The organism is Fictibacillus sp. 26RED30 (assembly GCF_015903845.1).
Lineage (GTDB): Bacteria > Bacillota > Bacilli > Bacillales > Fictibacillaceae > Fictibacillus > Fictibacillus phosphorivorans.
This window is the reverse complement of the sequence record NZ_JACZDV010000001.1, coordinates 1-115,343: the sequence shown is the minus strand read 5'-3', so window position 1 is coordinate 115,343 and position 115,343 is coordinate 1. Positions and strand designations below refer to the sequence as shown.

100 protein-coding genes (1 of these 100 running past the window's edge) are annotated in these 115,343 nt (G+C 40.6%); 22 read left to right on the top strand and 78 right to left on the bottom strand.

Annotated elements, in window-relative coordinates:
- From IHV11_RS00495 to IHV11_RS21320, 10 genes are all read right to left on the bottom strand, one after another.
- Positions 1–703: the 5' portion of a 3-oxoacyl-ACP synthase III family protein gene (locus tag IHV11_RS00495; RefSeq protein ID WP_197193417.1), read on the bottom strand. 332 nt of this gene lie to the left of the window's left edge; 703 of the gene's 1,035 nt are visible here — the first part of the coding sequence; its start codon is at positions 701–703; the stop codon falls past the left edge of the window.
- Complete coding sequence (locus IHV11_RS00490; RefSeq protein ID WP_197193416.1) at positions 700–2,370, bottom strand: thiamine pyrophosphate-binding protein; 1,671 nt, start codon at positions 2,368–2,370, stop codon at positions 700–702. The genes IHV11_RS00495 and IHV11_RS00490 overlap by 4 nt, the downstream gene beginning before the upstream one ends.
- On the bottom strand, positions 2,363–3,598 hold the full coding sequence (locus IHV11_RS00485) for an aldehyde dehydrogenase family protein (RefSeq protein WP_197193415.1): 1,236 nt from the start codon (positions 3,596–3,598) through the stop codon (positions 2,363–2,365). Before IHV11_RS00485 ends, IHV11_RS00490 begins: the two co-directional genes overlap by 8 nt.
- Entirely contained in the window at positions 3,586–5,025 is a 1,440-nt protein-coding gene (locus tag IHV11_RS00480) for a class I adenylate-forming enzyme family protein (RefSeq protein ID WP_197193414.1), read from the bottom strand. The genes IHV11_RS00485 and IHV11_RS00480 overlap by 13 nt, the downstream gene beginning before the upstream one ends.
- 3 nt (positions 5,026–5,028) lie before the next feature.
- Positions 5,029–5,940: a hypothetical protein gene (locus tag IHV11_RS00475; RefSeq protein WP_197193413.1), complete on the bottom strand. Its 912-nt coding sequence runs from the start codon at positions 5,938–5,940 to the stop codon at positions 5,029–5,031.
- Between the two features lie 2 nt (positions 5,941–5,942).
- Positions 5,943–6,884: an ACP S-malonyltransferase gene (locus tag IHV11_RS00470; protein WP_197193412.1), complete on the bottom strand. Its 942-nt coding sequence runs from the start codon at positions 6,882–6,884 to the stop codon at positions 5,943–5,945.
- A 16-nt stretch (positions 6,885–6,900) separates the two neighbouring features.
- Positions 6,901–7,653 (bottom strand): SDR family NAD(P)-dependent oxidoreductase, encoded by a 753-nt coding sequence (locus tag IHV11_RS00465; protein ID WP_197193411.1) that lies wholly within the window; start codon positions 7,651–7,653, stop codon positions 6,901–6,903.
- Positions 7,640–8,290, bottom strand: a complete 651-nt coding sequence (locus IHV11_RS00460; RefSeq protein ID WP_197193410.1) for a GNAT family N-acetyltransferase — start codon at positions 8,288–8,290, stop codon at positions 7,640–7,642. Before IHV11_RS00460 ends, IHV11_RS00465 begins: the two co-directional genes overlap by 14 nt.
- 134 nt (positions 8,291–8,424) lie before the next feature.
- Positions 8,425–9,078: a LuxR C-terminal-related transcriptional regulator gene (locus IHV11_RS00455; protein ID WP_144697129.1), complete on the bottom strand. Its 654-nt coding sequence runs from the start codon at positions 9,076–9,078 to the stop codon at positions 8,425–8,427.
- 31 nt (positions 9,079–9,109) lie between these two features.
- Complete coding sequence (locus IHV11_RS21320) at positions 9,110–9,238, bottom strand: hypothetical protein (RefSeq protein WP_255547200.1); 129 nt, start codon at positions 9,236–9,238, stop codon at positions 9,110–9,112.
- A 112-nt stretch (positions 9,239–9,350) separates the two neighbouring features.
- Between IHV11_RS21320 and IHV11_RS00450 the strand changes: the two genes are divergently transcribed.
- Positions 9,351–10,352, top strand: a complete 1,002-nt coding sequence (locus IHV11_RS00450) for a tetratricopeptide repeat protein (protein ID WP_197193409.1) — start codon at positions 9,351–9,353, stop codon at positions 10,350–10,352.
- A gap of 2 nt (positions 10,353–10,354) precedes the next feature.
- Here IHV11_RS00450 and IHV11_RS00445 read toward each other — a convergent pair whose 3' ends face one another.
- The 20 genes from IHV11_RS00445 to IHV11_RS00350 form a co-directional block, all read right to left on the bottom strand.
- Entirely contained in the window at positions 10,355–11,404 is a 1,050-nt protein-coding gene (locus IHV11_RS00445) for a GntG family PLP-dependent aldolase (protein ID WP_197193408.1), read from the bottom strand.
- Positions 11,401–12,627, bottom strand: coding sequence for an ATP-grasp domain-containing protein (locus IHV11_RS00440; protein WP_197193407.1), 1,227 nt, complete (start codon positions 12,625–12,627; stop codon positions 11,401–11,403). The genes IHV11_RS00445 and IHV11_RS00440 overlap by 4 nt, the downstream gene beginning before the upstream one ends.
- Positions 12,605–13,657 (bottom strand): cysteine synthase family protein, encoded by a 1,053-nt coding sequence (locus IHV11_RS00435; protein ID WP_197193406.1) that lies wholly within the window; start codon positions 13,655–13,657, stop codon positions 12,605–12,607. The genes IHV11_RS00440 and IHV11_RS00435 overlap by 23 nt, the downstream gene beginning before the upstream one ends.
- Positions 13,658–14,593: a kinase gene (locus IHV11_RS00430; RefSeq protein WP_231620163.1), complete on the bottom strand. Its 936-nt coding sequence runs from the start codon at positions 14,591–14,593 to the stop codon at positions 13,658–13,660. It lies immediately after the preceding gene.
- Positions 14,563–16,062 (bottom strand): lyase family protein, encoded by a 1,500-nt coding sequence (locus IHV11_RS00425; protein WP_197193405.1) that lies wholly within the window; start codon positions 16,060–16,062, stop codon positions 14,563–14,565. Before IHV11_RS00425 ends, IHV11_RS00430 begins: the two co-directional genes overlap by 31 nt.
- A 2-nt stretch (positions 16,063–16,064) precedes the next feature.
- On the bottom strand, positions 16,065–19,991 hold the full coding sequence (locus IHV11_RS00420; RefSeq protein ID WP_197193404.1) for a non-ribosomal peptide synthetase: 3,927 nt from the start codon (positions 19,989–19,991) through the stop codon (positions 16,065–16,067).
- A 14-nt stretch (positions 19,992–20,005) separates the two neighbouring features.
- On the bottom strand, positions 20,006–28,075 hold the full coding sequence (locus tag IHV11_RS00415; protein ID WP_197193403.1) for a non-ribosomal peptide synthetase: 8,070 nt from the start codon (positions 28,073–28,075) through the stop codon (positions 20,006–20,008).
- Positions 28,076–29,329: a beta-ketoacyl-ACP synthase II gene (gene fabF, locus IHV11_RS00410; protein ID WP_197193402.1), complete on the bottom strand. Its 1,254-nt coding sequence runs from the start codon at positions 29,327–29,329 to the stop codon at positions 28,076–28,078. It lies immediately after the preceding gene.
- Between the two features lie 374 nt (positions 29,330–29,703).
- On the bottom strand, positions 29,704–30,606 hold the full coding sequence (locus IHV11_RS00405; protein WP_197194883.1) for an AEC family transporter: 903 nt from the start codon (positions 30,604–30,606) through the stop codon (positions 29,704–29,706).
- Positions 30,607–30,679: 73 nt separating this feature from the next.
- A complete protein-coding gene (locus tag IHV11_RS00400; protein WP_197193401.1) occupies positions 30,680–32,113 on the bottom strand; it encodes an aldehyde dehydrogenase family protein in 1,434 nt (477 codons plus the stop codon).
- Positions 32,114–32,131: 18 nt separating this feature from the next.
- A complete protein-coding gene (locus tag IHV11_RS00395) occupies positions 32,132–33,022 on the bottom strand; it encodes a class II fructose-bisphosphate aldolase (protein ID WP_197193400.1) in 891 nt (296 codons plus the stop codon).
- 24 nt (positions 33,023–33,046) lie between these two features.
- Positions 33,047–33,763: a GntR family transcriptional regulator gene (locus IHV11_RS21415; protein ID WP_137791625.1), complete on the bottom strand. Its 717-nt coding sequence runs from the start codon at positions 33,761–33,763 to the stop codon at positions 33,047–33,049.
- On the bottom strand, positions 33,750–34,922 hold the full coding sequence (locus IHV11_RS00385; protein WP_197193399.1) for a diphosphate--fructose-6-phosphate 1-phosphotransferase: 1,173 nt from the start codon (positions 34,920–34,922) through the stop codon (positions 33,750–33,752). Before IHV11_RS00385 ends, IHV11_RS21415 begins: the two co-directional genes overlap by 14 nt.
- A 17-nt stretch (positions 34,923–34,939) precedes the next feature.
- Positions 34,940–36,280, bottom strand: coding sequence for a sulfoquinovose isomerase (sftI, locus tag IHV11_RS00380; RefSeq protein ID WP_197193398.1), 1,341 nt, complete (start codon positions 36,278–36,280; stop codon positions 34,940–34,942).
- 350 nt (positions 36,281–36,630) lie between these two features.
- On the bottom strand, positions 36,631–38,664 hold the full coding sequence (locus IHV11_RS00375) for an alpha-glucosidase (RefSeq protein ID WP_197193397.1): 2,034 nt from the start codon (positions 38,662–38,664) through the stop codon (positions 36,631–36,633).
- Positions 38,665–38,677: 13 nt separating this feature from the next.
- The gene (locus IHV11_RS00370) at positions 38,678–40,456 is read right to left on the bottom strand and encodes a solute:sodium symporter family transporter (RefSeq protein ID WP_197193396.1); all 1,779 of its coding nucleotides are present in this window, start codon (positions 40,454–40,456) and stop codon (positions 38,678–38,680) included.
- 33 nt (positions 40,457–40,489) lie between these two features.
- Positions 40,490–41,164, bottom strand: coding sequence for a DUF4867 family protein (locus IHV11_RS00365; protein WP_231619507.1), 675 nt, complete (start codon positions 41,162–41,164; stop codon positions 40,490–40,492).
- A 252-nt stretch (positions 41,165–41,416) separates the two neighbouring features.
- Positions 41,417–42,052, bottom strand: a complete 636-nt coding sequence (locus IHV11_RS00360; RefSeq protein ID WP_197193395.1) for an FMN-dependent NADH-azoreductase — start codon at positions 42,050–42,052, stop codon at positions 41,417–41,419.
- Between the two features lie 347 nt (positions 42,053–42,399).
- Positions 42,400–42,540: a hypothetical protein gene (locus IHV11_RS00355; RefSeq protein ID WP_197193394.1), complete on the bottom strand. Its 141-nt coding sequence runs from the start codon at positions 42,538–42,540 to the stop codon at positions 42,400–42,402.
- 107 nt (positions 42,541–42,647) lie between these two features.
- A complete protein-coding gene (locus tag IHV11_RS00350) occupies positions 42,648–42,839 on the bottom strand; it encodes an alpha/beta-type small acid-soluble spore protein (protein WP_066397779.1) in 192 nt (63 codons plus the stop codon).
- Positions 42,840–43,315: 476 nt separating this feature from the next.
- Between IHV11_RS00350 and IHV11_RS00345 the strand changes: the two genes are divergently transcribed.
- From IHV11_RS00345 to IHV11_RS00330, 4 genes are all read left to right on the top strand, one after another.
- Entirely contained in the window at positions 43,316–43,993 is a 678-nt protein-coding gene (locus IHV11_RS00345) for a response regulator transcription factor (RefSeq protein WP_197193393.1), read from the top strand.
- A complete protein-coding gene (locus IHV11_RS00340) occupies positions 43,990–45,369 on the top strand; it encodes a sensor histidine kinase (protein ID WP_197193392.1) in 1,380 nt (459 codons plus the stop codon). The genes IHV11_RS00345 and IHV11_RS00340 overlap by 4 nt, the downstream gene beginning before the upstream one ends.
- A 161-nt stretch (positions 45,370–45,530) precedes the next feature.
- On the top strand, positions 45,531–46,565 hold the full coding sequence (locus IHV11_RS00335) for an ABC transporter permease (RefSeq protein WP_197193391.1): 1,035 nt from the start codon (positions 45,531–45,533) through the stop codon (positions 46,563–46,565).
- Between the two features lies 1 nt (position 46,566).
- Complete coding sequence (locus IHV11_RS00330) at positions 46,567–47,241, top strand: ABC transporter ATP-binding protein (protein ID WP_197193390.1); 675 nt, start codon at positions 46,567–46,569, stop codon at positions 47,239–47,241.
- A gap of 49 nt (positions 47,242–47,290) precedes the next feature.
- On the opposite strand, the gene IHV11_RS00325 is transcribed toward IHV11_RS00330, so the two are convergent.
- From IHV11_RS00325 to IHV11_RS00300, 6 genes are all read right to left on the bottom strand, one after another.
- Positions 47,291–47,833 (bottom strand): class I SAM-dependent methyltransferase, encoded by a 543-nt coding sequence (locus tag IHV11_RS00325; RefSeq protein ID WP_197194882.1) that lies wholly within the window; start codon positions 47,831–47,833, stop codon positions 47,291–47,293.
- A gap of 128 nt (positions 47,834–47,961) precedes the next feature.
- The gene (locus tag IHV11_RS00320; RefSeq protein ID WP_197193389.1) at positions 47,962–48,669 is read right to left on the bottom strand and encodes a DNA alkylation repair protein; all 708 of its coding nucleotides are present in this window, start codon (positions 48,667–48,669) and stop codon (positions 47,962–47,964) included.
- Between the two features lie 278 nt (positions 48,670–48,947).
- Positions 48,948–49,229 (bottom strand): hypothetical protein, encoded by a 282-nt coding sequence (locus IHV11_RS00315; RefSeq protein WP_197193388.1) that lies wholly within the window; start codon positions 49,227–49,229, stop codon positions 48,948–48,950.
- Positions 49,230–49,240: 11 nt separating this feature from the next.
- Entirely contained in the window at positions 49,241–49,642 is a 402-nt protein-coding gene (locus tag IHV11_RS00310; protein ID WP_197193387.1) for an SHOCT-like domain-containing protein, read from the bottom strand.
- Between the two features lie 12 nt (positions 49,643–49,654).
- Complete coding sequence (locus IHV11_RS00305) at positions 49,655–50,020, bottom strand: DUF2089 domain-containing protein (protein ID WP_197193386.1); 366 nt, start codon at positions 50,018–50,020, stop codon at positions 49,655–49,657.
- Between the two features lie 182 nt (positions 50,021–50,202).
- On the bottom strand, positions 50,203–50,577 hold the full coding sequence (locus tag IHV11_RS00300) for a winged helix-turn-helix transcriptional regulator (protein WP_197193385.1): 375 nt from the start codon (positions 50,575–50,577) through the stop codon (positions 50,203–50,205).
- A 191-nt stretch (positions 50,578–50,768) separates the two neighbouring features.
- Between IHV11_RS00300 and hxlA the strand changes: the two genes are divergently transcribed.
- Both hxlA and hxlB read left to right on the top strand, forming a co-directional pair.
- Positions 50,769–51,401 carry a 3-hexulose-6-phosphate synthase gene (gene hxlA / locus IHV11_RS00295; RefSeq protein ID WP_197193384.1) on the top strand — a complete coding sequence of 211 codons (633 nt, stop codon included), beginning with the start codon at positions 50,769–50,771 and terminating at the stop codon, positions 51,399–51,401.
- A 7-nt stretch (positions 51,402–51,408) separates the two neighbouring features.
- The gene (hxlB, locus tag IHV11_RS00290) at positions 51,409–51,966 is read left to right on the top strand and encodes a 6-phospho-3-hexuloisomerase (protein WP_197193383.1); all 558 of its coding nucleotides are present in this window, start codon (positions 51,409–51,411) and stop codon (positions 51,964–51,966) included.
- 107 nt (positions 51,967–52,073) lie between these two features.
- Here the strand turns inward: hxlB and IHV11_RS00285 are convergent, their stop codons facing one another.
- The 6 genes from IHV11_RS00285 to IHV11_RS00260 all read right to left on the bottom strand — a co-directional run bounded on the left by IHV11_RS00285 (position 52,074) and on the right by IHV11_RS00260 (position 56,827).
- Positions 52,074–52,562 carry an NUDIX domain-containing protein gene (locus IHV11_RS00285; protein ID WP_197193382.1) on the bottom strand — a complete coding sequence of 163 codons (489 nt, stop codon included), beginning with the start codon at positions 52,560–52,562 and terminating at the stop codon, positions 52,074–52,076.
- A gap of 18 nt (positions 52,563–52,580) precedes the next feature.
- Complete coding sequence (locus IHV11_RS00280) at positions 52,581–53,168, bottom strand: histidine phosphatase family protein (protein WP_197193381.1); 588 nt, start codon at positions 53,166–53,168, stop codon at positions 52,581–52,583.
- Between the two features lie 150 nt (positions 53,169–53,318).
- A complete protein-coding gene (locus IHV11_RS00275) occupies positions 53,319–53,531 on the bottom strand; it encodes a hypothetical protein (protein WP_197193380.1) in 213 nt (70 codons plus the stop codon).
- Between the two features lie 752 nt (positions 53,532–54,283).
- Positions 54,284–55,822, bottom strand: coding sequence for a class A beta-lactamase-related serine hydrolase (locus IHV11_RS00270; RefSeq protein WP_231620162.1), 1,539 nt, complete (start codon positions 55,820–55,822; stop codon positions 54,284–54,286).
- Between the two features lie 294 nt (positions 55,823–56,116).
- A complete protein-coding gene (locus tag IHV11_RS00265) occupies positions 56,117–56,350 on the bottom strand; it encodes a hypothetical protein (RefSeq protein ID WP_197193378.1) in 234 nt (77 codons plus the stop codon).
- Between the two features lie 69 nt (positions 56,351–56,419).
- On the bottom strand, positions 56,420–56,827 hold the full coding sequence (locus IHV11_RS00260) for a hypothetical protein (RefSeq protein WP_197193377.1): 408 nt from the start codon (positions 56,825–56,827) through the stop codon (positions 56,420–56,422).
- 349 nt (positions 56,828–57,176) lie between these two features.
- Between IHV11_RS00260 and IHV11_RS00255 the strand changes: the two genes are divergently transcribed.
- Both IHV11_RS00255 and IHV11_RS00250 read left to right on the top strand, forming a co-directional pair.
- Positions 57,177–57,521 (top strand): PadR family transcriptional regulator, encoded by a 345-nt coding sequence (locus IHV11_RS00255; RefSeq protein ID WP_197189825.1) that lies wholly within the window; start codon positions 57,177–57,179, stop codon positions 57,519–57,521.
- Complete coding sequence (locus tag IHV11_RS00250; protein WP_197193376.1) at positions 57,512–58,783, top strand: FtsW/RodA/SpoVE family cell cycle protein; 1,272 nt, start codon at positions 57,512–57,514, stop codon at positions 58,781–58,783. The genes IHV11_RS00255 and IHV11_RS00250 overlap by 10 nt, the downstream gene beginning before the upstream one ends.
- Before the next feature lie 139 nt (positions 58,784–58,922).
- Here the strand turns inward: IHV11_RS00250 and IHV11_RS00245 are convergent, their stop codons facing one another.
- The 8 genes from IHV11_RS00245 to IHV11_RS00210 form a co-directional block, all read right to left on the bottom strand.
- Complete coding sequence (locus IHV11_RS00245) at positions 58,923–59,591, bottom strand: DNA alkylation repair protein (protein WP_197193375.1); 669 nt, start codon at positions 59,589–59,591, stop codon at positions 58,923–58,925.
- Between the two features lie 297 nt (positions 59,592–59,888).
- Complete coding sequence (locus tag IHV11_RS00240) at positions 59,889–61,088, bottom strand: PDZ domain-containing protein (RefSeq protein WP_197193374.1); 1,200 nt, start codon at positions 61,086–61,088, stop codon at positions 59,889–59,891.
- Positions 61,085–61,264 (bottom strand): DUF4083 family protein, encoded by a 180-nt coding sequence (locus tag IHV11_RS00235; protein ID WP_153237408.1) that lies wholly within the window; start codon positions 61,262–61,264, stop codon positions 61,085–61,087. Before IHV11_RS00235 ends, IHV11_RS00240 begins: the two co-directional genes overlap by 4 nt.
- Before the next feature lie 493 nt (positions 61,265–61,757).
- Positions 61,758–63,218: a S41 family peptidase gene (locus tag IHV11_RS00230; RefSeq protein WP_066397900.1), complete on the bottom strand. Its 1,461-nt coding sequence runs from the start codon at positions 63,216–63,218 to the stop codon at positions 61,758–61,760.
- A gap of 134 nt (positions 63,219–63,352) precedes the next feature.
- Positions 63,353–64,570 (bottom strand): murein hydrolase activator EnvC family protein, encoded by a 1,218-nt coding sequence (locus IHV11_RS00225; protein ID WP_197193373.1) that lies wholly within the window; start codon positions 64,568–64,570, stop codon positions 63,353–63,355.
- 68 nt (positions 64,571–64,638) lie between these two features.
- Entirely contained in the window at positions 64,639–65,532 is an 894-nt protein-coding gene (ftsX, locus tag IHV11_RS00220) for a permease-like cell division protein FtsX (protein ID WP_197129030.1), read from the bottom strand.
- Positions 65,522–66,208: a cell division ATP-binding protein FtsE gene (gene ftsE / locus IHV11_RS00215; protein ID WP_137791963.1), complete on the bottom strand. Its 687-nt coding sequence runs from the start codon at positions 66,206–66,208 to the stop codon at positions 65,522–65,524. The genes ftsX and ftsE overlap by 11 nt, the downstream gene beginning before the upstream one ends.
- Positions 66,209–66,661: 453 nt before the next feature.
- Complete coding sequence (locus tag IHV11_RS00210) at positions 66,662–67,522, bottom strand: YitT family protein (RefSeq protein ID WP_144697907.1); 861 nt, start codon at positions 67,520–67,522, stop codon at positions 66,662–66,664.
- A 437-nt stretch (positions 67,523–67,959) separates the two neighbouring features.
- Between IHV11_RS00210 and IHV11_RS00205 the strand changes: the two genes are divergently transcribed.
- On the top strand, positions 67,960–68,961 hold the full coding sequence (locus IHV11_RS00205; protein ID WP_197193372.1) for a nuclease-related domain-containing protein: 1,002 nt from the start codon (positions 67,960–67,962) through the stop codon (positions 68,959–68,961).
- Between the two features lie 23 nt (positions 68,962–68,984).
- Here IHV11_RS00205 and IHV11_RS00200 read toward each other — a convergent pair whose 3' ends face one another.
- A complete protein-coding gene (locus IHV11_RS00200) occupies positions 68,985–73,052 on the bottom strand; it encodes a S8 family serine peptidase (RefSeq protein ID WP_197193371.1) in 4,068 nt (1,355 codons plus the stop codon).
- A gap of 347 nt (positions 73,053–73,399) precedes the next feature.
- Between IHV11_RS00200 and IHV11_RS00195 the strand changes: the two genes are divergently transcribed.
- On the top strand, positions 73,400–74,644 hold the full coding sequence (locus tag IHV11_RS00195) for a helix-turn-helix domain-containing protein (RefSeq protein WP_197193370.1): 1,245 nt from the start codon (positions 73,400–73,402) through the stop codon (positions 74,642–74,644).
- Between the two features lie 40 nt (positions 74,645–74,684).
- Here IHV11_RS00195 and tatC read toward each other — a convergent pair whose 3' ends face one another.
- The 3 genes from tatC to IHV11_RS00180 form a co-directional block, all read right to left on the bottom strand.
- A complete protein-coding gene (gene tatC / locus IHV11_RS00190; RefSeq protein ID WP_197193369.1) occupies positions 74,685–75,449 on the bottom strand; it encodes a twin-arginine translocase subunit TatC in 765 nt (254 codons plus the stop codon).
- A 250-nt stretch (positions 75,450–75,699) separates the two neighbouring features.
- Positions 75,700–75,885 carry a twin-arginine translocase TatA/TatE family subunit gene (gene tatA, locus IHV11_RS00185; protein ID WP_197129014.1) on the bottom strand — a complete coding sequence of 62 codons (186 nt, stop codon included), beginning with the start codon at positions 75,883–75,885 and terminating at the stop codon, positions 75,700–75,702.
- 57 nt (positions 75,886–75,942) lie between these two features.
- Positions 75,943–77,574: a PhoX family protein gene (locus IHV11_RS00180; protein ID WP_197193368.1), complete on the bottom strand. Its 1,632-nt coding sequence runs from the start codon at positions 77,572–77,574 to the stop codon at positions 75,943–75,945.
- 351 nt (positions 77,575–77,925) lie between these two features.
- Between IHV11_RS00180 and IHV11_RS00175 the strand changes: the two genes are divergently transcribed.
- Positions 77,926–78,078, top strand: coding sequence for a hypothetical protein (locus IHV11_RS00175; protein ID WP_197129008.1), 153 nt, complete (start codon positions 77,926–77,928; stop codon positions 78,076–78,078).
- Between the two features lie 304 nt (positions 78,079–78,382).
- Here the strand turns inward: IHV11_RS00175 and prfB are convergent.
- Together prfB and secA are read right to left on the bottom strand one after the other, a co-directional pair.
- Positions 78,383–79,481, bottom strand: a protein-coding gene (gene prfB / locus IHV11_RS00170) for a peptide chain release factor 2 (protein WP_231620161.1) whose coding sequence is annotated in 2 segments (ribosomal slippage) — positions 78,383–79,411 and positions 79,413–79,481 — 1,098 coding nt in all. Because the reading frame shifts where the segments join, the coding sequence is not laid out codon by codon here.
- Between the two features lie 130 nt (positions 79,482–79,611).
- Positions 79,612–82,131, bottom strand: a complete 2,520-nt coding sequence (secA, locus tag IHV11_RS00165) for a preprotein translocase subunit SecA (RefSeq protein ID WP_197193367.1) — start codon at positions 82,129–82,131, stop codon at positions 79,612–79,614.
- 212 nt (positions 82,132–82,343) lie between these two features.
- On the opposite strand from secA, the gene IHV11_RS00160 reads away from it, so the two are divergent.
- Positions 82,344–82,967, top strand: coding sequence for a hypothetical protein (locus IHV11_RS00160; RefSeq protein WP_197193366.1), 624 nt, complete (start codon positions 82,344–82,346; stop codon positions 82,965–82,967).
- Between the two features lie 368 nt (positions 82,968–83,335).
- Here IHV11_RS00160 and IHV11_RS00155 read toward each other — a convergent pair whose 3' ends face one another.
- Positions 83,336–84,964 (bottom strand): long-chain fatty acid--CoA ligase, encoded by a 1,629-nt coding sequence (locus IHV11_RS00155; protein ID WP_197193365.1) that lies wholly within the window; start codon positions 84,962–84,964, stop codon positions 83,336–83,338.
- 224 nt (positions 84,965–85,188) lie between these two features.
- Here IHV11_RS00155 and IHV11_RS00150 point away from each other — a divergent pair, with 224 nt between their 5' ends.
- Positions 85,189–87,048 (top strand): dihydroorotate dehydrogenase, encoded by a 1,860-nt coding sequence (locus tag IHV11_RS00150; protein ID WP_197193364.1) that lies wholly within the window; start codon positions 85,189–85,191, stop codon positions 87,046–87,048.
- Between the two features lie 18 nt (positions 87,049–87,066).
- Here the strand turns inward: IHV11_RS00150 and IHV11_RS00145 are convergent, their stop codons facing one another.
- The 4 genes from IHV11_RS00145 to IHV11_RS00130 form a co-directional block, all read right to left on the bottom strand.
- A complete protein-coding gene (locus tag IHV11_RS00145) occupies positions 87,067–87,549 on the bottom strand; it encodes a DinB family protein (RefSeq protein WP_231620160.1) in 483 nt (160 codons plus the stop codon).
- A gap of 202 nt (positions 87,550–87,751) precedes the next feature.
- Complete coding sequence (gene hpf, locus IHV11_RS00140) at positions 87,752–88,306, bottom strand: ribosome hibernation-promoting factor, HPF/YfiA family (protein ID WP_144697887.1); 555 nt, start codon at positions 88,304–88,306, stop codon at positions 87,752–87,754.
- Positions 88,307–88,733: 427 nt separating this feature from the next.
- Entirely contained in the window at positions 88,734–88,934 is a 201-nt protein-coding gene (gene cspC, locus IHV11_RS00135) for a cold shock protein CspC (RefSeq protein ID WP_077359956.1), read from the bottom strand.
- 240 nt (positions 88,935–89,174) lie between these two features.
- Positions 89,175–89,372, bottom strand: a complete 198-nt coding sequence (locus IHV11_RS00130; RefSeq protein WP_130296881.1) for a cold shock domain-containing protein — start codon at positions 89,370–89,372, stop codon at positions 89,175–89,177.
- Between the two features lie 390 nt (positions 89,373–89,762).
- On the opposite strand from IHV11_RS00130, the gene IHV11_RS00125 reads away from it, so the two are divergent.
- Complete coding sequence (locus tag IHV11_RS00125; protein ID WP_197193362.1) at positions 89,763–90,797, top strand: acyltransferase family protein; 1,035 nt, start codon at positions 89,763–89,765, stop codon at positions 90,795–90,797.
- A 40-nt stretch (positions 90,798–90,837) separates the two neighbouring features.
- Here the strand turns inward: IHV11_RS00125 and IHV11_RS00120 are convergent, their stop codons facing one another.
- Positions 90,838–92,037: a DUF819 domain-containing protein gene (locus IHV11_RS00120; RefSeq protein ID WP_197128988.1), complete on the bottom strand. Its 1,200-nt coding sequence runs from the start codon at positions 92,035–92,037 to the stop codon at positions 90,838–90,840.
- A gap of 202 nt (positions 92,038–92,239) precedes the next feature.
- Here IHV11_RS00120 and IHV11_RS00115 point away from each other — a divergent pair, with 202 nt between their 5' ends.
- A complete protein-coding gene (locus IHV11_RS00115) occupies positions 92,240–92,503 on the top strand; it encodes a YqhV family protein (protein ID WP_171005664.1) in 264 nt (87 codons plus the stop codon).
- 16 nt (positions 92,504–92,519) lie between these two features.
- Here IHV11_RS00115 and IHV11_RS00110 read toward each other — a convergent pair whose 3' ends face one another.
- Complete coding sequence (locus tag IHV11_RS00110) at positions 92,520–93,398, bottom strand: LysR family transcriptional regulator (RefSeq protein WP_197193361.1); 879 nt, start codon at positions 93,396–93,398, stop codon at positions 92,520–92,522.
- A gap of 114 nt (positions 93,399–93,512) precedes the next feature.
- Between IHV11_RS00110 and IHV11_RS00105 the strand changes: the two genes are divergently transcribed.
- A complete protein-coding gene (locus tag IHV11_RS00105; protein WP_197193360.1) occupies positions 93,513–94,610 on the top strand; it encodes a citrate synthase/methylcitrate synthase in 1,098 nt (365 codons plus the stop codon).
- 282 nt (positions 94,611–94,892) lie between these two features.
- Positions 94,893–95,678 (top strand): AAA family ATPase, encoded by a 786-nt coding sequence (locus IHV11_RS00100; protein ID WP_370568611.1) that lies wholly within the window; start codon positions 94,893–94,895, stop codon positions 95,676–95,678.
- Positions 95,679–96,463: 785 nt separating this feature from the next.
- Here the strand turns inward: IHV11_RS00100 and IHV11_RS00095 are convergent.
- Genes IHV11_RS00095 through flaG form a run of 4 tightly spaced genes read right to left on the bottom strand, consistent with a single transcriptional unit; the run spans position 96,464 to position 99,132 of the window.
- On the bottom strand, positions 96,464–96,814 hold the full coding sequence (locus IHV11_RS00095) for a flagellar protein FliT (protein WP_197193359.1): 351 nt from the start codon (positions 96,812–96,814) through the stop codon (positions 96,464–96,466).
- A complete protein-coding gene (gene fliS, locus IHV11_RS00090) occupies positions 96,814–97,215 on the bottom strand; it encodes a flagellar export chaperone FliS (protein WP_066397945.1) in 402 nt (133 codons plus the stop codon). The genes IHV11_RS00095 and fliS overlap by 1 nt, the downstream gene beginning before the upstream one ends.
- Positions 97,216–97,245: 30 nt before the next feature.
- On the bottom strand, positions 97,246–98,772 hold the full coding sequence (locus IHV11_RS00085; RefSeq protein ID WP_197194880.1) for a flagellar hook-associated protein 2: 1,527 nt from the start codon (positions 98,770–98,772) through the stop codon (positions 97,246–97,248).
- 21 nt (positions 98,773–98,793) lie between these two features.
- A complete protein-coding gene (gene flaG / locus IHV11_RS00080) occupies positions 98,794–99,132 on the bottom strand; it encodes a flagellar protein FlaG (protein WP_370568610.1) in 339 nt (112 codons plus the stop codon).
- Positions 99,133–99,391: 259 nt separating this feature from the next.
- Here flaG and IHV11_RS00075 point away from each other — a divergent pair, with 259 nt between their 5' ends.
- Positions 99,392–101,347 carry an acyltransferase family protein gene (locus tag IHV11_RS00075; protein WP_231620159.1) on the top strand — a complete coding sequence of 652 codons (1,956 nt, stop codon included), beginning with the start codon at positions 99,392–99,394 and terminating at the stop codon, positions 101,345–101,347.
- Positions 101,348–101,393: 46 nt separating this feature from the next.
- On the opposite strand, the gene IHV11_RS00070 is transcribed toward IHV11_RS00075, so the two are convergent.
- From IHV11_RS00070 to IHV11_RS00025, 10 genes are all read right to left on the bottom strand, one after another.
- Positions 101,394–102,215 (bottom strand): hypothetical protein, encoded by an 822-nt coding sequence (locus IHV11_RS00070; protein WP_197193357.1) that lies wholly within the window; start codon positions 102,213–102,215, stop codon positions 101,394–101,396.
- Complete coding sequence (locus tag IHV11_RS00065; RefSeq protein ID WP_197193356.1) at positions 102,202–102,813, bottom strand: PilN domain-containing protein; 612 nt, start codon at positions 102,811–102,813, stop codon at positions 102,202–102,204. Before IHV11_RS00065 ends, IHV11_RS00070 begins: the two co-directional genes overlap by 14 nt.
- Entirely contained in the window at positions 102,807–103,790 is a 984-nt protein-coding gene (pilM, locus tag IHV11_RS00060; protein ID WP_197193355.1) for a type IV pilus biogenesis protein PilM, read from the bottom strand. Before pilM ends, IHV11_RS00065 begins: the two co-directional genes overlap by 7 nt.
- A 166-nt stretch (positions 103,791–103,956) precedes the next feature.
- On the bottom strand, positions 103,957–104,367 hold the full coding sequence (locus IHV11_RS00055; RefSeq protein ID WP_197193354.1) for a type II secretion system protein: 411 nt from the start codon (positions 104,365–104,367) through the stop codon (positions 103,957–103,959).
- 35 nt (positions 104,368–104,402) lie between these two features.
- Positions 104,403–105,611: a type II secretion system F family protein gene (locus IHV11_RS00050; protein WP_197193353.1), complete on the bottom strand. Its 1,209-nt coding sequence runs from the start codon at positions 105,609–105,611 to the stop codon at positions 104,403–104,405.
- Between the two features lies 1 nt (position 105,612).
- Entirely contained in the window at positions 105,613–106,653 is a 1,041-nt protein-coding gene (locus IHV11_RS00045) for a type IV pilus twitching motility protein PilT (RefSeq protein WP_197193352.1), read from the bottom strand.
- Positions 106,654–106,661: 8 nt separating this feature from the next.
- The gene (locus tag IHV11_RS00040; protein WP_197193351.1) at positions 106,662–108,326 is read right to left on the bottom strand and encodes a GspE/PulE family protein; all 1,665 of its coding nucleotides are present in this window, start codon (positions 108,324–108,326) and stop codon (positions 106,662–106,664) included.
- Positions 108,323–109,714, bottom strand: a complete 1,392-nt coding sequence (locus IHV11_RS00035) for a VanW family protein (protein ID WP_197193350.1) — start codon at positions 109,712–109,714, stop codon at positions 108,323–108,325. The genes IHV11_RS00040 and IHV11_RS00035 overlap by 4 nt, the downstream gene beginning before the upstream one ends.
- A gap of 10 nt (positions 109,715–109,724) precedes the next feature.
- Positions 109,725–110,462 (bottom strand): PRC-barrel domain-containing protein, encoded by a 738-nt coding sequence (locus IHV11_RS00030; RefSeq protein ID WP_197193349.1) that lies wholly within the window; start codon positions 110,460–110,462, stop codon positions 109,725–109,727.
- A gap of 37 nt (positions 110,463–110,499) precedes the next feature.
- Complete coding sequence (locus IHV11_RS00025) at positions 110,500–111,909, bottom strand: hypothetical protein (protein WP_197193348.1); 1,410 nt, start codon at positions 111,907–111,909, stop codon at positions 110,500–110,502.
- A 161-nt stretch (positions 111,910–112,070) separates the two neighbouring features.
- Between IHV11_RS00025 and IHV11_RS00020 the strand changes: the two genes are divergently transcribed.
- From IHV11_RS00020 to IHV11_RS00010, 3 genes are read left to right on the top strand one after another with little or no spacing between them, the layout of a single operon-like run.
- The gene (locus tag IHV11_RS00020; RefSeq protein WP_197193347.1) at positions 112,071–112,499 is read left to right on the top strand and encodes a type IV pilus modification PilV family protein; all 429 of its coding nucleotides are present in this window, start codon (positions 112,071–112,073) and stop codon (positions 112,497–112,499) included.
- The gene (locus tag IHV11_RS00015; RefSeq protein WP_197193346.1) at positions 112,480–112,959 is read left to right on the top strand and encodes a prepilin-type N-terminal cleavage/methylation domain-containing protein; all 480 of its coding nucleotides are present in this window, start codon (positions 112,480–112,482) and stop codon (positions 112,957–112,959) included. The genes IHV11_RS00020 and IHV11_RS00015 overlap by 20 nt, the downstream gene beginning before the upstream one ends.
- A gap of 3 nt (positions 112,960–112,962) precedes the next feature.
- Positions 112,963–114,732 (top strand): hypothetical protein, encoded by a 1,770-nt coding sequence (locus tag IHV11_RS00010; protein ID WP_197193345.1) that lies wholly within the window; start codon positions 112,963–112,965, stop codon positions 114,730–114,732.
- Between the two features lie 23 nt (positions 114,733–114,755).
- On the opposite strand, the gene IHV11_RS00005 is transcribed toward IHV11_RS00010, so the two are convergent.
- Positions 114,756–115,070, bottom strand: a complete 315-nt coding sequence (locus IHV11_RS00005) for a DUF5658 family protein (RefSeq protein WP_197193344.1) — start codon at positions 115,068–115,070, stop codon at positions 114,756–114,758.
- Positions 115,071–115,343: the final 273 nt, after the last annotated feature.

Below are 115,343 nucleotides of genomic sequence, written 5' to 3'. Positions count from 1 at the left end.
CTCTACCATTCATCTTGATGTACTGACCGCTCTCGAGCGTCTCTCCCTCTGGAAGTGGCGTCGCCCCACCACCCACGATCTTAACAGCATCATTCAACTTGGAATCCACATCCCACGCTAACAGCCCATACCCTTCACTTGTCTTTTGAAGAACAACAGCTCCAGCCGCGTCACCAAAGAACACCGACGTGCTTCTGTCTGTAGGATCCATGATCCGTGAGAGGATTTCAGCGCCGATCACAAGAACGTTGTTCATATGTTCGTTCTGAAGTAAGTGTGAGCCGATCAGGATCGAATAGATCCCACCTGCACAGGCAGCCTGGTTTAAATCGATCGGCATCGCACGATTAGCCCCAAGCGCATCTTTTATGATCATCGCCGTTGATGGTAAACATTGATCAGGAGTCGTCGTAGTGATGATGATCGCATCAAGGTCTCCTGGTTGGATACCCGCTTTTGCGATCGCTTCAAGACTTGCTTCTATACATAGATCAGACGTTGTACGACCCTCTTCTAAGTACCGTCTTTCTTTTATACCGGTCTTCTCTTGGATCCACTGATCGGTTGTATTAAACTTCTCGCTCAGTTCGTCGTTCGTTATGATCTGACTCGGAACGGCAAAACCCGCTCCTTGAATCGTGACGGGGATCTTCAATCCTGTCGTCTCAACAATACTCGGTCTTACTACCGTTTGTGTCGTCATTGAACAACCTCCTTTACTGGAAAATCTCCATACAGTTCGCTTAACGCACTAGGAACATCATTTAGGTGAACCGTCGCTTCGATCACAACCGTCTTTCCTTCATTCATCCTTTTGATACTCTCTGAAAAAACCTTTCCTAGTTGGTTCTTCTCAACTAACGGAAGAACACACAGTTGCTCGTGATCGATAGACACTAAAGAAATCGAAGGTTCTACAAAGCTCGTTTCCTGACTGTTGTTCTGAAATTCTAACCAACCATATCCCCCGTTCTTTAAAACAACATAGAGGATGGGGATCTTTTTAGTGATGAGTGTAGGAAGTTCTACACTGAACAAGTTGAACGCCCCATCTCCTACGAGTGCTATAACAGGACGATCTGGATGAGCTTTCTTCACGCCTACAGCCGCTCCACACCCAAACCCAAGGCTCGTCTGTTCACTCGGGACGATGGCGTTCTGTTTCTTTCTCAACTTGAAATTCGGATAAAAATAGCTCCACATGTCCTGTAGGCCGTTCTCGTGAACGAGTATACTGTTATCGGCTGAGACCGCTTCTATTTCTTTTAGTACATCGATCACTTTCAGTTCATCGTTTCTTTGCAGGATCTCTTGTTTTTGCTCGTTCAGCTTCTTTTTGATGATGCTGACTTTATTCTGTGATGTAACTTTAAACGATGGTTCGATGGTTTCAATTAAAAGGTTAAGAGTAGAACCGATCTCTCCGACTAGTTTTAAGCTGTCAAAGTAGAGGTTAAAATCGTTCTCGTCGATGTTGATTTCGATCATGTCCCTCGATAAAAGATGTTCTTCCCACCCGAATAACACCGTTTCTTCGAGTTTACTGCCGAGTGAGAGGAAGAGGTCACACTCTTTGATGAGCGTGTCCATCTCACTTGAAGAGTATAAGCCTCCAAGACCACAGAATAAGGGGTGGTCTTCATCTACACACCCTCTTCCAGATGCCGTCACAAAGATCGGTGCATCTATCAACTCTGCGAGCTGGGTGATCGTTGATCTGTTGGTCGAACGTTTACAACCACCACCGGCTAAAATGACCGGATTTCTCGCGTTATGAATCAACCTCTCCGCTTCACGGATAGAGTATGATGATGGGACTTTATCTGAAACGTGGAAATTCTTGAAAGAAAAGAGTTCTTCATCGACGAGTTCACTGCCGATGTTTTCAGGGATCTCAATATAGACCGGTCCCTGAGAACCATTTATAGCTGTAAAGATCGCTTTCTTTAATACCCACCCAACAGATGCAGCGCTCTCTACCCGATGACTCCACTTCGTGAGAGGTGAGATCAACTTCAACTGATCAGCTTCTTGAAAGGCTTTCTTTGAACCATAGCGGTTCGTATCTGTAGCGGTAGCGATGATTAAGAGCGGTATACTCTGCGAACTCGCTTCTAAAACACCTGTGACGCTACTCGCTACAGCGGGGCCTTTGCCGATATGACATACAGACAGTCTACCTGAAGCTAACGAATAACCCGTTGCCATGTATAGAGCGTTGCTTTGATCTTTAGCAGAGAAGAATTCTATCTCCTTTTCTTCGATGCACTGTAACAGTTTTAAGTCATCACTCGGTAATCCAAAAACGATCTCTGTTCCATACGCACCGAGACACGATGCTACCTTTTCCCAAACAGTCTGTTTAGTCATCCAGAGGCTCCTCGCTGCTCCATAGCTCACGTAACACGTTTGAGATCAATAACGGTTTGATGTGCAGCTGGTTCTTGTAGTATACGTAGTTAGCCATCGGTCCGTAGCCACCGAACGGTTCGTTACCGTTCTCGATAGCAAATAGCGTCTCATTGATACTCACCACATGTTTTCGTCTTAATACATCAATAAGCCCGTTATCATCTGTTCCGTATACACTAGCCCCCATCGCACGTTCTCGGAAGTAGCTCTCTTGAACTATTTTCTTTAGTTCGTCCACTTCTTCATACGTTACAACGTTAAAGATGGGTGAGAAGAACTCTTCGATCTCTAAGTTGTCTTGTAGAGAACTCGTGATCACGGTGGGTTCGATGACTTTATTCCAAAAATCTATCGTACCGCCGTGTTCGATAAATTGACTATGTTGATTCAAATACTCACCGATCGACTCTAGAGTCGAAGTGTAGAACATCTTCCCATAATCAGCGAAGGGATCCTGATTGTCTCCAAACTTCAAGTTTTTAAGAGATTTCACTAAATAATCAGTAAACTCTTTTCGTACGTTAACGGGTACATACACCACATCCGGCCCCATACAGTCTTGTCCCGTATTGAACATGCGCGCTTGGATGAGATCATGAACAGCTTTCTCAATATCTGCTGTTTCTAAAAGGATGAATGGATTCACACCTTGTCCAAAGTAGATAAACATCTGGTCTTTGCTGAACTGGGACTTGATCTGTTCGGCGTTTTGATACGTACCCGTAAAAACCACCACTTCAGCTTCTAGTGCAGAACGCTTCATGTATTGTCTATGTGATAACTCGAGCAATGTGATCGGCAGCTCGTGTGCTTCTTTTAAGAGTTCATGAAGTCTCCTCACTTGGTCGATCACCTGGTTAGAACTGCGAAACTCAATCTCTTTCGTATAATAAGAAGGAATGAGTAGATACAAAACATACGAATAAAGAATAAGGTTCGATGGCATAAAAACAGACATCTTGTTGATGGTCGGAGGTTGATTCATCTCCACTTCACAATAGCCCTTCTTGAGCGTTCGGATAGCCGTCTCGAACTCTTCTTCTACTGTTCGGTACGTAGAGATATCCAGTAAGATATCTTCGATCGCCTTTCGGTTGTTCTCCATGAACTCTATCGTTCGATCGAGGGTTTCTTTTCGTACTTCCATCAAAGAAGTGCGTCTATCCAACACACTTACGTAACCCATAACTCCCTCTCCTTTCCTTTGCTGTAGTGTGTAGCCCATTGTTTAATCTGAATCTGATCGATCTTCCCGTTCGCAAGATACGGAAACTCATCTAACACAATGATTTTATCCGGCCGCAATATAGGGTTTAGTGCCTGGTTGATCATTCTTTTCAGTTGATTCTCTTCTTCAGTAGCTTCCACAAACAACAGAAGAACGGCACCTTTCTTCTCATCTTCTACCGAGATGACCTTACTTTTGATTCCTAAACGATCTTCAATCTCTTTTTCAATACTAGCAGGATAGATCAAATATCCGTTCCGTAGGATCTCTTCACCTAATCGGCCCACGATAAAGAGGTTTCCATGAGCATCTAAGTAACCTAGATCGTTCGTCTTGAACCATCCATCTTGATAGACCTCGTCTGTTTTTTCCTGATTCTCAAAATAGCATTCCATCATGCCAGAAGAATGGACAAGAACTTCTCCTATCTCTAAGAATTCACTCTCTTTACCGTCAGAACGAACGACTTTTAGTCTCACACCATCGATCGGCTGTCCGCACCCAAACTTAGGACTCTCAACGTTCAGAGCAACGTTCCCCACTTCTGATAGACCGTAGCCATCCAAAAGCGGTTTATCCATCAAGCGCTCGAACTCACCACTCAATTTTTTAGATAGTGGGGCTCCTCCGACACACCACATCCTTACGTTTGACTCTTTGATCGACTGAAGAGATTCTGATCGCTTGTTCAACAACCGGTTGAATACATAATAGGTGGAGGGGATTCCATCCACGACTGTCACCTTTTTATCGATGATCGCTTTCACAATACTTCTGATATCTTTATAGTTACATAGAACAAGATCACACTTCTCTAGCCACCAGATGAAGAGGATAGACAGGCCATAAAAATGTGTAAACGGGATCAAAGGCAGAAGAACATCTTCACGGTAGTACCGCATCCTCTTCATCGTTGATTCGATGTTACATACGAAGGATCGACCCGATTTTACGATGCCTTTCGGGTTTCCTGTAGAACCTGAAGTGTAAAGGATCAGTGCGTCTTTTAACGTCATCCATCCTTCAATGGAGAGCTCATCCGTTTTCGTCGAAATCCTTTTCTCATGTGTCGGCATCGTGATGTGGATCAAAGCATCAGAAAAAGGGACGAGTCGATCGGTGATCGAACATTTACTCTTTGACTCTAACGCGATCCTCGTGACTTCTTCTCCGTTTACCAAGCAATCTACTAAAACAATCGAACACTTCATCTCTATCAAAGCAAACACCGTAACCATATAAGAGAACGAGTTCTCCATAGACAAGAGGACACGATCTTCGACTTTTACCCCTTTAGCGGTCAAATAATCGACACAACCCCAAACTTCTTGAAGAAACATTTCATAAGAGTATGTACCGTCTGGTGTAAAAATTTCACGGCTCATACCTTACTTCACGGCTCCTGACGCAAACACGTTGTCTGGTCCAATGTCGATCGTTTGTATCTGATTTTTAAGCAACTGACTGAAAAGGTTCTTTGGACCGATCACGTATATCTTTTGGAGTCCGAGTTGATCGATTCTGCCCTTTACAAGATCCCAACGTACAGGGTTGTCATACCCATCTAGTATGGTCTGTTTGAACTCATCAGGATCTGTGATCAGAGCTCCGTTCACGTCTGATATGAACGTTCCATGGATCGGCTTAAAATCTACTTCCTTAAAAATACTATTCTTAAGTTTTTGGTTGAGTTCTCTTAACTGTTTGCTGTGGATCGGCTGGTTCATCGTATGAAGAGAAAAACATTTAGGCTTGTGGTTGAGCTCTTCCTTCAACTCATCAATCACAACTTTGGGCCCGCACAGACAGACCACTTTTTCGAGATAACCTGCAAGTTCTAGATACTTCCCTTTTTGGGTGAACGACTGGATCAGGTCGTTAGCTTCATGAAGTGATAAGTTATAAACAAAATGAGTCTGGAAATCACCTTCTAGATTGAGATAGAAATCTTTTGATACTTTCCCCGATTCATGAGTGAGCCACATAGCTTCTTCATACGTTAGTGATTTCGTATACACAGCTACTCCTAACACACCAAAACTAGGGCCGATCGCAACGTTAGGTTCGACTCCATACCGATCTTTAAAATGATCGAGTAGAGCGATAGAGTTCGCTAAGAACGCACTCTCATACACTTCATAGTCTCTCTCACCCGCTTTTTTAAAAGCATCGATCAGTGAGTAACCGATCACTTCACTCGCCTCTTGAAAACGCTTGATTGCAAAAGGACTATGGTGGATGAATTCTTTCACTTCACTGTACGAAGAAGGAGCAAGTCCTGGTAAAAGAATGGCTTCCATCGTTACACCTCCTTGATAACACTTGTTAGTTTGTTGTTTATCTCTTCGGCCGTTAGATACGTCTCGACTTCAAACGGAATATCCGTAAACTGTAAAGATTTCGTGATAAAGTTCCCTGGACCGAGCACGACTAACCGTCTCACACCATCGCTCCAGAGACGCTGTAGACAGCGATACCACTGGACACTTCTTGTATACTGTCCAACGATCTCGTTCATGACCTCTTCTTTTGTCAGAAGCAGATTTCCGTCCACGTTACTAACGAGTGGGCGATCAGGATCAAGAAAGATGGCTTTAGGCATGAACTGTTCACTAAAACGGTCCACAACGTTCTGTAATAATGAACAATGTCCAGGGGGTCCGAAAGGAATTGTTACCCCGAGTCCCCCTTGAGGAACGACGAGCTGGTTCAACTTCTCAAGACTCTTAATGTCACCGTTGATGATCATCTGGTTATGATTGGCGTACATACAAGGTTCAAGATACCCACCCTGCTGCCTAACCTCTTGCATAGCCAGTTCTAACTTTTCGACATCGATGTTATAAAAGAAGTAGACGCTATACCCTTTGTTCGCTTCATCTTGTTCTTCTAGTTCCACCATGCTCTTCACCATTTGGATCGTAGTGGTGAAGTCGAGAGATCCGCTACAATGAATCGCGGTCATCTGCCCGAGACTCGGTCCAAGATAGTACGAGATCTCTCCTAACTCACTTCTTAACATCTCAAAGAGCGCCGTACTCAATGTCACGATACTTGGTCTCGCGACTAGACCACGGTTTATTTCACTCTCGTCATCTGAGAAAAAATGTTTGACCAGATCGAGTGATAAGATGTCACTCGCTTCTTGAAACTTTCTTTGAACATGAGGGTACTGTTGATAGAGATCATAGAAGCTTTTCTCTTTGATCGCCATCAACGGTGGGAATAGAACCGCTGTTTTCATCACTACCACTCTTTCTCTACATTAGTCCGCCGTCAACGACTAGCGTCTGGCCGGTAATATACTTGGATTTAGAAGACGCTAAGAAGGATACGGCTTCTGCGATATCACTCACTTCACCTAGGTGACCCATCGCGATCTTCTTGTGGAAAGCGTTCATCTGATCTTCCGGTATTCGATCTACCATACCGGTGTTCTCGATGTAACCCGGTGCTACTGCGTTTACCCGCACTTGAAAACGAGCATATTCTTTCGCTAGTGAACGAGTGAGTCCGATGACACCCGCTTTACTCGCACTATAAGCGCTTAGTCTTTCCATCCCGACGAGTCCTGCTAAAGAGGCGATGTTGATGATGGATCCCTTCTGCGCCGTCAGCATATGCAAGGAAACCGCATGAATGCAGTTGATCGTGCCCATGATGTTCGTTTGGATGATCTCTTCCCATTTGTCGAGTGGGTTACTCGGGATCAAAGCGCCACCATAACTGACACCTGCATTATTCACGAGAACATCGATCTTCTTATACCTTTTGATGATTCGTCCGACTGCTTCTTCGATCGCTCCACTGTCGTTAACATCCATCTTTTCATAGGAGACGTTGTGGTTCCCCGTTTCTTCTTGGATCTCACTAACGATTCTTTCGATCTCCTCCATTGAGCTTCGGTATCCTAAGACGACACTCGCGCCAAGAGAAGCAAAATGATAGGCCATTCCTTTTCCTATACTCTTATTGGCCCCTGTGATGACAACGACTTCATCATTCCACTTCATGAAGTTCACCTTTTGTCACGAGGTCAGGAAACGTGTTCTTCAGCCAATAGCCGTTCATGTACTCATAGAGTTCTTCACGGATCTTTTGTTTCTCCTCACGAGGAATACTGTCTTCTGGCCTGTTCTGTTCATCTTGGTAATACTCATCTCTTAATATGGAAGAGACGATCGCATCATGGTACTCACCGTCTAAGAAGAAATAATCCCGTAGGATCCCTTCGATGACGACTTTGTTCTTGAGTAGGAATCGGACAGACCTTAAGTTATGTAACCCGTTGATGAACTGGACTTTATGCGCGTTCTTGAAATGGAAAAGATAGTCCATGATCAAGATCGACGCTTCTGCTCCATATCCAGAATCCCAAAGATCCGGATCACCAATTACTCCACCTAAAAGATAACTTCCTTCATACTTTTGAGGCTGCCATGATACGAACCCGATTTTCTTATCTTCGTGTGTGAGGACCATCGCATAGCGAGTATTGCCATGTTTGATATCCTGTTTGATCTCTTCTGTAGTCGCAAAGTCTTGGGACCCTCTCGCTAGTGCACTGGTCTTAGACGGTACGACCCATTGTGAGAACAACGCATAATCTTCTTCTTCAAGTGGTCTTAGTTTCACAAAATTACCTTTCATGTATATCTCCTTTCTTTGTTTGAGCGTAAAACTTTGCATGTTCATCATAAGAAAAGAGAAGGGCTAAAACACCCGTAAATCACGCAATCCATACTAAAAAAAAGAGCCCCTGTGAAGGGACTCATTTTAAAGCTTTATAATATGGATTGAATCGCAGGGGTCGCTCCTGAAAACTTACAGATAAGATTCGCTTTTGTGATTTTAACAGCGAGTCCGACACGGGACTTTACTCTTAATTTCTGCATACTCGCAGCGATATGATATTCCACTGTCCGTTTGCTCAGATACAGAGTATCCGCGATCTGCTGGTTCGTTTTATCGTTGATCAGTTCTTCCACAACTTTTAGTTCCATCTCGGTTAACACAGAGATGAGGTCGATATCTTGATGAACATGAGAATCAAGATTGATCTCAGGCATGATATCGTTTCTATACTCTTCAGATATATAAAATCCACCGTTCTGAATGACCAGTATTGCTTTTAAGAGCTCGTGGATGTTATCTCGATTGATGACGGCTTGCGTATTTTTGACATAGGAGAGAAGATGTTTCTCTCCCTTACCTACGAGTAAGATCTTCTTGCACTCTCCAAAATTAGTATGAATGAGTTCACCTTTTGCAAGGTTCATGATGACTAGGTCAAAAGAATTAGTAAAAACGGAATCTGAAAGAGATGATGAATGGTTCAAATAATGGCAGTGATATCCCCTTTTTGACAACAATTCAATCAACGAATGTGTATTCTTCCTATCTTTACTAAAGTCTACAAATAGTACTTTATTCCCCATTAACAATCACCTCATACGTTGATACGTTTTCTTAGTGGTGTCCGATGATCGGGTCATCAACCGGTCCATTTACTATTACTATAGCCTTATCTACCACCGGGTTACCGAATAGTAAGGTTAAAAGCATTGCTGCGTATACGAATTTTTTTAGTCTTTTCATCCTATCTTTTCCTCCTTTGAAAGTATCTAGTATCATTATCAAATAAATATATGTTAAGTTATATATGCATTTACGCAGGTTTCTTACATAATTGTCATTTTTAGGAGGATAAATGAAACATATAGGTCAAAAAATTGAATGGATTCGTAAAAAGAACGGTTATTCTAGGCAATTTGTAGCTGAGAACATTTGTGACGAATCTACTCTTTACCGGATAGAAAAATCCACTCAGTTGCCACGACTTGATGTCCTACAAAATATTTGCCAAAAATTAAATGTTTCTGTAGATTTTGTCCTTACACCTGAAGAAGACTCCTCTGCAATCTACGTCTCAAAGATAAAAAAACTTTGCCGCGAAAGTTTATACCAACAAGATTTCAACTCCTTACAATACGTGATTGAAGAAGCAGAAAACTATATAAGAAAAAACAGCCACCAGTTAGATAAAAGTTTTATCCGTTTCATCGAGTGGCAAAAGGCGATACTCTCTCATAAGAAAGAGAGGTTTCCTAAAAAAGCAGAGAGAGCATTACGAAAACTACTAAACCATAAAGTGATCACAGAACTGGATATCAATATTGCAAACTCTCTTGCTATCATTCTCATCGAGACGAAAGAATACGATGAAGCCGCCGTATTCTTATCGAAAGGGCTAACGGCTTGGGAAACGTTATTATCAGTGGAAGATAAGTCTCTGTACCCTCGAGTGGCATATAATATGGCGTATATCCATTATTTAAAAAAACAATATGATGCGTGTATCGATCTGGCTTACCGGCTACAATATTATCTATTAAGTAACCATCTATTCTATTCAAAAGGAGAACTCTACCATCTGTTGGGGATTGTTTACGAAGTACAAAAAGATTATGAGAATGCCTATAAATATTTCACAGACGCGATTTCTGTCTTCTCTTTAGAAGGAAAAGAACTCTTTTTACTTCGTACTATGAGAGCGCTCGCTGAGGTTTGTTACTTAAAAGGAGACCGTGCTGAAGGAGATAAACTCGTTGCAGATTCTATAAGACGAATTGAAAGAATTGAAGATAAAGAGTTGGCAGAAACCTTATTTAAAAAGATAAAGCATACTGAGGAACAGTATGCTAAAAGATAAACCTATTTCGTTATTAGAGAGCGAGTCATGATTTCTTTGACGGACTCTACCGTTTTAAAGATGTCCTCGTCTGTAATATGGCGATGAACGACTGCACGCAATCGGCCGTAACCCATCTCTGAGAATACGATTCCCTTCTCACTTGTCACATTCAGGAACTCTTGCCACGAGTAGAGGTTCGGATCAACTTTAAACATGATGATATTAGACTCAATAACTTCAGGTTCTAGTGTAATTCCTTTAATAGAAGATAATCCCATCGCAAGATCACGTGCACGAGCGTGATCTTCACTTAATCTATGAATCATCGTTTCTAATGCTATGATTGCGGGAGCTGCGATGATCCCAACTTGACGCATCCCCCCACCTAGCATCTTACGAAGGGTCCGAACTTTTTTAATATGTTCATGACTTCCAGCTACGATCGATCCAACAGGAGCGGATAATCCTTTTGATAAACAGAACTGGATGGAATCTGCATACTTCGTAATCTCCTTCACCTCAACACCAGAAGCAACCGCAGCATTAAAAATCCTGGCTCCATCCATATGGATCGGAACATTTTTTTCTCTGCTGAACTCATAAACCTCTCTTAAGTAAGAATCCGATAATACTTTACCCCCACAGCGGTTATGCGTGTTCTCTAAACAGATGAGTGCGGGTAGGGCGAACTGAGGGTCATCGACATCAACAGGAAAAGCTTTCTCTAGATCACCGATCGCTAATTCTCCATTTGTTTGAGTAGGTATCGGTTCATACATGATTCCGCCACAGACGGATGCCCCTCCCGCTTCGTAGATATAAATATCTGATTCGTTACCAACAAGTACTTTTGAGCCTCTTGGGCAATGGGCCATGATAGAAGCAAGGTTCGCCATCGTTCCGCTCGGCATGAAACACGCAGCCTCCATGTTCATCATAGAAGCGGCTTTTTCTTCAAGTACGTTCACGGTAGTATCTTGTCCATAAACATCATCGCCGAGGTGCGCGTTCTGTATGGACCTCATCATCTCGTCAGTGGGGAGTGTCACGGTATCGCTTAAATAGTTCATCGTAGAGCACCTTCTTCCTCTTTTATTGTGACGATCTCAGTTTGCCTTAGTATATTTCTCAGCGCATCGCTGTTTGTATGTGTAGCGATGATATGCCCTAACCTTCCGTAAGCATTCTTTGCCTTCTCTACAAACTGACCGTCTTCTACGTTAATCTTCACGTCTTTGATCTCTTCTTGCTGCTGAATCGAGTACACTTTAACTCTCCCTGAAGTCAGGGGAACGAAGAACCGGATCCCCGCAAAACATGAAGAGAACTTGTTAATCTCGGGCGGTTGTCCGATTGCGATCTTTATCTGTTGTGTGAGTAGATCGGTACTCGTTGAGTAACGGATGAGTTCAGGTATCATACCACCCGCTAACCTTCCGTTCATCTCTACAACAAACATCTTATGATCTTTCAATTTGATCTCTATATGAACCGGACCATTTCTCCATCCCATCGTGTTTAAAACTTCGAGTGCTCCAACCTTAATACTTTCTCTCATCTCGTGAGAAAGATCAGGAGCGGGAAAAACGTGTCCCATCTCTACAAAATAAGGACCTTCCCCAACCGTCTTCTCTGTGATACCGATCAACTGATGATCACCTTCAAAGGAGAACATCTCGACACTATACTCTTGTCCACCCACGTATTCTTCGAGGAGTACGAGTCTTTTCGCGAGCTGATTCCTCGTGTTTCTCTCGATCTTCAATTGACTCAAAACGAACTTCTCTACCGCTTCGTATGTCTCACACTTGACCACTCGATTCGAACCGCTATCATCGACTGGTTTAACGATACAAGGGAAAGAGAGAAGCTCTTTTTTCTCTCTTAACTGATCCAAAGAATCCACCGTTAAAAACCAAGGTTTATAGAGGTGTGTCGCATCTTTCAGCCAGCTCCTCACAGAAGCTTTGTTTCGGACCGCCTCTACAGCGATCGCCGGGTTCCCTGGTAGATCGAACCTCTCTGCTAATAGGGAGACCGTGTGGATATAAAATTCACTCGTCGTCGTGATCCCTGCGATCTGTTCTTGCGACACGTTCTTTTTTATTGAGTGATGAAGCGTCTCGATATCGTTCGTGTCACAGACGATGACCTTACAATCTCTAGGAAGACCCTTGTAACGGGACGGGTCATTCGTGATAAAGAGGGGCTCGACGTTTAACATCCTTGCTTTTTGGATTGCAAGCATCCCTGTTCCAGTCGTATTGGACTCAATAAACAATAGCTTTTTCATGTAAGCACTTCCCGTTTTCAAAAAATATGTACGACCACTGATCCGTATCTTGGATATGCTCAATTTTTCTAGGAGAATCATTAAGAGCAAAAGGGTTGATCTCTTTATTCTTCAGATACATCTCGTCATAGATCGTCGTGTAATAACGGTCCCCTCGATCAGGAAAGATACAGGCGATCTTCGTGTTAGGATCGACCGTACGACTGATCCACTTGGCTACAGCATACACACTTCCAGAACTGTTTCCGGCAAAGATCTTCTCATATCGCGCGAGTTCGAGAGTCCATGAGAACGCTTCTTCATCGTTTAACCAGTGAACTTCATCGATGATTGAATAGTTCACGTTCTTCGGCTGAAGGCTGTTTCCGAGCCCGCCCTGCAAACGACCCGGTCGATCGTTTTGATGAAAGATGGAACTTCCAGCAGCGTCCACCGCGATGATCTTCACGTTCGGATTGTGCTTTTTTAGTCTCTCTGCGGTTCCACAGAGCGAACCCCCGCTACCTACACCAGCGATCAAGATATCAACGTGACCCATATCTGCGATTAAATCGTCTGCAAGTTCATGATAAGACCTTGGGTTTTCGATATTTTCATATTGTTTCGGCCAGAACGCATCCGGGTAGCGCATTAGAAGACCATCTAGATAATCAAGTCTCGCCTGCTGCCAGCCGCCACTCGGTCCCATTTCATCCACGATATGTACATGGACACCGAGTGATTTCATCTTTGTATACGTTAACTGATCGATCCTCGGATCTGTTACGATATGAACGTCGTGTCCGAGGTAGGTTCCAACGAGCGCGATCCCCATCGCAAGGGTTCCCGAAGAACTCTCAACGATCGGTGCACCTTCTTTGAGTTCTCCTGTACGTTTTGCTTCTAAGATGACTTGTTTGGCTACTCGGTCCTTCATGCCGAACGGATTATGCATTTCAAGTTTGGCGTAGACAGAAGCATGTTCTATGGTTTCTCGTCTCAGTTGAACGAGAGGGGTCTTTCCGATTAGTTCGATCATTGATAGAGCCATTTATGCCAATACCTCCGTCTCTCTCGTGATAGAGTGAAAAGATTGTACAGGGAACCCAAGTCCCTTCAACCTGTTCGTTCCTTCACTTAATTTTTTTTGATACTGGGGGTCTCGATCATAAAGAAGCATACCGATATAAGTCCCACTATGTGCGGTCACTACTCCGATGCCTCCGATCTCCTGACAGATCGTGATCAAGTGTTCCAAGTGCTTTTTAGGTCTTAACTTTTGGTTCAAGATAGCGCTCCTTGTACAGATCTTCCCGATCCATTCGAGGTCGTTCGATTTAAAAGCGGTACACATTTGAGATAGAAGTGATTCGTACTCTTGTTTCTCACTCTTTGTAAAAGGTTTAGCGGTTCGGTTGAACTGGACGGTATCCACTTCCCCACCCTCATCGATTCCAAGGATGGTAAACGACGGACATTCTCCTAACGCTTCTTTTAATCGGAGTTCTTTATGATAATAGACCACGACCCCAGCATGCATGATGCCATCAGAGGGTTCGATCTCTCTGATAAAATCTTCTAAGAGGATGACGGGAATCGAAAAATCATAATAATCCTCAATCGCCCTAGCCGTAGCTACCATATCAGCAGTCGAACTTGCGAGCCCTTTTCCTTGCTGAAGCTCACTGTTGAGTAACAGATGTCCACCCAACGGCAGTTCATAGAATTCTAGGATTCTTTTAGCTAGCTGCAAAGACTTTACTTTCCCCTCTGGCATGATAGAGAGTGTTTCTCCGTCTATCGGAACGAAGGTACAGGTTGAATACATCTCGATCGGGAATGTGACTAGGAAGTTTTGTTCGTTCGGCAGGACTCCCTGCAGAAGTTCCCCGAACGTGCCACATGATCTTCCATACCCTTGTCTTTTTGTAGACAGCGGTAGAGGCTCTTTTATTTTCATACCATCTGTCCCTTCTCGTGTATCCATTCATCCAATCCTTTGATCCCTGATTGGATCTCGTTATATTTTTCTACGAATCGCTTTTGAAGAATTTGAAGTTCACATTCCTGAATGAAGATGATCTGTTGTACAGCATCAGGATGAGTCGAGCCCTTTGAAATTTTCTTCGTGAGCCCAAGCTTCGCGTCAAAGGTACCCAGAAGCTCTTTCTCGCTCAACTTGTTCTCATATCCGTATTGCTCACAAATGTCCTGAAGAAGTTGAACAGACACTTCTTTTGGATGGAGACCTTGTTTTAACGTTTCGGTAATAAATTTTCCAGCGATCACCTGTGACTTCCGATACGGTATATCGTTTGTTATCGTGAGTTGGTTCGCGAGTGTGAACCCGCCAAAGAAATCTTCCTGACAACGATCTTCGAGGACATCCGTATGAAACTCCATCTGTTCAAAGATCAAAAACAACAGATCAAGAAAATGATCGGCTTCTTTTAAGAGATGAGGAACATTTTTCCCTGCTTCTTTTGAGACCTCAACCAGATTGCTGTACGAAGTACTTCTTTGTCCTAATAAGATATCCACATAATAACTGCTAAAATGGCTGGTCTTGCCTCGTGCTCTCTCTAAGATGGGGTAATTTCGTTTTTGAGGCATCGATGATGAGATTCCAGAGAGTTCATCGGGAAAGTGGATGAACTGGTATTCACTGCTTCCCCAGTTGATTAAATCTGTAAGAAAACGGCTCATATTATTTCCAAAAAAGGAAAGGTTCTCAGCCAGTTCAAGCGTCCAATCTCTTGAAGCAACACCGACCAGCGCGTGGCCCACATATGATGTGAAGCCTAACTGTTTGGCCATCACGTCACAATCAAACGGAAGTTCTTGCCCAGACATCGCTCCAGATCCGAGCGGGGATCGTTCGTTCATTTTGTAGAGTGTGTCGATCATCTTTTTGAGTGTGACGATCAAGTGTTCACTAATCGCAGTAAGATAGAAAGAGACCGAGATGACCTGTGCGGATTGATAATGGGTATATCCAGGCATCAAGGTATCTCGATATTCGGCCGCTCTTGATAGAACGAGATGACTGAGCCCTATCATCTTCTCGATGAGCGAAAGCCACTTTTCTCTTCCGAACATGAGCTGAGCACAAGCTTGGAAATCGTTACGACTTCTGTCTAAGTGCCAACGTGTGACCGTCTTGTTCATCTGTTGATCGATGAACTTCTCAAGAGTGAGCGCGATGTCTGTTAAGTTCTCTTTGGACTTGTTATGAAGCTCTTCTCGATCGACCGCCGATATCGCATAATACAGTTCGCTCGCTTCTTCTTGTGTGATAAGATCCATCTTTTTGTAAGCATGTATGAGTGCTTTTTCGATCGATACATAATGATGTAGATAATTTTTCAGTTCAAAGTCGAACTGTGGATACAGAATCGTCTCGGTATAGCGTTCATGTGGAGGGCTCGTGACCCTCCCTGTTACTTGACTTGTCATTTCTACCCTCTCCCTTTAAGCATGTCTGTCATCTTTTGTCCTAAGTATTGAACATATGGAGAACTCATCACGTTGTTATGATGACCATGAACATAGACCGCTTCTACTTTACCGGTCGTCCGCTTCTCCCAATCTGAAGGGTCGACGATGGTATGAAAATGGTTCGGATCACGCTCACTACAACAAAAGACGGTCAGATCGGTCTTGATCGGTTCTGAAAAGATATAATAATCGCTCGCTTGGTTGTTGATCGCCATGATGTTAAGGATACGTTTTACATCTTCTAGTTCTGCGTTTTGAGGAAGTACGTTCCTCTCTTTAGTAGCATGCAACAGTAAACTGTACTGGTCATGTTTGTTAAGGCGTTCGAACTCGGTGGGATCGAGTCCAAAGTTCTGACTATAAACGACGAGTGGATCCCTTTTTTCTACCACCATCGTATGATCGAAAGGATGAGCATCCAACAGACCGATAAAAGCGACCTCTTCTCCCTGACTCTCTAAGATACGGGTCATCTCAACAGAAAGCGTTCCTCCCATCGACCAACCTGCGAGTAAATACGGACCAGAAGGCTGAATCTTCTGAATTTCCTCCACGTAACGCTCCGCCATCAAGGGAATCGTCTTGAGTGGGCTTAATTCATCGGAATCATAACCAACGGATTGAATGCCATATATAGGGTGATCGATCTTAAGATGGTCCGCTAGCGATATATAACAAAGTGCTCCACCACCACCTGGGTGGACGATGAATAGTGGCGCATTCTTTCCTTCCCTCTTTAAGGGAACGATCACGTTACCAGCAGAGAAGTTGTTTTCTTTTATATGTTTAGCAAGCGTCTCCACCGTCCGGTATTGAAACAGTGACGAGATTGGAAGCTGGACCTTTAATGTCTTTCGGATATATCCGACCACTTCGATCACTTTTATGCTGTGACCCCCAAGGTCAAAAAAATCATCGTCTATGCTGATGTCTTTCGTACCAAGAACCTTTTCCCAAAGTGAGACAAGTTCTGTTTCTAATAGAGAAGACGGCCTCCTCTTCAAAGAACGAACAAGATCGTTCTTTGAAAAGGGTAGATCTGCCTTTAAGAGTTTGCCGTGTTTGTTGATCGGGATCTTTTCCATAAATACAATGACGTTCGGTACCATATAGTGTGGAAGTTCCTCACTCATGCGATCTTTGAGTGCGTTTGCCGAAAAACTGCTTCCTTCAGAGCGTACTGCAAATACGAACAGTTTTTTCTCTTCTCCGACTTTTTCTACGACGACCGCTGCGTCCTGAATTTCTTGTTGCTTTAGAACGCATTGCTTGATCTCGTCAAGTTCGATACGAAAACCTCTGATCTTCACTTGTGAATCTTTGCGAGAAACAAAGAGCAAATTCCCGTCGTAGAGTCTTTTCACGAGATCCCCCGTCCGATAGAACCTTTCAACCTTACCCAACACGTCTAACTCCAAAAAGAACGTTTCGTCTAACTGAGGTTGGTTGATATACCCGTTACAGACCCCATTGCCTCCAATATAGAGTTCGCCTGTCACTCCAACTGGAACCAATTCTTGATTTTCGTCCAATACCGCAAGACGATAGTTTGAAAAAGGTATACCGATCGGTGCGACCGTTTCTTTGTGCTCTGGTGTTGTATAAAAATAGGTTGAAGCCACGGTTGCCTCTGTTGGTCCGTATAAGTTGATGAGTGGTACCCCTTTAGACATACGATCATAATAGTTCAAGACGAGTCTGCGGTTTAGTGCTTCACCACCCGTAAAGATATAGCGCAGTGATTCTGTTGACGTGAACGATTGGTGTTCGATTAACCTCTCTATGAGACTATGAAACAATTGGGCTCGTGTGACTCCTTCGCTACGGATCAATTCTGCGAGATAATCCACATCGAACTGACAGTTCGAGTCGCTCAAGACTAAAGCAGCACCTGAAACGAGCGGGCTAAAGATCTCCGTGATCGATGCATCGAACGTATAATTGATGTTTTGGAGCATCCTCTCACCTTGTACGAACGGAAACGCTTCCACATAGGCGTTTATATGATTTAGTAGTGAAGCTTGTGAAACAGAGACACCCTTTGGTTTACCCGTCGTGCCAGAAGTATAGATCACGTAAGCTTCTGTTTCATGGGGACTTCTTAAGAGTTTCGGGACAGACACTTCCTGGTCGATCAGACAGTCTTTCGTAAATAAGACGGGTACCCCACTTCCTTCGTACTCTTCGTCTTGGATCAAGAGAACAGCTCCTGAATCTTTTAAGATATATTCTCTTCGGGATACAGGTAGGCTAGGATCTAATGGGATGTAACTGCATCCGATCTTAAAGACAGCGAGCAGAGCGGCCAATTGTTCGTTCGATCGCGTCATCTGGATACCGATCCTGGAAGGTGCTCTAACTCCTCGCTTGATGAGTTCGTTCGCGATCTGATCAGCCCTGGTGTTTAAGTATTTATACGTCCAACTTGCAAGCTTATCCTTAACCGCACACGCTGCTTCGTGCTTTCTCACCGTTTCTTCAAACCATTCATGAAAAAATAGATTGGTAGGATAATGACTCTCTTTAAAAAGCGTGAGCTCTTTCTTTTCATGATCGTCCAGGATCTTCATCTTAGAGATCGGCTTGTTAGGATGTTTTAAGATCTCTTCGATCAACAACAAGTAGTGCGCGATAAATTTCTTCATCCGTGTCTTCGTAAAGATCTCTGAACTATATTCGATCTCACCGATCCCACCTTTGTCATCGCAGCCGATGTATAGAACAAGGTCAAACTTTGATGTTTTCGTATAGATCTTCTCATGCTCGATGAGGAACGAATCGTTCTGATCGTTTCTCTGACCTTCATGAAAGGTGAACATGACTTGAAAGATCGGCTGTGTGGACGTGATTCGCTCTGGGTTTACAGCTTGTACGATTCTCTCAAAAGGTACATTGCTATACTCGAACGTCTGAATAAAGTTTTGAACGCTCTTCTTTAGAAAGTTAGGAAACTTACTATACGGGTTGATCGTGGAACGAATCGGCAGTGTGTTCACAAAAAATCCGAGCAAGTCATGCGTAAATATTTCCGAACGGTTCGCAACAGGAGTGCCGACCACGATATCTTTTTGTCCCGTGTATCGATACAACAAGACGTTGAATGCTGCTAAGAAAAAACTATAAGGTGTCGCTTTGTTACTCTTCGCATATTCCCTTACTTTCAAGAGAAGCTCTTGTGGGATAGAGAACCTTACATTATCTCCTTCATATGTGGATTGGAGTGGTCGGATGAAGTCAGTGGGCAGTTCGAGCTGTGGCGGCGCACCATCTAGATACCCACGCCAGAAATCCATCTGGAGCTCCATTGCTTCTTCATCTATCTCACCTCTTTCCCAACCCGCAAAATCTCCATACTGCAGCTCAAGTTCCTCACCTTCATCGATCGTCCCTTCCTCAATGCTCGTATAGTGGGTGAGTATCTCTTTTTTTAAGAGATCGATCGACCAAGCATCGAATGCGATGTGGTGGACGTTGATCAATAAATAGTAGAGTTCTTCTTTGATACAGATAAGCTCGAAACGGATGAGTGATTCTGATTTAAAATCAAAAGGACGTAGCGCAAAATCTTGCATATATTGTTCGAGCGAAGTCGTTCGTTCGATCTCTCGTTTATCCAGTTGTTTGAATGAGAGAGAAGGAGAGAGGGAAACCTTCTGCATCGGCTCCCCTTCTACCTCAGTGATCGTCGTTCGTAAGATCTCATGTTTCTCAACGATTCTACTTAACGCTTTTTCTAACGTTTGTGGCTGGATGGTTCCTCTGAGCTTAAAAATAAAAGGGATGTTGTACGTCGCACTGTTAGGAAACATCTTCTCAAAGAAATAGATCCGGTCCTGTCCAAAAGACGTTGGTAACAGATAAACCTCACTTTCGGTTGAAACGGTCATTGCTGGCACATCCTTTAATTCTTGATAGTTTGTTTAACCCTCTTCACTCGCTTGATCTCACCCTTCGGTTTGACTTTCTTTTTCGACAGCAATTCAGCGATACTATGGATCGTCGGGTTCTTAAAGATCTCTTTCAACGAGAGTTCGATGCCGAATTGATCTTTGATCTTACCGATCATCTTCACGATCAACAATGAATGGCCGCCAAGGGTAAAGAAGTTATCTGTGTTACTCATATGAGGAAGCTTTAAGAGGTCTTCCCATATCTTTTGGATCGGTAGTTCTTGAGGAAGTGCTTCTTTCTTCACTACTTCCACTTCTTGACTCTTATAAGAAAGCAGTTCCGCCTTATCGATTTTACCGTTCACGGTTACAGGCAGATACGGAACAACGATGAATGTGTTCGGGATCAAACTGAGTGGCAAAACATGATATAACTGCTCTCGGATTTCTTCTGATGTGACAATATCTGTCACAACATAGCCGTATAGAGTGACCTCGTCTTTTTCCTTTACATCGAGGATGTAACATTCCTTGATCCCTTGAATTCGCTTGACCGCTTCTGTTACCTCACGCTTGTTGAAGCGAACGCCTCTGACCTTGATCTGTTCATCTTGACGGCCGAGTATTTCAATCTCTCCTGTTGGCAGATATCGACCGATGTCTCCTGTACGATAGATCTTGTCTTCTTCGCAATCCGTAAATGGATTCTTTACAAACGTTTCCTGAACATCTAGATACCCGAGCGTTTTATAAGGCGTTCGGACGATCAACTCACCCGCTTCACCGATCCCTGTCAGTTTTCCACTGTCGTTTAAGATAAAGATCTGGGTGTCAGGTAGCGGTCGACCGATAGGCATGTGTTCATAGTTTTCGGCTCCTGATACTTCATAAAAACTTTTAGCGAGTGTCGTTTCTGTTTGTCCGTATAAACTGATTAATTCCGCATGACTTTTTGCATGCCAAAGCGTGATCACTTCTTTTGAAAGTGCTTCTCCTGCAAAGAAAACATACCGAAGGTCGCTCAATTGGTTCCCCTCATACGACTTGATCCAGAGTTTTGATAAAGATGGCACCGCATGTATCGCGGTTATCTTCTGTTCTTCTATAAAAGACAGAACGTCTTCATGCTCACTCGGAATACATAATGTCGCTCCTGATGTTAAGGGAAGAAAAACATCTCGTAAGTAAACATCAAACGTCACGTTCGTCAGCTGTGCGAACCGGTCACTTTGTTTGATCTTAAAATTAGAACGCTGCCACTCTAAGAAGTGTGACAACCCGTTATGTGTTCCTAAGATCCCTTTCGGTTTTCCGGTAGTCCCTGATGTAAAGAAAAGATAAGCTCCACGATTCTCTTTCGGTCTTATCGCGAGATCTACGAGATTTTCACTAAGTTCATCAAAACGTGATAGTGGTAGCGAAAATTCATCTAAGACGGATACGTGGTCTGGGTTCAACTCCTCTGTCAGAAGAATTCGCTTCACGTTCGACTGCGATAACATCTCTTTTAAACGAACACTTGGTACGTTCTCATCTACGTTTAAAAATACAGCGTCACATTCTAACACGCCTAAGATAGAAACGATCATATGATAACTTCGTTTTCCGTAAACCGCGACTACGTCACCTGGTGATGTAGTGGAGAGAAGCACTGATGCCACTCGATCTACTTCGTGGTTCAACTGTTTGTAACTATAACTGTTGCCGTCTTCTTCAACCGCCGTTTGTTCTGGTGTTCCCTCTCCAATACGCCTTATCAGATCCGTGATACGCGGATACTCTTTTGGGACCAGCTGACTCTCTAAATCAGGTAGAAGAGATGAGAGCGATGGTGTTACGAGTGAACATTCTTTTAGCATCATCTGTGGTTGTTGGATACAAGTTCTTAACAGATGCAAATACTGTTCGATGAACGCCTCCATCCTCTTCGATGAGAACGAGCTGTTCTGATACGAAAGGTCTAACACATATTCTGATTCTGTTTCTTCGATGTACAACGTCATGAAGAACTTGGATTGAATCTCATCCACATCCACTTCTTGGACATTCATCTCACCGACTCTAAAATCTGTTTTCTCTTCAAAACTGCGATAGTTGATCATCACATCAAACAATGGGTTACGGTTTAAGTTCCTCTCAGGCTGAACAGTCTCTACGATTCTCTCAAACGGAACATCTTGGTTGTGAAAAGCATGGAAGACGGTATCTCGTACGATGTCCAAGTGTTCTTGTACAGCCACATCGTTCTTCACCGTCGTTCGTAATGGCAAGGTGTTTAAAAACAGCCCGACCGACCCTTCCAGCTCTTCTAAAGGACGGTTGACGATCGGTGTTCCGACGATGATGTCCTCTTCTCTTGAGAGTCTTGTGAGTAGCGCATAAAACGCGCCCAGAAACACGATGAACGGTGTATATTTTTGGTCTTTACTGAACTGCTTGATCATCTTAGAAAACGGTTTTGGCACGTGTTGTTTTATCGTGTTATTGCCTTTTCGGTTTTCGTCCAAATCTTGAGGCAGCTGCAGGAGAGGTATGGGTCCACTAAGTTTTTCTTTCCAGTACTGAAGCTGTTTTTGACTGTTCTCGCTTCTTTCGACTTGTTCGTTATAAGCGAGAGCATAGTCTGGATACTGCACAGGGTATGGCGAAAGTTCTTCACCGTTACAAAGCTTGATAAGTTCATCTTTGATCACCATGAGCGACCATCCGTCACAGATTATGTGATGGAACGTGAGTATCAGATACATCTCATCGACCATCTCGACAAGAGTGGCTCTTACCAAAGGTCCTTGAGTAAGATCGAAACGAGTAAGAAGTTCTTGTTGGACGATCGATTGAATCGATGTCTTCTCAACCTTTCGTCTGTTCAATTCGATCTCCCCTCTATCCATTACCATCTGGAGAGGTTCACCGTCTCTATTAATAAAACGAGTCCGCAAAGATTCGTGTCGTGCTATTAATGCGTTGATCGCATTCTGAAGTTTTTCGGGATCCATGAGTCCATCGAACCTCAAAACGAGCGGCATGTTATATTTGCTGTCTTGGTTGAGTTGATCTAGAAACCATATACTTCTTTGTGCATCTGTTAAAGGGAACACTTCTGTCTTATCTGTTCGTTCCGTTATCGTAAGTAGATCTGTTTTCTCGTAAACGTTCATGACTTCGCTAAGACTTTTGATCGTCGGATGGTCGAACAGCACCTTTACAGGTAATGCTAAAGAAAACGCTTTGTTGATGCTTGCCATGATCTTTACGGCTAACAGAGAGTGTCCGCCAAGTTCAAAGAAGTTATCGTTCGTCCCAATATGATCGATGCCTAGTTTGTCTACCCAGATCGATAAGATCTCTCTTTCCGTATCGTTTGAAGGTACCGTAAACTCTGTGCTTACGACTAAGTTCGATTCAGATATGTTCGGTAGATGGTTTCGGTCGACTTTCCCGTTAGCGTTAAGTGGGAACTGTTGAAGTTCCATATAAAAGCTCGGTACCATGTATTCAGGAAGCTCTTTTGAGAGCTTGTTCTTGATAGTCAACCCATCCAGATCAAATTGATCACTCGAGTAGTAGGCGATAAGGTGGGAGATTACATCTCCTTTTTGAAACAAAACCACCGCATCTTTGATTCCGGCGATCTCGCGGATGCGATTTTCGATCTCACCTAACTCCACTCTCATCCCTCGGATCTTTACCTGGTTATCTTCTCTTCCTAAGAACATGATGTTTCCGTCTTCCGTGAGATATCCGCGGTCTCCAGTTCTATACATGTGTTCACCAGGATAAAAAGGATCTTCCATAAAAGAAGCTTTTGTTTTTTCAGGGTTGTTCAGATATCCTCTCGCAAGCCCGATGCCTGCAATATATAAGTCACCTGGCACGCCGATTGGAACCGGCTGAAGATAACGATCGAGCGCATACACCCGGTTGTTATCGATCGGTCTTCCGACTGACACGATGTATGAACCACCCGTGTGATCCTTTTGACAATCAAAGCACGTAGAATCGATCGATACTTCCGTCGCACCCCATGTGTTGTATAGATGGCCCGGCATCTTTTCATAGAACTGGTTCATCAGTTCGCTTTTTAACGCTTCACCACTCGAGACAACGACTCGAAGATTTTGAAGCTTCTCTTTCATCTCTGGCGTCATCTCGTCTATGACCATCTGCAGCATGCTTGGTACGAACTGAAGAAGTGACACGTTATACTGGACGGCATAACGTAAGATCTCATGAGGATCCTTATGTGCTCCAGGTGGGATCAGAGCGATTCTTCCCCCTACCATCAACGGCCAGAAGAATTCGATCGCCGCATCATCAAACGTCAATGTCGTCTTTTGAAGTGCTGTCTCACCCTCTCTTAGATGGTGCTTGTTCTGCATCCAACAAACTCGGTTCACCCAGCCTCTATGTGTGCTGCTCACGCCTTTTGGTTTTCCGGTTGATCCCGACGTATAGTACACGGATACTAAGTTTAGAGGTGACAGGTCGACCGTAGGCTTTTCAGTCGAGAGATCATCCATTCGACTCAGAATCTCTTCGAACATCAAAACGTTGATCTCTTTTTCTTCTCCGAGAGTTAACGCTTGATTCGTTATACAGATCGGCGCGTTCGCATCGATCAAGATGTCTTTCATCCGTGATTCGGGTGCCTCGATATCTAACGGAAGATAAGCACCTCCAGCTTTTAAGATACCCATCATCGCGATGACGAGCTCGATGGATCGACCCATCACAAGTCCGACTGGTGTATCCGGGGTGATGCCCTCTTGTATCAAAAGATGAGCGAGCTGGTTGGCCCTTCTTTCAAGCTCACCGTACGTGATCGTTTCTCCCTCGTATTCTGCTGCTACGTGATCTGGTGTTTTCTTAACTTGTCCTTCAAACAGTTCGTGAAGATGAACATCAGGAAAAGCCATCTGTGTCTTGTTAAAACCATAGATCACCTTTTCTCGTTCTTCATCTGTTACTAACGACCATTCATCGATCGGGTTCTCAGATTCTATGAATTGAAACATTTGTTTAAACAGTGAAGCCAGTCGGTCTATATCCTTTTGTTGGAACACGTCACTTCTATATTCAAACTTCCCTTTAAGACCTTCATCAGAAGGTTCAAGAAACAAAGTTAGATCGAATTTCGAAGTGTGATTGTTTAATAAGACCGTATGCCCCAGTTTGAGTGTATCTGTTGTTGTTACGGCATCCGGATAGTTCTGAAAAGCGAACATGTATTGAAAGAGCGGGTTTTGGTTCGACGCTCGATTCGGTTGGATCGCCTCTACAACCTTCTCAAACGGCACTTTATCGTTTGAGAGTGCTTCAAGCGTCGTGTGTTTTACCGATTGAAGGAAATCTTTAAACGTCATCGTCCCTTCGATCTGATTACGTAAGACGATCGTGTTCACAAACATGCCGATGATGTCGTCAGTTCCTTCAAACGACCTCCCCGCAACAGGTGTACCGATCGAGATATCTTTTTCACTCGATAACTTGTAGATTAAGAGTTTGTACAAGGAAAGGAGACCCGTGTAGAGCGTCACTCCTGAGCTCTGGCAAAACGTTTCTAATGAATGAAGTTCTTTCTTAGATAACTCGAAAGTTACCTCATCACCAGGACTACCAGTGCTCTCTCTATGTTTTTGAGTTTTGAACAACTCAATGGATGGCGTGTCTTTACTCAGTTTACGTTTCCAGAAATTGATCTCTTCTTGTGCTTCTGTGGTCGATGAATAACGTTCTTGAGAGTTGATATAATCCTTATAACTACCAGATACCTTGACTGGCTCTCCCTCATAAGCTGAAAGAAGGTTGTTTAAGAAGATGGATTCTGACCACCCGTCAAAGATGATGTGGTGAAAGTTAAAATAGAAACGATGCTGAGTATCAGATACCTTAAATAAGGTAAACCGATACAGAGGACCGGTTGATAAGTGAAAGAGTTTAGCAGCATCTTCTCTCATATAACCTTCGGTCATCTTGATCGCTTGATCATAGGAAGACATGGAATAGTCCAACATAACCAAGTCACTTGTTCTTCCTTCGTCGATCACACAAATTGGCTCACCGTTTTTCGTTAAAAAACGGCTTTGAAGTACACTTTGTTTCTGTATGACAAGATCGAGACTACTCTTAAAATCTTGTAGTCTGAGGTCTCCTTCTATATCTACAAAACTAGGAAGGTTATAAAGAGAAGAAGCACCCTCGAACTCGTTGAGGAACCAGAGCCTCTTCTGTGCGTCAGAGAGGGTATTACAGCTCTCACTCACAAATTGTAGGTCTTCGTCTTCTAGCATCACACTCTTGTTGTCCACATAAGATGCTAGACTAGAAATCGTTGGATGTTCGAAGACTGTTTGGATCGTCATCGGTACGCGATATTTTTTTCTGAGACGACTAGCCACACGTGCCGCAAACAACGAGTTTCCACCTATGTATAAAAAGGATTGATGAAGAGACGAAGAAACTCCTAAATCATCTTTCCAGACACTTGCGATAAACAATTCCGTCTCAGTCAACGTTTCAGAATCATTCATTTCCTTCTTCAGGATAGGACGAGGAAGCGCTGCACGATCCACTTTTCCGTTTATTGATAGCGGAAGTTTTTCTAAACAGACGAACAGAGTAGGAATCATATATTCAGGCAGTACGCTCATCAGTTGCGATCGTACTGCTTCTTCTACAAAATCTTGCTTCTTCTCTAATACGAGGTAAGCGGTCAAAAACTGTCGTGTACCTTCTGTAACTGCCATAACGACACTCTGCTTAATGAGGTCAATGTTCTCAAGAGCATGTTCGATCTCACCGAGTTCTATTCGTAAACCGTTGATCTTAACTTGAAAATCGTTGCGACCGATATAATCGATCGCTCCATCTCTACGCAGGCGACAGAGGTCTCCTGTCTTATACAATTTCTCACCCGTTTTAAAAGGGTTCGGGATGAATCGTTCGCTCGTTAGAGTCGGTTGTCCGTAATAACCGGTCGCAAGTCCCACTCCACCGATATACAGTTCCCCGCTCTCCCCTTGAGCCACTGGTCGCATCTTTTCATCTAAAAGATAGAGATCGATGTTACTGATGGGGTAACCGATCGGAACAGAAGAACTTCTGTCATCCGTCGTACATCTCCAATATGAAACGTCGATCGCTGCTTCTGTCGGTCCGTACAAGTTATAAAGCTCTACATCTGTCGATTGATTGAAAAATTGCTTCTCTGTCGACTTCTTTAATGCCTCTCCGCTACAGATCACCCTCTTTATAGAAGTTTGAGAAAGATCGGGAACAGCATCCAAGAAGAGTTGAAGCATCGATGGAACAAAATGAAGAGTCGTCACCCTATATTCTTGAATCGTTTGATATAAATAATCCGGATCCTTATGTCCTTCTGATTTGGCCATGACGATCGATGCACCTTCCATCAACGGCCAAAAGAACTCCCAAACGGATACATCGAAACTATACGGTGTCTTCTGCAGAATCCGGTCGTTACCGTCGAGTAAAAACTCACGCTGCATCCACTGCAACCTATTATTGAGTGCTCGGTGCGTGTTCATGACGCCTTTTGGTTTGCCGGTAGAGCCAGAGGTATAGATGATGTACATGAGAGAATCTTCGTCCATCTCCACCTCAGGATTTGCGATCAGCTTCTCACTCCATGAAAACGTGTCTAAGCAAACAACATCACAAACCTCAAAAAGAGATTGGTACTTATTCGCTGTTAAAACGAATGGTTGTCCTAACTCACTGACCAATCCTTGAATCCTTGCGATAGGAAAAGTCGGATCGACGGGAACATATGCGCCTCCCGCTTTTAAGATTCCAAGTAACGCGATGACCATCTCCAGTGATCGCTCAAGACTGACAATGACAGGTTCCTCTCGCTTGAGTCCTTTATCTAGTAACAGGTGAGCCACTTGATTTGCGCTGTCGTTCAACTCTCTATACGTAAGTGACTCATCTTGAAAGAAGACCGCGACATGATCAGGCGTTCTTTCTACTTGTTGTTCGATTAATTGATGAATACAGGCATCATCATTTGAAAACGTTTCTTTTCTTCCTTCTAACACGTGAGTAAAAACAGTATCCATCTAGACTTCCCTCTCCTCTTTCCACTCTTTCACGACTAAACAAGCGTTATGTCCTCCAAAACCAAAAGAATTACTCAAAACCGTTCTGATGCGATGGTTCTGCGCTCGGTTAGGCACAAAGTTTAAGTTCATATCTTCATCAGGTTCTGTATGATTGATGGTCGGCGGTACCAATTTGTTCTGTATGGATAACACACTGGCAATCAGTTCGGCTGCCCCAGCACCACCTAGTAAATGGCCGGTCATCGATTTGATTGAACTGATCGGTAACTCGTAGGCTCGTTCACCAAACACTTTTTTTATCGCGTACGTTTCCGATTGATCATTCAATTTGGTACTCGTGCCATGCGCGTTAACGTAGTCGATGTCATCAGGTGTGAGGTTCGCATCTTGTATCGCTCGTTTCATGGCCATGATGACACCATGTCCTTCGGGGTCAGGAGCGGTTACACCGTATGCATCGTTAGTAGCTCCGTACCCTGCGAGTTCAGCGATGATAGGAACTCCACGACGTAGCGCTGATTCTTCTGACTCTAAAACGACGATCCCTCCACCTGATCCGATCACGAAGCCGTCCCGAGAACGATCGAAAGGCCGGCTGGCTTCTTGTGGAGAGTCATTTCGTGTAGACAATGCTTTTATCTTAGTGAACGATGCCAGATCCAGTGGTGTGATGGCTCCTTCAGTTCCTCCGGCGATCATGATATCCGCATCACCATATTGGATAGCACGCATCGCTTCACCGATACAGTTGCTGCTTGCCGCACAAGCAGTAACGAAAGAACCACTCTTTCCTTTTGCGCCAAGTTTAATTGCGATCTCACTTACGCTTGAGTTGATGAGCATCCCAGATGCAAGATAAGGACTGACTCTTCTTGCTCCTTTCGTGAGTAATGTCTGATGGTTTTCAAGGATCATGCCTGTCCCGCCTGAACCTGACCCCACTAAGACGCCTACACTAAACGGGTCGAGTTCTTTCATATCTAGTGAAGCTTGTTCAACAGCTTCACGAGTAGCTGCCAAAGCATAATGTGTGAATGTATCCGTTCGATTAATCTCTTTAGAAGATAGATATTCGGTCGGATCAAAATTCTTTATTTCTCCTCCGATTCTTGAGGAAAAGGTCGATGTGTCAAAAGATTGGATATAATCAATCCCACTGACTCCTTTACTCAAGTTGAACCAAAAAGAGTCAAGGGTATGACCGATTGGTGAGATGATTCCCATTCCCGTTATAACCACTTTTTTTCGCATAAGTAGCTCCTTCTTCACTAATATCATGTCAATTCTACAAATATTACGTTAATCACTACATCCGTAATTTCCGCAACTTTAAGGTTCAAGGTAAGATCAACAAGTTTTTTTGTTTTTTATTGAAATTCAGGGCGGAAATCATGCTCAATCGGCATGTATGGAAAACAAAAAGGGGATAATGAAGTGACATTTCAGCTAAAACACAGCAAAGTATTGTCGCTAAAGAGTTGATTAAGTGGCTAGAAAAGCATTAACACATAAAAGCAAAAAAACTCACTATTTTTGTGATTTTTTTTATTTATTAAACTGCTATCAAAACTTTGTTTGCAAAAAAAAGAACCCAAAAGGTATTTCCTTTTGAGTTCTTCTCATCCTTAAATTAAAATCGCGAGCAAGATGGGCAGTGTGATCAGTGAAAAAAGTGTACTTACTAAGGTTGCACTCGATACGAAATCAGGCTCTGTTCCAAACTGTAACGCATACATCGTCGTATTTGCTGCTGAAGGCATCGCAGCCATCAGAACCATAATCGCTGCGAGCATATCATCTACAGGAAGAATCAACGTGATACAAAACGCGATCAGTGGTGACACGGCTAATTTTAGTAGCAACGAATACGTTAACTTTTCCACTTGTACATGTCGTAATGATATTTTCGCGAGCTGCATACCGAGTATAATCATGATGGTCGGTATCGCAGAATTTGCCACAAGATCAAGAGCTTCTGACACAGAACCTTTTATCGGTATGTGTAACTGTTGAAAGACTACACCCGCTATCGCTCCATATACGATTGGCATACGCCTTACTGCTCTGAGTGCTGAAGAGATACCGTCGTTTTCTGGGCTGCCTTTTGCTGCATAATACACACCAACTGTACACATGACTAACTGCTGAATAACCATAAGAACAACCGCATAGTCTAACCCAGCTGCCCCAAACGCGAACAGCGCGACTGGCGTACCATAGTTCCCATTATTCATAAAAGCAGAAGCTAAAATAACACCGCATGTTTCCCGCATATTGTATCTTTTAATATAACTGATCACGTACACGAGACCGATTAAAGTGAAACATAGAATGAGCGTATAGATGAGCATATATCCATACGTTTTCGTAAAAGTAGTTTCATAAAACGTCCGAAATACGAGAAAAGGAGACATCAGATAAAGTGCCATCTTGGAAAGGGTTTGCGTTTCAAAACCTATCGTTTTTTGGCCGATAAATCCGATACCAAAGATCGCAAATACCGGAAGAATAATGCTCAACAGCTCTATCATGTCTTACCCCTTCTTTCTGTTAACTACAACTGAAAAAGGCTGACCAAGTGAGATCAGCACTTTTTTCTTGCTACAAATTTAAAACAATGATTCGTTCTTCAGTCATCTCTTCAATCGCATAGCGCGGACCTTCTTTTCCAGTCCCGCTCTTCTTTACGCCACCGTATGGCATGTGATCCACTCGATAGGCTGAAGCATCGTTTACGATAAGTCCGCCCACTTCAATCTCTTTCGCCGCTTTCATAGCGAAAGCAAGATCGTTTGTGAAGAGACCTGCCTGTAATCCATAATCCGAGTCATTCACTTGTTCGATCACTTCGTCTATCGTAGCATATGTGTCTATCCCAACAACAGGACCAAACACTTCTTGTTTGCAAACTTTCATATCTCTTTTAACATCTGATAGTATCGTAGGTTCGTAAAATGCTCCATTCCGTCTACCACCCGTTACAATAGTTGCTCCGTCAGACACTGCTTCGTTCACCCACTCTTCAACACGCTCTGCTTCAGCCTGTCGGATCATCGGGCCGATATCAGTAGTGTCGTCCAATGGATTACCGGATTGCAGCTGTTCTGTTTTATCTTTTAATAATTGAATAAAAGGAGTTTTCACATCTTGATGAACATATACACGCTGAACAGAAATACATACTTGACCTGCATTATTAAAACTTTTGTTCGCAATGAGTCCTGCAGCCTTATCAAGATCTGCATCTTTGTGAACGATCGTTGCGGAGTTATTTCCTAACTCCAGTGATACTTTGCGAAGTCCAGCCTTTTGTCTTATAATTTCACCGACTCTTGGACTTCCCGTAAAAGTAAACATCTTAACGTCTTGATTTTCTAGCAGCCATCCGCCTACTTCTGCACCATCACCTGTAATGACTTGGAGCCTGCCATCAGGCAAGCCAGCTTCCTTAAATACCTCTGCTAACATAAGGGCGCACAATGGGGTAACTTCAGCGGGCTTAAGCACGACCGCATTTCCTGCAGCCAGCGCTGGACCGATCTTATGACAAACAAGGTTCAACGGCACATTAAATGGTGTAATTGCCGCAATAATACCAACTGGAACTCGTAGTGTAAAAGCCATTCGATTTTCAGAACCTGGTGCTGATTCTACAGGAACCCCCTCACCGTGGATACGCTTCGCTTCTTCAGCTGAGATTTCAAGTGTTTGTGCAGCTCGTTCTACTTCGACTCTTGAATCACGGATCGGCTTACCTACTTCAGCTACTAACACTCTAGCAAACTCTTCTTTTTTCTCCAATAATAATCGTGCAGCATTTGCAAGCACAAGATAACGGTCGTATGCCGAGAAGGTTTCTTTATATGCTTCTTTGGCTCCTTCTACCGCTTCATCTACATCCTTTTTTTCAGAGCGCGCAATCGCAGCTTCTACATTCTGCGTATATTTATTGAGTACTTCCAACACCTCTGTTTTTTCTTTCCACACACCGTTAATCCATAGTCCGTACGTTTGATACGTTGTATTTATCGCCACAAATCATCACTCCCTATTTTATAACGTTACGACCTTTTCGTGCGTTGTGAATTCACTCGCTTTTCCTGCACTTCCGAATAGACGTATTTTCTCCTGAACTTTTTTCTGCATTACTTCACGGCCTTTGCCAAGGGAAACAGCTAGATGAAATTCTTCAGGGTTTTCTTCAAGAACTTGCTGCATGCCTTTTGTGAATGATTGTCTAAGCTCTGTATCCACATTAATTTTTGCAATACCTAACGAAACTGCTTTTGTAATCTGCTCATCCGGCACATCAGAACCACCATGAAGAACAATCGGACGGTTAACCGCTGCTGAGATTTCTTTTAATCGTTCAAATGCCAGTTTTGGAGGATTCTTATAGATACCATGTGCTGTACCTATTGAGACGGCAAGATAATCTACATCCGTAGCTTCAACAAACGCCACAGCCTCTTCAGTTGCTGTAATCATTGCATCTTCTTCAGCAACTGTTATGTCATCTTCCGTTCCGCCAATCTTACCGATTTCACCTTCAGAACCGATTCCAAGCGCACGTGAAGCGTCTACTACTTTTCTTGTGATGAAGGTATTCTCTTCGAACGAAAGAGCGGATCCATCGAACATAACGGATTGAAAACCGAGCTGGATGGCTTTCATTGTTTGTTCATATTCCCTGCTATGATCCAGATGGATACAGACAGGAACAGATATGTTTTTCATGAATACATCAATCATTGCCTTCATCGGTTCAAGTCCGATCGTGTTGATCACTTTCTGACCAACTTGAATCATGATTGGCGCTTGTTCTTGTTCAGCAGCTTCCAAGATAGCTAGAATAGTTTCTGCGTTATGTGCACTGAATGCCCCAACAGCATATTGGTTCTCGTAAGCATGAGCTAGCAGTTCTTTTCCTGAAATATATCCCATTGTAATACCTCCGAATGTTTTTAATTAACGTCTTAATTCAATGTCATAGTGGTATTGGTCACTTCTATACCTTGTTTTTGTATACTCTATCGGCTTGTCGTTTAGTCCATAACTCAACCTAGTCATCTCTAAAAGCGCTTCTCCTGCACGAATTCCAAGAAGATCTGCTTCAGAAATCGTAGAATTTATAGCCGAAATTTTTTCATCCGCACGTTTTAACAAAATATTGTCTTCTTCCAGGATGGAATAAAATTTAGCCGTATCTAGATCGTGCTTCATCAGTAACTTTCCGATCGCTTCTGGCCAGCATGATCTCTCTAATGCGATCGGGACATCATCTGCAAATCGGATGCGTTCAATGATTAGGACTTTTTCATCTTCATTTAATCCAAGCTTTGTTTTTTCAAAGAAAAGCGTATCAATAAATTCTGCACGCAGAACTTTAGAGTGAGGAACTTGTCCTTTTTCCATTACTTCTTCTGCAAATCCTTTTAATCTTTTTAATGAGCCAACAAGCTGTTGCGGCTTCACAACCGTTCCTTTTCCTTGTTGTTTCTCTAAAAGACCGTCAGCCACAAGCATATTAATCGCTTGACGAATGGTCGTACGGCTCACTCCGAATTGCTTCATAAGCTCTTGTTCAGTTGGAATAAGTTGGTTCGGACGCCAGATTTGCTGCTGTATTTTTTCTATTAGATGGTCTTTTACTTGCAGATAAAGTGCTGTGTTATTGCTTTTCATATAATATTCTCCTCTTTCTCACAGTGGGATAAGCTTGTAGATCTTCCCCTGCGAGAGGTCGGAGCCATTTGTAATAGGCTTCCGGGTCATCAATAAATGCATCAGGTAGGAAACGTTCCCCACCCTGAGCAACAACTTGCAGAGGACAGCTATTCATACTAAAAGTATAATCTATATTTGCCGATCGTTGTATGGTAACCATTCTCTTCGTCTCACCATGTAATACAAGTCTTGCAGCTTCTCGTCCCACTTCAAAGGCTTCCACTTGATCTTGCTTAGAAATAACTGCTGATGAGCTGCGCTGATTCATACCAAGGATCTCAGCTCTAGCCATCACACCAAGTTCTGTTTTGACCATTTTCTCAAGCACGCCAGAAATGCCGCCAAGAATCGTCCTGCCTTGAACATTCGCTTTCTCGACCTGTTCTGAAGTGGCATTAATTTTACACCCTTCAGCAACAACAATTGTTGCATAGCCAAAAGATCGAACAGCTTCACTAACATTTGCTAAAAAATGTTCTGGTTCAATAATTCGTTCTGGAACATAAACGATGTGTGGCCCATCATCTTCCCCATTTCTCAAAAGACCGCTTGCAGCAGCAAGCCATCCTGAGTTCCGCCCCATCGTTTCTAGTATTCTCACTTGCTCAAAATTCTGCATGGCACATAGATCTCTACTAATATCTCTGACAGCAGTTGCCACATAACGTGCAGCACTTCCAAAGCCAGGTGCATGGTCCGTTTCAGATAGATCATTATCAACCGTCTTCGGTATGCCGATGACTTGAAGAGCATAGTGAATGTGACGCGCTTGCTCAGCCAGCTTATGAAGAGCAGCCATCGTACCATTTCCACCAATAAAAACAAGAGTATCAATTCCATGTTTTTTTAGATGGAGAAGTGATTTTTGAATCTTTTCAGTTGTAAATTCATAGCGTCCTGAACCAAGGCATGCACCGTTTACATATCGATGTGATTTGATCCATCCTAAAAGGTCATCATCAAGCTTTTCAATGTCGTTTTCATATAAACCTTGATAGCCATTATAAACACCGAATAACTCTACTTCTTGTTGGAGCGATTCTACAAAACCTACTAAACTGGCATTGATGACGGCTGTTGGACCCCCAGCCTGCCCAATTGCTACTCTCTTTGCCATCTAAGTTCGCTCCCTTCCTATACGTACACCTCAGTAGGAATGTTAAGCTGCTTGCCTAGCTGCGATAGATCATCAGCAACATCCGCATACACAACAGCAAAGTGAGGTTCATAGCCACTCTCCATAAGAGCATTTACCGTTTCAGAGACATCTCCGTTTAATCTTACTTCAACAGAGGTTCCTGAAAACGGTTGCGGAACATCTAGCGCTTCCCCCTTCATCACAAGAAGGCGATATCCGTCTGGCGTATACCCTAGTCTGAAGATCGTTACTTCTCCAGCTTTTAATCCAAAGTCCATCGTAAAGCCCATTTTACGGTTAGGATGCACGCCTGATTGTGCACCGGTTGACGGACTTGCGAGCGAATAAGCACCTGCTCCGCAATGCCAAAAAACAACCGAATTATTTGGTTCGTTCACATGAACGAGATCCCCGAGATACGGAGCGTTTCCTCCACTTAGTTCTTGAAGGATGAACATCGAAACCGCACCGTGAATATCTGACTCACAGGAAGATACCACACCATCTTCGGTAAACTGAGAGAGTGTCGAACATGCAGCTGCTCCTAATTCATTAAAGAATTCTGGCCAGCATCTAACAGCGAGTGCTGCAATATCTTCTTGTTCAATATACTTTTTCACATACGTGGAAAACTGTGCAAACTTCTTTACCGTTTCATCAGATCGATTTAACCCTATGACTTGCTGCTCAGCACGATCGATGGCACCTGCCCATTCTTCCTCGGGCAGCTCGACACATTCTTGAAATGCTTTTAGAAGATCCATTTTTTGAACTGTGACACCTAATTTTTGATGCAGAAGTTCTTCGTCTGTATCTGAGAAGAAGAAGCCAGGCGGATGTTCTCCGATCACTCCAATTTTCAGCTGCTTCAGCTTGTTAACCAAAACATTCACTCTGATCTGACGAGAAAGCTGCTTTTGAAGCTGTTCTTCGTCGGGATTACCTAGTACGAATGTAAAAGGGTGACGATGATGCATGAGGACATTACTCGTGCTGTTTCCTCCAGTTAATGAATTAAGTCGCAGCCTACCTCCTACACTTGGTTCTCTTACAGACCATACAACAACAGGTTCTTTTCGATACTGAAGTACTTTAGCAATAAACTCACCATCTGCAAACGTAACACTTTGGTAGATGATAGAATCAATATTTTTATTTGTTAACGTTTCAAGAAATTGCTGTAGATCTTCTACAGATGTAAGAATTTCTTCTGGTTCATACACTGTGTGGTAATTCTTGTTGAGCCATTCAGAGCTTTGCTTACGGTATTGCTCACCAGCTTCTAGATCAAATGTTTTTCTGCCAATTGGGATATATACGATTGTTGGCGTTTGCATAGTTGTCCACATCCTTCATATTGTTCTATCTTTAAAGCTGTTTTTGCATATCTTGTTGCTATCTGAAAGTAGTTGATTTCCGCTCCAGGTATCTCGCTTTCCACGGGGCGTGCGGTGAGCCTCCTGCCGCTTTGCGCCCTTAGGAGTCTCGCACCTTGCGCTCCAATCAACTTGCAAATGATGAGAATAGATAAAGCCAAAAGCAACAATCTTTATAAAAGAGCTTTCTAAATATAAGTATAACAAAAGGTTACTACCTTTTAAAATATATTACTACCTTTATATTTATAAAAGTTCTTAAAAGCTTAAAAGAATCAGGGGACAAACCTATTCCTGTCCCCTCTGTAATTCTAGTTCGTTAATGATTCAAACAATTCCTTGTATGAGGAATTCTTTCTGTAAAATACAGGTGGTTTACCGATCGGTGCTTCAACTTCTGCATAACCGCCACGATATTCTTCTCCAGTCCATACGTGCACCCATTCATCTTCCGGTAAGTAGACGTTCCAATGGGTTGCGGCTTCTTCATACACCGGTGCCACAAGAAGATCTCTGCCGTATAAATATTGATATTGAATGTCATAAGCTGTTTCGTCTTCCTCATAGTGCATGAACAAAGGACGCTGTACTGGAATTCCTTTTTTAGCATTCTCCTTAACGATGTCTTTCGTATAAGGCGCTAACTTTACATAGATATCTGTCATACGAGCAATATGCTGCAGCGTCTCTTCATCACCATCAAATTGAAAACAATCATCAGGACGATTTCCTTCATGTGTTCGCATGACGGGTGTAAAAGTTGCCATATCTGTCCAGCGAAGAAGAAGCTCTTTGCTTCGCTTGTTTCCATGAAGACTTGTATAGCCGCCAATATCACTATGGTGTAAACCACAGCCAGTCATACCAGCTGATAGTGCAGCCGGGATAACAGAAGCTAATCCATCATCTAGTGACCAGTTCACACTTTGATCTCCAGCCCATAATAGCGGACAATATTTTTGTATTCCCGTATAACCGGCTCTCATGAAGTATGTAACTTCACCTAATTTTCCAGCTTCACTCACTGCTTCATAATTCATTTTTGCCCAAAGTGCGGGCCATGCATTATGCATGATCTTAGCCGATTCACCGTTATAGAGTTGAACATCTGTTGGCAAGTATTCACCAAAATCAGCCATCCAGCCGTCAAGACCAAAATCAATCATGTTTTCTTTAATGACTGATTTGTACCACTTACAAGCTTCAGGATTTGTAAAATCTACGACTCCACAGTTGAACTCTCCAAAGTCAACAAGGTAAATGTCCCCTGTTTTATTTAGAGCAAGGTATCCTTTCTCTGCCGCGGTTTTGTAGAGATCACCTTCAACAGAAACGTAAGGATTAATATAGCCCAAGAAGCGAATACCTTTTGCTTTCCATTCCTCAATCTTTTGATCAAGATTTGGATACTCTTCACTGTTCCAACGCCAGTTCCACATCAATCTCTTTCCGAATGAAGTGACGCGTTTTCCTTGCCAGTCCTGACACCAAACGCCTCCGACTTTAATTCCTTTTTCAAGTGCTACGTCCAGCTTTTTTTGAACAATATCGGTTCCGCCTTGTAAACCGAGCCAGATTCCGTTATACGTCCAATCTGGTAATTCAGGCTGACGCCCAAACACTTCAGTTAACTTCTCGACAAGCTCAACATAGCTTTCCGCCGTTTCAAAGAGCACATATTGTGGTATATCCCATATTTGAAGTTCGTGATATTCGTCATTCCGAAAGTCAAAGTCAGCATAAGCAGTTGTTTCAACATGGCAATAATATTTTTTAGTAGAAATAAAGGTTGGTTGCGGATAGTTTGTGTTGTAGTAGTCGCCGCCTGCTTTATCTTTTACATCCGCCTGCCATGTTGTGTACGTGTTCTTATTTCTTCCAACACCAGGTTCCGAAGTCCATAGCGGAAAATTTTTGCCTCGCAGATTAAAATGTGACAACTGCTCACCGCAACCGTAGACTTTCTCGTTGCTATCTGCTTGTACACGTAACCATAACCGGTTTATTTCTGATGAACGTTTTGTAAACTGAAGTTTTACTTTTCCGTCCTCTTCGGTGAGAAGAATTTCGAGATCAGTTGGTCCACCTTCAAATTTTGAAAAAGAAAGTTGAAAACCAATCTCCTCTTGAACAACATCAACATAACGAAGTCCGATTCTTTCTACTACATAATCGTGAATGTCAAAATTTCCTCGATACATGTTGATTGTTTCTTCCCCATATCCTACATATAGCATGGGCTGCTGATGCGAGTGATGAAAGAGAAGTCTGCCATCAGCAACAATTTGAAATCCATTATTTATTTCCTTCAACACGAATGTTGTTTCATTAGTTTTAAGAGCCATAAGAACCTCCTTATTATGCTAGCTTTCTTGCTTCTTTTACTTCTTTTTTGTGCTGTTCACTTAAGAAGTCTGCATACTTACGATTCCAAACCTTTAGCGAAAGGTAGATAAGAACTCCAGTAACAATTGCCAATGCTGCAATCGCTGGCCAGAAATACCCCGAAACGATTGAGTCCTGATAAGCTAAACCAATCGGAGAGAATACGATGTACATACTCGCAAGCAAACTTAACAAGATAAACGTTACGGGAAGTGCGTATTTCCAAGGTACCATGTCGACTTGTGCATTCGCTTTATACACATACGGTTTTTGCAAAGGCTTCCATTTTCCTATAGCGATCATAATTCCAACCTCTACGAAGAACAGAATCGCGTAAATATGGATAAAGTTAATGGTGGTTTGAATACCAAACAACTGATCCAAGCCCCAAACGAGTAAGTAGTAAGTAATAACATGGAAAATGATTACTACCTTTGCAGCAAGTGCAGGAATTCGTTTAGAGAAGATACCAACAAGAACAATCGTGATGATCGGAATATTGAAGAACCCTGTAAAGCGTCTGATCAGATCCCAAAGACCATCAGGTGCGTTCATCAATAATGGTGAGATAAAGAATGATACAAGTGCTATAACTGTACCAAACCATTTACTCATCCGGATCAACTGATCGTCAGTCGCTTTCGGATTGAACTGCGGTTTATAGATATCAAGAGCAAACATGGTTGCTGCTGAGTTAAGCAACGAGTTAAAGGTACTAAATACCGCTCCTAATAGAACAGCTAGGAAAAAACCTGATAAATATTTTGGCAATACATCTGCTACTAATGTTGGATAAGCAAGGTCAACCGGATTCAATCCTCCTCCATATAGATGGAAAGCGATAATACCAGGAATCATCATAAATAGTGGAATCGCAAGCTTATAGAAACCAGAATATAGCACACCTTTTTGACCTTCTTTCAAGTTCTGTGCTCCAAGCGTACGTTGAATAACGTACTGGTTTGTTCCCCAATAGAACAAGTTTGCAAAAATCATACCCGTAAAGATGGTCCCAAACGGAACCGAGTCCGTACTCGATCCGATCGCATTTAGTTTTTCCGGACTGTTTGTTGCAATGGTCTTCATGCCCTCAAACATGTTCCCATCTCCGAGTGCTAAGAAACCTAGAGCAGGCACTAAAAGTCCTACTATCAAAAGTCCGATTCCATTAATCGTATCCGATACAGCAACGGCTTTTAAACCGCCAAATATTGCGTATACTGCACCGATGATTCCGATCACCCAAATTAAGAGCCAAACCGATTGCGTGTAGGAAATGCCTAAAAGACCTGGCACATCAAAGAGTTTAAGAATAGTCAGTGCACCTGAGTAAAGGGTTGATGGAATCGTAACTAAAATATAGCCGAGCATAAATAGCAAAACCGTATAGCGACGAACCCCCTCATCAAATCGCGTGCTGAGAAACTCTGGCAATGTTGTAAAAGCTCCTCCTAAATATTTCGGTAATAGATAGAGAGCCATGATAACAATCGCAAAGCCAGCCGTTACTTCCCAAGCCATGTTGGACATGTTCGTTCGATACCCTTGTCCATTCAAACCGATCAAGTGCTCAGCAGAAAGATTGGTAAGAAGCAGTGACCCGGCGATAAATGTCCCATTCAACCCGCGTCCTGCTAAGAAATAGCCCGTAGAATCTTCTGTCTCCCCTTTTGTTTTTAAGTAAGAGATCCATGCGACCAGTCCCATAAAAAATGTACATGATAAAAGTGTAAATCCAATGCCTGAAAACATATCGAACACCCCTGTCCTTTTAAATAATGATAGTTAAAACAAGACTTCTATGTTGTCACCGATAATTCCAGGATAAGCTCCCTTTTCTATCAGCTGTTTTCGATCCGGATGTGCGATCAGCCATTTATTCTTCATAAAAAGCAAGTGATCTTCATCAGTACTTTTTTCACGCTCTGCTGGCGCAACTTCTAACGGTTCATTCGTTCCTTTTGGTAAAACAACAATGCATTTGAATCCTGATTCTTGAACTTTACAAGGTGCAAAGTGCAGTGTCGTCTCGTATATTTCAATTGCCGTTCCTTCAGGAATAAAGAAAGCCCTTACATTATTCGAATGGAATGTATTATTTTCGATATCCTGTACTTTTCCAAGAAGGAGAACTAGATCAGTTACTGCTATATTGATCTCACTTCCTTTGTGATATTCAAGGCCATTTAACGTTGAATTACGACCGTTGCAATACCCAATCTGGGCAGGCATCTCACCATAGAAGTAAGTCTCAATTTGTTTTTTTACGAGATCGTCTTCCAGAATCGGTTCTGAAGCCACATAAACATTTTCATGCTCTGGAATTTTCGTAGATTGCTTCATCGTGTTCATTAAACGTGTAAAATCATAGCCTGTAATCACTTTTCCATAACTCTTAAATGAATCATCACTAACATGCTCAATAATCATGCTGTTTTCTTTCATGTTTACGTGTGACAACTTATTACCTCCTCTTTTTCAAAAACGAATAACATAGGTATCTTTAATAAAACATCACTACCTTTTGTTTTAAAAAAATTCAGTCAATATTGATGTTGCTTTTTATTCTATGAAAACGCATTCAAAATTGCAAGGAGTTTTTTACATACAATTGTTTACAAATGCTCTTTTTACTTGGTAGACAAGGATTTTTCATTTAAAAAAACTTGCAGACAAGGTCTACAAGTTTTCTTTTTAGGAGGTTTCTAACTGTTAAAACGTATGTGCGGAATCTTTAGCACGAGCAATGGCATTTTCTTTAATTTCATTCGCTTTATCTGGCATGGTCGCATGTCCTTCAACAAACAATCCTTGGAACGATGGAACGCCAAAAAATTGCATGATCACGCTTAAATAACGGTGCCCCATCTCCATTGCTGCTGCAGGTCCTTCAGAATAGACCCCGCCGCTAGCTTGTATATGCAGTGCTTTCTTGTTCGTTAATAGTCCTACAGGTCCTTGCTCTGTATACTTGAACGCTTTTCCTGCTACCGCCACTGAATCGATATATGCTTTCATAACAGGTGGAAATGAGAAATTCCACATTGGTGTTACAAATACATATTTATCAGCTGCTACAAACTGCTCACAAAGCTCTGAAAGTCTTCCCACTTTAGATTTTTCTTCTGCAGAAAGCTCTTCAAATCCTTTACCAGATTGCAGTTTACCCCATCCGCTAAAGACATCAAGGTCGATGTGAGGAATGTCCTCTTTATACAAATCCACATGAATCAATTCATGATCCGGGTTAACTTTTTTGTATTCATCAATAAATGCTTTACCAACAGCCATGCTGTAAGAGACTTGATCATCATGAGGATGCGCTGTAATATATAATACCTTTGTCATGTAATTGACACTGCCTTTCAGTTTTTTCTTTTCTAAATTACCGTTGCTTTGAATGTTCTTTTCACTTCTATGCAAGTTGATTGGAGCGTAAGGTTGCCGACTCCTATGGGACGAGCGGTCACTCTGAAATGTGGAGGTGGCTCGTTCAGCCCCGACCAGCAAAAGTTGAATGGGCGAGGAAGGTGCCTTTTACCTTCTTGACCGTTAAACTTTTGACCTCGAGGGGCTAGCCACTGCAACTAGATAGGTGAGACCCTTAAGGGCGCAAAGCGGCAAGGGGCTCACCGGTCGCCCCATGGAAAGCGAGCAACCTGGAGCGGAAATCAACGACTTTCAATGAACTGCAATCACGATTTATCATAAGGATTCCCAGCAATGTTCCCCCTCACTTCATCTGTTAAAAGAAAAGGCTCTTGCAAAAGGTTATCGTTGAAAACTTCATGGTTTAAAAGACTCCCATCATAGTGCGTCGGTCTATCTTCATTCATCTATCCATTCACCTCCAACAGAGATAGTTTAAACGGTTGTTTAACTTTTAATTCATACAAAAAAGCTATCTGCATAAAACAGATAGCCATAGCAAAAGGTTTGAAAATTAGTAGCGTTGTCCGCCTAAAGCTTGTGCTACAAGACGCTTAGTGATTTCTCCACCTACAGATCCGTTTGCACGTGAAGTAGTGTCTGGTCCAAGGTTTACACCGAACTCAGAAGCGATCTCATACTTCATTTGATCAAGAGCTCCTTGAGCTCCAGGTACTGATAATTGGTTGCTGTTGTTTTTAGCCATTCTATTCACCTCCCTTTCATTTCTACTCTTATAATCCCACTAACTTTCAATCTTATTCATAACCTTTAAAAATTTTTTTCAATGTTTCATTAGGTGTGTGTGTATTTTATTATTTGCTTAAGTATGGATACAGTTTGTCCAAACATTTTAAACAAGTCTGCATAAGATATGGAGAAGAGAGGATACACCGAATATTCTCTTTTCGGAAGTTCTATATGGGGGGAATTCATTGTGAGTTTCATTAGTATCTTAAACGGGGTTCTATCTTCTAAAAAACGTGCAAAAAGCAAGAAAAACAAGAAGAGAATTGGCTAACCCAATCAATTAAAGCCACAAAAAAGCTAGCCTTTTGGTTAGCTTTTTTGCTGTGGCTGAGTGGCAGAAGCAAAGCTGAAATTTGTGAATATCAACCATTTCGGATAGACTAATGTTGCTTATACTGCAACCTATTTGATTCTCATTAGGAGGATTACATCGTGACCCATATTTTAATTGTAGATGATGATAAAAATATACTTGAGCTGCTGCACTATCATCTAAGTGAAGCAGGGTATCAAGTCTCTCAAGCTAAAGACGGCATTGAAGCTTTAGAAATCTTACGGCTAAAGAGGTTTGACCTCGCTGTAGTTGATGTGATGATGCCCTTTATGGACGGTTATTCCTTAACAAAAGAAATACGAGAAAATTACGATATTCCTGTGATTCTATTAACATCCAAAAATCAGATTGAAGATAAAGAACAGGGCTACTTATCCGGAACGGATGATTATCTCGTAAAACCATTTGAAGCGAGAGAATTACTTTTTCGAATCAAGGCACTTTTAAGAAGATACGATAAACACCAAGATAATTCCATCATCAGCTTAGGACGCACAACGGTAAACAAAAAAACCTATGAAGTTTATATTAACGATGTAACGATTCTATTACCTTTGAAAGAATTTGAATTGCTATATTTTTTCATCTCGAATCCTATGCAGGCTTTTACTCGAGATCAGCTCATACAACACATTTGGGGTATCGATTATGAAGGGGACGAACGCACGGTAGATGTACATGTAAAAAGGTTAAGAGAACGGTTTTCCAAACTGACAGATGATTTTCAGATCAAAACGGTACGTGGAGTTGGTTATTTATTGGAGGGTAAAAAATGAAGTCGCTGTATACCAAATTTGTCGTCATAACGATCGGCATCATGCTTTTAAGCGGTGTGTTAGCCTTTGTTGCCTCGAATACATACTATCAACAAAAATTAAAACCGGCTAATGATCAAAAAAATACAGGGATTGCGCTTGAGATGGCTTCTTTTGTGGAAAAACACCCTACTATCAACCTGAACGATTACTTGAGAAACCTATCTAAGATTGGGTATCAGATCTACCTTGTTGAGAGTTCCGGAAACGAAACGTATTTTGGGGCAAAATTTCGTAACACCTCCCTTTCATCTTCTACGAAAGAATCTGTACTTAATGGTGAGATCTATCATGGAATTCTTCATTTTCCAAAACAAACATTTGTAACGGGTTTTTTTGCAAACGAACTAAGTAATTCGATCGGGGTTCCTCTAACATATCAGGAAAAAAAGTATGCTCTGTTTATACGACCTGATATCAAACTACTTTTTAATGAAATGCATGTACTTTTCGGATGGCTTTTTGGATTGATGATTGTTCTTAGTATCTTAATGGTAGTGGTTAGTACAAAATATTTAGTAAAACCTATCTCAAAATTGAACACCGCTACAAAATCGCTCTCAAAGGGAATCTTCTCTGTTGAGCTCGATACGAGGCGTAGCGATGAACTTGGCGTGCTCTCTCAAAGTTTTCAGCACATGGCTCGAAAACTAGAACAGTCAGATGAGATGCGAAAAGAGTTCATCTCAAATATCTCTCATGATATTCAGTCACCGTTGTCGAATATAAAAGGATATACCAACCTGTTAGAAAAAGAAGAAATGAGTTCAATTGACCGCGCAAAGTACATCTCTGTAATAAATGATGAAATCAGTAGACTCTCGAACTTAACGAAGCAATTATTGCTTCTTGCTTCACTGGATCGAAACGAAGATATTTTACAAAGAAAACATCTCAATGTTTCACAACAGATTAAAGAACTGATTCGTAATTATCAATGGCTGATCAATGAGAAAGGAATTATGCTTAGTTATTCCTTACCAGATATCGATTTTTTCGGAGATCCTTCTCTATTAAGTACTGTATGGGACAACCTTCTTACCAATGCCATCAAGTATAATAACCGTGAAGGAAGCATTAAGGTATCTGTTGAAAAAAGAGAAAAATCCATCATGATCATCTTTAAAGATACCGGTATTGGCATGAATGAAGAGGAAGTTGAAAGAATTTTTGACCGCTTTTATCGAGCAGATATTGCTCGTTCGAAAACAATAGATGGTACTGGACTCGGACTATCGATCGTCGCTACCATTGTAAAACTGCATGATGGAAAAACGGTTGTGAAAAGTAAGAAGAACGAAGGAACGACAATTGCCGTTGAACTCCCTATTGATTAAATACATCTTAAAATACTCAGGCACTCTCAATGAAAATACATTGGTGGTGCCTTTTTTATGCACCTCTTCCCTTCTCTCCAACGATTTGTAACGTGTTGTTCATTGTCCGTTCATATATCGATTCTAAACTAAGGATGTAAAAAGATTGGAGGAGAGATGTTATGAGCATCGCATGGAAAGAAATCAAAAAAAATAAAATGAGGTTTTTCATATTAGGTTCCATCATCTTTCTCGTAAGTTTGTTAACGTTTATTATTTCTGGTTTAGCCAATGGGCTATCACAAGATAACGCTGCCTTAATTAAAGACTTGCCGAACGGCCAGTTTTATATAAATAATGACGCAGAAGAAAATTACAACCTCTCTAGAATTGATCATAGCGTTCAAGAGCAAGTATTAAACAAACATAAAAATGCTGCTGCACTCTCTATACAAATGGGATTTCTAAACGATGAGAGTGACAAACAACGAAGCGTTGCTTTTGTTGCTTCAACCGATTCTAAATTATTTGAATCAGTGGCACCCGGGGAAATCGTTCTAGACCGTTCATTAGAGAAAGATGGCGTTAAAGTTGGTGACACCTTAACACTTAAACCATTCAACGAACCGCTTGTTGTTAAGGATTTTGTTGACCAAAAAAAGTTCAGTCATGCTCCAGTTGCTTTTCTGAATATGGAAGATTACAAGCAGATGTATCGAACTGAAGAAATGCAGCTACTTTTCATACCAGGTGCAGATGAAACACTAAATTTCAAAGAGCTTCAATCTTTTTCAAATAAAGAGTTTCTTAACACCATTCCAAGCTACAGTGCAGAACAGATGTCTTTAAATATGATCGTTTGGTTTCTCATCGTGATTAGTGGAATGCTGTTCGGCATCTTCTTTTATATGATGAACGTTCAAAAGATTGGGCTATATGGCATATTGAAAGCCATCGGCGTAAAAACGGGCGATCTGTTTAAAATGATGTGGACACAAATGCTATGCATCACAATCATATCCCTTACTCTCTCTGTTGGTTTTAGCCAATTATTCAAGGAAATTGCACCTAAGGATATGCCTTATCATTTAACGAACGAAACCACTCTGCAATTATCAATCGTCTTCCTCGTGATTGGATTTATCGGAGCTACACTTTCTGGATTACAAATCAAAAAAGTTGAACCTTTACAAGCCATACAACAAGGAGAGGTTTAATATGGAAATTTTTAAGATTGCTGAATTAAGAAAAACATTTAAAAATGGTGATGTGAAAGAAGAGGTACTAAAAGGAGTGAACCTTAAGCTTAAGGAGGGTGAAATTACAGCGTTGGTCGGTCCATCGGGGTCTGGTAAGAGTACCCTGCTAACCATTGCTGCAGGACTGCAACCCGCATCAGACGGGAATATTTTATTTAATGGACATAACTTAACTTCCATGACTTCAGAGGAAATGCGCAGCATAAGAGCCAAGAAATTCGGTTTTGTTTTCCAATTTGCACATCTTGTCCCTTTTTTAACCGTTCGGGAGCAATTAAGCCTCATGTTAGATGTATCTGAAGTGAAAATGAAAAATGAAAAACGTGAACAAGAAATTGATTATATTTTAGACCGTGTTGGTTTATCCCATCGAAAACATGCTTATCCCTCTTCTTTATCCGGTGGAGAGAAACAGCGTGTAGCTATCGCTCGAGCGGTTATTCATAAACCGAAAGTTCTTTTTGCAGATGAACCGACTGCAAGTCTGGATACTAAGAAATCTAAAGAGATTATGTCACTCATCCAAGATCTAACGAAAACGTTAAACATTACCACTCTTATGGTCACCCATGACGAGGAAATGCTTTCTTATGTTGATCATGTTGTTAGAATGAGCGATGGTTTGGTTGTGTAAAATAAAATATACCGTTCAATGCCTATTGAGCTTGAACGGTATATTAGGGTTAAAAAGGCTTTTTTGCGTCCACTATTAAAGATACAAAACCAAGTTTCCCGTTTTGATTTCTATGATCAAAGCGCATAGAGCGATAAATATATCCTTCACTTTCATCCCAATCCTGTGTATGAAAATTTCCTTTCTCATCACAATATTCTAATAGAGTAACAGAAAAACCCGCTTTTCTAAACATAGATGTAATTGTTCTATAATTATGTACAATCTTATGACTTGCAGCAGGATGATCTTTCGGCCCAGGACCTCCTATTTGTACACCCATTTGATAATCTTTATCAGGAAAAAAGCCATCTGGTACTGCACAACGAATGTGGCCACCTGGCTTTAAAAAATCAAAGCAAATCTTTGCCGCCTCGACTCCCTCTGCAAAAGTCAAATGCTCCCATACGTGTTCAGCTAAGATTGCTTGTAACGATTCACCTGAAAATCGCCTCTCCCAATCAAGCCGCTTTAATAAATTTAGTTCTGACTCCTGCGTCTGCAGCCAATTGGGATTATTATTATACTCACCTGCACCGATTACAACTTTCATATCAGCTTGTTTATTCACTCTAGAAAACACGCCCTATCATTCGGAATTTGAATTATAAAATTAATTCCCGTGCAAAATTGTTTTTCATAAACGAACTCAAAACAGGAGTATCATTATAATCTAAATAATTAACACCTTACGTATTTCCGCTTAAAACCAACCTGACCTTTATCTATCGCCTTTTGAATATTTTCAGAAGCAAGTAGATACTTCGCTTTTTTCTTGTCCTGTTTCATTTCTACCGGTCCTATAGCGTTTGCTGTCTCAACCGCTTTTTCATGTAATGGCACGTAGGATATCCCTACTGTATAGACAAAATTATTCATTGAAGATTTTGTTCGTTCAGGTGCATCATGAATGGTATTTTTTACGACCTCAAGCATTTTTTCTAACTTCGTTCTTGAGAATTCGCTGTCTGGCCGATTTCCTAATAGCCAGCAATAACAACTCCATCCTGCTGACATCTTGAGCTCATCACCGCTTGCAATCCATTTGTCAGCAACCTCTTGTGCAATATCAGTTTCAGCTAGTGTGACTGCTACCACAAAATCGGATAACATATAAAAATAAGCTCCGTCAATCCAACGCTCAAAATCATTTTCAGTCATGCTGGTCGGATCAGCTATGATTCCTGCAAAGTACATCGCATCGTAATTTCCTGTCGCGTAAAGTTCCTCAGCTAATGGCTGATTTCCTTTAATCTTTTTAGCGATAGGCTTCATCGCACCAGTAGCTACACCAAACACCGGTTCGTTGGCACCATTGGATATATACATCTTCTTGTTCCGTTCCTTGCCAAGGGCTTCAAGTTCCTGCATTACATCTTCTGCATTCATTTATTACACTTCCTTTTTTGTTTTTAATTATTACGTTGGAAAAAGGGCTCTACTAACTTTGTTTGGGCTAAAATTATATGATCTCTTCGTTCACTATCCCAATCTTTTCTTCGCGATTGCTTAATTAGATTCCTCTTTCATCGACAATCTAGATTGGCCCATAAAAAAGAGTGCTCTTTCCATGACAGAAATGCACTCCTTTGTTTAACTACTCATTTGTAACATTATTGTTATGAATGCTTTGTGGACACAGAAATCTTCAGTGAGAATCAATAATTTTATAATCTTACAATCACTTCAGTTCCATCTTGTGCTTTCACATTAACGAGCTCTAATCCTTTGTGCTTTTTTAGCTCTTTAATAATAGGTTTCAGTTCTGATTGATCTATGGAAGGAATGGTGAAGGCTATGTTTTTCTTTTCTAGATGAGGTTTCGACCATTTGTTTACTTGTCGAATTAATAACTTAGAAGTGATAATGGATATCCCTATATTTAATAGGACATAAGGAACAGGAATTGAGAACTTTGCCTCTTTTGTTTTCACGTTTACATGTAACATGTTAGCAGCCTCTACTCAATCGTAATTGAAACGGTATCCCCGTTCGCTGATTTCACATCAACAATCTGTCCATCCAGTTCGTTTTCAATGGCTTCAAGTATTAGGTCGATATCAATATCTTTTACATATTGTTCAGATTGAGGAATCTTTAGAGCAATGTTGTGACCTGCTGCTAGTACAACCTTTACTAGTTTGATGGGTAGGTTCACGTTCACATTGTCACTCTCAGATACAACACGTATCTTCAAGGTTTTATCGCTATAGTTAGAAGATACCCGAGATGAATGGTCTAATGGTTTAAGTGTTGTACCCTGTTCTTTTTCTTGTAGGACCTGAATTAACTCTGAACCTTTATCCGTATCAATCTTACCATCTTGCACCATCGTTAAGACTTTCTCAATCTCACTTTTCATTTTTATATCCCCCTATTCATCCTTTAGCATTTTGATTGCTTCATCTGGAGAAATCTCTCCGCGCTCAAGCATCCCAACAATCTTTTTCTCATCGACCTCATTCTTCTTTTTGGTTTCATATCCTAATGAAGAGGCTATGTCGTTCAGCTTGCCTCGAACGGTTGGATACGATATCCCTAGCTCTTTTTCAACCTCTTTAATATTGCCTCTGCATACAAGAAAGACTTCCACAAAATGAAGCTGCTCTTTCGATAGTGACGCAAATTTAGACAATTCGAATTCGTTCTCAATTGTCGTGTGACAATGTGCGCAGTGAAGTTTAGTAACCTTTAATGTTTGTGAACAAACCGGACAATTTGTAAGTAATGGGTGAGCCATCTCATTCTCCTTTCTTTAATTAATTTCATTATATACTATAAAATCAATAAAGTTAATATGGTGATTTAATTATTTTATTTTTTTTTCAAAAAAATTAATATATATTATAAAATTATTAATTTTTATAAGAAAAGAGACCTTCCTAAATGGAAAGTCTCTTCTTTCTGTTTGTATTCATAATATTAACCCTTTTTGCTCACCTGCGATTGATCATCCGTATTCTTTTCCAATACATTTACAATGTAGTCTTTGCCCCATTCATACATCGCCTCTAAAATTGGTAATAGTCTTTCTCCATGCTCAGTAAGGGAGTATTCCACTTTTGGTGGAACTACAGGATAAACTTCTCGATGTACGATTAAATGATCTTCCAGTTCTCGTAATTGGTTTACAAGCATCCTCTGAGTTATACCCGGCATAAGAGTCTTTAATTCACCAAATCTTTTCGTTCCTTCCTTGCCTAGGTGCCACAGAATCAACATTTTCCATTTACCACCTATTACTGCAAGAGTTAATTCTTTTTCACAGTTAAAGTCCTTATCTCCTAAATTAGGCATCTACATCCATTCTCCTTTATTTCATCCAATAGTATACTTTTTGTAACTATATGCGGAAAAAGTGCGTACTTTAAATTTATTTACATACTGAGTATACTAAACAGCATGCTAGTAAGTAAATGAATATTAACATTTACACCCAGCCACTCAGTGCAACAAAATAAAATTATCTATAAGGAGAGATTATATAAATGAAATTACAATTAGCATTAGATCTTGTGGATATCCCGGGAGCAATCGAATTAGTAAAAGAGGTAGAAGAGTATATTGATGTCGTAGAAATTGGTACACCAGTGGTAATTAATGAAGGTCTTAAAGCAGTAAAAGAAGTTAAAGCTGCATTTCCTAACTTAACTGTTTTAGCTGACTTAAAAATTATGGATGCAGCTGGATATGAAGTAAGCCAAGCATCTGCTGCAGGTGCAGACATCATAACGATTCTCGGAACCGCAGAAGACGAGTCGATTAAAGGCGCAGTAGAAGAAGCTAAAAAACAAGGAAAACAAATCCTTGTCGACATGATTGCGGTAAAAGACATTGCAGTCCGTGCTCAAGAATTAGACGAACTTGGTGCCGATTATATCTGTGTACACACAGGCTACGATCTGCAAGCTGTAGGTAAAAATTCATTCGAAGATCTACACACTATTAAGAGCGTTGTAAAAAATGCTAAAACGGCAATTGCCGGTGGAATCAAATTAGAAACACTCCCAGAAGTGATTAAAGAAAACCCTGACCTGATTATTGTGGGTGGCGGTATCACAAGCAAAGATGATAAACGAGCTATTGCACGTAAAATGCAGGAATTAATTAAACAAGGTTAATTTAACGATGAAGACTACTCAATATTTAGCTGCAGTCGTTGAAGAATTAAGCCAAACGGTAAACTTAATCTCTGATGAAGAAACAGAGAATTTAGTAGATCAAATCTTAGAATCCAAAAAAATCTTTGTGGCTGGTGCTGGCAGGTCTGGATTTATGGGTAAATCTTTTGTGATGCGGATGATGCATATGGGGATTGATGCTTACGTAGTTGGTGAAACAGTAACAGCTTCCTTCGAAAAGGACGATCTATTAATCATTGGGTCAGGTTCAGGAGAGACCAAAACGCTAGTTGCTATTGCTGAAAAAGCTAAAAGCTTGGGAGGAACAGTAGCAACAATCACCATTTCTCCTGAATCAACCATTGGAGAATTAGCAGATATTACTGTTAGACTACCCGGAGTAACGAAAGACCAATCTGAAGGTGATTTCAAGACTATTCAACCAATGGGATCTCTATTTGAGCAAACAATGTTGTTAATTTATGACGCCATTATCTTACGTTTTATGGAGAAAAAAGGATTAGATTCTAATAAAATGTATGGCAAACATGCAAATCTTGAATAGAAGTAAATAAGCAGAAATGGCCACATTTATAGGATTGTGGCCTTTTTTGTATAGTAGTAGCTACAAGATTTCCAAATGGAGAGACTTCAAGAACTTGACGGACGGAATTACATTAGGCTAGATGTCTTATCCAAAAGTTTATGTTCTTCAAGAAAATCAATGTTTTTTTTCTTGCTCGCATATTCTTTTATTTGCTTTCCAATGTTCGCATAAAGCTCTAGATTTTCGAGCTCTGAAAGAGGAACCCACTTAACAGCCGTTTGATTCGGATCAGGTTTTTCCGGTAATCTGGGCTTAGATCCACTTTTCAATGTACAATCAAACAGCATGACTAACGTGTGTGTTTGGCCATACTTATTTTCGTTCAGATGAGGAGCATACTCATAGACAAAAGCTAATGGACCTACCTCCACATCAATATTCGCTTCTTCTCTCGCTTCCCTCTTTACAGCTTCGATCAGAGATTCATGAGGTTCCGCTCCACCAGCTGGAAAATCATAAAAAATTCCCCGATATGGATCATCAAACTCTGTTAATAATATTTCATTATTTTCAATAATGAGTGCACCCACTCTTACTCGTATATGATAGGTCATTTCTTTAATCCCCCGCTATCAAGTAAAATTCGTTAAAGCTTTGTCCCAAACTCTTTCAACACTTACTAGATTCTCGTTATTGAATTCCAGTCTATATATATCAGGTTTTGTTGTGCTGTAAAGAAATTCTATGTCGAATGAGGAATTAAAATAATTCATCATTAAAGTCATAACGGCACCATGAGTTCCGATCACCATATTTTTATCTTGATACGTACGTAAGAGTTCCTTCAAAACTAGTACTGCCCTCTTTTGACAAGCAGCATTTGATTCGCCATTCTCAAAATAGAAGGTGAAGTCTGCAAAGGATTTTTCTAGAAGAGGACCGAGCTCTTTATCATCTAACCTATTGCCACTAGAAGAAAATACTCTTTCTCTCAGATCCTCCATAACCATTACTTCTTTCCCTGTATGTAGAGCTACCTGTTCTACCGTTAAAATAGAACGAAGGTAAGGGCTTGAGACAACAACATCAATCTTCTTATCTCTTAAAAGTTCAGTCACACGACGAGCGTCTTCGTACCCTTTTTCCGTTAATCCTCTCGTCCGTTCATTGCCTTCCTTTGGTGAGTCACCATGCCTTACCATATATACTGTTGTGCTCATGGGATTCCTCCTAACTTAATAACAATGATATAAGAAATAATATCGGCAAAAAAACACCCAAAGCTATTTAAAATCCTATTCCATCTCTGGTAGATTCACTTTAATATTTTGTATTTAAAAAATGCATCCGTGTTGATATAGGAGTAATCTTTACTTCTTCTTTAATGCATCTATTATTAAAAGTGTACACACGGCCATTGTTCCGCAAAAGAACAAAATGGAGACTATTAACATCATTAATCCATTATATAAAGTACCAGCAGTAATCGGACCTTCCGAACCATTATCATAGATAGATGCGGTAAACATTATAGTAACAAATCCAAAAACCATTACCATTAGTCCGTATCCAAATTTTTTCATGAAATCACCTCAAACTTATTTATGTCATATATTATGTCTTTATTAATGCTCATTTGTTCAATAAGTTCATAAAATAGGTCTTAATTCTTCTTAGATTAATGCACGCAACCCATTTGTTGAATAACTAATTATTAAAATTCACTTGTTTTTCTTCAATTAGTTTAATACAACTTTCAGAACCAATATAATCAACTATTTCATAACTTCTTTTATCTACTTTTTTAATGTTACATACTCCCACAATGTGTTCACCAATATGTACAGATAATAAATATACTTCTCTTCTAAGGAATATAAGTACTCTCTATATGTCTCATCTTTTATTTCTTTAATATCATTTATTTTTAATAATTTCACTTCTGGTTTAACCATAATAGCTCCCTAATTAATTAATATTTTGCGAAGCAATCCTGCCGAATTTATTCAATACTTTCAAAAAAAGCGTTCATTTTTCTCAAAATCAACTTACCAGATTGTAGAGTAAAGAGTTACAAACTCGTATTGCTTAATGTAGTCTCTTTTTCAATATCATCTTTTTTTCTTCTCTAGTTCTCGGAGTCTTTTCTCCAACTTCTTTCTTTTTTCCATTTCATAAAATACTAGTATAAAAGCTGTTCCAGCGATAAAAGATGTTAACCATTCCATGCCCATTCAGAACACTCTTTTCATTAAATAGTATCATCCGCAATCCTGCTTCGTTTGTTAAATAATCTTTTAATCGGGAAAAGCGTAATAAATGCTACATTAAAGTACTAACCGTTAGAATTGAGATTATCATTGCCAAAGCTTTCCCTTATTAATGTCGTTTGTTTTTTGGTAAGAATGACCAATACCACATATACATAGCAAATAATGCTTGTCGCTATAAAACCATAAAATAATACTGTAATAGAAACTGGTCCCCATACCTGTATGAATGTCCAGGTAAATCCTAATAAGATTTTTGGAAATAAGATTACTAAAATCAAAATTGCAACGAATAGCAACGTATGTATGGATAACATTAAAATCCTTTTACCTTTTAATGCTCTTCTTTCTCTTTGTTTTCTAATTATCTGTCTTATTGTTCGTAGTAATAATAGGATAAAAATAACACCAAGGACAGTGAGTATACTAAGAAGAACTGTCGCTATTTTGTCCAGTTTTTGATAACTGTCAGTTTGTTTGGTTGAAACACTTTTACCTTCCCATATATCCATAACACTTTGGCCGATCGATGTCGTAAAACTTGAATTCATATTAGAAAGGATTGCTACACCTAATTCTTTATCTGGCTGCATAATGATAAACGATGAATATGTTGGGTTTTGCCCTTCATGCTGAATATATTGTTTTGCTTCCTTTTTTACAACTTCCCATCCGCTAGCATAGTAAGAATTCTTATTAAAAGCAGCCCCCGATTGATCAGGATGGTGCGATTCTTTAATCAGTTGCTTATTAAACGCTTTATTCGAATCAGATCCTAACTGTAAATTCATCCATTTCGCAATGTCAGTAGTGTTGCTGATAATATAGCCAGCGGGTATGTTCCCGCGATAAATAGGTGGTGTGTATTTCTGCTCTCTCAAAAATCCTATCTTATAGCCTTGTGCGACCATAGATGGCTGAAGTTGGTGGAGACCAACGAAGGAATCTTTCATCCCAATAGGTTTTAATACCTGATTTTTTATGTAAAAATCATAGGGTTGTTTCGTTACATTTTCAATTACAAGTCCTAGAACATCGTAATTTATTGTTGCATATTCAAACGTGCTTCCTGGCTTTCGATTCAGTTCCTGATTCAATAATGTCTTTACGTTCAATTCAAGTGCGTTTGAAGCATTACTTTCAGGAATTTGCGCTATAGAATTTGATGCGATTCCGCTTGAATGATAGAGTAACTGATTCAGCGTAATGGTTTGAGGTTCTCCCTGATATGTAAGCTTCAGCCATGGAATATACTTTTGAACACTATCAGAACGTTTTAACTTCCCTTCCTTCTCCAAACGAAGAATGGCCAAACCGGTAAATGCCTTAGTAGTTGATCCAATCTCAAATAATGTGCTGGACGTAACAGGTGTTTTCTCTTTCACGTTTTTGTAGCCGAAACCCCTTTGATAAACTGTTTCACCCTTTTCAACGATAACTAGTGATATACCTGGAATTTTACTAATATGTCTTTGCTGTTCAACCAGCTCTTGGATTTTCTCCATTTTTCCACTTGATTCAGCGATTACTAAATGAGCAGCTAGACCATTCAATCCTAGAATCAATGGAACCAAAAAGCTAATTATTCTTACTAATTGTTTCATAACTTTTTCTCCTTGATGGCAATTTCGCATGAATAATAGAAGCATAGATCAATCTATATTTTACAGTTAAACCCAGTTATATAATACTAATTTCATTTCAATTATCCAAAAATTAGTTTTATAGTGTTATTTGTTATACCTTATAAATTTCAAAAAAAGAGCACTGTTAATATCATTTTGATTAACAGTACTATTAAACGTTATTTATATGTAAAAAGAGAATCTCTTTTGGAAATACACTCCTGAAGAAACGCACCCGTTTGTTGCAGAATACTAGATACCTTCTATTAACAATTAATAAATAAATATCCCGTTAATTTGATCGATGATATCTTTCAATTTGTAATTGTTTATTTTAGCTTTGTTAATGAATTCATCAAGGTTTTCGTATTCTTGATGATCTAGATTATAAAATTTAGTCAAACAAATCCCAGTCGCTGTAGGAGTAATAGAATATTCTTCATTATCGAATTTGAATTCAATATCATGTCCAATTTTAAGATACTTTTTTAATTCTTCTAGATCCATTTCCTGCTTCCTTTCTAAAGAAAAGCACCCGTTTGTGGAATAACAGATACAGACGATTATTCCAGCAGATTATTTTTCAAATCGAACTAAAGTTTTTTCTGGTAAAACAAGCTGTTGAATATTAAATCCGTAAATCGGAAGTATTACTTTACCTACTCGTTTATCACGTTCTTCCCCTACCCAACAACTATATAACTCAAAATAATCCCCTTTTTGAAGGTACTTGTCCATAATTTTACATAGTTCTAATAACTTTTGTTTCGACTCATTAAGTGTATCCTCATTTATATACTCTGTGATTTCAATTCCCCAGTGACTCGATACCTCATAAACAAAGGGCGTAGAGAACTGATATTTTCTAACACTGTCTAATTCTTCATCTCCAGCAAAACAAGCACCAATATATATCAACTCTTCTGATTCACTATCATTCACCTGTAGCTGTACATTACAACCAATGTAACTTGCTAAACTCATTTGAAATCACCTCTTTTGCATAATACTAAAATTTAATTCACTAAAAAAGAGCACTTCTCCTTCTTAAAGAAATGCACCCGATCGTAATATAATGTTATCCAGAATTTCTGGTTGACCTTTTGTTGAATAATCAATAAATCTGATAGGAATTCTTATTGTCTGTTATCCCTTTCTTTACTGAGACCAAGACCACATTCAACTATTAAGAGCAACTTATGAAAATGAATCTTTGTTATATAAAACATGCCGTTTTTCTTTATAGACATATTGACAGGAATTAATTTATATCATAAATTATACATATAATAACTATGCATAGATATGCTATGTATATGGAGGTGAACTGTTTATGAAGATAAGCAAAGAATTGCTTAAGGGTAGTACTACTACTCTTATTTTGAGTTTGCTTAATTCTAAACCAATGTACGGCTATGAAATTATCAAAGAACTGGAATCAAAGTCTAATGGGATTTTTAGTTTAAAGGAAGGCACGATCTATCCCATCCTTCACACCCTTGAGGAGAAAGAACTAATTGTATCTTACTGGGGCGAAGGGACTGGAAAGAGAAAGAGGAAATATTACAAGATTAATGATCAGGGCAAAGAATTTATTCAGGAGAAAAAAGAAGAATGGTCCGTTTTCAAGAATGCTGTTGACGAAGTTTTAAGTGGGGAGAAAATCGTATGGGATTAGAAGATAAGTTTGAAATGTATATTAGAGATTTGTTTAAACGGATAAAAAATAAGGATGTTCACGCCCATATAAAATTGGAAATCTACGATCACCTTCATACGCTCAAAGAGGAGGCTATGAGCACAGGACTTTCAGAAGAAGAGGCGATCGAACAAGCATTGGCACGTATGGGAGATGCAGGAGTTTTGGGGAAGCAGCTTAACAAAACACATAAAGCCCCTATGGATATGAAAACCTTGCTGTCCGTGCTGACGGCTTCTCTATTTGGGCTGCTAATTATGTATTATTTGCAATTTCATTCGGCTTTTACAGAGCTTCAAGAAATGAAAGTTTTCAATAAAAGTCTTGTCTTTTACCTGTTGGGTGTCGTGCTCATGCTAAGCCTATTTATGTTTGATTACAGAAGATTGCTGAAGTATTCTAAGCACCTATATGCTGCAACAATCCTCATACTTTTATTAACCGTTCTCATTGGTGTTAGAGTCAATGATGTTCCATTTTTAAATGTAGGCTTCGCCAGTATTAATTTCACCGAAATCACACCATTCCTTTTGGTCATTGCCATTTCAGGAATCTTTCATTCCTGGGACTGGCATGATAAACAAAAGTCTTGGTTTGGAGTAGCTCTTATGTTAATACCTATTTTCATATTGTCGACTACAGGAGCCTTTGCAGCTACTACTATTAGCATCATTGTCTCTGTTGCAATCATGCATACGTCAAGGTCCAGCCTGAAGCAAACGATAACATTCGCAGTTGCTGCTTCTATATGGCCTATCTGGAATCTGCTGGCTCTTTCTCAGAGATATTCGATGGTAAGCCCCTATACCGATCATAAAATAGGTGAGGCTTATTTTATAGGAAGTACCCTTCAGGTGACCCCAAGTTTCATTTCTGAGGTCCATACTGATCTTATATTGGCGTACATCATCTATTCGTTCGGGTGGCTAGCCGCAATCATGGCCTTAGCCTTGGTTATATTTTTTATTTGCAGAATATTAATTACCGCTAAAAATGTGAATCACCCTTATGGAAAATTACTTATTACAGGATTGGCAGCAGTCTTTTCAGCTCAGTTTATACTAAGCCTACTGACGAATCTCGGTTTATCTCCACTGACTGGCGTATCCGTCCCATTCATGAGTTATGGAGGTTCACATTTATTGCTGGAGATGATATCCGCAGGACTGATTCTCAGCGTATATAGAAGACGAAAAACCAAGGAGACAGTTTGTTTGACTCACGGTCCTCAAAGCACTTAAAAGCTACCCCCGTTATTGACCACCAGTGCTGCAAAGAATCCATTACTAAAATCTCAGACTATTTCCAGTCTGAGATTTGTTAATGGTCTACTTTATTGATGATAGAAAAGTGCGAATGATAAATTGGGTTCATTGGTAATTAATTCTCAATTCGTTTATTAACCTCAATTGTAATGAACTTCGGCAAATAATTGGGAGTACATCCTTTTGATACCATTTCATCTTTGTAAAGACCCGTTTTCTCACCAATTTTAATACAACGTTCTCGATACTTTTCATCGTAAACGCCTATCCAACATGCAGTGAAATTCATAGCCCATTGAACTTCCGGTTCTTCCTTCGTAATATTAGCTTCTATTTCAGATAGTAAGTCTGCGGTGTTATCTGGCGATGTTTGTCCAGTCCATCTCAATCGCGCTTGAAAATACCAGAAAGCTCGCCTTTGAAGAGCAGAAGGACTATTTTCCCATGACTCCATCAATGCAATGTTCTTTTTGTTTTTAGTCAGCTGATTAGCCATTAACCAATCCATTAAGTTATTTCGCTCATCAAATGTGTGAGTCTGCATATCCTTATCAAGCTCATTAAGTACTTCTTGTGAAAGAAGTTTTTTGTCCAGAATTAAGATTGCCAATAGTCTTGGTACAAAATCTCCGGTTGACCAAAGTTCCATAGCTAGTTCATGATCTTTTTTAATGTCCTTCGCGATTTTTCGTAAGTCACCTAGCTTAGTTTTACTATTGATCTGAGATAGAATGTTTTCTGCTTTCGAAGAGCGTTTTATTTCTGTGCTTTTATTTTTATTCATTTGACACAACTCCTTATTAGGGCACTGTTTCATATATGTTATTGGCGGGATATATCAATAACATACAACCTTATCCTAACAATGTAAACGGAGTGAATCATTTTGCCGTTATTTATGCTACGGTTCCCTACTACTAGTGTTAAACTACATCTTCAACAATCTGGCCCTATTGTTGAATAACAAAAAAAGACTCGTATTGAATGAGCCTTTTAAATAAAATTTATTCGATTCCGACAAATTATGAATAATCATTCCGGCGAATTTTGAACAGATTCCAGTTAATTATGAAAAATTACATCAATCCCCAACAGCAACATTCCGATCCACTACATCATGGACGAGCAGTACACCTAGCTGGTGGTGTTCGTTTTGGTAGAGTGATCCTTGAACGAATCGAATTTCACCGTTCAGATTAAGAACTTCAAGTTTGCAATATGCCGCATTGATTTGAAGCGCTCGGTATAAACTTGATTCTTGTGAAAGTGTGACTCCATTTACTTTCACAATGACTTCGCCAATCTTTAATCCCATCTTTGCAGCAGGTGTTCCTGGTACGACTGAAAGGATCATAACTCCTTGATCTCTTGGTACAAAGTGTGATGGTCTCGTATCATCACGTTGGCTCGTTACGAGTGTAATGAGCTCTCGTCCTGCAAGACCGGCTGCGATTGCTATAGCAATTAGGAGCGGCAAATTATAAAAATGACCTACTGCTGCAATGCCTGTTACGATAAATCCTAAAATCAAAACTTGTCTGCCTAGATGTTTAATCGCTTCTTCCGGCAGTGTATGTGTAACCAGCTGGCGATACCCAATGGCAAACGGGACGAGGAAGAATGAGAATCCTACCGCACCCATCGGAAACAACGGCCACCAATCTAAAACAGGAATTGAGCCTACAGGTAAAACTAAAAACTGAGGAACAATCCAAAATCTCGTAGCTTCATGTGCACCGATGTAATGTCCTCGTTTTCCTTTGAACAGCCGGGGAGAAGTGCGATCTGCACCTTTCCAGATGACCAGTATCCCTTCTTGAATCAAAAGAACACCAATAATGACCGCTAATGAATCAAGCGGCGTTTTTTGAACATCTACGATCCAACGATCTAAAAAAGAGATTCCTAGCTGGAATTTAGGAAGCAACAGACCGACAACTCCAGCTAAACTCACAGCGTATGCAGGGTTCATAAACCTTGTTTTAAACGTTAAGCCTAAAGCCACATATACGACACCGATTAAAGCAATCATTCCAAGCGGCAATGTGATACCAGCTGCCACAAAGATTACTGAACCGATGAGTCCGATCAAAATGCCTGGCAGCAATGAAAATATTAAATTATCAATAACGGGATGCACGCGCACTTTAAATTCTTTTCTCTCTCGTTTCACACGTTTTAATCCAATTAAGAAAGCAACAAGAATAAAACCATAAAAAAGCGGGTGTAAAAAAAGCAGCAGCATGCCCTGAAGTAATTCTTTCACAAAGGTGTCTGTCATGTGCGGTCTCTTCCTTTCTCATCTTTTAATTCATCCACTTTTTCTTCAATACGTTTCAATCTTCTATCCGTACTCACAGCTCGCTTCACTAATAAACCAACTCCAACGATGATGGCAATCAGAATTAAAAACATTACCAGCTGATAAAGAACATCTCCAACATTCAATGACTGCATATTGTCTACCCCTTTAAGCATGACAAAGGATTTTATCTTTTAGATCCATTGATTTTGTTTTATTTAATACCCACCATAGAAATTACTCAAGGATTTTACTTATTTTTCGTTAATACTTCTATGAATAGTTGATTGGAGCGCAAGGTGCGAGACTCCTGCGGGACAGGCCGGCAGTCCGAAGAGTGGAAGTGGCTCGTTCAGCTCCGACTAGCAAAAGTTGAATGGATTTGAAGGCGCACTTTGCCTTCTGAGCCATTTAACTTTTGACCTCGAGGAGCTAGCCACTGCAACTTGACAGGTGAGACACTTATACGTGAAACGTACGAATGTGGCTCACCGCCTGCCCCGCGGAAAGCGAGCAACCTGGAGCGGAAATCAACCTCTCCCATATGTAATTTACTCTATCTAAACATGCTTACAAAAAAAACCGTAGAGAATAATTTCCTCTACGGATAGTATTCGTGTTTCAGTTGTTTTTTCCTGCCATAATCCCTTATTTTGCAAGCAATTCAATCGCCGTTTTACGCTGAACATCGTTCTTGTCATCACGGATTGAATCGATCACTTTTGACTCCATCTTACCAGCTGTCTTCGTATCTACTTTCCCTGTTGCTGGCAAGTTGTTCGCACGCTGGAACGCAGTTACCGCAGCTTGCGTTTTTTCATCAAAGTATCCATCTTCTCTACCCGTCTGGAACCCTAAACCGTTCAACATAACTTGAGCGTTCTTCACTTGCTCGTTGTTCATATCAAACTCTAACGCCTTTTTCTCAACCGTAATTGGGTTTGTGTAGAAGTAATCTGGCTGCTTCACTTCAAAAGTAGGCTTTACCCCTTTTTTGTGAATCCAGTTTCCATCCGGTGTCAGCCACTTAAACAGTGTCAGCTTGATGTTCGATCCATCACCAAGATCGATCGATTGCTGAACAGTACCTTTACCGAATGACTTCTCACCAACTAAGTCATAGTTTCCTGCTTCTTTTAGAGCAGCAGCTAAAATTTCAGATGCTGACGCACTACCTTTGTCGATCAAACCGATGATCGGATAATCTTTCTTTTCTTTTAACGTAGAAACATAACGTTCTTTGTTTCCTTTACGGTCTTCAATCTGAACGAATGGCTTTTTCTCAGGAATGATCTGACGAAGAATGCTGTCAACCGCTTCTAGATAGCCTCCTGGATTACCACGAACGTCAATAACTAGACCATCAATCTTTTCTTTTTCGAGCTCTGTTAGCTGTTTCTTGAAATCAGCTCCCGTTTTTTCCGAGAAAGAGGTGATTTCAAGTACACCGATTTTCTTACCTTTTACTTCTTCAATATCAGAGTAAACCGTCTCGATCGGAATCTCATCCCGTGTAACTTTGACTGGCATTACATCGTTAACGCCTGTACGTTTTACACCAAGTGTTACGACAGATCCTTTTTCACCGCGGATTTTTAATACGGCTTTATAGAGATCGAGTCCTTCAACGCTTTTACCGTCGATCGTAATGATTTGATCGTTTGGCTTGAGTCCTGCTTTTTCAGCAGGTGAATCTTTGAACGGTGCGACGATTGTAACTTTACCGTCTACCATGCTCACTTCTGCCCCAATTCCTTCAAAAGAAGAATCGAGTGACTGTGAAAACTGACTTGCTGTTTCTTCATCCATATAAACCGAATATGGATCTTTTAACGTTTTGACCATTCCTTGAATGGCACCTTCAAGGAGTTTGTCACGATCAACATCTTCTACATAACGAGAAGAGATGATCTCATACGTCTTCTGAAGCTTCGCAAATTCTTCATCGTTGTCGACTTTCGTTGCGGTCTTCGGAAGATCGTTTACTTCACCGTTCTGAACATACTTCGAATCGTTTCCAAACAGTGCCATCGAACCATACATGCCACCGGCACCAACAAGCAAGGAAAGAACAATCAGCAGGGCCAACATTTTTTTATTTACGTTCATTCTGCTCACCTCGTTTTTGCAGGAAAAGGCATCACACCCTGCAAAGTGCGATGCCTTCCATTGTAAGAGTCTTTAGGCAACAGCCTGTCTCCTACTTCACTATATGAATAGCTTGTTTACTTTATGTGTTTATTTTACCAGTAAGCCGCAGGATTTACAGCATTTGTTTTTCCTGCATTCCAAGGTCCTTTGTGAAGCTCAAAGTGTAAATGCTGACCAAATGAATGTCCAGTGTTCCCCATGTTACCTAGGAACTGCCCTTTTGAAACAGATCCGCCTGATACAGCGCGGCTGCTCATGTGAGCGTAGACCGTTGTCCATTGCTGCCCACCGATCGAGTGAGAGATATATACAACGTTTCCATATGATGATGAATACTCAGAACGGATAACTGTTCCATCTGCAGCTGCATAGATCGGAACGGTTCCACCTTGAGCGATGTCGATTCCTTCATGCATACCGCTGCTTCTGTTACCAAATCCAGAAGAAATTCTTCCAGCAGCAGGTTTGATGATCATGCCGTTACCTGAAACAGGTCCCATTGAAGGAGCTGATCCACCTGAAGACGATGATTCACGAGCAGCTTTTTCACGTGCAGCTGCACGAGCTTGTTCAGCACGGAACGCATCTTCTTGAGATTTTAGAAGTGCACCTTCGTTTTCAATCTTGTGTGCTTCAGCATGCAATGAGTCTTCTTCTTTCTTAAGAGAAGCCATAAGACGAGTTTTTTCATCCATTTGAGCTTTTAATTGCTTTTGCAATACTTGTAACTCTTTCATTGCGTTTTGTAGGTTAACTAGTTTTTTCTCAACAGCTGCCATTTTTTTCTCTAGAAGCTCTTTATCTTTCTTTTGTTCTTCTAAAAGCTGACGATCTTGTTCTGCGATCATGTTCAATGCAAGAACACGGTCAAGAAAATCACCAAAATCTTTTGAACCAAGAACAACTTCTAAGTAAGAAACAGCTCCGCCAGATTCATACATAGAGTTAACTCGTTCTTTTAGTAGAGCATCGCGCTTATCGATTCGCTTTTGAACAACAGCGATCTCACCTTTTAACACGTCGATCTCTTCTTTTGTTTCTTTAATATCTGTTTGTTTGGCTTGTACTTTAAGATCTGTTTCAGAAGAAAGCTTATCGATTCTTGCTACTTCTGCTTCAATCGCTGCTTGGCTGCTTTTGTTCTTGTCCAGCTTTGATTTTGCAGCCTCCGCTTTCTTTGCATTTTCTTGTTGTTTTTTCTTGATGCTTGATAAAGATTCCGCGTGAACGACGGATTCAGAGTGATACATAGTAAAGGCGCCCAGTGCTAAACTTAATGAAAGCACTGTACCAACCACTTTCCTTTTCATTCGTTTTCCTCCCTAACCCCAATTAATTGTTTCGTTTTTCTTGGATCTCTTTATTTCTGCTATCTTTACTAAATCTTCAAGAACTTACGAACAGACGTTAAGCTTCCCCAAACGCCGATCACTCCACCGATCAGAATCATCAACAGCGCTAGCTGCGGGATAAGTGGTGTTACTGGCAATAGCTCAATGAACACTGTTCCTAATTTTTGATTAACGATATCAAAAATTGCTTGATAACCAACTGAGATGACAACGATTGGTAGTATAGCACCCGCTACACCTAATGCAAAACCTTCAATGAAGAACGGCCAGCGGATAAATCCATTCGTCGCACCAACGAGTTTCATAATTTCAATCTCGCGTCGTCGTGTTACAATCGTTAATTTTATAGTATTTGAGATAAGGAACATCGCTGTGAATACAAGTCCTAATACGAGGACGATCCCAACGTTGCGGGCAACATCAGTCACTTTAAAGAGTTTCTCGACGGTCCCTTGTCCGTACTCAACTTTGTTTACAAATTTAAATTTCTCAACTTCTTTTGCTACAGCAGCCGTATCTTGCGGCTTTTCAGTGTAGATGATGAACGCATCTCGCAATGGATTTTCATTCTTAAGAGATGAGAAAGCTTCTCCTTCATCTCCTAGACTTTCAATCAGTTCATCAAGACCTTCTTCTTTAGATTGATACTCTACCGTTTTTACCTTACCAAGCTTTTCAAGCTCTTGTTTGTAAGCATCGTATCTTTCCGGCTTTTCCGTTCGTTCGATATACGCTCTGATCTGTACATCGTCTTCGATCTGACTTGCAATAAAGTTAATGTTCAAGAGAATTGCTAAGAACACACTTACTAATAGCAATGTTACCGTTACCGCAGAGATGGAAGCAAAGGACATCCAGCCGTTTCTTCCCATGCTCTTGAATGCTTCAACGAAATGACGCTTTAATGTTCTAATCTTCATAGCCGTAATCCCCCTTCGCCTCATCACGTACAATTCGGCCGCCTTCTATGGCAATTACGCGCTTTGTGATCGTATTTACGATTTCTTTATTATGAGTTGCCATAACAACTGTCGTTCCACGAGCGTTGATCTCTTTGAAAATCTCCATGATCTCCCACGCTGTTTCTGGATCAAGGTTACCTGTCGGCTCATCCGCGATAACAACTGGAGGATGGTTCACGATCGAACGTGCGATAGATACACGCTGCTGCTCTCCACCTGATAGCTCGTCTGGGAACATGCGCGCTTTGTTTTTTAGTTTTACAAGATCAAGAACTTCCATAACACGTTCTCTGATCACTTTTGGCGACTCTTCAATAACTTCAAGTGCAAAAGCTACGTTTTCGTATACCGTTAAACGCGGCAACAGTTTAAAGTCTTGGAAGATAACCCCAATCTTTCTTCGTACTTTAGGAATCTGTCTTTCTTTTACTTTTGCAAGGTTTGTTCCATTAATGATAATTGAACCTTGTGTGGGTTTCTCTTCACGATACATACATTTTATAAACGTGGATTTACCTGCTCCACTTGGTCCGACTACATAAACAAATTCACCTTTTTCTATGTAGACGTCAATCCCGTTAAGTGCCATAACACCGTTCGGGTATGTTTTCCATACATCAACCATTTCTATCAAGCAAAATCACTTCCTTACTACCCCAAAAAATATTTCCCTGATCAATCAACAAGTTCTATATAAAGGTCTTTCGACAAATACGCGATATATGTCAGTTTTTTTCCGCAATAACTATTATAACATCTTGCACTGACAATTTTATTACAGTTGTGTTTCATCTTCCCTCAGACAAGGGACCATGGTCATGTTTTCGAGATTCCGTAGTACTTAAAATACGACACAATTCGCTGAAATCCTTCATATCTCATAAAAACCTGCAGGGAGACTTTTCGACACAGGTGCGATAAAACCGACCATTGCCGTGGGATTTCGGGTCTTTTGACCTGGTATTGCTAGAGTTTTTTCAATGTAGAATAGCTAATTCTAGTAAAAAGGGCTCCTCTATGCGAAAAGTACTAGTGAACAAAAGAAAACCAGTCGGGATGAGTCCCAACTGGCTACATTTCTGATCGTTTATCCTCGTTTAAAGCCTTCTCCTAATACTTCGTTTGCATTAACTACGATTACGAAAGCATCTGGATCTACACCTTTTACGTATTGTTTCAATTTTGTTACTTCATATTGAGCAACAACGACCATCAACATAGGTCGTTCATCTTGCGTATAACCGCCGAAGGCATTGATTTTCGTAACGCCACGATAAATGTGAGTCAGTATGCCTTGGCGAAGCTCGTCTTCTTTATCTGAGATGATCAGCGCCATCTTCGTCGTCCCTAGCCCGATCTGTACGACATCGATCGTTTTTGCCGTAATGAACATCGCGATAAGTGCATATAGAGCTTGTTCGATCCCGAAAAATAGAGCGGACGACGTAACGATTGTTCCATCTATGAGAAGGATGATTGATCCGAGTGAAGCACCCGTATACTTATGGACGATCTGTGCGAGCAGATCAACTCCACCCGTAGAGGCTTTCCCACGGAACACGATCCCAAGACCAGCTCCGATTCCTAGTCCACCGAAAATCGCGCCAAGCAATGGATCTTCAGTCGCTGCTCCCCAGCTTTCAAAAATAAAGACGAAAAACGGAAGCACAACGGTTCCAACAAGTGTTTTCGCGCCGAATCGTCGGCCGAGGAAGAACAATCCCGCAAAGAAGAGCGGAATGTTTAAACTCCACTGTACAATAGAAGGTTTCCATTGAAAGAGTCCATATAAAATCGTCGATATTCCACTTACTCCGCCAGAGGCGATCTGGTTTGGCAGCAGGAATACCGAGAATGCGAGTGCTACCAGTCCTGATCCAATCACAACATATACATATTCTAAAATGAGTTCGACGGTCGGGTGCAAGATCCCCCGTCTTTTGCGCATAGCCATCATCATTGCTGTCTTTAACCCTCAAACTTTCATAAGGAATTTCTTCAAACCGAGAAAAAGTATACCAATCACAGTATGCCCTTGTAAATGAGACCTTAGTGCCGCGGTGATGAGGTGAAGTGTGGTTGAAAGCAGTTGTTTTGGTGAGATTCTGTGTGTGAGAGCTAGATGTGGATAGTATGGACATATGAATGAAATAGTATTTTGGTTTGTGCATTTGTCGGAATATGTTGTAGTTTGTCGAACTTCGGATAAAAAATTTTATCCGTGAAATTATTGTTTTTATACGTGAATATAATTGTATTTACCGTGAATATATGGAGGATTACCGTGAAATTAATGACGCATATTTTCATTTTTCTTCATTTAGTACTTTGCATTACTCTGCAAAAGCCATCATTATATAGAAAATGTGTATGAGGTGGTCACTTTTGATTAAAAAACATCGAACACGGCCAATTATCATTGATAAGTTACAATCCCTTTTGAAAAGAGCACTACTAAATGATGCGAAACAAGATGAAATACATCGTGTTTTAAGAAAACATATATCTGGATATCGTGGTGAACAGTCACTGGACTATTTTTATCGTTATCTCCCTCAAACTAACCTTATTTTACTTCATGGTCTTAGAATTTCACATGAAGACTACTACTTTCAAATTGACACCCTTATGATCACACCGCACTTCTTACTTATTATTGAAAGTAAGAACATTGCAGGACATCTCTTTTTTGAAAGTGCATACGATCCAATGATCCGTACATTAAATAATCAACAAGAAGCTTTTGACAATCCCGTTGAACAAGTAAAAAGACAATTCTATCACTTAGTGGCCATTTTAAATAACTTCAAAGTCCCCCACCTACCAATCGAATCTCTTGTAGTGATGACTAATCCAAAGGCAATAACAGAATTTTCTCCTGCTTACAAAGAAGCTCGCATGAAAGTAATCAAGAGTTCTGGTTTAGTAGCCAAATTTGAAGAGTTGAGCAATAAGCATCGAAAAGAAATAATCTTACCTAAAGATAGTAAAAAAATTAGTAAAAACCTGATAAAAATACATACGCCAGATAATCCAGACGTTTGCAGCAAGTATCAAATCAATCCAAATCATTTAGTAACTGGTGTGTTTTGTCCTAGTTGCGAGGCAGAATTTTTACAGCGTCATCGGAGAACTTGGTATTGTGCGTCTTGTAAAAACAACTATAACAAGGCTCATGAAGCTGCATTAGTAGATTACGCTCTGCTAATCTCCAACACCATTTCCAATAAGTCCTGTAAACAATTTTTGAACCTTACATCAACAAGCCAATCATATCACCTGCTCCAGTCGCTAAACCTCCCCTTCACAGGCCATCGAAAATCCCGCGTCTACGATCTCCATGATCTCGTTAAAAAAACAACCTCTAAGGAAGATGCTTCTCCTTAAAGGTTGTTCAGATGTAATCACCGTTATTGCTGGATACCTAGTTCAACTAAGATCGTTTCTAGTGTTTTTCCTTTGTATTTCTTTCTTGGTGAAGGTGTATCGTCAACATGCTGGTTTTGTAGGAGATAGTTTCTTTGTACGAATTTCATATCTTTTGCATCTACCTTTCCGTCAAAGTTAATATCCGCGGCACGTTTTCCTGTTCCCCACGCATTTTGAATCTCGATCGCATCAAGAATATCGATCACGTTGTCTTGGTTCACGTCTCCCGCCTTCACATCAAGCGCAGTAATGAAACGGCTTTGTGCATATAATTCACCATTGTGCTCAAAACCAATGAATAGTTCGTCTTTTGTTAGGAAATGTCCTGGCACTCTCATTTCAACAGTGAACGCTTCTTTTTGCAATGGAAGTTTGTCGTACTTGTACTGACCGTTATCAGCGATGCGTGTTGATGGTGCATGTGCATTACCTTCTCTATCGATAATTTCTACAGACCCTCCTACCTTCGTCCAATCGCGTCTCTCTGTCACTGTTCCCTCCTCGTTCTGAAAGCCTTCAGGCGTTACATAACCGTTTGCAGTAGAGAACTGCGGTTTTACTTTCCAACTTAACTGAGCTTGCAGGACTGTTGATGTTTTAGCATTGTTATCTGTTACTTTTACAATTGGTGCTACTGCAGCTCGTGTTGCATAATAATCATCACTTACTTTTAACGTCACTTCTACTAGCTCGGCGTGATCTAGCGTTTCGTTACTATTATTGAACCCAACAGTTACGAGACCATCTTTTACTTCGATAGATGCTTTGTCTTTAAAAGCGTCTGTTAGTTTAGCATCAACAAGAGACACCGCGCCAAAGCTACTATTGTTAAAGTTCCATTCCGCTTTGGTCAGATCATTTAAGTTATCCAATACAAGTGTGGCTTTTACCGTTTCTCCAGTTTTCAAAGGAGCTTTTTTACTCTTCGTATAGGAAACAGGTGTGCCCTCTTTTACAAAATAGTAATTCTTCTGCACAGCCGGGTTACCTGCCAGATCGAAACCATCCATGCGGAAGTTAAGTGTCGTTACGTTTTCGTTCATCGCGATCTCTTCAACAAATCTGCCTTCTTTATCCATCTTGATCGGAGTAGATGGGAAAGGCGTGTTCCAATAGTAGATCATCGAGTTTGATGATTGATCGACGTTCAAGCCGACTTTCTTCATCTCATCTACTAAAGGATCGTTGATTTTGATGTCAAATGGATACGTCTCTTGACCTGGTTTGTATTCTAAGAAAGGTGAATCACCGTCAAGTGAGCTTTCAAACGTTGGTTCATCAATATCGATGAATATATGTCGGTAATCTATTAGTTGTTTGCCAGTGGCTGTTGTTGAAATAAATTTCAGTTTATAGTAACCAGCTGGTGCAAAGGAAATCTCGGAATCAACAGGTTCTGTTTTATCCCCCGTAAATTTGTTGTACATGCCATTAAATGCGTTTAACACGTAATAGCTTTGGTTTTCGTTACGACCTTTTAAATTCATAGTCCCGATTAAGCCCAGATCTTTCCCTGACTTTCCGTCTTGAAGGACGACTTCCATCTTCTCCATCGGAGACTTAAAGTTGAATTCCATCGGTGTATAAATCGCACGGTAATTGAAGAATCCTCCCGTATTTAAATAGTTCGGAGCGATGGCTGGTGTTGAAAGCTCTAGTTTGTTGTAGCCTTCCTCCGTAATGCGAATACTGAATGGAATTCTGTAGTGTTCAGCTGCTTTCGATTGATTCGTCAGCGTGATGTACCCTTCGTAAATGCCCTCTTTTGCTTTTTTCGGAACTTCAATCCCCGCTGATACCTTTTTAAAATCGTCTCCGGCAATCTTGATTTCTTCTGGAATAGAGATCTCGATTCCGTTCTTCTTCAAGCTTGGTGAACCTTTTGTTTCTTCTACTTCTACCTTGAACGTCTTCTTCACTTTTTCGTTGTTCTCAACCGTAATGGACTTCTTTAGTGCCAGCTTTTTGCCGGCATAATGACTTCCATATGCGATTCCACCAGTACGTTCTTTAATTTTAACCAGATTCGTAGAACTAGGAATCAACGTTTCATCGTTTACTTGAAAACTCGTACCACTGTACACAGCTTGATAAGGATCAACACGCCCTGCTCCTACTTCAAATACTGAATAATCTCCGTTGAGCGGATCAGCTGTGTTCATTAAGATGGTTTTAACATCTTCAGGTTCTAAGTTAGGGTTAGCATCGAGCATCAGAGCTGCGATTCCTGTTGTGTGCGGAGCAGCCATTGATGTTCCGGAATATCTGGAATATGCGTAATCATAGTTTGTTTGGTTCGCTGGATTTACCATGTATGATGGAACCGTTGAAAGAACAGCAACACCAGGTGCTGTAACTTCTGGTTTCATGTCGTACGTCTGTCTCGCTGGACCTCTCGAACTGAAAGCGGCTAAGCGATCGCCTTCTGTTTGAACTTCATCATACTTTCCAAACGTAAAACTGGATTTACCTGCAGCGATCTGAGTTTTAATCTTTTCACCCGCTGCTTTTGTTAAGGAGAATGATGGAATAAATGTTGTCGACTCACCAAGATTCGCCTCGATAACTCCATCTACGTTGTTATATAGAAGAACTGCAACCGCACCGTTTTGTTTAGCGAGTATCACTTTTTCGTTCAGTGTCGTTTCACCGCGAGCGATGAGAGCAATCTTTCCATTTACATCTTTACCCGTGTAATCAGTAGCCTTACCTAGACCCACATCAACAAGATCATATGATTTGCCTTGTAGTTCGTTTAAATGATCAGCATAATGACGAGCGAGTCCAGTGAGTTGAAGTCCACTCTCACTCCCCACTGATCCTGTATAAGAAGCGACCGTCATCGGTACGTCACTCGCTCCGATCGTAAGTGCTAATGCAGCAGCACCAGGAGAACCTAGTGTGTATGCGTTCGGACCTGAATTTCCAGCTGATACGACAGCTGTCACGTCATTAAGAACCGCATAGTTGATCGCAGTACTCGTCGGATAATACGGGTCGTTGATACCGGCACCTAACGAAAGGTTGATCACGTCCATCCCGTCTTTAACTGCTTTCTCGATCCCCGCGATAATGCCTTCAGAAGAGCCAGTCCCGTAAGGTCCTAACACACGATACGCATAGATATCAGCATCTGGCGCTACACCTTGAACGGATACATTCGGGTTCTTGCCTTGACCAGCGATCGTTCCGGCAACATGTGTCCCATGCGACGTGTAATAGGCGTTGCCGTTAAACTCTGGCTTTTTAGAGTCTTGCCAGTTTTTATACGTCGTTTCCATCGGATCGCTGTCATTATCAACAAAATCATATCCGCCTTTAAACACTTCTTTTAAGTCTGGATGATTGTAGTCAATCCCTGTGTCTAAGATTCCTACCTTAACACCCTCACCTGTGATGCCCTCATTATGTAGCTGATCAATCTTCAAGTAAGGAATGCTCTCAACTGATGTTCCTGCACTGTTGCTATTCAGAGCTTTTTCTTCGCCCATCGCGATCGGATCCACTTTAAACGTTACATCTTTATAAATCGCCTTTACAGATTCTGATTGTAGAAGCGCTTCTACCTGATTGGCAGGCAGTTTCATCGCCACACCGTTATATACGGTTTTGTATGTGGATGTAATTCTGTGCGTTGATTTTTTTGTCATGGGTGCAACAGATGGAATGAGTTTCTCAACATCCTTCTTAAATTGAGCATGCTCTTGATCTACTTTGCTGTCAGCTTGTTGGCGTGAGATTTTTTTCCCTTTCAACTGTGCGTCTAATACAGCGGCTTGTCCGGGCTTTGACTGAAATTGAACGATTACGGAGATCTCTTTTTCACTCTGCAGTTCTTCTTTCTTAAAGCCTTGAAGACCTTCAACATCTGTTAGTTCGAGCTGTTTTAATGCTTCTCTTTGTTTAGCGGTAAGTGATGCTAGAATATCCTCGGCTTTAAAAGGAGCCGCACTTGTTTTTTGTGTATACATCGATGTGTTTGGAGATAGCAGTAATCCAGCGGCTAAGGTAAGGGCAGTTGACTTTTTAATAAAAGATATCTTTTTCATCGTTTCCCTGCTTTCTTTGGTATTAATGATTTTTCAAGCGGTTATTTATATATGAAACTCTTAGATGTTAAAATTTTCCTAGAAAAACAATAAAAGTTGTATCCTCCTTTCTATTTTTTGAATTTTTTGTAGATTCAAATGTAATTGTAATAGCAATAACCCTATGCCGCTATCGGGGTTTTCCACATGACTCCATACCTATTTCAAATTAGAACTTAATAGATTTTCGTTTGAAAACGAGGTGAGAAATAGGGAAATAGACTTAAAAAACGTCTAACTGATTTGGGGTTTTCTTTAGTAGAATAGAAAAAGTAGAGAATTTCTTAAAAGAGATAGGGGGTCATCTCATGCTTGAAGGAAAAATCATAAAATTCTACCGAGAGCTTAGAAATATGACACAAAAAGAGCTCGGAGACGGAATTTGTTCAGGTACACATGTGAGTAAGATCGAGCGAGGACTGACTGAGGTTTCCGATGAAACGATTCATTTTTTAGCGAATCGATTACAGATTGATATTCAAAATGAGATGAATTTGTACAGAAACGTGGAACTTCTCTTAAGAAAGTGGGAAGAAGCAATCATCATGAAGCTGGAAGTCAAAACAGAAACCATCAAAAAGCAACTCGAACAGATTCCTTTGTTGCAGATTCCAGATTTTTATCGCACTCACACCCTTTTGTTAACACGCTATTACATACTTACCGAACAAAGAAAAAAGACAGAAACCCTTCTTCAAGAGATGGAAAAGTGGACTGAACTCTCACATCGTGAACTAAGCATGCTTCTACATATTAAAGGAATCTACGGACTTCAAATGAAACATGATTACTACGAAGCGATCGATCTCTTGAAACAGGTAGACCCTACCTACTACAACAACCCGGAATATTATTATCATATGGCTGTCGCGTATCACTCTACCAATTCACGCGTTCTGTCATACTATTACGCTAGCAAAGCACTTAACTATTTTGAAAAATCCCATTGCTATGTAAGAGTGATTGAAACTGAGATGCTGATGCTGATTCAAATCGAACAAGAGCAAACAAGCGGACCTCAAAGCGAAAAATATCAAGAACTTATCGAAATGTGTGAGAACTTTGGCTTGGAGAAACAAAAGGCGCTTCTTCTTCACAACTTTGGCTATCATTCGATTCTTCATGGACATTTTGAAGATGCGTGCCGGCACTACAAAGAATCGATGCAGCTAAAAGATCCTAGCACTTCAAACTATTTAGGATCTCTCGAAGGGTATGTGAACGCAGCTACTCTTCTTGGAAAAGAACCTGTGACAACCATCCTTCAACTCGCACAAAAAGGATTGAAAACAGCGCAAGAAACCAGCAGCACGACATTTGTTCACTTCTTTCACATGCATATCTATCGATTGAAAAAGCAAGACGATCTTTATTTTCACTATCTTGAAACAGAATTATATCCACATTTAAAAAAGCAGGGCTATGTATTACCCGCTGAACACTATGAGATCAAGCTGTTTGATTTTTATAATCGAAACGTAAATTTAGAAAAAGCAAATATGTACGCACAATATATAGCGGACAAAAACCGCCGTTCGAATCAGTTTGTTTGATAAAGAAAGGAAGCCGAAATTGGCTTCCTTTTCAAATTATTTATGAAGGACGTTTCATCTCCACGACCTTATTTTCTTCTTCCATGGCGAGCTGTTCTTTCGCGAGCTTCTTCTTATAGACCACGCGTGACAGCATGATGCTAATCTCATAAAGGACGAGAAGTGGGATGACGACTAGAAAATCTGATACTAAATCTGGCGGTGTGATCAAGACGGCAACGACAACAAGTCCGAAATACGAGACTTTTCTTGCTTTCGTTAAGACGTGCGGATTTAAGATACCAAGCGATGTTAGGAACATCACCACTAACGGAATCTCAAACAAAAAGCCGAACGGAAGCGTTAGATTCATCATGAACTTAAAGTATTTTTCCGAGGTAAAGAATGTTTGAAAATGCCCTTCCGATAGACCTAGAAGGAAATTTAGAACCATTGGGTACACGATAAAATAACCGAACGCTAAACCGAGTACGAATAAGAAAAATAGTGCCGGAATATAAGACAGCGTTACCTTCTGCTCTCTGTTACTCAATGCCGGTTTGATGAACATCCACGTCTGATGCGCGGCAACCGGAATGGTGAACGCGATCGCGATGACACCGGATATCATAAAATACACCCATAAAATCTCGCTTGGTCCAAGAACGGCAAGCTGCTGATCAAGATCTCGAATCAGCCAGTCGTAAATCGGCTGAACGTAGAAAAAGGAAACAGAAAGAACGGTTATGAATACCGCGAGCGTGATAATAATGCGTTTTCTAAGCTCACCAAGGTGTTCAACGAAAAACATTTCTTCAGCTTTCATCCTACACAGCCTCCTTTCTTTAAATAGCGGTTCATTTTTAATTTGTTGTGCCGTGTTTGGACTCTAGATTCATGTGTATTGAAGTTCAATCCAGAAGTTTAGGCTTTCAATCCACAAGTTTTGACTCTCAATCCACGAGTTTCGACCCTCAATCCACAAATTTCAGCTTCCAATCCACGAGTTTAAAATCGCAACAGGTATAAAGAAAAAAGATGCGGACTCTAACCGTGCCCGCATCTTCTCCTTTTCTTTATTTAGACTGCGGCTTTTCTTCTTTTTCATCCGAAGACATGAGGTCTTTTGCTGAGTGCTTGAATTCGCGAAGCGTGCTTCCGAATGCTCGTCCGATCTCTGGCAGCTTAGAAGGTCCGAAAATGATAAGAGCAATGATTAAGATCAAGATCAATCCTGGTACTCCGATGTTTGTGAAACCCATGTAGATCGCCTCCTCAAATTTTGGTGATCAATCGTTTTATTCCGTACTAACAAGAAATTAGAATCTGAAACCAGTAATCGCTACAACAGATGGACGCGGTGTGTTGCCTCCACGAACTTGCGGCCATGTGCTTGTAGGATTAGCTTTATCTTCCGTTTCCTCACCAGGATGCTGAATACTTAAGAACAACGTTTTTTCGTTCGGTGTAAAAGATGGTCCTGTTAACTCTGCTTCTTTTGGAGCAGATGCAAACTGGAACGCCTCTCCTTTTTCACGACCGATCGTAGGAATCATGAACATGCCGTTGTTACCAAAGCTTGTCCACGCACCAGAATTCAGCTTACTTGATGAAATATCGGTCACCGTCCATAGGTTTGCATTTGAATCGAACGTTAGGTTGTCAGGCGCACTGAATCCACTTTGACGACCGCCAGCTGCAAAGATCTCAAACTCAAAGCTTTCTGCCCCATGATCTTCGTCTTTTTCAAAAAAGCGTGTGATATGGCCATGAATGTTACCGTGCTTGTCGTTGTTCGTGTGTGCGATGAATACTGTCCCATCCAGTGGTGAAATCTCCACATCTTCCGGACGATCTGTCGGTGTCGCGCCTAGAAGGATGGCAGCATCATGTGCGTTAACCACTACATCACCTTGTGTTTTGAACTTTTCTAAAAGGTCAGCTTTCCCTGCTGCTTTTTCACGAACAGCTTCAATCGTTAATGGAAGCCATTTTCCGTTTGCAAGATCTGCTGCATAAAGTGTTCCTTCTTCTAAAAGCTTGCTGTTGTCTTTGCCTTTTGCAGCGGCATATTTGCCTTTACTCACAAACTTGTACACACATGCATCCTTTTTGTCATCTCCCATATAAACAACGACTCGTCCATCGTTCGAGATTCCAACGCTAGCATTTTCATGGTTGAAGCGTCCAAGAGCTGTGTGCTTTCTGACTTTGAAGTTCGGATTAAAAGGATCGACTTCAATCACCCAGCCATAATGAGTTTGATCCAGATTAGCTGCTTTTGACGTATCTTCAAAGTTTTCTTCACAAGATAAAACCGTGTTCCATGGTGTACGTCCGCCAGAACAGTTCGCAAACGTTCCTTGTGCCTTTGTTGCACCATTTACAGCTGCTGTTCCTTTCGCTGGCCCAGTTAGTGCGAAAGGTGTGAGTCCTGTTACTCGTCGAGCGTATATCGAATTTTTATCCATTACCCACTTGCCGTTCTTCACTTTCACTTCAATAATAGAACCGCCTTGATTGTAGAGCATCTTTTCAATCTGAGCAGAAGTATATTTATCGTTTACTTTTTCACCTTCCACATATAATGGGTTCGTGTATTCATGGTTTACCCAAAGCAAGCCATGTTCACTTGATTTGTCGATCGGAAAGTACATCGTAAAATCATTGTTGAATCCAAACGTGTCACCATTTTTATTAATCACATCACCATAAGATGCAATCACTTCATATTTATATCCTTTTGGCAAAACAAGATCATCTTTGTCCGTTGGTGCGATCGGGTGAAACTTAAACCCTTTTTTACGAGGTTTCATGCGCATCAAGCTGTCTGATTGAGCGTTAGCTGTGTCTGATAAAGCGCCTAATCCTGTCGTAGCTGCAGCAAGTGCCGTTGCGCCTGTACCCAAATATGTTAAAAAGGTTCTTCTATCCAATGGCTTCTTTTCCATGTCATTTCCCCCTAGACCCATAAAATTGATGTTGCACCTATAAGAATACGGTCGAAATGTTAAGCCACTATGTAGAGGATTTAAACAAACGTTTAAGAATTTTTTGTTTTTTATAAAGTTACGATGTTTGCCGACATAAAATGAACATGGCTAACGATAGAGTCAGAAGGAATTGATAATTACCTCATCAAACCTTTTAACAGGTGAAGATTTCTGCTATAGAAAATATAAGTTGGGAAAATAGGGCAATTTCCTTTATACTAAAGAAGACAGATGTCCATGTTTTTTCCCAATATACATTCCATCTTAGATAGGTATAATTAACTAGAGAGCTTTATTAGGAGTGAAGCCATGCAGATAGAAGTGGGGAGTTTCGTCATTTATAACGGCCAGGAGTATCAAGTCGTTTGGATTTATGACAATGGAAACGTTGAGATTGTAACAGACGGACAACATAGAAAGATCGAACTCGTACAAGAGGGAGATCTCACACACATACGATAAAAAAACTTCCGGAAGCAAATAGCCCGGAAGTTTTGTTTTTGTTTCGGTTCATTTTTGTTGTTTGTGTTTCATAGTTTGTAATGGAAGCTTACTTGTCTCTAAGTACTAGAAAGTTTTTGGTTTTTAACACCCTCGAAAAGTTGATTGGAGCTGAAGGTGCGCAGACTCCTGCGGGACTAGCGGTCAGGTGAGACACTTAAAGGCGCGAAGCGGCAAGTGGCTCACCGCCTGCCCCGCGGAAAGCGAAGCACCTGGAGCGCAGATCAACTCTTTCAAACATCGAAGCTTAATCAAAATGGTTTTTTTACAACTTAGACCGTAAATAAGAATCAATAAACGGCGTGATCTCGCCATCCATCACAGACTGCACATTACCAACCTCAGTATTCGTCCGGTGATCCTTCACAAGACTATAGGGATGGAAAACATAAGAGCGAATCTGACTCCCCCACCCGATCTCCTTCTGCTCACCACGAATTTCATTCAACTGCGCCTGCTGCTCTTCCAAACGACGCTGCACCAATTTCGCCATCATCATCTTCATCGCACGCTCACGGTTCTTGATCTGCGAACGCTCCGTTTGACACGAAACGACCGTGTTCGTTGGGATATGTGTCATACGAACAGCAGAGTCAGTCGTGTTAACGTGCTGACCACCTGCTCCAGACGCACGGTACGTATCAATCTTAAGATCTTCTGTACGAATTTCGATCTCAGTATCATCTGTGATCTCGGGCATCACTTCACACGAAACGAATGACGTGTGACGGCGGCCTGAAGAATCAAACGGTGAAATACGAACAAGGCGGTGAACCCCTTTTTCAGCCTTCAAATAGCCATAAGCATTATGTCCTTTAATGCTAAGTGTTACGGATTTAACTCCAGCTTCATCACCAGGTAAATAATCAAGTGTTTCTACTTTATAGCCTTGGCGCTCCGCATAACGCGTGTACATACGAAGCAGCATCGACGCCCAGTCTTGAGACTCTGTACCACCCGCACCTGGGTGAAGTTCTAAGATCGCGTTGTTTTTATCATACGGTTCGTTCAATAAAAGCTGAAGCTCAAAATCATTCAGCTTCGTGATTAAGGTTTTTAAATCTTTTACAAGTTCTTTCTGAAGATCTTCATCCGCTTCTTCTTTTACAAGCTCGTGCGCGATTTCTAGATCTTCATAAGCGGAAGCAAGTTCTTCAAACTCGTTCACTTGTTCTTTTAATCCGTTCGCTTCATTTATCACGACTTGTGCTGCGTTCTGATCATCCCAAAACGTTGGTGCACTCATCTCTTCATCTAGTTCTGCGATACGCGCTTTCTTTGTATCGAGGTCAAAGTGACCCCCTAAAGTCGTTGATACGTTTTTCAATCACGTTTAATTCCTGTTTTACTTCTACTAAATCCATAGTTTGCACCTCATCTTATAGTTGTTCCATCTTTAAAATATGCGAACGTTGTTCAAAATAATCCTTTTTCACATCTGATTACAAGCGCAAAGAGAGCCTATAAAAAGACTCTCTTCACTCACGCAACTTTCTATTCTTGTTCAGCTCCGTGACATTGCTTGTATTTCTTTCCGCTTCCGCATGGACAAGGATCATTACGCTTGATGTCTTGTGCTTTACGAACCGGTTTCTTCTTTTTCGATGTATCTTCTTTATCGCTCGGGACAACGGCTTTACCTTCAGCCACTTGTTCACGCTGCATGTTTTGCTCGATCTGCGATTTTAAGATATAAGTTGTAACTTCTTCCTCGATCGCCGCAACCATCGCTTCAAACATCTCGAAGCCTTCAAACTGGTATTCACGCAACGGATCGTTCTGACCGTAAGCACGAAGATGGATACCTTGACGAAGCTGTTCCATCTGGTCGATATGATCCATCCATTTGCTATCAACAGAACGTAGGATTACTGCTTTTTCGAACTCAGCGATCTGTTCAGCAGGAAGCTGTGTTTCTTTTTCAGCAAACGCCGCGTGTACTTTCGCTTGAATCTTCTCAATGATCTCTTCACGATCTAGACCGAATAGATCTTTTTCTGTGAACGTCGGCTCTGTGAACATGACAGCATTCACATAGTCTGCGATTTCTTTCGTGTTCCACTCTTCTTGAACTTCCGCTTCTGGTGTATGAACCGTAACGATTCGCTCAAGTGTAGAATCGATCATGCGAAGAACGATATCACTTAAGTTCTCAGCATCTAGCACTTCTTGACGCTGTGCGTAGATGATCTCACGCTGCTGACGCATAACATCGTCATATTGCAGAAGCTGTTTACGAGCATCAAAGTTCGACCCCTCTACACGTTTTTGTGCAGATTCAACGGCTTTTGTAACCATTTTAGACTCGATTGGCGTCTCTTCATCCATGCCAAGACGCTCCATCATCGTCATCAAGTTGTCTGAACCGAATCGACGCATCAATTCATCTTCCATTGAGATGTAGAAACGAGATGAACCTGGGTCTCCTTGACGACCCGCACGACCACGCAACTGGTTATCGATACGGCGTGATTCGTGACGCTCTGTACCAAGGATGTGCAGTCCGCCAACATCAAGAACTCCTTCACCAAGCTTGATATCCGTACCACGACCGGCCATGTTCGTTGCGATCGTAACCATGCCAAGCTGACCCGCATTTTCGATGATCTCTGCTTCACGCTCATGGTTTTTCGCGTTCAACACGTTATGCTTGATCTTACGCTTCGTTAAAAGCTGTGAAAGTAGTTCAGATGTTTCAACGGCAACCGTACCAACAAGGATCGGCTGTCCTGTTTTATGACGCTCTTCGATTTCAGCAGCAATCGCTTTGAACTTGCCTTGCATCGTTTTATAAATAAGATCTGCTCTGTCATCACGCGCGATCGGACGGTTCGTCGGGATACAGATAACATCCATGTTGTAGATGTTGCGGAATTCTTCTTCTTCCGTTTTCGCTGTACCCGTCATACCAGCAAGCTTATTGTACATACGGAAGTAGTTCTGGAACGTGATCGTCGCAAGTGTCATGCTCTCACGCTGAATCTCCAAACCTTCCTTCGCTTCGATCGCTTGGTGAAGTCCATCACTGTAACGACGACCAGCCATCAAACGTCCTGTGAACGGGTCAACGATCACGATCTCGCCGTCTTGAACGACATAATCCACATCACGCTGCATGATGATGTTCGCTTTTAACGCTTGGTTAATATGGTGATTCAGTGTTACGTGCTGATAATCATATAAGTTATCGATCGAGAACATCTGCTCCGCTCTGTTGATACCTTCTTCAGAAAGCTGAACGTTCTTCGTCTTTTCATCTACTGTATAATCTGTTTCTTTTTTCAGCTGACGCACGAACATGTTCGCCATCTGATAAAGCTGTGTTGATTTTTGAGCAGAACCTGAAATGATCAACGGTGTACGCGCTTCGTCAATTAAAATCGAGTCAACCTCATCGACGATCGCATAGTTACGGCGCTGAACCATCTGTTCTTTATAAACCACCATGTTGTCACGCAGATAATCGAAGCCGAACTCATTGTTCGTACCGTAAGTGATGTCAGCTGCGTACGCATCACGCTTCTCTTCTTTCGAAAGGTCAGATACGTTCAATCCAACACTTAAACCTAAGAAATTGTATAGTGGTGCCATGATCTCAGAGTCACGACGAGCCAAATATTCATTGACTGTAACAACGTGAGTACCTTTGCCATCTAGTGCGTTCAAATAAATAGGCATTGTCGCAACTAGTGTTTTACCTTCACCGGTTTTCATCTCGGCAATGTTACCTTCATGAAGCGCAACCGCACCCATAATCTGTACAGGGTAGTGACGCATGTTCAATACTCGAGCTGATGCTTCACGCACAGTCGCAAACGCTTCAGGGAGAAGGTCATCCAGAGATTCCCCTTTTTCGATACGGCTCTTGAACTCAGCCGTTTTGTTCGCCAAAGCTTCATCATTTAAAGCCTTAAACTCTTCAGCTAACGTTTCCACTTTTTCCGCAACTCTTTCGTATCTATTCAACGTTCGGTCATTGGAACTTGGAAAAATCTTTTTCAAAATGCTAATCATCCGAATAACGCTCCCTGTTCTCGAAAATTATATACCACTTCTATTCTACCAGTTTGTGAAACGAGCCACAAGAAATCCCAAATCTTTTCATCGGAATTGTAGCATTCATCGTAAAGAAACTTCCTATATATGTGAAAAATTTGACACTTTCATAGAGACTGTAGACCTAAATTTTGGTAAAATAATATAAAGATGGATGGGGGAGGTTCTGAATGGAAAACACAGATCTAGACAGGACAAATAACGCTGGGCAAGGACAAAAAGCGCAGCTGCAGCAAAATAAGCAGCGAAGTGAAAAAAGCAAAACGATCATTCTCACCCTCGTTCTCAGCTTCTTCATCATCGGAGGCCTTGGCACATGGGGATATTATTCACTGTTCGGACCAAATTCTGCAGCGAGTGTAGATGCACCTTCTGATGAGGAATTAACGGAGGCTGAAAAATCGAGCGGCACTGCTCTTTTCAAGCCAACCATTGAAGTTCCAAAGACCGAGATCCAAAGACGAATCAATGTAATTCACGAATTTTGGAACGGTGAGCTCGGCTATGATAAATGGTCGAAATATAACATAGACACACATACACCTGTACTAAACGATATTGAAATTGATATACGAAATAAGATTCTGCCCTATGTTGCGGGTCCATTAAAGGCAGACATCAAGACCGCTCTTGATAAAATTGAGAAAAGTAAAAGTTCTGAGAGTGTAGAGCCACTAAAAGGCGTTCACCGCATTTTTCACGATCTCGATATATCGTTGAACGGCTACAAAGCTAGTGATTATTGGGACGTGACGGAAACAGGTAAATGGCTTAAGAAAGAAATAAAAGAATAGGTAGATTGGGCACTGTTCTCGAGGTTTGCAGAGGGTGGTGTTTTTTTTGTTTGTTAAATCGAGTCATTTGAGTGTTGATTCGACTGAAGGATCCAGGAGATAGATAGTGAACTTTGTCGAACTTTCGATAAATAATTTTATCCGTGAAATTATTGCTGTTATACGTGAATATATTGCAAATTACCGTGAATAAAAAGCAGTTATCCGTGAATATATTTCATGGTGTATTTTTGAGGGAGACATAATGACTTTGTGTCCATCAGATACGTAATTTTTCCTATAACTCACATATTTATAGGGGATAATCCTCTTCCCCCTGCGCATAAAAAAGAACTTCTCAATTTTTGAGAAGTTCTCTGCATACATTTTTACGATTTCGCCGTCGTCATATAATGATCTTTCAACTGATCACGCAGTGTCCGTTTTAAAAACTTACCAACCGACGTTTTCGGGATCTCATCCATGAACACGATATCGTCTGGAATCCACCACTTCGCAAACTGCGGTCTCAAAAACTCCACAATGTCTTCTTTTGGCACTTTTCCTTTTGCCTCAGGCTTCAACACGACACATGCGAGTGGTCGCTCCTGCCATTCCGGATGAGGGACGGCGATAACAGACGCTTCGAAAACATCTGGAAACGCCATGATTGCATTCTCTAGATCAACAGACGATATCCACTCACCACCGCTCTTGATGAGGTCTTTCGTCCGGTCGACGATCTTCACGAACCCTTCTTCATCTACCGTAACGACATCCCCAGTATGAAGCCAGCCGTCGTTGAACGTCCCTTCCGTGCGGTCATCGTTATAATATTCGTCCGCGATCCAGTTCGAACGCAGCAACAGCTCACCCATCTCGTGACTGTCCCACTTCACTTCTCCGTTCGCACCGATCACTTTCATCTCAACACCTTGCACAACATAACCTTGTTTTGCTTTGTAATCAAATTTCGTTTCTTCGTCCAGACCCTCTTGATACGTTTTCAGTCGCGTTGCGATTACAAGTGGACTCGTTTCCGTCATACCATAAGCATGCATGAACGGAATGTTATGTTTTTCTTCGAACGTTTTTATCATCCCTTTAGGTGCAGCAGATCCTCCGCAAATAACCGCTCGAAGACTAGAAGTATCATAACTATTCTGTTCGAGTTCTTGAAGGAGTCCCATCCAGATCGTTGGTACACCAGCAGCAAAGGTTACTTTTTCCATCTCAATCAGTTCCGCTAAAAGCTGTGGCGTGAATCGCGGTCCAGGCATCACTTGCTTCGAACCGAACCAGGTTGCCGCATACGGAAGTCCCCAAGCATTTACGTGGAACATCGGCACAACTGGCATAAGAACATCACTTTCTGATACAGAACCGCCATCAGCAAGTCCTAGTGACATTGAGTGAAGCACGGTCGAACGGTGCGTGTACGTTACGCCTTTTGGGTTTCCTGTCGTGGCAGACGTATAGCACATCCCGACTGGATCGTTCTCATCGACATCCTGCGGAAATTCATAAGCCGGGTCACCGGTTTCTAAAAGTTTTTCATAATGATAGAGAGGCTGAAGCGGCGATTGCGGCAGCTCGTCTTCATCGGTCATCAATATATACGCTTTTACATTTGGAATATGGTCTTTAAGAGCTTCAACAAGAGGTAGAATGTCCTGATCGACGAATAAAATCTGGTCATCGGCGTGATTGATAATGTATGCAATATGCTGAGGGGAAAGTCGGATATTAATCGTATGAAGTACAGCTTCAACACCAGGAATGGCGAAATAAGCTTCTAGATGACGATGGTGGTTCCATGCAAGTGTTCCAACCCGCTCACCTTTTTGAACACCAAGGCGTTTTAGCGCGCTCGAAAGCCTGCGTGTTCGCTCACCAATCTCCCGGTAGCTGAACTTCCTGATCCCGGACATCGTGCGGCTCGTTACTTCTTTTTTAGCAAAATACCGTTCCGCATGCTCTAGCATACTTGTAACTCGAAAAGGCACATTCATCATCATAACTTCTTCTCCTCCTTAAATAGTAAACATAGTCATTAGTGTAAGCGTTTTCTTGTTACTCACTAGTTCCCCTTACCTACTTCAAAATCCTGCTGTTAAAACAGATTAGAGTTGAACAAAACGTAGAAAAACACGAAAAATATTTTTCAGCTGAAGAAAGTTTGAAATTCTATCCAGTTTTTGCGTTAAACTTATAAGGAAAAGCAGAAAAAGGAGGGTTTTGGATGCCTGATTGGTCGTATCATACCTTTTTTAAACCACTCTTGTTTCGCATGACATCCGAAACAAGCCGTGATCTCACATTACATACAATGAATACCCTCGCCAAACTGCCATTTGGTGATAAAATCATACAATTTTTCGGTCATATGCAGCCTAGCAAACAATTAGAGCGGAAGGTTGCCGGAATCACCTTCCCCTCACCTGTTGGCATTAGTGGTGCATTAGATCCCTTTCTGAACGGAACAAGAGCGTTCACCAACCTTGGCTTTGGTTTTATTGAAGTAGGACCGATAACCGTTCTGCCACTAAAATCAGAAAAAACAATTAGACGGGACTTGGTAAAAGAAACGCTTGTATATGAACACCTTCAAGAAAATCTAGGTCTCGATGCCGCTCTAGTAAAACTTCAATCTATGAAGATAAAGACGATTCCAATGGGGATATTGATTAAGGGAGAAACACTGCAGGATTATGAGAAGCTTGTTCAAAAACTGGATACACATGCTGCTTTCTTCATTATCGATGTGCTAGGTGCTTCTTATCTGAAGCAAATTCGGGAGAGAACATCAAAACCTCTAATGTTAGAACTAAATCATCAGACTCTTAAGTGCCTTTCAGAAGCTATTTCTGTAGACGGTTATATCATTCGCGAAGGAATGGAAAGTGATGATGGGGTCGAACTCGGACAGATGGAAATGCATCAGCTAAAAGAAAGTATTCACCAGCTCTTACCTTATAACAAACCGATCATAACTTCTGGTGGCGTTCATGAACCGAGTGATGCGATGGAACTTTTTCAAGAAGGCGCATCTCTCATTCAACTGCATAGCGGATTTGTTTATTCCGGACCCGGTCTTCCGAAGCGCATCAACGAACGCATTTTGCATGAAAAACACCCTATCTCTAAATCTGTTGAACAAACAGGCTGGATCTCCTTTTTCCTGATGGGACTTGGCGTTTTCGTAGCAGGCTTTATCGCACTATTTATTGGACTGACTGAAGTTCTCTTACCGTATGACGAACAATATTTAGGCATACAAAAAGAAGAGATTCAAACGTTTAGTCATCACCTGTTTCATTTCATGTCTCATGATCGGATATGTTTAGCTGGTGTTATGATCTCAGCAGGTTTCATGTTCATGCAGCTTTCGTATCACGGGATTCGAAAAGGTGAACATTGGGCGAAAAAAGCGTATGTGATTGCTGCATCTCTCGGTTTCTTAAACATCTTTTACTTTATGGGCTTCGGCTATTTTGACAAGCTTCACTTTGTTTATTATTTAATCATTCTTCCGTTTTTTCTTTACGGGCTTTATCGATCTCGGAACATGACTGTGGGATCAAAAGGGTCGAATCTGTATAACACGTTATCTTGGAAAAAAAGTCAGCTTGGCCAGAGTTTATTTGTTATCTCAGGTATGTGCTTGCTCTCTGCAGGAATCGTGATTTCCATCATCGGAATGAACGGTGTTTTTGTAAAAGAAGACTTAATGTTCTTTGCCCTTACACCAGAACAAATCACTACATTCAACGATAAATTAATTCCATTGATCGCCCATGATCGTGCTGGTTTCGGTGGTGCACTAATCTCAGAAGGATTTCTATTGTTAACCATCGCATTATGGGGATATCGTGAAGGAGCAATATGGGTGTGGTGGACACTGTTACTTGGCGGTTTGCCTGGATTCTTAACAGGTGTCGGTACACATTTTATAATCGGGTACGACAACCACTTTCACCTTTCACCCGCTTATCTATTGTTTGTCTTTTACTTTGTAGGATTGGTTTACTCTTATGGTTATTTAAATCGTAGTAAGAATCAAATAAATGCTGTATCTGTGCTGGAAGCAAAAAAAGTGTAGACGTGGAGTCTGCACTTTTTATTTTGCTTGTGTTTGTTTTTGAAGGTGAATCGCTTTTTTTATAGCAAGGATCGTTCCTAAATGAATACCTTCATGATAAAACGTGCGAGGCAGTACTTCCGCAAATGTATTCATCCCTAGTTCAGTTGGTTCATCTAGCTCCTGGTGAAGTCGATGACCAAACTGCTCCTGAATCACTTGTATCTGCTCCATCAAACGGTGACGAAGCTCTTGAAGCGTTGGAGGCGTCTGCTGCCAATTCTCTGGCTTCGTTCCAAATCCGAATAACTCTCGATAATGAATCGGCGCTGGATTATCTTCACGCGTTTTATGATACAGCCAATCGTACTGATCCAAAAAAATATGCCCCAAGTTCCAGCGAATGTTGTTGTTGAAACCCTCAGGAATAAAATCCGCTTCCTCCTCAGTCAGTCCTTCCACAGCACTCAAGGTATCGTGGCGAAAAGCTGTGAGCTGTTTTAACAGGATATCGTTTTTCATGGTAAGTGGCTCCTCCATTTAGAAAATATCAGCAAGATTTACCTTTTATCGGCGAGATTTAGAATATATCGGCAAGAATCCATTTTTATCGGCGAGTTTTCAATTATATCGACGAGTTCTCGAATATATCGGCAACCTTGCTTCCTAAACATAAAACACACCCCAGAAGAATCATGGGGTGTGTAGTCTAGTTTGGTATATGTTAGTTCGTTCCTGCAATCAGGCCATATTTGCCGTCTTTACGTCTGTACACGACGTTCATCTCACCAGATTCAGCGTTGTTGTAAACGAAGAAGTTATGGCCGAGTAATCCCATTTGGAGAATGGCTTCCTCAGTGTCCATTGGTTTCAGATCGAATCGCTTTTCACGTACGATCTCGAAATCGTCCTCTTCCTCTAACAGTGCCGTTGATACGCCTTCTGTACCGTTAGCAAACATGTGCTTTGTGCCTTCAGCATTTCTAAATTTACGGTTTACTTTTGTTTTGTGTTTTCGAATTTGACGCTCTAATTTTTCTACCACCAAATCAATCGCAGCGTATAAATCCAAATGACGTTCCTCTGCACGAAGCAGCAGGCCCTTCATCGGTATCGTAACCTCAATGGATTGTTCATTGTTGTACACCTTTAGATTGACGTGTACTTCAGAGTTTGGAGTTTCGTTAAAGTATTTTGTGAGTTTCGTCACCTTTTTCTCAACGTAAGCCCTAATGGCTTCTGTCACCTCGATGTTTTCTCCACGAATGTTAAAATGCATAACTTAACTCCTCCTTTCGGTGATGTATATATATTTCGATATACCCCAAAAGAATTCCTCCGTAACATTTAAAATATTTTGACAATTTTTTTACACTATCGACAAATTCTTTACAATGGTTACAAACCTTATGAGACCGGGCAAAATCCAATCAGCCACGAATCAAAAAAAATATTTTCACGAAACAAAATTTCCGTTTCTTATATTTACCAATTCAGTTTTGAAGCAAAAAAAATAAATTTGACTTACATTCTGTAAGTTTCAAACTATGTGGTATACTAGGAACTAACCTTTAAAGCTTAAAACATTTTACAAAACCTGTTTCATCGCCCTACTCGATCCTTGAGTGGGGTTTTTTTATGTAAACTTTTTTAAACAAAACAAAAAAAACAGGCTCTAAAAAGAACCTGTTTTCATATAACGAAGCTTATGCTTTTTGAACGTTAGCAGCTTGAGCGCCACGAGCACCTTGCTCAACTTCGAAAGTTACTTTTTGACCTTCGTCTAAAGATTTGAAACCATCAGTTTGGATAGCTGAGAAATGTACGAATACATCGTCTCCGTTTTCGCGCTCGATGAATCCGAAACCTTTTTCTGCGTTAAACCATTTTACTGTACCTTGTTCCATGTTTGTTGCCTCCTAGTGCGTTACCACACGATATATTGCTACTCTTGCCCAAAGTATTGCTAAAGAAGAAAAGTCGAAACTCATACAATCTTTTACGCCGAACAAAAATAATCTATCACCATCATAACAGTGATTGCGTTATGATGCAAACTAATCATTCATAATATGAAATATTTGCTAAAAGTAAAAACCCGCCTGCCTGAACAGACGGGATTAAAAGTATGGTCATATTGCCTGGAATTATAGTTTAGTTACGTTAGCCGCTTGAGGCCCACGAGCTCCATCTACAATATCAAACTCGACTTGCTGACCTTCATCTAGGCTCTTGAATCCTTCAGTGTTGATTGCAGAGAAGTGTACGAACACATCGTCTCCGTCTTCGCGCTCGATAAATCCAAAACCTTTTTCTGCGTTAAACCATTTTACTTTTCCTAACATGTTTCACAATCCCTTCATCATGCGAATCTTTGTATAGATCTTCTATACACTTTATAGTATGACATATACCCAAAAAAGTTGTCAAAGGCTTAAGATTGGCGAAAAATAAGAAGTTTTGTCGAAAAATATCAGTGATTAAAAATGAATAAATATACAATAATAACTACGAATATTCATCAGAATGACACAAGAACACTTTATGAAGAAATACCCTATTACTCCAGATTATTCATTGTCTATTACGGTACAGTTGATATCCGATAACAATACCATTACAAAAATGGATATAAGGTTCTTACTTAGTTCCCATTCTGTTACATTTGCTGATGTGATTTATTTGCCAGCTTAAATCAAACAATCATAAATTTAACATGTAATGAGGGATTTTATATGATAAAAGAATGGAACTTATTACGAGTTATTGCCTGCTTATCAATCGTTTTCTTGCACAGCACTTCTCAAATAGGATTAGCCACAGGGTTTCCAGAAACAGAATACTACCAATTATTAAGAACCATTCTATGTTATGCAACTCCTACATTTATCGTATTATCTGAAATTATTTTAGCTAATCGATATCCAGATCAGTTGCCAGAAAAATTTTGGACGAAACGACTAAAATGGATTTTTGCTCCATATGTTTCCTTTGCGATAATTGACGCATTAGTGAGTTACAAACTAAGTCCTAGTACAATTGATTTAAAACAAATGATCCTAAACAACATTTTCTTAGGGCAGTTTGAGGGATATTTTATTCTTATCATCTTTCAATTTTATGTCTTACATTATTTTGTGACTAAATATAAAATTTCTATAAATGTATTGATTCCAGTAAGTATTCTTTTAATGATCTTCCATTTTGAAATTCTGAACGGGAATTTTGCTTTCGTACAAGAAAATATGGGTATATTAAAAATTCCATTCACAGCATGGTTTGGGTATTTTACAATTGCCTATGTTATAGGAAAGCATTACACAAAAGTATCAGCACTTCTTTATAAACACAAATGGCTCACCCTAGTTGGTGTAATAATTTCATTGTTTGGTGTATTTATCTTTTTTAAAGCAGGATATACAAGCGTCGGTTCACGAAGAATAGACTTATTGCCACTATCAATTACTATCAGTGCAGCGGTCATTGCATGGGGACAACTCATAAAAAACTTTAAAATCATTAATAACATCAGCAATTATTCATTTGGAATTTATTTAATTCATTGGCAAATTCAACGATATTTTGGAAATGACATCGCTCAATTATTCGATAGTACATTTTCAAGGGTAATTGCCCTATTTTTCATATCTTTAGTGGCTTCCATGGCAATCATTAAAATTGTGTCAATGTTGCCATTTGGCTCATTTGTAATCGGAAATGTAAAAAGAAAACAATCGAAATTGAAAACTTTACAACAAAAAGTAGCGTAATAATAAAACCCCAAAAGAATTAATCTTTTGGGGTTTTATTCTACATCTGCGAAACCATCTGTGCGAGCTTTGCACAAACAATTGCACCATACGTTCCAACGATGTTACCGAGTAACCCCATTAAAAGGCCGACTGGTGCAAGCGCTGGTTGGAAAACAGAAGCTACAACAGGTGCAGAGCTTGTCCCACCGATGTTTCCTTGTGAGCCAACCGCAACGAAAAACATAGGAGAACGCAATAACTTAGCTGCTCCAAACAAGAAAAGAATATGAATGGCAAGCCATACGATTCCCATTAAGATATATTGAGGTGCTTCTACGACATAGATCAGATTCGCTTTTGCCCCGATTGTAGCAAGCAATAGATAGATTCCTGCGTACCCTACTTTACTCGCTCCGTAATTTTCAAGTTCACGAACTTTTGTAAAGGATAGCACGATTCCAATCGCAGAGATGATCATGATTGTCCAAGTTGCAGTGTTTAGAATATCTCCTTGTGGCAGCTTCTCGGAAAACTTCCCTACGATAAACGCTAGACCAAAACCAAGACCAAGAATTGCAAGCAATTGAGGTACGGCGATCGGACGAGCATTCTTTTTCTCAAGTTCACCAACCTGCTTGTTCACTTCTCCAATGATGCGGTTGTCAGCTTTATTCCACTTGTCAAAACGAGCTTGATAACCCGCAAGTGCGATCATGATTCCCATCCAGCTGTATCCAACAACCGTATCAACAACGATGATCGGTGATAGAATGTGTTCTGGTGTGTCCACCGCTTCAACGAGCGCAGCCATATTCGCAGAGCCCCCGATCCAGCTTCCAGCTAATGCAGCTACACCTGTCCAAGCGTCCTCTGGTAAGTACGGCTGGAAGATCGCGAGCGCTATTGGTCCTCCAACGATTACACCTACCGTTCCCGCTAAGAACATGAGGATCGCTTTCGGTCCAAGTTTGAGTGTCGCTTTTACATTGATAGATAAAAGCAATAACAGCAATCCAACCGGCAGTATGTAAGCGGAAACAAAACTGTATAAATCAGAACTTGAAGGTATGATGCCAAGAGTCGTTGAGATCATCGGCAAAAAATACGTCCAGATCAGTGGCGGCGCATAATGGAAAAACTTCCGTAGAATGTGGTTTTTGGATTCGCCCAAGATGAATACGAAGCCAACTAGCGCTACTAGATAAGCAAAAATCGCCATCGGCTCCTGAATGAGCGGTCCGTTTGATGTTGCAAACATATCCCTATTCCCCCTTAAAAAGATTTAAGTGACAAGTATACACTAAAAAACAATCATTACCTGTATAGTCCTTCAATTGCAAAGAGTGGGAATAGTAGCAACTTTTTTACACTTCTAATCGGAGCTTGCCCACATATAATTCACTATACAGCGTAGGAACATTAAACAGTTGTTTAAAAGGAGGCAATGGACGTTGCTGCAAATGATTGAAAAAGTCGTACTAGCTATGGCGGCCATTCGTATTTTATCCGGTACCCTTGAGATTACGGCAGCCCTATTCATGCTGCACTATAATACAGTAGAACGAGCACTCGTCATCAATTCCCTGCTTTCCATCATCGGGCCGATCATCTTTTTCTCGACGATGACGCTTGGGATCTATGGATTATCAACGAAACTGTCGTTCGGCAGTTTGATCTGGATCATGTTAGGTGTCGTTTGTATTGTTTATGGAATCAAAAGATAAATAAAGAATAAGATAATTAAAACCGATATCCAGACAAATAAGTCAGAAACTCTTGTTGTTTACCATGATTGTACTTCGTTAACGCATACGTATGAGCATCCGGAATGTCCACTGAGTCACAGTCCACCTCTAGCAATCGTCCTTCTAACAGCTCTCTTCTTACGGTTGATAACGGTAAGAACGAGATTCCTAACCCTTCCGCAATAAATCGTTTTGTTATATGAATCTGAGACACCTTCATCATCCGAACGCCGGGATAACGGAATTTCACACGTCTGCAAAGATCATCCCAATATCCTGGATGGTTATGGGTCAATAGGTAGTTTGAAAGCAGCACTTCTTTTTCATCTAGCGGAGGTGCTGCTTCAAAATCCAACCCATCGTGCGTTGCCACTAATACGATCTTATCTTGATAAAGCATCTGACTCGTAATCTCAGCATGCAAACTTCCTAGACAAGAAAGCCCAAGGTCCACATCCTCGTTTAAAACCGCTCTCTCAATATCTTCTGAATCAATGATTTTTATCGATATCTCCACATCAGGATTGGCTTTTACATATCGTTTCAAAACAGAAGGCAGAATCGTATCTGCAATGAGCGGTGAGATTCCGATACAAAGCTTCGTATCATAGCCTTGCTGGAACGCATTTAGATCTTCAAGTCCACTTTCATACACTTCCATCAGTTTTCTCGCATGCTGCAGGTACCTTCTCCCTTCAGCCGTCAGCTTCACTCTTCTACCATCTCGTAAAAATAGTGACATCCCTAATTCAGATTCCAACATTTTAATATGTACTGAAACAGAGGGCTGAGAAACATGGAGGATTTCAGACGTTCTTCTAAAATTCTCACATTCTGCCGCAGTGATAAACGTTTGTAGCCAAGAGAATTCCATCTCCCTGCCATCCCTCCTGATTAACTTTTCTTATTAAATCAATTAAAAACAATTAATATCATAAATCAATTTCGTTCTATACAATGATACTAAATAATGGAAGGAGTGAAAACCATGATGCAAAAAGGACTTAAAGGAATCGTTGCTGCGGAAACCGCGATCAGCCACATCGATGGTACTGAAGGTAAGTTAATCTATAGAGGTTATGAGATTGGTGATCTTACTTCACGTTTTTCGTTTGAAGAAGCGGCATACCTTCTTTGGTTCGGTGAACTTCCTGACGATGAACAATTACAAAATCTCAAAAGCGAACTTATAAGAAATCGTGAGCTTCCTCTTCATATAAAAAACATCTTAAATCACCTACCTAAAGACGTGGATATGATGAGTGTAATCCGAACGGCCATTTCCTCTGAAGGTGTCTCGAGTTATGGATGGAAGCCAACCGTTTCTCAAGCCATTCGGTTAACGAGTCTTGTTCCGACCGTCATTTGCTACTGGACAGGTTGTTTGAATGGTAAGCCTTTTGTTGAACCATCCTCCGAGTTAAGTCATGTTGAAAACTATCTATATATGTTAACTGGCGAGATTCCCACCAAAGCCCATACACAAGCACTTGAAACATACATGATCCTAACGCTCGAGCATGGCATGAACGCTTCCACTTTTTCTGCTCGGGTCACAGCATCCACCGAATCGGATATGGTTTCAGCCGCAACATCTGCAATCGGAACGATGAAAGGACCTCTTCATGGCGGAGCACCTTCAGCGGTCATAGACTTGCTTGACGAAATTAGAAAAGCTGGAAGTGCTGAACAAGTGATACGAGGGAAGTTGGAGAATGGTCAGAAGCTCATGGGATTCGGTCACCGTGTTTATAAAACACACGATCCACGAGCGGTAGCACTAAAAGCAAAACTGTTAGAGTTGGTCGGTGAAGATGAGTGGTTAGATCTCGCGCTGGAAGTAGAAAAAACAGCTATAACGTTGCTCGAAGAATATAAACCAGGCAGAGCGTTGTATACGAACGTTGAATTTTACGCCGCAGCGATTATGAAGGCGATCGAACTAGATCCTGCTTTATTCACCGCTACCTTTACAGCAAGTCGAATGGTCGGATGGACTGCTCACATTTTAGAGCAAGCGGAAGACAACACGATTTACCGTCCACAGTCCGTGTATACCGGGAATTTTCACGATAAAGTTCTTTAAACGACTCTCTTTCTAAATGATTGTTTCTTTCAAATTTTTGCCTTCCTTGACAATCGATTGGAGTGGAAGGTGCGAGACTCCTGCGGGACAGGCTGGCAGGTGAGACACTTAAAAGTGAAACGTCCGAATGTGGCTCACCGCCTGCCCCGCGGAAAGCGAGCATCCTGGAATGGAAATCCACTACTTCCAAAAAGAAAATATCAGAGCATCCAATCTACAAGCACCCCTTACTTCAATGGTAAAATAGACAAAATGAACCGTTTGAGAAAGAGGTGCTTTTTCGTGATCCTAAAATCAATTCTATACAGAAAAGAGAAAAAACAAGAAGGATATCCCTTTCAACTTCCACTTCTTCAATCCCTAGAGTCTCTTCACTTTCAAAAACCTGTTACCATCTTAGTAGGTGAAAATGGAACAGGAAAATCTACGCTGCTTGAGGCAATCGCAGATCAAGCCGGTTCTGTTCAGATTAATCGCTCAGAAAAAGAGAACACCGCCATCAAAAAATTAGCGAAGCAGTTAAAACTGACGTGGAGTGTGAAAACGAAAAAAGGATTCTTCCTAAACGCAGAAGATTTTGTTAGCTTTGTGAGGCGTGCAGCAGAAATGAAAGATACGGCGCTACAAGAATTAGCAACCATCGAAGTGGAGTACAAAGACAAGTCTGCTTATGCAAAGAGCCTTGCATCCCTTCCACACAATCGAACGCTAGCTGAACTCAAGGAACTTTATAATGATGGTCTCGAGTTTCGTTCACACGGAGAACGATTTTTAGATTTCTTTCAATCACGCTTTCGCCCGAACGGCTTATATATTCTCGACGAGCCTGAAGTTCCGCTTTCCCCTATGAAACAGTTAAGTTTTATTTCAATGTTAAAAGAGATGGAGCAACAAAACGCACAGTTCATTATTGCGACTCATTCACCCATCTTAATGGCCTATCCCGGTGCAGAAATCATCAGTCTCGATTCCTTGCCACCCGCTCCAACTCCTTACGAAGAACTGGAACATGTGCAGATTACGAAAAACTTTTTGGAGAGTCCGGAGAGGTATTTGAGGCATCTTTAGAAAACCGGACATCATAAGAAATGTTGAAATCAGGAATCTACACACTCAAATAACATAAACAAACGCACAAAAACCAAGAAATATTTACTTTGAGTTTTCCATTTGTAATTTGCCCTTTTTTATTTTCATTTCAATATAATAAAAGATTATTAAATAAGAAATGCTTAATCCTAAGATTGTGTCTAGAATAATTTCGGGATATACACCACCAATAAAAAAATGAATTAAGATACTCATAATGAAGGCAAGTAAAATATATAATACAAACCTAAGTATTTTTGTGGGGTTTAAAAAATTATCTATCAACCAAACCATAGGAAGTAGAAAGCAGAAAGAAATAATTGTTAATAGTACCAAAATGTAGAAATAAGTGGTTAACACAACAAGAATTATATCTGTTTCTCCCTGCCAATCTGTAATAAATATGAAAGCTGTGATTGAAATGGAACCGATTAGTATTGTAATAAAAATTGAGGCGAATCGATAAGCGTTTATATTAAATACTCCTTTACAAACAATGAAAGTAGTCTAGTTGAATTAACTAATATTCACAATTAACTATTTAGATAATAACAAAAAACGAATATCTTCTCGCGTATTTTATTTTGTCTTTATCGCAATAATTTAAACTAGCCATTACAATACAACTTTTTTAATAATCATAAGAAAACGACCAGAAATATTCTGATCGTTTTCTTATGTATTTACATATCCAATAACAGCGTTTATTCATCATTTCCTTAAATTTTTTCCTCTATTGAGCAACTACCTGTTATTTTACATATTTAATTCTTTTTATCAAAATACATCCCATCCACCGACAACGACTGATACGGATTCGCATAATGGGTGTTTTTTTCTTTCTTTTTCTTCATCGTCGAAAGATTGTGCTTAATCTCTTCAAACTGCCGCGTTAAAAGGGGATCAATCGTTTCATTCATCTTTACGATCAAACGCCCCATCCGCTGTTCCTCTTCCGAGTACGTGCCAGGTAAGTTGCTGATTGTCGCTTGTCGCTGATCGAGTAATTCATTTAACCGCTCGATATATATTTCGCGCTCTTCTTTCGGCAAACCTGCGCTCACATGATCATACAGGTTCTTCGTAATCTCAAGCAGAATTTTTACGACAGGCATCACACGCGCCCTGTTTCGCCATGTTGCATGCGGCGGTTGATCTGGATCACTTCTTTCCACGTATTGCGGAAATCCAGCACATAGTCTTCCACTTCATCCAAGATCTTCACGTCATTTTGAATGTTTGCTTCAATCAGACGACGGTTGATGTAATCGTACATCGTCATTAATGACTTTGATACTTCAAGGTCCATATTCAGCGTGACCATCAATTCTTGAATGATTTTTTGTGCTTTTAATAGATTTGTATTCTTTTGTTCTGTATTTTTAAGTTCGATCCCCGTTCGTGCGAGACCGATAAATTTCAAACATCCGTTATAGAGCATGAGCGTCAACTCTCCTGGAGACGCCGTTTGGACTGAGTTATTTTGATACGCCTTGTTTGCGTTGAGTATGGACATGTAAAGGTAACACTCCTTTTTGGTTTAAAATTACTGTCCGCCGCCAAACTGCTGCATTAAGTACATGGATTGTTGGTTGGAACGTTGAATCGCTGACTCCATGGCTGAGAACTGACGCCAATAGCGGTCTTCAACCTGCTTCAAACGATCTTCAAAAGCTGAGATACGCTTGTCTACATCAGTTAACTCTTTCCCTAGAGTGAACTGAGCATTTGTACGAAGCGCGTTTCCTGCTTTTAATTCGATTTTATCGACAGTCTGATCGATCGAGGCACGTAATTTTTTTGCAATGCCTTCTACATTATTCGTGCTATCACCAGTGAACATTTTCATCACAGCTTCGGGATTCGCAGCTAATGCTTCTCTTAGTTTCTTATCATCGATCTCCAGTTTCCCTTTATCGAGGTAGTTACGAGAAGTTGTGATTCCGATCTCAGAAAGCTGATCATATTTCGTGTCTCCTGTATTAACAGAAGCGTAGAGAACTGAACGCATCGTGTTCAATCCACTCGAAAGGATAGAATCTCCACGCAGCATCCCGCTCTTCGCCTTCTCATCCCACAGTTCCGCTTCTTTTTCAGACAAATCTTTGCGCTGCGCATCTGTTAGAGGAGGAAAATCACGGTACTTTGTTTCAGCAGTCTTTTTATTGATCGCTTCAATCGTTTCGTTGTATTTTTTCACAAAATCTTTAATGGAAGTGATTACACCTTCAGTATCAGTGGTTGAACTGATGGTAGATTCTCCGAGTGCTTTTAATGAATAGGAAACTCCACTGATGGTGAAGTTGTTGGAAGTGCGCTCTAATCCAGTAAGTCCGTTCAAATCAAAAATGGCATTTTGGCTAGTATCAGTTCCTCCGAGCTCTTGAGGTCCTGTTGCACCCGGCAGCACACTAGCAAAACCTATATTTTTAAAGAAAGAAACCGTTGTATCGTTACCAAGTGTAATCTTAGAACCTTTTCCTGTTAAGTTGTTTGAGATAACGAACTTCCCTGTAAAATCATCGTAAAAGGCTGACATCTCTAGTCCAGCTTCTGAAAACTTTTTCGCAGTCGATTCTAACGTATCCTTTGTTGGGTCTATCTTAATTGTCTTTGTTACTTCAGTTCCATCTGGTTTTGTAACTTTTATTTCAAGCGGAATTTCGGCCGTTCCTAATGTGGGATTCATTGTCTCTAAAGTTGTTTTCCCACTTGGTTTATTATCGTCTTTATCTTTAACTTGTTCAGACACCCAAGTTCTTGCAGTTGCAAGCTTTGTAACATTAATCTTAGACGTAATATTAGAAGCACTTCCCGCTGCAGTCGCAGTTACTGCATTTGGATTCGTGCTTGTGACGGTCTTCTTATTAAACGTTCCTTGAAGAGCAATTCCATCTAAAACGAAACGATCAAGATCAGTCAGCAGCTTATTCATCGAACGGTAGTCATCACGCTGCCACTCTAGCGTTGTTTTCTTTTGAGCCAGTTTATCGAGTGGGATGCGCTCTGCTTTCATTAAGTCGCCAACAATCGTATCGATGTCCATTCCGCTCGCTAATCCACCAATTCTCATACTCACGGTTCATCACCGTCCCTAAATTTTTTTATCTACAAAAATACCCATAAAATCAATCATATCCGCATACATATCAAGGAACTTTTTGTTTGGAATCTCCTTGAGCACTTCTTGTGTCACTTCATCCACGACCTGAACGTAATAATCGTTCAACTTTTCGTGAAGCACAAATTTTGAAGAAGTGTGTGTTGGCTTTAACATATCGTTCATCGCATGAATTACTTTTTCTAGTGATTCTTTCGTTGGTTTACTCTGTACTGAAGCTTCGGCTTGAGTTGTTTGTTCTGGTTGGTTTTGGCTTTTAAGCACAGGCTCAGACTTTTGAAATACAGGAGAACTTATCGATTGCAGTTCCACCTTCATCGCCCCTTTTATTTTCTCTAAAATTTATATCGGATTCTTCAAAAAATTGTTGAGGAAGAGTAAAGAAAGAAGTTCAGAAAAAAATTTTATTACAATTCTATGAAACTACTCAATCTTCTAATTATTTATTGTAAAATAGTTGCTTAGGAACATAAAAAATGTAGAAAAATGACCAATAATGTCTGCGGCATTTACATATATCAATACACACTCTAAAAAATGAAAAATTGAAAACGAGAGGATTCTGGCAGTAATGAAACACCGACAATCGAAGCAACAGCGAAAACGCAGCCAACAGCCGAACTTAAACGTTAAGCAAACGAAAGCCATGGAACAACCTCTACACAGAAACAGATACATAACTGGCCTTGATGGACTAAGGGCCATCGCCGTACTTGCAGTTATCGCCTATCATCTGAATTTTGAATGGGCGGCAGGCGGTCTGCTAGGGGTTACTGTCTTTTTTGTTTTATCAGGATATCTAATAACCGATCTATTAATCACTGAATATGTATCAACAAATTCCATTAACTTTAAAAACTTCTGGATCCGCCGAGCCCGAAGGTTATTGCCAGCCATGTGTACGATGCTTCTCGTCGTCGTCACATACGTAACCTTGTTCGAGCCAGCCATGATTGAAAAACTTGAAAAAGATACCGTTGCAGCCATTCTTTATGTAAGCAACTGGTGGTATATATTCCAAGACCTTTCGTATTTCGAAAGCTTTGGACCCCCTTCCCTACTAACCCACTTTTGGTCGTTAGCGGTGGAAGAACAATTTTATATCCTATGGCCGTTGGTCATCATCGTTCTATTAAAAATGAAAGTTCGTGAAGGTTCGCTGTTTTCTATGATGCTAGCAGGTGCTCTCCTTTCAGCAGCACTGATGACACTCATGTACGAACCAGGCGCAGATCCGAGCCGTATTTATTACGGAACAGATACGCGGGTTTTCTCCCTTTTACTAGGTGCAAGCCTTGCTGTCATCTGGCCGAGTCGAAAACTGTCTAGCACTCTACCACCTGAGATTCGATGGAAACTAGACTTTGTCGGACTATCTGCGCTCGCTTTTATCTTTTACATGTTCGGAAGCACAGACCAATATCAAGACTTTCTCTACCAAGGTGGAATGGTCGCGATATCTATTGCCGCTCTATTGGTAGTAGCCGTTATGGTCCACCCATCAAGCAGACTCAACACTTGGTTGAGCTTTAAACCATTACGGTGGGTCGGCGTCCGTTCGTATGGCATCTATCTGTGGCACTTCCCGGTTATTGTTCTGACTAGCCCTCAATGGGGAGCGGATGCGCCTAGCTTATTTAGAACGACATTTCAAATTGTACTAATCTTCGTGCTTGCTAACCTATCTTGGAAGTACATTGAGAATCCAATTCGTAAAGGTGCGTTATCGAGATTCTACAGAATAGTGAAACGCGGAGAATGGAAACGTGAACGGTCGTTTATTGGACGGTTTGTGTTAACAGCTTGTATTCTAGGTCTTTTCATGTGCGTATCTGCAATCGGCTTCACGACAACTTCAGTAGCGTTAAGTAAGGGTAAAGTAATCTCTGCTATACAAGACAAAGTCGGCAATGAAGATCCACCGCCAGAGAACACGGTGAGACCAGAATCGAAGCCTGATGGCGGTAAAGAAGACGAAAAACCGGCCGAAGAGCCTGAAGAAAAACCTTCTGAAGAAACACCATCTAATGATGAAGAAAAAGATGAAGAGAAAGAATCTGTTCAAGATACACGCTCACTTTCAGTCATTGGTGATTCCGTAATGATTGACGTGACGCCTCACATAGAGGAAGTATTCCCGAATGCAAAAGTGGACGCAAAAATCGGACGCCAGTTTAGAGAAGCAGAAGATATCGTTCAGCAAAAGAAAAGCTCAGGCAGTTTAGGAGAGATTGTTGTCATTGAGCTTGGAGCGAACGGGCCACTATCTGAGAAGAGAATGCATAACTTAATCGAGCTAATTGGTGATCGAGATATTTATATGATTACGACGCGCGTTCCTAAACCTTGGCAACAAGAAGTGAATGAAACCATTAAGAAAGTCGCTCCAGATTATGACAATGTTAAAGTGGTGGATTGGTTTACGAAGAGTGAGTCCCATCCAGAATACATTGGTCATGATGGTGTTCACTTAACACATACGGGTGCTAAAGAATATGCAGAGTTTCTGATCAAACATATTGACTAAGAAGATAAGCCAATAATCCCAAGCAGAGGATGATTGGCTTTTTCATTTAATCTTTTTTTATTAGTGGATCTTCTTTTCCGTTTGGAGCTGGAAACTCTCCTTTTGGAAGATCCTTTAAGTAATCCGTGAGTTCCGGTAAATAATAGGCTGAAATGGTAATATCGTATTTAAGCTGATCCGTTACAGCATCAGCAGAGGCAATTTCTAACTCATCCATACCTGTAAAAGTAATTCCCTCTACAACGATTACACGTTTTAACTCTTCAATTGTTGTAATGAAATTTCGAATACCATCATAATCTTTTGACACAACAGACATTTTAGCAGTAATCTTTTTAACGCCTTTAGGTAAAACTTCAGGGGCAGCAGGTATTGGTGTTTCACTCTGTTCTACCGTGTCGTTTGGGTTTGAAATGTCACCTTCTACTTCGGTGGCGTTCTCCGTATTTTCAGTATCAGTTGTTTCATCTGCTGCTGGATTCTCAGATGCTTCATCTTCCGTTGTCTCTTCTTCAGCAACAACCTCTTCCTCTTCTAACTCATTGCCATCTGTAAAGTCCATCGTTAGGATGAGGCTATCCGATAAGACTTCCGCTTTCTCGAACTGTAACATTAGTTGATCAACGAGGGGCTTCACAGGCACTTCCTCTTGTAGAGCAAATGTATTTTCACTTGTTTGAGTAGTTACAGCAATGGACTCACTGGCCGTCTTTAGAAGTACCTCTTGCTGCTTCATTTCTGTATCTACCGCTTCAATTCTCTGATGAAGGGGAGATAACAATCCAAAGTATCCATATACTCCACCAATAATTAATAAAAGAATGACACCTAGTCCCACATATGTAAGAAGCTTTTTATTCTCCGCCATTCTCTTCACCTTTTAATTCAAGAATTTTCTCTTTCTCAAATTCAATCTTATACAGACTTCTGTAACGAGGTAGATAATCGTTCATGGCTGTCATATCTTCACCCTCATTGATTTCCTCAAAGTTAGTTGTCTCCATCTTTTCAATGGTAGCAGTAGCTAAATAAGGAGAGTTGGTCAGTTCATATAAATAGTTAGAGATTTCAGCTAGTGTATCAAACTGTGCCTCAACGAGAATTGTCTTTTTGTCTTTATATTCGTATTTCATGAAAAAACCACGTTCTGGAAGCAAGGCAACCAAATGCTGAAGTAAATCGGTAGCAGCGATTTTCTTATCACGAATATAATCAATCTTCTCTGCTAAGGGTGCTGATTCAACTTGTGGAACGGCTTGTTGCTGTTTCTCCAACTGTGTTTGCACTAGAAGTTTTTCTTGTTCTAATAGCCGTTCTTTTTCTTCCAATGTGCCTGCACTCACATAATAGTCGAGCCCTAACCATGTCGCTGATCCTAAAAACAACGTCACTGCCACAATTAATAGAATGGTAGTCTTTAATGATTTACTTTCTTTAACAGGTAAAAGGTTAATATCGACTAACATAGCTGCACCTCTTTTAGCCCGAGACCTAAAACAACATCAAATTGCGGCGGCAGTAATGTGTCAGAGGGTTTGATCGTCAGTACGGGCACATCCAGTTTTGAAGACAATCTTTCTTGAATGTATTTCAACTCTGGCAACTCACCAGACAATACTACTTTCGTGACACCCTGTTCACCTTGATTCATGGTAAACTTGTAATAGTTTACGATGCGCTCTATTTCTACTAGTTTATCTTCTATTAATCCATGTATATATCCTGAATCACCTTGCCATTCAATTCTCTGTACACCAGTAGAATGCTGCTTAAAGTTCCAGCTCTTATAATCAGTCTCCATTTTTAGGTGATTGAAGAAATAAGGCTTATGCTGATGAAAGATACTTAGTTGGACAGCTGAAATATCAAACTGAAGACAAAGCGTGTGATCTTTTTCAGAAACAAGGTCTTTCATATAAATAAGGCGATATAAAGAGACGCATGAAGCATCAGCTACAACTGGTTTTAGCTTGGCATCTGTAAGCAGTGATGAATAATCGTGTACCATTTTTTCCGAAGCAGCAAATAGCAAAATCTCTCGTTTTTCTTCATCCGTTTCAAGTAAAACATAATCAAATACAGGATCCTCAAACGGAAGATGAATGGTATTACCCAGCTCCATATATAAGTAGCCTTTAATCTCTTCGTCCTTTTGATTAGTGGGAACCTGATGTTTCCGAATAACAAGCTTGCTGTCAGGAATCAAGAACTGGACTTCTCGACCTTTGATTCTCCACTCAACTACACACTCTTCTAGAATGGTTAATAAAGTTTCTCGATTTGTAATAAGCCCATCATGAATCAATCCTTCAGGAAGATAACGTTCACCAGAGCTTCTTACATCAAGATCTTCCGGATGACGGTAATCCAAATAGCGGATGACATGATCTTGGAGTATTAAGTTGATTCTTTTTTTGTTGAAAAGACCTAATTTGAACCTCATGATAGTCAGCTCTCCAATGCCTGTTATGATAAAAAATATTAATCCTTTATATCAAATCAGAACTACATTTGTTTCACCATTCTATTATCAATGATAATAGAATGGTGAAACAAATGTGGTTAAAATCCCCCTTCAAAATAGAAGGGGAATTATGAACTAATTGTTTCTACTTCTCGTCCAGATAAGTAGTTAGCTGTTTTTCAGTTGCTGATGTCGCACTTGCTGTAGTATTTGCTAAAGGTACCCCATCATGGTTATTAATACTGTATACGCCATTATTATCTACTGTAACTGACCAAGAAGTGTCTTTCACATTACTAACATACTTTGCTAAATCTGTTTGGTCCCATCCAGTATCACTGTATTTCCCTTCAGTTGAATGAGCTAATTTAGCTGCATTAACAATTTGAACAGCTTCTGTAACTTTAGCTTTTTCTCTCGTGTTAGTAATAATCCCACCAATACTTACAACTGCAATTGCAGCAATAATTCCTAAAATTACGATTACAACTAACAATTCAATTAATGTCAATCCTTTTTCATTTTTTGCATACTTTTTTAAAAGTTTTTTCAACATTTTTCTCATACTCCCTTAATATTGATTTTAAATTTTTATCCAATTGTTTTATATATTTCAAACATTGGTACCATTACTGAAACTACAATCGTACCTACCACAGATGCTAGGAAAACTATCATTAAAGGCTCAATCAGTGCTTTTAATCGATCCGTACCAGTTTCAACTTCTTTTTCATAAAAGTCAGCTACTTTTGCAAGCATTTCGTCTAGTGATCCAGTCTCTTCACCAATTGAAATCATTTGTGTTACGAGAGGTGGAAAAATCCAATGTTGTTTCATTGGTTCAGTTAACCTTCTACCGGCTTCTAGAGAACTTCTGGATTCCCGAATTACTTTAGCTACGACCTCATTTCCCACCACTTTTTCCACAATAGATAGAGATTGTAAGATAGGAACAGAGCTCGAGAATAGTGAACTAAGCGTTCTTGTCATCCTCGCAAGCGCAGACTTTTGAAGTAGTTTTCCGAATATAGGAACTTTTAAAATCACATAATCAAAGTAATACCGGCTTGATTTATTTTTGCGAATAATCAAGAGTGCCAAATAGAATAACACCAAGAACATGAGTAAAAGCCACCAGAAATCCTGCACAAATTCACTTGCTCCTAATACAAACCTAGTTATAGCTGGCAACTCCCCACCTGCGTCTTGAAGCATTTTTGCAAACGTAGGCACGACTTTGGCTAACAAGAAAATTACAACAAACACAGCTACCACCCCGACAATCATCGGGTACATCATCGCTGAAATGATCTTTTGCTTCGTATAATGCTGTTTTTCAAAATAAGTAGCCAGCTGGTCAAGTGTATCGTCCAAACTACCACCTGCTTCTCCTGCAGACACCATGTTTATCACCATCGGTGGAAACACATTTCGGTGCCGACTCATTGCATTAGACAAAGGGTTACCTTGCCGAAGCTCTTCTTCGACATCTGCAAGCACCTTTTGCAGCGCTTTACTCTCTGTCTGAGCAGCCATGATACTAGTCGAATCTACAACGGATACACCAGCACGCAACAATGTTGCAAATTGCCTTAAGAAAATGACAAACTGCTGAGATTTTACTGGACTGCCTAACGAAATTTCTTTGTTAAACAGCGTTTGCTTCATCTCTTGTACTTCTGTGACTGCGATTCCTTTTTCTTTTAACTTTAGAACCGCTTCACGCTTGGATAGTCCAAGAACAGATCCTGTACGTTTTTTTCCGCTCTTGTCACGACCTACATAACTAAACTGTGCCATCTTAGCCTCCCTTCTCCAGGAGATATGGCTCCACGAACTCTCTTGAAACTTCGTTGCGCTCAAGAGCTTCCTTAGCCGACATTTCAAACGTATGCATTCCAGCATTCTTGCTCGTTTGCATCACACTATGAATCTGGTGAATCTTTTCATTGCGGATCAAGTTGGCTACAGCAGGTGAATTGACTAACACCTCTGTAATGGCTCTTCTTCCTTTACCATCATTGGTTGGAAGGAGCCGCTGCGACATGACACCAACTAATACAGAGGCTAACTGAATTCTGATCTGTCCTTGTTGTTCCGGTGGAAACACATCGACGATTCGATCGATCGTTGATGATGCGTTTGTCGTATGTAGCGTGCCTAGAACAAGGTGACCCGTTTCCGCTGCCGTAATAGCGGTTGCAATGGTTTCCAGATCCCGCATTTCCCCAAGTAGAATCACATCAGGGTCTTGACGGAGTGCCGCGCGAAGACCGTTTGCGAAATTGTTCGTATCAAACCCAATTTCACGCTGGTCGATCACGCACGTTCGATGCTTGTGCAAGTACTCGATCGGGTCCTCTAACGTAATTATGTGCCGGCTCATCGTCCGGTTCATAAAATCGATCATCGAGGCAAGAGTCGTAGACTTCCCGCTACCGGTTGGTCCCGTAACAAGTACGAGTCCTTGATGTTTCCCTGCCATCTTTCGTACACTTTCCGGAAGCATTAAATCTTCCATACTCGGAATAGATGTTGGAATGATCCGAAAAGCAAGACTCACACAAGATCGCTGACGATAAGCGTTTACCCTAAAGCGCGACAATCCTTGAATCCCATACGAGATATCAATTTCTCCCGCTTCTTCAAAGTCCCCATAATACTTTTCATCAATGACTAGTTTTGAAATCTGTTCCGTATCCTCTGGTCGCAACGCTTCACTACCGTATCGTTTCAATCCCCCATTGATTCGGAAAACAGGAGGCATTCCAACAGACAGGTGAACATCTGATGCTTTTAATTGAAAGGCTGCTCTCAGCCATTGTTCCAACTTTTCCTTCATGTCAGCACCTACTCGTTGATGGCTACACGCAAGACTTCTTCAGTCGTCGTTAAGCCTTGTTTCACTTTTAGGAACCCATCATCAATCAAAAAGATCGTTCCATTTTTCATTGCATAGTCACGCAATTCTACGATTGGTCTATTATTCATAATGAGCTGGCGAATGTGCTCGTCCACAACTAAAACTTCATGAAGAGCGATCCTGCCTTTATATCCCGTACTGTTGCACATTCCGCAGCCTTTCCCACGAGAAACGGCTTCAATCTTGATACCGCGTTTAGCGAAGATCTCTTTTTCTCGTTCTGTGGCTTTAAACGTTTGTTTACAATCACGGCACACTCTTCGAACCAATCGCTGAGCGATAACTCCAGAAAGAGATGCGGCAACTAAAAATGGTTCAACACCCATATCGGTAAGACGAGCGATCGTACCAATCGAGTCGTTCGTATGAAGCGTACTTAATACTAAGTGACCTGTTAGAGAAGCACGAACTGCAATTTCTGCCGTTTCTGTATCTCGAATCTCCCCGATCATAACGATGTCAGGATCTTGCCGGAGAATCGAACGTAAACCGCTTGCAAACGTAAGACCGACCGAAGAATTCACTTGTATTTGGTTAATTCCAGCCAATTGGTATTCAACCGGATCCTCAATCGTTACAAGGTTCACTTCTTCTGTATTCAGTTTGTTTAATGCTGCATACAGAGTAGAAGATTTACCTGATCCCGTTGGACCCGTAATTAAGATGATTCCGTTCGGCTGTTTGATTAGATTTGTAAACCGCTGCATGTTCAGCTTGTTAAAACCTAGATTTTCTAGATGATTTAATGAACTTCCGAGATCAAGAATACGCAGAACAATCTTCTCTCCATAGATAGCGGGCAATGTAGAGACACGAAGATCTACAGGATGCATATCAAGCGTCATCTTAATTCTGCCATCTTGAGGCAGTCGGCTTTCGGTTATGTTCAAGTTCGCCATAATCTTAATACGAGCCGTCAGCATATTCTGCATATGCTTTGGTAGACTTCGTTCTGTTTTTAGCATTCCATCAATTCGATAACGCACGACCAGCTTTGTCTCATGAGGATCAAAATGAATATCACTGGCTTTTTGCTGAACACCTTGCTGTATGATCTGGTTTACGAGTTTAACGATTGGAGAATCTTCCTCTGTCATTCGGCTGTCATCACTTAACGACGCACCTTGTGGCAAAAGATCAAGAAACTCGTCCATAGAATCATCGATATCGTAATACTTGTTATGAGCACGGATGATATCGTCTTTCGCTGATATCGCACGTTCAATTTGAAAACCCGTTGTTAATCGCAAATCATCGATAACGGTAAAATCCATAGGATCTGCCATCGCAACAAAGAGCTTGTCTGCTTCTTTTTTCACCGGCATGAGAAAATGTCTTCTTGCAAACTCTCTTGGGACAATCGCTACTGCTTGTTCATCGATCGGATAGCGATACAAGCTTAAGTGCGGAATGCCGAGTTGAAATTCAAGTACCTCAATAAGCTGTTGTTCCGTCAGCAGACCTTTTTCGATAAAAGCATCACCAAGTTTTTGATTGCTGCGTTTTTCTTTTAACGTTTGCTGAAGAACTTCTTCAGAAATTAATCCAGACTCTACTAAGAGATCACCAAGGCGTTTTTTTTGAACGATCATTGCGCATCACCGTCTCTCTCTTTACCAGGAATACTAGGAATCGTTTCTTTTTCTGGAACAGGCTTTGATGTAGTTGGTTTATCCGAAGGGTCTGTGCCTGGAATACCTGGCATTACAGGTACATATGGGTTCATCGGATTATTCGGATCTGGATAATACGGGAAAGGATACGGATATGGCGTTCCAGGTGTACCTTCTTCTGGTGTTGTTTCAGGCGTTTCCTCTTCCTCAACCGGATAGCCTCTCTCCTCTATACGATGTCGCGGAGGATAAAAGTCTTCTGCCAGCTTTTCAGAAGCCACTTCCTCACCACCAGAACCAAACGATTTACGATAGATCGTTGCCAAGTAGCCTTCCCTTCCACCACTTACAGTAACTGCACTCAGAATTGATGCCAGCTGGTCATTAAAATGAATAATGGTCTTTGGTTCAAATACTTGCTTGTCCACTTTGACGGTATATGTATAAGGAAGTGGTACCCCAACAATCGAAACACTTAAATTGTTTCCGTCCATCATAAAGTTGAACTTATAAGACGAAGCATTTGTATTCTTAAAAGCCAGGTCCATGTCTTGAGGTTTAACGAGTGCTTCGTATCCGAGTGACGCATAATCAGGCAGCTCTCTTGATGTATGACGTTCGATGATGCTGAAGTTTGTTTTTTGTATTGCTCCATAAATGCCACTAGCCAACACGTTAAGATCAATTGAATCTTGTGCGGTCATATCTACTTCTTCTAGAGCTCCAATTAATGAGAAAACTTGTCCTGGTTTCATCTCATAATTTTCTAAACCCTCTACCCAATCTTCCAAGAGAACATACTCTCCTGGGAGTTTAATCGTGCTTTCACTCACCACTTCTTCTGCTTGTCCGAACGTAGTGAGAAATTCGTTGATGGGAACTTCAAGTTCAGCTGTTTGTAAGGTAGAGCCTATTTTTTTCAGATGTGCATGTAGCATCTCTTCATCCAATAATTCTGTAAGTCCACTAACTTGAAGTTGTTGTATGGATTGTTCAACAGTTTCTTTGTTTACATTTACTAGTAGTGGTGATGAAGTACCCGAAAGGTTCTTCAGACTATCTTCAACCTGAAACTGCCATACATCACTATGCAATTTAACTTTTTTCTCGTTGTAAACGAAATACACGGGATGGTCGTTTTGCCACTGCGATACTTTTTCGTTTACCAGTGGTAATGCTTCAGATTTCGCAACATTTTCTAAAGGCACAGAAGCTACCGCAACCCCCGTACCATACTTTTCTTCTTCGAAAATATTAGAGTATACCTTTGTCCCTAAGTGACTAAACAAGAAAAGAAAAAGAGCTGCAAGGCTAAGGGATGCAAAGATCACAAGAAAATTTTTATAGTTGAATTCTCTTTTAGCCATCGCGTACTCTTTAGCCCACAACGTTCATGGAAAGTTCCGCTAGAACGGCTGGTCCTTTCTCTTGAGCTTTTCGCACATCCTCTTTATTTAGAGTGGTTCCATTTGGAAATAAAAGCTCACCGTTTCTTTCAAAAATATCTTTAGTAGTCGTTCGTCCAGTCAATAATTTCAGTTGCTTTTCTTGGAACTCAGATAGCTCGTTTGTTTCAACAGACACAGCTACCTCTTCTTCTACTTCAACAACGCCACCTACTAAAGATTCAGCTTTATCTAAAAAGTTTAATTGTGCTTCTTCTTTAATAACGATCAAATCACGTCCATACGTGATAAGTTGTTCGGATGAAAGGATTACTTTCTTTGAACGCAGTGACAATTCCAGGCCTAGAATCGCTCCAGTGTCTTCGTTGATAAAGAACTCTGTAGCTTCTCCAATCAGTTGACCTTTACGATCAATCAACTTAGCTCCTACAACAGTAATTTTCTTTTGCACAAGTTCGTTTGCGATCGGAATCTCTGTTAAGTCAAAGATCGATGTGCTATCTTCAATCATTACTGCAAACTCTCCAACACCTACGATTTTCTTAAACGGCACCGCACGTACGCTGATCTGCCAGTCCGCATGTTCAACCGTTAGGAAATCAACCATCCCTTCTTTTGGATTAACGACCAATGATTTTACATGTCCTACTTCTGCTCCGTCTGCAATACTGATAATAGGCAGTCCAACAAATTGATTACTTTTTTTCATATTACTCACCCAGTCCTTTATGTTTTAAATAATTATGTTATTTGTTCGTTTCTTTGTATCTTTGAAGCTCTTCTAAAATTACAGCATAGTGGCTTAGCTTTTCTTCCATCGTCTCAATTAATGGATTGATGCTGCTTAAATCACTAGATGTAACATAAGAATCTAGTAACAGTTTCGAGAACAGATAGAAGTCTTTGTCTGATAGTTTTTGGTTCAATAACGTGACGAGCATTTCTTGATAAGAGCTATGATCACCTGTCTCTTCGTACGAGTGCAAGGTACTTAGAAACATATCCTGCAACTCTGCATTCATGTCAGGTGTACTGATCTCAACGGTTTCGTTTATAGAAGCTTCAACTTCTTCTATTTCCGATACTTCTTCTGTATCCAACACGTGAATTACATCTTGTTCTACAAATAAAGGATTTTCTTCAACAGATTCTACTGTTTCAGGTAATTCTTCCAATGGTGTTTCAATTTCAGATTCAACTCGGATAGGCTCTTCTAATGTGTTTTTAACTTCGATGATAGGTTCTTCCATGATGTGGGCTTCTTCGGTGTTTGTCTCTTCAATCGCAGTTAACAACTCTTCTGTATCCTCTACTTCTAGTAGTTCCTCAAGCATGGATTCTGCTGATGATTCATTATCCTCCGAATTAAAGTTCTTATCATGAGATAGTTCTTCGGTTGGTTCAATGATCTCATCGAGTGATAAGATTTCAATATTTTCTGGTGTCTCTACTATTGTGTTCGTTTCACCTAAATCTTCTAATAATGAGGCTCGTTGTAAAAGAATCTCCTCATTCTCTATATCGGTAGCTATAGGCACATTCGTAAGCTCTTCATCAGATATTTCTCTCGTTTCTTTTAAGAATTCGAATTCATCTTCAATAGATTCAGAGAGTATGTCTTCTGTTTCCATTTCTTCTACAGGCAAAACGATATCTATACTCATTTTTTCTTCTTCTGCTATAATTTCGTCAATATCTAAATCTAATAGTTCAATAGGATCTAACGCTTGTAAATTTTCAGCTATCAATGAACCTTCTTCAAATACTTTTATTTCATTATCTAATTCACTGCTCATTAGTGGCTCTTCTATTGCAGCAGCGTGTTCATGTTGTTCTATAAGACTCTCTTGTACCTTATTCTCAATTCCTTTTTCATTATTCGAAAAAGAAAAAACTAAATTTGGTTGTCCTGTACTTACTGAAACCAAGTTCATTTTTTTTGCTGCTATGTACGACATAATGAAAGCGATTGACATAATTGCAGTAAGAGCAAATCCGAATGATAGATTATCAAGTAAGAACAAACCTCCTAAAGCCAACAGAAATGCCAACCCTAGTAGCATCATCTTTAATGGTAATGAAACGTTTGACGGATAAAAATATAACAGCGAACCTACGAATAATGTGATTACTAACAAGACAATAATTTGTATCAATGATCTCTCCTCAATTCCAATATTCGCTAATTAAACCTATAATACTACATTTTTACTAAAAATCATCCAATAATATCAAACTTTTCTAAAAAATATTGTATAATTAGGGTGAAATTTAGTATTTACTAGTTCTTTTTGACTAAATGATTCAGAGGATGTGTATGATGCTTTCAGAAAAAGGATTCTCTCTCATAGAAGTTCTAGTTTCACTGACGATCCTCTCCGTTTCTGTAATAGGTATAACGCAATTTTTCCACCAGGCTAACCAAATATCAGCAGGAAATAACACTAAACTAGTAGCTACCAATCTAGCTCGCATGACGCTGGAGCGAGTGCAAACAAATCCAGAAAGTTTTGGATTCACTCTTACACCAGGGACATACTCAAGTACAATCTGCAAAACACAAGCGTGTTTGGATTTGTACAAAGTTCAGATTAATAATAAAAGTTATACAATTAGTATTAAAATCTCGCAATCAACCGATGAAAAGAATATAGGGATTTTTAGCACGAACATTTCGGTAGATTACGGTAAACCTAAACTCTCCACAGTAGAGGGGTACATAAAAGATGCAAAAAGTACAAACTAAATATCTTAATCAAAAAGGATTAACTTTAATTGAATCTCTGTTGTCCCTACTACTCTTTTCTATTATCGGTACTGTTGTCTATTTTGTTTTGCTAAATGGGCTCACAACCGAAAAGAAAATATATACAGAAACGCTCATTCGTGATGAAGCTGACCTTGTAATGTCCCAAATCATTGATAATCTTTACACAGCAACGTATACAAAAGTTAAAGCTGTTACAGGTCAACAGAATATGCTAATTTATCAAATCGATAATAATACGTCGCGGACCGTTGGCTTCCTTAATAATCAACCTGTTGTCAATGGACAATCTATTAGTACAAACGAATTCAATTTTAATAATTCCTCCATTACTTTAAAAGACGATAGCGTAATTATTTCCTTAGTGGTAGCTAGCAAAAAGAATGCTAACGCAAAGCCTTTAGAACTAAAAAGTCAATTCAGATTAATGGAGGAATAAAACATGAAGTATGTAAAATCAGACAGAGGAAACACATTAATTATCGTCTTATTAATGATTGTTATTTTTACTATTGCGGGCCTATCATTAATCTCTACAACCTTTAATGGTGTTAAGAAAACAGATGCACGAGAAACCGATATCAAATCGGTAGAGTTAGCAGAAAAGGGAATTGATTACCTCACGATATTATTAGAAACCAAATCAAAAAATTTCATCAGTCTCCCTACAAATGAATTCAACTCAGCACTCACAAGCCTATTACAGAACTATGAAGTGGGAAGTGCAGAGGCAGACTTCAAACCTACTACCTCTGTCATACCAACAGAAAACAATGCTGATACACTTAAAGTTAAAATCTATGATCGGTACAAGTTAACTGATAATATAGAGGATCTTACGCAAGTCATGACTTTGCATAGTGAGGCAACAGTAAACGGGAAGAAGAAGACATTAATATCCACCATTAAACTTGGAGGAAAACAAACACCTGAAGCCTTGGATTATGCTCTTGGCTCATACAATCCACAATCCTCTACAAATCCGGATGATGGAAATATGTTTTTACATGGCGGTGTTGCAATAACTGGGGATCTTTACGTTGAAGGAAATTTGATTACTAGAGACCAGGGGTTTTCCATTGAAAACGGAAATGAAAGGTGGATTCCTTCTGACTTTCCAAGTATAGAAGGTACTAACGGGAAAAAGGCGCATCTTATATTACAAAAAAAACTTTATACATTAGATACAAATCGTACTTATAATAATCATATAAACGAGACAAATTTTCCAAATAGAATTAGTTATTATTCTGAAGTGAATTCTGAAGACGTTGAAGATGCTTTTGCCAATTATAGCAAAGTGGGACGAGATTTTATTCCGACAGTAAAAAAAACAAATCCAAACTTTACTCCTATAAATATATTAGGGGAAAGGAGCAAGTATTATTTTACTAATACTAGAGGTTCCATCTCACCGGTTACTACAGAACAGAATTGTTATTTTTTGAGTATATCAGGATATCCAAAATGTAATTATACAGGCAACAACGGAAATGTTTATGCAGATTTAAACACTGCCTATTTTGATGGCAGCTATACATTTAAAAGATTGAGCACCAGATCCGATGCACGATTTATGGGTTCCAGCACAAAATGGAATAAACTCACTTTTAAAGAAGGGGCATATGTTGGCGGGAACTTAACGATTGGCTCAAGTTCACTTACTCCTGGTGGGTATAATAAAGACGAATATCAAAAAATTGAAATTGACGGACCATTATTTATAGATGGTAACCTTAACTTACGGAACGCCTATGTTAAGTTTAATTCAACGGTTTATGTAACCGGGAAAACGAACATTCAATATTCCAGGCTGGAAGGAATTAAGAAAACCACAAATTCACCAGAAACCTCTCTAATTCTCTTTGGTAAAGAAGATATCCATATAGCCAACAATAACGTATATCAAGATATACCAAATATCGTTAGAGGGTTTTTCTATTCAGAAGACTTAATGGAAATTTATGGAGTGGCTTCTAATGTGGAAATCCAAGGCGGAGTTTTCGGGAGAAAGGTAGTTTTAAACGCCACACGCGGTGAAGTAAACGATAGTCGTAATGGCATTGATTATGCAAAAAATCAGAGGTCTATTTCTCCAGACGATTCCCGTTTAACGATTATTTATAATCCAGAACTTATTCGAAACCCTCCAGAAGGACTACCAACCGTAACCGAGTTAAGCGTTACTAAGATTAATAGATATTTAAAATAGCCTTCCACGTGGAAAGGCTTTTTTTATTTGACTAACCATATATTAATGACCAAATGCCACACAATGACGATGATATAAACAACCAATGCAATGCTAAGCAAGACTTGAACCCTAGTCTTCAAAGGGATAAATCCAATCGCGATAATTAAGTAGGTAAAAAAGAATTTAACAAGGAGAAAGATCGTAGGATCGTATTCATACAACCCACGCATTAATGGATTAAGCTCTATTCCACCCTTTTGCAGCAACTGATGTGTAAATAAGGCGTCTGCTGCATTTAAAATGCCTAAAATTAAACAGATCCATAGATGCTTTTGTATCCGAAATACTCGATCCATCTCCACACTCTCCTTCTCTTATACTGAAGTATACCCATAATAGAAGAGAAAGTTTACTAGAAATGTGTTGCAAAAGAGACTGGAAGGAGTTAAAAATACGAAAACAACACCTAATATTTACATTAATATTAGGTGCTGTGTGGTTATCCTATAATTACGTTAATATAAATTATTTTTCCATTATTCTTTACAGTGAGCGTTGCCTTATAATTCTTCGGCGCATTACTCGGCACTTTGATCAAACCGTTGCCGTCCACCGTCGCATAGTTCGTA

Coding starts and splice junctions, on each gene's coding strand:
- IHV11_RS00490 (WP_197193416.1), bottom strand. CDS start 2,370: ATGACTAAACAGACTGTTTGGGAAAAGGTAGCATCGTGTCTCGGTGCG.
- IHV11_RS00485 (WP_197193415.1), bottom strand. CDS start 3,598: ATGGGTTACGTAAGTGTGTTGGATAGACGCACTTCTTTGATGGAAGTA.
- IHV11_RS00480 (WP_197193414.1), bottom strand. CDS start 5,025: ATGAGCCGTGAAATTTTTACACCAGACGGTACATACTCTTATGAAATG.
- IHV11_RS00475 (WP_197193413.1), bottom strand. CDS start 5,940: ATGGAAGCCATTCTTTTACCAGGACTTGCTCCTTCTTCGTACAGTGAA.
- IHV11_RS00470 (WP_197193412.1), bottom strand. CDS start 6,884: ATGAAAACAGCGGTTCTATTCCCACCGTTGATGGCGATCAAAGAGAAA.
- IHV11_RS00465 (WP_197193411.1), bottom strand. CDS start 7,653: ATGAAGTGGAATGATGAAGTCGTTGTCATCACAGGGGCCAATAAGAGT.
- IHV11_RS00460 (WP_197193410.1), bottom strand. CDS start 8,290: ATGAAAGGTAATTTTGTGAAACTAAGACCACTTGAAGAAGAAGATTAT.
- IHV11_RS00455 (WP_144697129.1), bottom strand. CDS start 9,078: ATGGGGAATAAAGTACTATTTGTAGACTTTAGTAAAGATAGGAAGAAT.
- IHV11_RS21320 (WP_255547200.1), bottom strand. CDS start 9,238: ATGAAAAGACTAAAAAAATTCGTATACGCAGCAATGCTTTTAACCTTA.
- IHV11_RS00450 (WP_197193409.1), top strand. CDS start 9,351: ATGAAACATATAGGTCAAAAAATTGAATGGATTCGTAAAAAGAACGGT.
- IHV11_RS00445 (WP_197193408.1), bottom strand. CDS start 11,404: ATGAACTATTTAAGCGATACCGTGACACTCCCCACTGACGAGATGATG.
- IHV11_RS00440 (WP_197193407.1), bottom strand. CDS start 12,627: ATGAAAAAGCTATTGTTTATTGAGTCCAATACGACTGGAACAGGGATG.
- IHV11_RS00435 (WP_197193406.1), bottom strand. CDS start 13,657: ATGGCTCTATCAATGATCGAACTAATCGGAAAGACCCCTCTCGTTCAA.
- IHV11_RS00430 (WP_231620163.1), bottom strand. CDS start 14,593: ATGGATACACGAGAAGGGACAGATGGTATGAAAATAAAAGAGCCTCTA.
- IHV11_RS00425 (WP_197193405.1), bottom strand. CDS start 16,062: ATGACAAGTCAAGTAACAGGGAGGGTCACGAGCCCTCCACATGAACGC.
- IHV11_RS00420 (WP_197193404.1), bottom strand. CDS start 19,991: ATGACCGTTTCAACCGAAAGTGAGGTTTATCTGTTACCAACGTCTTTT.
- IHV11_RS00415 (WP_197193403.1), bottom strand. CDS start 28,075: ATGGATACTGTTTTTACTCACGTGTTAGAAGGAAGAAAAGAAACGTTT.
- fabF (WP_197193402.1), bottom strand. CDS start 29,329: ATGCGAAAAAAAGTGGTTATAACGGGAATGGGAATCATCTCACCAATC.
- IHV11_RS00395 (WP_197193400.1), bottom strand. CDS start 33,022: ATGGGATATATTTCAGGAAAAGAACTGCTAGCTCATGCTTACGAGAAC.
- IHV11_RS21415 (WP_137791625.1), bottom strand. CDS start 33,763: ATGAAAAGCAATAACACAGCACTTTATCTGCAAGTAAAAGACCATCTA.
- IHV11_RS00385 (WP_197193399.1), bottom strand. CDS start 34,922: ATGGCAAAGAGAGTAGCAATTGGGCAGGCTGGGGGTCCAACAGCCGTC.
- sftI (WP_197193398.1), bottom strand. CDS start 36,280: ATGCAAACGCCAACAATCGTATATATCCCAATTGGCAGAAAAACATTT.
- IHV11_RS00375 (WP_197193397.1), bottom strand. CDS start 38,664: ATGGCTCTTAAAACTAATGAAACAACATTCGTGTTGAAGGAAATAAAT.
- IHV11_RS00370 (WP_197193396.1), bottom strand. CDS start 40,456: ATGTTTTCAGGCATTGGATTTACACTTTTATCATGTACATTTTTTATG.
- IHV11_RS00360 (WP_197193395.1), bottom strand. CDS start 42,052: ATGACAAAGGTATTATATATTACAGCGCATCCTCATGATGATCAAGTC.
- IHV11_RS00355 (WP_197193394.1), bottom strand. CDS start 42,540: ATGAATGAAGATAGACCGACGCACTATGATGGGAGTCTTTTAAACCAT.
- IHV11_RS00350 (WP_066397779.1), bottom strand. CDS start 42,839: ATGGCTAAAAACAACAGCAACCAATTATCAGTACCTGGAGCTCAAGGA.
- IHV11_RS00340 (WP_197193392.1), top strand. CDS start 43,990: ATGAAGTCGCTGTATACCAAATTTGTCGTCATAACGATCGGCATCATG.
- IHV11_RS00335 (WP_197193391.1), top strand. CDS start 45,531: ATGAGCATCGCATGGAAAGAAATCAAAAAAAATAAAATGAGGTTTTTC.
- IHV11_RS00330 (WP_197193390.1), top strand. CDS start 46,567: ATGGAAATTTTTAAGATTGCTGAATTAAGAAAAACATTTAAAAATGGT.
- IHV11_RS00325 (WP_197194882.1), bottom strand. CDS start 47,833: ATGAAAGTTGTAATCGGTGCAGGTGAGTATAATAATAATCCCAATTGG.
- IHV11_RS00320 (WP_197193389.1), bottom strand. CDS start 48,669: ATGAATGCAGAAGATGTAATGCAGGAACTTGAAGCCCTTGGCAAGGAA.
- IHV11_RS00315 (WP_197193388.1), bottom strand. CDS start 49,229: ATGTTACATGTAAACGTGAAAACAAAAGAGGCAAAGTTCTCAATTCCT.
- IHV11_RS00310 (WP_197193387.1), bottom strand. CDS start 49,642: ATGAAAAGTGAGATTGAGAAAGTCTTAACGATGGTGCAAGATGGTAAG.
- IHV11_RS00305 (WP_197193386.1), bottom strand. CDS start 50,020: ATGGCTCACCCATTACTTACAAATTGTCCGGTTTGTTCACAAACATTA.
- IHV11_RS00300 (WP_197193385.1), bottom strand. CDS start 50,577: ATGCCTAATTTAGGAGATAAGGACTTTAACTGTGAAAAAGAATTAACT.
- hxlA (WP_197193384.1), top strand. CDS start 50,769: ATGAAATTACAATTAGCATTAGATCTTGTGGATATCCCGGGAGCAATC.
- hxlB (WP_197193383.1), top strand. CDS start 51,409: ATGAAGACTACTCAATATTTAGCTGCAGTCGTTGAAGAATTAAGCCAA.
- IHV11_RS00285 (WP_197193382.1), bottom strand. CDS start 52,562: ATGACCTATCATATACGAGTAAGAGTGGGTGCACTCATTATTGAAAAT.
- IHV11_RS00280 (WP_197193381.1), bottom strand. CDS start 53,168: ATGAGCACAACAGTATATATGGTAAGGCATGGTGACTCACCAAAGGAA.
- IHV11_RS00275 (WP_197193380.1), bottom strand. CDS start 53,531: ATGAAAAAATTTGGATACGGACTAATGGTAATGGTTTTTGGATTTGTT.
- IHV11_RS00270 (WP_231620162.1), bottom strand. CDS start 55,822: ATGAAACAATTAGTAAGAATAATTAGCTTTTTGGTTCCATTGATTCTA.
- IHV11_RS00265 (WP_197193378.1), bottom strand. CDS start 56,350: ATGGATCTAGAAGAATTAAAAAAGTATCTTAAAATTGGACATGATATT.
- IHV11_RS00260 (WP_197193377.1), bottom strand. CDS start 56,827: ATGAGTTTAGCAAGTTACATTGGTTGTAATGTACAGCTACAGGTGAAT.
- IHV11_RS00255 (WP_197189825.1), top strand. CDS start 57,177: ATGAAGATAAGCAAAGAATTGCTTAAGGGTAGTACTACTACTCTTATT.
- IHV11_RS00250 (WP_197193376.1), top strand. CDS start 57,512: ATGGGATTAGAAGATAAGTTTGAAATGTATATTAGAGATTTGTTTAAA.
- IHV11_RS00245 (WP_197193375.1), bottom strand. CDS start 59,591: ATGAATAAAAATAAAAGCACAGAAATAAAACGCTCTTCGAAAGCAGAA.
- IHV11_RS00240 (WP_197193374.1), bottom strand. CDS start 61,088: ATGACAGACACCTTTGTGAAAGAATTACTTCAGGGCATGCTGCTGCTT.
- IHV11_RS00235 (WP_153237408.1), bottom strand. CDS start 61,264: ATGCAGTCATTGAATGTTGGAGATGTTCTTTATCAGCTGGTAATGTTT.
- IHV11_RS00230 (WP_066397900.1), bottom strand. CDS start 63,218: ATGAACGTAAATAAAAAAATGTTGGCCCTGCTGATTGTTCTTTCCTTG.
- IHV11_RS00225 (WP_197193373.1), bottom strand. CDS start 64,570: ATGAAAAGGAAAGTGGTTGGTACAGTGCTTTCATTAAGTTTAGCACTG.
- ftsX (WP_197129030.1), bottom strand. CDS start 65,532: ATGAAGATTAGAACATTAAAGCGTCATTTCGTTGAAGCATTCAAGAGC.
- IHV11_RS00210 (WP_144697907.1), bottom strand. CDS start 67,522: ATGCGCAAAAGACGGGGGATCTTGCACCCGACCGTCGAACTCATTTTA.
- IHV11_RS00200 (WP_197193371.1), bottom strand. CDS start 73,052: ATGAAAAAGATATCTTTTATTAAAAAGTCAACTGCCCTTACCTTAGCC.
- IHV11_RS00195 (WP_197193370.1), top strand. CDS start 73,400: ATGCTTGAAGGAAAAATCATAAAATTCTACCGAGAGCTTAGAAATATG.
- tatC (WP_197193369.1), bottom strand. CDS start 75,449: ATGAAAGCTGAAGAAATGTTTTTCGTTGAACACCTTGGTGAGCTTAGA.
- tatA (WP_197129014.1), bottom strand. CDS start 75,885: ATGGGTTTCACAAACATCGGAGTACCAGGATTGATCTTGATCTTAATC.
- IHV11_RS00180 (WP_197193368.1), bottom strand. CDS start 77,574: ATGGAAAAGAAGCCATTGGATAGAAGAACCTTTTTAACATATTTGGGT.
- IHV11_RS00175 (WP_197129008.1), top strand. CDS start 77,926: ATGCAGATAGAAGTGGGGAGTTTCGTCATTTATAACGGCCAGGAGTAT.
- secA (WP_197193367.1), bottom strand. CDS start 82,131: ATGATTAGCATTTTGAAAAAGATTTTTCCAAGTTCCAATGACCGAACG.
- IHV11_RS00160 (WP_197193366.1), top strand. CDS start 82,344: ATGGAAAACACAGATCTAGACAGGACAAATAACGCTGGGCAAGGACAA.
- IHV11_RS00155 (WP_197193365.1), bottom strand. CDS start 84,964: ATGATGATGAATGTGCCTTTTCGAGTTACAAGTATGCTAGAGCATGCG.
- IHV11_RS00150 (WP_197193364.1), top strand. CDS start 85,189: ATGCCTGATTGGTCGTATCATACCTTTTTTAAACCACTCTTGTTTCGC.
- IHV11_RS00145 (WP_231620160.1), bottom strand. CDS start 87,549: ATGAAAAACGATATCCTGTTAAAACAGCTCACAGCTTTTCGCCACGAT.
- hpf (WP_144697887.1), bottom strand. CDS start 88,306: ATGCATTTTAACATTCGTGGAGAAAACATCGAGGTGACAGAAGCCATT.
- cspC (WP_077359956.1), bottom strand. CDS start 88,934: ATGGAACAAGGTACAGTAAAATGGTTTAACGCAGAAAAAGGTTTCGGA.
- IHV11_RS00130 (WP_130296881.1), bottom strand. CDS start 89,372: ATGTTAGGAAAAGTAAAATGGTTTAACGCAGAAAAAGGTTTTGGATTT.
- IHV11_RS00125 (WP_197193362.1), top strand. CDS start 89,763: ATGATAAAAGAATGGAACTTATTACGAGTTATTGCCTGCTTATCAATC.
- IHV11_RS00120 (WP_197128988.1), bottom strand. CDS start 92,037: ATGTTTGCAACATCAAACGGACCGCTCATTCAGGAGCCGATGGCGATT.
- IHV11_RS00115 (WP_171005664.1), top strand. CDS start 92,240: ATGATTGAAAAAGTCGTACTAGCTATGGCGGCCATTCGTATTTTATCC.
- IHV11_RS00110 (WP_197193361.1), bottom strand. CDS start 93,398: ATGGAATTCTCTTGGCTACAAACGTTTATCACTGCGGCAGAATGTGAG.
- IHV11_RS00105 (WP_197193360.1), top strand. CDS start 93,513: ATGATGCAAAAAGGACTTAAAGGAATCGTTGCTGCGGAAACCGCGATC.
- IHV11_RS00095 (WP_197193359.1), bottom strand. CDS start 96,814: ATGCCTGTCGTAAAAATTCTGCTTGAGATTACGAAGAACCTGTATGAT.
- fliS (WP_066397945.1), bottom strand. CDS start 97,215: ATGTCCATACTCAACGCAAACAAGGCGTATCAAAATAACTCAGTCCAA.
- IHV11_RS00085 (WP_197194880.1), bottom strand. CDS start 98,772: ATGAGAATTGGTGGATTAGCGAGCGGAATGGACATCGATACGATTGTT.
- IHV11_RS00075 (WP_231620159.1), top strand. CDS start 99,392: ATGAAACACCGACAATCGAAGCAACAGCGAAAACGCAGCCAACAGCCG.
- IHV11_RS00070 (WP_197193357.1), bottom strand. CDS start 102,215: ATGGCGGAGAATAAAAAGCTTCTTACATATGTGGGACTAGGTGTCATT.
- IHV11_RS00065 (WP_197193356.1), bottom strand. CDS start 102,813: ATGTTAGTCGATATTAACCTTTTACCTGTTAAAGAAAGTAAATCATTA.
- pilM (WP_197193355.1), bottom strand. CDS start 103,790: ATGAGGTTCAAATTAGGTCTTTTCAACAAAAAAAGAATCAACTTAATA.
- IHV11_RS00055 (WP_197193354.1), bottom strand. CDS start 104,367: ATGTTGAAAAAACTTTTAAAAAAGTATGCAAAAAATGAAAAAGGATTG.
- IHV11_RS00050 (WP_197193353.1), bottom strand. CDS start 105,611: ATGGCACAGTTTAGTTATGTAGGTCGTGACAAGAGCGGAAAAAAACGT.
- IHV11_RS00045 (WP_197193352.1), bottom strand. CDS start 106,653: ATGAAGGAAAAGTTGGAACAATGGCTGAGAGCAGCCTTTCAATTAAAA.
- IHV11_RS00040 (WP_197193351.1), bottom strand. CDS start 108,326: ATGATCGTTCAAAAAAAACGCCTTGGTGATCTCTTAGTAGAGTCTGGA.
- IHV11_RS00035 (WP_197193350.1), bottom strand. CDS start 109,714: ATGGCTAAAAGAGAATTCAACTATAAAAATTTTCTTGTGATCTTTGCA.
- IHV11_RS00030 (WP_197193349.1), bottom strand. CDS start 110,462: ATGAAAAAAAGTAATCAATTTGTTGGACTGCCTATTATCAGTATTGCA.
- IHV11_RS00020 (WP_197193347.1), top strand. CDS start 112,071: ATGATGCTTTCAGAAAAAGGATTCTCTCTCATAGAAGTTCTAGTTTCA.
- IHV11_RS00015 (WP_197193346.1), top strand. CDS start 112,480: ATGCAAAAAGTACAAACTAAATATCTTAATCAAAAAGGATTAACTTTA.
- IHV11_RS00010 (WP_197193345.1), top strand. CDS start 112,963: ATGAAGTATGTAAAATCAGACAGAGGAAACACATTAATTATCGTCTTA.
- IHV11_RS00005 (WP_197193344.1), bottom strand. CDS start 115,070: ATGGATCGAGTATTTCGGATACAAAAGCATCTATGGATCTGTTTAATT.